This is a genomic window from Polaromonas sp., from assembly GCF_012927455.1.
Lineage (GTDB): Bacteria > Pseudomonadota > Gammaproteobacteria > Burkholderiales > Burkholderiaceae_C > Polaromonas.
On the sequence record NZ_JABBPE010000016.1, the window covers coordinates 508,872 to 623,488 of the forward strand.

99 protein-coding genes, 1 pseudogene and 1 riboswitch (1 of these 101 only partly in view) are annotated in these 114,617 nt (G+C 62.4%); of the genes and pseudogenes, 67 read left to right on the top strand and 33 right to left on the bottom strand.

Annotated elements, in window-relative coordinates; genetic code table 11:
* Positions 1–272: the 5' end (the start) of an ABC transporter substrate-binding protein gene (locus HHJ18_RS17430; RefSeq protein ID WP_366558855.1), read on the bottom strand. 1,324 nt of this gene lie to the left of the window's left edge; only the first 272 of its 1,596 coding nucleotides appear in the window; its start codon is at positions 270–272; its stop codon lies beyond the left edge, outside the window.
* Positions 273–424: 152 nt separating this feature from the next.
* On the opposite strand from HHJ18_RS17430, the gene HHJ18_RS17435 reads away from it, so the two are divergent.
* From HHJ18_RS17435 to HHJ18_RS17445, 3 genes are all read left to right on the top strand, one after another.
* Positions 425–1,615: a M20 aminoacylase family protein gene (locus HHJ18_RS17435; protein WP_296917395.1), complete on the top strand. Its 1,191-nt coding sequence runs from the start codon at positions 425–427 to the stop codon at positions 1,613–1,615.
* A gap of 17 nt (positions 1,616–1,632) precedes the next feature.
* On the top strand, positions 1,633–2,655 hold the full coding sequence (locus HHJ18_RS17440; RefSeq protein ID WP_296917175.1) for a DUF2891 domain-containing protein: 1,023 nt from the start codon (positions 1,633–1,635) through the stop codon (positions 2,653–2,655).
* A gap of 95 nt (positions 2,656–2,750) precedes the next feature.
* A complete protein-coding gene (locus HHJ18_RS17445; protein ID WP_296917177.1) occupies positions 2,751–3,101 on the top strand; it encodes a hypothetical protein in 351 nt (116 codons plus the stop codon).
* A 37-nt stretch (positions 3,102–3,138) separates the two neighbouring features.
* Here the strand turns inward: HHJ18_RS17445 and HHJ18_RS17450 are convergent, their stop codons facing one another.
* The gene (locus HHJ18_RS17450) at positions 3,139–4,428 is read right to left on the bottom strand and encodes a solute carrier family 23 protein (protein WP_296917179.1); all 1,290 of its coding nucleotides are present in this window, start codon (positions 4,426–4,428) and stop codon (positions 3,139–3,141) included.
* A 201-nt stretch (positions 4,429–4,629) separates the two neighbouring features.
* On the opposite strand from HHJ18_RS17450, the gene HHJ18_RS17455 reads away from it, so the two are divergent.
* The 10 genes from HHJ18_RS17455 (at position 4,630) to HHJ18_RS17500 (ending at position 12,554) form a co-directional block, all read left to right on the top strand.
* Positions 4,630–5,019: a hypothetical protein gene (locus HHJ18_RS17455; protein WP_296917181.1), complete on the top strand. Its 390-nt coding sequence runs from the start codon at positions 4,630–4,632 to the stop codon at positions 5,017–5,019.
* Positions 5,020–5,605: 586 nt separating this feature from the next.
* The gene (locus tag HHJ18_RS17460; protein ID WP_296917182.1) at positions 5,606–5,956 is read left to right on the top strand and encodes an iron-sulfur cluster assembly accessory protein; all 351 of its coding nucleotides are present in this window, start codon (positions 5,606–5,608) and stop codon (positions 5,954–5,956) included.
* Positions 5,957–6,010: 54 nt separating this feature from the next.
* Complete coding sequence (sufB, locus tag HHJ18_RS17465) at positions 6,011–7,447, top strand: Fe-S cluster assembly protein SufB (RefSeq protein ID WP_296917184.1); 1,437 nt, start codon at positions 6,011–6,013, stop codon at positions 7,445–7,447.
* Positions 7,444–8,256 (top strand): Fe-S cluster assembly ATPase SufC, encoded by an 813-nt coding sequence (sufC, locus tag HHJ18_RS17470; protein ID WP_296917186.1) that lies wholly within the window; start codon positions 7,444–7,446, stop codon positions 8,254–8,256. Before sufB ends, sufC begins: the two co-directional genes overlap by 4 nt.
* Positions 8,253–9,578: a Fe-S cluster assembly protein SufD gene (gene sufD, locus HHJ18_RS17475; RefSeq protein WP_296917188.1), complete on the top strand. Its 1,326-nt coding sequence runs from the start codon at positions 8,253–8,255 to the stop codon at positions 9,576–9,578. The genes sufC and sufD overlap by 4 nt, the downstream gene beginning before the upstream one ends.
* Entirely contained in the window at positions 9,575–10,828 is a 1,254-nt protein-coding gene (locus tag HHJ18_RS17480) for a cysteine desulfurase (RefSeq protein WP_296917190.1), read from the top strand. The genes sufD and HHJ18_RS17480 overlap by 4 nt, the downstream gene beginning before the upstream one ends.
* Positions 10,825–11,313: a Fe-S cluster assembly sulfur transfer protein SufU gene (sufU, locus tag HHJ18_RS17485; RefSeq protein ID WP_296917192.1), complete on the top strand. Its 489-nt coding sequence runs from the start codon at positions 10,825–10,827 to the stop codon at positions 11,311–11,313. Before HHJ18_RS17480 ends, sufU begins: the two co-directional genes overlap by 4 nt.
* Before the next feature lie 39 nt (positions 11,314–11,352).
* Positions 11,353–11,601, top strand: a complete 249-nt coding sequence (locus HHJ18_RS17490) for a BolA/IbaG family iron-sulfur metabolism protein (RefSeq protein ID WP_296917194.1) — start codon at positions 11,353–11,355, stop codon at positions 11,599–11,601.
* A 15-nt stretch (positions 11,602–11,616) separates the two neighbouring features.
* Entirely contained in the window at positions 11,617–11,937 is a 321-nt protein-coding gene (gene grxD / locus HHJ18_RS17495) for a Grx4 family monothiol glutaredoxin (protein WP_296917196.1), read from the top strand.
* Positions 11,938–11,993: 56 nt separating this feature from the next.
* Positions 11,994–12,554 (top strand): NifU family protein, encoded by a 561-nt coding sequence (locus tag HHJ18_RS17500; RefSeq protein WP_296917197.1) that lies wholly within the window; start codon positions 11,994–11,996, stop codon positions 12,552–12,554.
* A gap of 112 nt (positions 12,555–12,666) precedes the next feature.
* On the opposite strand, the gene HHJ18_RS17505 is transcribed toward HHJ18_RS17500, so the two are convergent.
* Entirely contained in the window at positions 12,667–13,092 is a 426-nt protein-coding gene (locus HHJ18_RS17505) for a hypothetical protein (protein WP_296917199.1), read from the bottom strand.
* A 378-nt stretch (positions 13,093–13,470) separates the two neighbouring features.
* Here HHJ18_RS17505 and HHJ18_RS17510 point away from each other — a divergent pair, with 378 nt between their 5' ends.
* Positions 13,471–14,487: a tripartite tricarboxylate transporter substrate-binding protein gene (locus tag HHJ18_RS17510; protein WP_296917201.1), complete on the top strand. Its 1,017-nt coding sequence runs from the start codon at positions 13,471–13,473 to the stop codon at positions 14,485–14,487.
* An 11-nt stretch (positions 14,488–14,498) separates the two neighbouring features.
* Here the strand turns inward: HHJ18_RS17510 and HHJ18_RS17515 are convergent, their stop codons facing one another.
* Positions 14,499–14,675, bottom strand: coding sequence for a hypothetical protein (locus tag HHJ18_RS17515; RefSeq protein WP_296917203.1), 177 nt, complete (start codon positions 14,673–14,675; stop codon positions 14,499–14,501).
* Between the two features lie 214 nt (positions 14,676–14,889).
* On the opposite strand from HHJ18_RS17515, the gene HHJ18_RS17520 reads away from it, so the two are divergent.
* The gene (locus tag HHJ18_RS17520) at positions 14,890–15,741 is read left to right on the top strand and encodes a metallophosphoesterase (RefSeq protein WP_296917397.1); all 852 of its coding nucleotides are present in this window, start codon (positions 14,890–14,892) and stop codon (positions 15,739–15,741) included.
* A gap of 82 nt (positions 15,742–15,823) precedes the next feature.
* Entirely contained in the window at positions 15,824–16,246 is a 423-nt protein-coding gene (locus HHJ18_RS17525; protein ID WP_296917205.1) for a universal stress protein, read from the top strand.
* Between the two features lie 51 nt (positions 16,247–16,297).
* Here HHJ18_RS17525 and HHJ18_RS17530 read toward each other — a convergent pair whose 3' ends face one another.
* The gene (locus tag HHJ18_RS17530; protein WP_296917399.1) at positions 16,298–16,873 is read right to left on the bottom strand and encodes a TetR/AcrR family transcriptional regulator; all 576 of its coding nucleotides are present in this window, start codon (positions 16,871–16,873) and stop codon (positions 16,298–16,300) included.
* A gap of 300 nt (positions 16,874–17,173) precedes the next feature.
* Between HHJ18_RS17530 and HHJ18_RS17535 the strand changes: the two genes are divergently transcribed.
* Positions 17,174–17,725 (top strand): hypothetical protein, encoded by a 552-nt coding sequence (locus HHJ18_RS17535; RefSeq protein WP_296917207.1) that lies wholly within the window; start codon positions 17,174–17,176, stop codon positions 17,723–17,725.
* Between the two features lie 2 nt (positions 17,726–17,727).
* On the opposite strand, the gene HHJ18_RS17540 is transcribed toward HHJ18_RS17535, so the two are convergent.
* The 5 genes from HHJ18_RS17540 to HHJ18_RS17560 form a co-directional block, all read right to left on the bottom strand.
* Complete coding sequence (locus HHJ18_RS17540) at positions 17,728–21,792, bottom strand: PAS domain S-box protein (protein WP_296917209.1); 4,065 nt, start codon at positions 21,790–21,792, stop codon at positions 17,728–17,730.
* Positions 21,793–21,882: 90 nt separating this feature from the next.
* On the bottom strand, positions 21,883–24,069 hold the full coding sequence (locus HHJ18_RS17545) for an ATP-binding protein (protein ID WP_296917211.1): 2,187 nt from the start codon (positions 24,067–24,069) through the stop codon (positions 21,883–21,885).
* 86 nt (positions 24,070–24,155) lie between these two features.
* Positions 24,156–25,874 (bottom strand): ATP-binding protein, encoded by a 1,719-nt coding sequence (locus HHJ18_RS17550; protein WP_296917213.1) that lies wholly within the window; start codon positions 25,872–25,874, stop codon positions 24,156–24,158.
* 10 nt (positions 25,875–25,884) lie between these two features.
* Positions 25,885–26,721, bottom strand: a complete 837-nt coding sequence (locus tag HHJ18_RS17555; protein ID WP_296917215.1) for a substrate-binding domain-containing protein — start codon at positions 26,719–26,721, stop codon at positions 25,885–25,887.
* A 173-nt stretch (positions 26,722–26,894) separates the two neighbouring features.
* Positions 26,895–27,854, bottom strand: a complete 960-nt coding sequence (locus HHJ18_RS17560; RefSeq protein ID WP_296917217.1) for a LysR family transcriptional regulator ArgP — start codon at positions 27,852–27,854, stop codon at positions 26,895–26,897.
* 125 nt (positions 27,855–27,979) lie between these two features.
* Here HHJ18_RS17560 and HHJ18_RS17565 point away from each other — a divergent pair, with 125 nt between their 5' ends.
* The 3 genes from HHJ18_RS17565 to HHJ18_RS17575 all read left to right on the top strand — a co-directional run bounded on the left by HHJ18_RS17565 (position 27,980) and on the right by HHJ18_RS17575 (position 31,345).
* A complete protein-coding gene (locus HHJ18_RS17565; RefSeq protein WP_296917219.1) occupies positions 27,980–29,338 on the top strand; it encodes a D-amino acid dehydrogenase in 1,359 nt (452 codons plus the stop codon).
* 208 nt (positions 29,339–29,546) lie between these two features.
* Positions 29,547–29,783 (top strand): hypothetical protein, encoded by a 237-nt coding sequence (locus tag HHJ18_RS17570; protein ID WP_296917221.1) that lies wholly within the window; start codon positions 29,547–29,549, stop codon positions 29,781–29,783.
* Positions 29,784–30,046: 263 nt separating this feature from the next.
* Entirely contained in the window at positions 30,047–31,345 is a 1,299-nt protein-coding gene (locus HHJ18_RS17575) for a PHB depolymerase family esterase (RefSeq protein ID WP_296917223.1), read from the top strand.
* Here the strand turns inward: HHJ18_RS17575 and HHJ18_RS17580 are convergent.
* Entirely contained in the window at positions 31,342–32,208 is an 867-nt protein-coding gene (locus HHJ18_RS17580; protein WP_296917225.1) for a M14 family zinc carboxypeptidase, read from the bottom strand. The genes HHJ18_RS17575 and HHJ18_RS17580 overlap by 4 nt on opposite strands.
* A gap of 209 nt (positions 32,209–32,417) precedes the next feature.
* On the opposite strand from HHJ18_RS17580, the gene HHJ18_RS17585 reads away from it, so the two are divergent.
* Entirely contained in the window at positions 32,418–32,861 is a 444-nt protein-coding gene (locus HHJ18_RS17585) for a flavin reductase family protein (protein WP_366558859.1), read from the top strand.
* 58 nt (positions 32,862–32,919) lie between these two features.
* Positions 32,920–33,822 carry a DMT family transporter gene (locus HHJ18_RS17590; RefSeq protein WP_296917228.1) on the top strand — a complete coding sequence of 301 codons (903 nt, stop codon included), beginning with the start codon at positions 32,920–32,922 and terminating at the stop codon, positions 33,820–33,822.
* 108 nt (positions 33,823–33,930) lie between these two features.
* On the opposite strand, the gene HHJ18_RS17595 is transcribed toward HHJ18_RS17590, so the two are convergent.
* The gene (locus HHJ18_RS17595) at positions 33,931–34,827 is read right to left on the bottom strand and encodes a LysR family transcriptional regulator (protein ID WP_296917401.1); all 897 of its coding nucleotides are present in this window, start codon (positions 34,825–34,827) and stop codon (positions 33,931–33,933) included.
* 226 nt (positions 34,828–35,053) lie between these two features.
* On the opposite strand from HHJ18_RS17595, the gene HHJ18_RS17600 reads away from it, so the two are divergent.
* Entirely contained in the window at positions 35,054–35,599 is a 546-nt protein-coding gene (locus HHJ18_RS17600) for a hypothetical protein (RefSeq protein WP_296917230.1), read from the top strand.
* A 117-nt stretch (positions 35,600–35,716) separates the two neighbouring features.
* On the opposite strand, the gene HHJ18_RS17605 is transcribed toward HHJ18_RS17600, so the two are convergent.
* From HHJ18_RS17605 to HHJ18_RS17615, 3 genes are all read right to left on the bottom strand, one after another.
* Positions 35,717–37,600 (bottom strand): phosphoenolpyruvate carboxykinase (GTP), encoded by a 1,884-nt coding sequence (locus tag HHJ18_RS17605; protein ID WP_296917232.1) that lies wholly within the window; start codon positions 37,598–37,600, stop codon positions 35,717–35,719.
* Positions 37,601–39,472: 1,872 nt separating this feature from the next.
* Complete coding sequence (locus tag HHJ18_RS17610; RefSeq protein ID WP_296917234.1) at positions 39,473–40,111, bottom strand: ATP-binding cassette domain-containing protein; 639 nt, start codon at positions 40,109–40,111, stop codon at positions 39,473–39,475.
* Positions 40,112–40,229: 118 nt separating this feature from the next.
* Entirely contained in the window at positions 40,230–40,397 is a 168-nt protein-coding gene (locus HHJ18_RS17615) for a hypothetical protein (protein ID WP_296917236.1), read from the bottom strand.
* 132 nt (positions 40,398–40,529) lie between these two features.
* On the opposite strand from HHJ18_RS17615, the gene HHJ18_RS17620 reads away from it, so the two are divergent.
* Both HHJ18_RS17620 and HHJ18_RS17625 read left to right on the top strand, forming a co-directional pair.
* On the top strand, positions 40,530–40,994 hold the full coding sequence (locus HHJ18_RS17620; protein WP_296917238.1) for a glycine zipper family protein: 465 nt from the start codon (positions 40,530–40,532) through the stop codon (positions 40,992–40,994).
* Positions 40,995–41,140: 146 nt separating this feature from the next.
* Positions 41,141–41,719 (top strand): MOSC domain-containing protein, encoded by a 579-nt coding sequence (locus tag HHJ18_RS17625; RefSeq protein ID WP_296917240.1) that lies wholly within the window; start codon positions 41,141–41,143, stop codon positions 41,717–41,719.
* 120 nt (positions 41,720–41,839) lie between these two features.
* Here HHJ18_RS17625 and HHJ18_RS17630 read toward each other — a convergent pair whose 3' ends face one another.
* Entirely contained in the window at positions 41,840–43,042 is a 1,203-nt protein-coding gene (locus HHJ18_RS17630; protein ID WP_296917242.1) for a threonine ammonia-lyase, read from the bottom strand.
* Positions 43,043–43,255: 213 nt separating this feature from the next.
* Between HHJ18_RS17630 and HHJ18_RS17635 the strand changes: the two genes are divergently transcribed.
* Entirely contained in the window at positions 43,256–45,667 is a 2,412-nt protein-coding gene (locus HHJ18_RS17635) for an ATP-binding protein (RefSeq protein WP_296917244.1), read from the top strand.
* A 119-nt stretch (positions 45,668–45,786) separates the two neighbouring features.
* On the opposite strand, the gene HHJ18_RS17640 is transcribed toward HHJ18_RS17635, so the two are convergent.
* Positions 45,787–46,479, bottom strand: coding sequence for a hypothetical protein (locus HHJ18_RS17640; protein ID WP_296917246.1), 693 nt, complete (start codon positions 46,477–46,479; stop codon positions 45,787–45,789).
* A gap of 384 nt (positions 46,480–46,863) precedes the next feature.
* Here HHJ18_RS17640 and HHJ18_RS17645 point away from each other — a divergent pair, with 384 nt between their 5' ends.
* The 5 genes from HHJ18_RS17645 (at position 46,864) to HHJ18_RS17665 (ending at position 51,631) form a co-directional block, all read left to right on the top strand.
* On the top strand, positions 46,864–48,900 hold the full coding sequence (locus HHJ18_RS17645; protein ID WP_296917248.1) for a ribonucleoside triphosphate reductase: 2,037 nt from the start codon (positions 46,864–46,866) through the stop codon (positions 48,898–48,900).
* 37 nt (positions 48,901–48,937) lie between these two features.
* A complete protein-coding gene (gene nrdD, locus HHJ18_RS17650; RefSeq protein ID WP_296917250.1) occupies positions 48,938–49,132 on the top strand; it encodes an anaerobic ribonucleoside-triphosphate reductase in 195 nt (64 codons plus the stop codon).
* The gene (locus tag HHJ18_RS17655; RefSeq protein ID WP_296917252.1) at positions 49,107–49,814 is read left to right on the top strand and encodes an anaerobic ribonucleoside-triphosphate reductase activating protein; all 708 of its coding nucleotides are present in this window, start codon (positions 49,107–49,109) and stop codon (positions 49,812–49,814) included. Before nrdD ends, HHJ18_RS17655 begins: the two co-directional genes overlap by 26 nt.
* A 271-nt stretch (positions 49,815–50,085) precedes the next feature.
* Positions 50,086–50,601 carry a serine O-acetyltransferase gene (locus tag HHJ18_RS17660; protein ID WP_296917254.1) on the top strand — a complete coding sequence of 172 codons (516 nt, stop codon included), beginning with the start codon at positions 50,086–50,088 and terminating at the stop codon, positions 50,599–50,601.
* Positions 50,588–51,631: a glycosyltransferase gene (locus HHJ18_RS17665; protein WP_296917256.1), complete on the top strand. Its 1,044-nt coding sequence runs from the start codon at positions 50,588–50,590 to the stop codon at positions 51,629–51,631. The genes HHJ18_RS17660 and HHJ18_RS17665 overlap by 14 nt, the downstream gene beginning before the upstream one ends.
* A 153-nt stretch (positions 51,632–51,784) precedes the next feature.
* On the opposite strand, the gene HHJ18_RS17670 is transcribed toward HHJ18_RS17665, so the two are convergent.
* Complete coding sequence (locus HHJ18_RS17670; RefSeq protein ID WP_296917258.1) at positions 51,785–53,824, bottom strand: RecQ family ATP-dependent DNA helicase; 2,040 nt, start codon at positions 53,822–53,824, stop codon at positions 51,785–51,787.
* Between the two features lie 109 nt (positions 53,825–53,933).
* A complete protein-coding gene (locus tag HHJ18_RS17675) occupies positions 53,934–54,308 on the bottom strand; it encodes a rhodanese-like domain-containing protein (RefSeq protein WP_296917260.1) in 375 nt (124 codons plus the stop codon).
* Between the two features lie 171 nt (positions 54,309–54,479).
* On the opposite strand from HHJ18_RS17675, the gene HHJ18_RS17680 reads away from it, so the two are divergent.
* From HHJ18_RS17680 to HHJ18_RS17690, 3 genes are all read left to right on the top strand, one after another.
* A complete protein-coding gene (locus HHJ18_RS17680) occupies positions 54,480–55,547 on the top strand; it encodes a homocysteine S-methyltransferase family protein (RefSeq protein WP_296917262.1) in 1,068 nt (355 codons plus the stop codon).
* A 63-nt stretch (positions 55,548–55,610) separates the two neighbouring features.
* A riboswitch (S-adenosyl-L-homocysteine riboswitch) is annotated at positions 55,611–55,706 on the top strand.
* A 15-nt stretch (positions 55,707–55,721) separates the two neighbouring features.
* Positions 55,722–58,529: a methionine synthase gene (metH, locus tag HHJ18_RS17685; RefSeq protein WP_296917264.1), complete on the top strand. Its 2,808-nt coding sequence runs from the start codon at positions 55,722–55,724 to the stop codon at positions 58,527–58,529.
* 130 nt (positions 58,530–58,659) lie between these two features.
* Entirely contained in the window at positions 58,660–59,526 is an 867-nt protein-coding gene (locus HHJ18_RS17690; protein ID WP_296917265.1) for a glycine zipper 2TM domain-containing protein, read from the top strand.
* A gap of 44 nt (positions 59,527–59,570) precedes the next feature.
* Here the strand turns inward: HHJ18_RS17690 and HHJ18_RS17695 are convergent, their stop codons facing one another.
* From HHJ18_RS17695 to HHJ18_RS17715, 5 genes are all read right to left on the bottom strand, one after another.
* Positions 59,571–60,155 (bottom strand): hypothetical protein, encoded by a 585-nt coding sequence (locus HHJ18_RS17695; RefSeq protein WP_296917267.1) that lies wholly within the window; start codon positions 60,153–60,155, stop codon positions 59,571–59,573.
* Between the two features lie 402 nt (positions 60,156–60,557).
* Entirely contained in the window at positions 60,558–66,878 is a 6,321-nt protein-coding gene (locus HHJ18_RS17700; protein WP_296917269.1) for a type I polyketide synthase, read from the bottom strand.
* A gap of 13 nt (positions 66,879–66,891) precedes the next feature.
* A complete protein-coding gene (locus tag HHJ18_RS17705) occupies positions 66,892–71,439 on the bottom strand; it encodes a MupA/Atu3671 family FMN-dependent luciferase-like monooxygenase (RefSeq protein WP_296917271.1) in 4,548 nt (1,515 codons plus the stop codon).
* Positions 71,440–71,510: 71 nt separating this feature from the next.
* Positions 71,511–72,275 (bottom strand): 4'-phosphopantetheinyl transferase superfamily protein, encoded by a 765-nt coding sequence (locus HHJ18_RS17710; protein ID WP_296917273.1) that lies wholly within the window; start codon positions 72,273–72,275, stop codon positions 71,511–71,513.
* Between the two features lie 167 nt (positions 72,276–72,442).
* Positions 72,443–73,981, bottom strand: coding sequence for a YifB family Mg chelatase-like AAA ATPase (locus HHJ18_RS17715; protein ID WP_296917275.1), 1,539 nt, complete (start codon positions 73,979–73,981; stop codon positions 72,443–72,445).
* A gap of 241 nt (positions 73,982–74,222) precedes the next feature.
* Between HHJ18_RS17715 and glnK the strand changes: the two genes are divergently transcribed.
* The 16 genes and pseudogenes from glnK (at position 74,223) to HHJ18_RS17795 (ending at position 89,531) form a co-directional block, all read left to right on the top strand.
* On the top strand, positions 74,223–74,561 hold the full coding sequence (gene glnK, locus HHJ18_RS17720; protein ID WP_296917276.1) for a P-II family nitrogen regulator: 339 nt from the start codon (positions 74,223–74,225) through the stop codon (positions 74,559–74,561).
* Positions 74,562–74,613: 52 nt separating this feature from the next.
* Positions 74,614–76,212 carry an ammonium transporter gene (gene amt / locus HHJ18_RS17725; protein ID WP_296917278.1) on the top strand — a complete coding sequence of 533 codons (1,599 nt, stop codon included), beginning with the start codon at positions 74,614–74,616 and terminating at the stop codon, positions 76,210–76,212.
* Between the two features lie 159 nt (positions 76,213–76,371).
* Positions 76,372–77,298, top strand: coding sequence for an SMP-30/gluconolactonase/LRE family protein (locus HHJ18_RS17730; protein WP_296917280.1), 927 nt, complete (start codon positions 76,372–76,374; stop codon positions 77,296–77,298).
* A 248-nt stretch (positions 77,299–77,546) separates the two neighbouring features.
* Positions 77,547–78,644 carry a glycolate oxidase subunit GlcE gene (gene glcE / locus HHJ18_RS17735; RefSeq protein WP_296917282.1) on the top strand — a complete coding sequence of 366 codons (1,098 nt, stop codon included), beginning with the start codon at positions 77,547–77,549 and terminating at the stop codon, positions 78,642–78,644.
* A gap of 38 nt (positions 78,645–78,682) precedes the next feature.
* Positions 78,683–79,909, top strand: a complete 1,227-nt coding sequence (gene glcF, locus HHJ18_RS17740) for a glycolate oxidase subunit GlcF (protein ID WP_296917284.1) — start codon at positions 78,683–78,685, stop codon at positions 79,907–79,909.
* A gap of 229 nt (positions 79,910–80,138) precedes the next feature.
* On the top strand, positions 80,139–80,891 hold the full coding sequence (locus tag HHJ18_RS17745; protein ID WP_296917403.1) for a YoaK family protein: 753 nt from the start codon (positions 80,139–80,141) through the stop codon (positions 80,889–80,891).
* 30 nt (positions 80,892–80,921) lie between these two features.
* Positions 80,922–81,116: pseudogene (locus tag HHJ18_RS17750) on the top strand (SulP family inorganic anion transporter); the annotation flags it as partial.
* A 26-nt stretch (positions 81,117–81,142) separates the two neighbouring features.
* Positions 81,143–83,167 carry a hydrogenase 4 subunit B gene (hyfB, locus tag HHJ18_RS17755; protein ID WP_296917286.1) on the top strand — a complete coding sequence of 675 codons (2,025 nt, stop codon included), beginning with the start codon at positions 81,143–81,145 and terminating at the stop codon, positions 83,165–83,167.
* Between the two features lie 79 nt (positions 83,168–83,246).
* A complete protein-coding gene (locus HHJ18_RS17760) occupies positions 83,247–84,197 on the top strand; it encodes an NADH-quinone oxidoreductase subunit H (RefSeq protein ID WP_296917287.1) in 951 nt (316 codons plus the stop codon).
* Positions 84,194–84,853 (top strand): formate hydrogenlyase, encoded by a 660-nt coding sequence (locus HHJ18_RS17765; RefSeq protein ID WP_296917289.1) that lies wholly within the window; start codon positions 84,194–84,196, stop codon positions 84,851–84,853. The genes HHJ18_RS17760 and HHJ18_RS17765 overlap by 4 nt, the downstream gene beginning before the upstream one ends.
* Before the next feature lie 2 nt (positions 84,854–84,855).
* On the top strand, positions 84,856–86,310 hold the full coding sequence (locus HHJ18_RS17770; protein ID WP_296917290.1) for a hydrogenase 4 subunit F: 1,455 nt from the start codon (positions 84,856–84,858) through the stop codon (positions 86,308–86,310).
* A 4-nt stretch (positions 86,311–86,314) separates the two neighbouring features.
* Complete coding sequence (locus tag HHJ18_RS17775) at positions 86,315–87,922, top strand: NADH-quinone oxidoreductase subunit C (RefSeq protein WP_296917405.1); 1,608 nt, start codon at positions 86,315–86,317, stop codon at positions 87,920–87,922.
* Between the two features lie 105 nt (positions 87,923–88,027).
* A complete protein-coding gene (locus tag HHJ18_RS17780) occupies positions 88,028–88,570 on the top strand; it encodes a formate hydrogenlyase (RefSeq protein WP_296917292.1) in 543 nt (180 codons plus the stop codon).
* Between the two features lie 76 nt (positions 88,571–88,646).
* On the top strand, positions 88,647–88,829 hold the full coding sequence (locus tag HHJ18_RS17785; RefSeq protein ID WP_296917293.1) for a hypothetical protein: 183 nt from the start codon (positions 88,647–88,649) through the stop codon (positions 88,827–88,829).
* 36 nt (positions 88,830–88,865) lie between these two features.
* Positions 88,866–89,069 carry a sodium-independent anion transporter gene (locus tag HHJ18_RS17790; RefSeq protein ID WP_366558860.1) on the top strand — a complete coding sequence of 68 codons (204 nt, stop codon included), beginning with the start codon at positions 88,866–88,868 and terminating at the stop codon, positions 89,067–89,069.
* 210 nt (positions 89,070–89,279) lie between these two features.
* A complete protein-coding gene (locus HHJ18_RS17795; RefSeq protein ID WP_296917295.1) occupies positions 89,280–89,531 on the top strand; it encodes a GlsB/YeaQ/YmgE family stress response membrane protein in 252 nt (83 codons plus the stop codon).
* A gap of 154 nt (positions 89,532–89,685) precedes the next feature.
* Here HHJ18_RS17795 and HHJ18_RS17800 read toward each other — a convergent pair whose 3' ends face one another.
* The 4 genes from HHJ18_RS17800 to lplT form a co-directional block, all read right to left on the bottom strand.
* Positions 89,686–89,907, bottom strand: a complete 222-nt coding sequence (locus tag HHJ18_RS17800; RefSeq protein WP_296917297.1) for a hypothetical protein — start codon at positions 89,905–89,907, stop codon at positions 89,686–89,688.
* Between the two features lie 316 nt (positions 89,908–90,223).
* Positions 90,224–91,612, bottom strand: coding sequence for a CHASE3 domain-containing protein (locus tag HHJ18_RS17805; protein WP_296917299.1), 1,389 nt, complete (start codon positions 91,610–91,612; stop codon positions 90,224–90,226).
* Between the two features lie 264 nt (positions 91,613–91,876).
* Complete coding sequence (locus HHJ18_RS17810; protein WP_296917301.1) at positions 91,877–92,779, bottom strand: DMT family transporter; 903 nt, start codon at positions 92,777–92,779, stop codon at positions 91,877–91,879.
* Between the two features lie 112 nt (positions 92,780–92,891).
* Complete coding sequence (gene lplT / locus HHJ18_RS17815) at positions 92,892–94,172, bottom strand: lysophospholipid transporter LplT (RefSeq protein WP_296917303.1); 1,281 nt, start codon at positions 94,170–94,172, stop codon at positions 92,892–92,894.
* A 238-nt stretch (positions 94,173–94,410) separates the two neighbouring features.
* Between lplT and alr the strand changes: the two genes are divergently transcribed.
* Together alr and HHJ18_RS17825 are read left to right on the top strand one after the other, a co-directional pair.
* Positions 94,411–95,505 (top strand): alanine racemase, encoded by a 1,095-nt coding sequence (alr, locus tag HHJ18_RS17820; RefSeq protein ID WP_296917305.1) that lies wholly within the window; start codon positions 94,411–94,413, stop codon positions 95,503–95,505.
* Positions 95,506–95,525: 20 nt separating this feature from the next.
* Entirely contained in the window at positions 95,526–95,990 is a 465-nt protein-coding gene (locus HHJ18_RS17825; protein WP_296917307.1) for an RDD family protein, read from the top strand.
* An 82-nt stretch (positions 95,991–96,072) separates the two neighbouring features.
* On the opposite strand, the gene HHJ18_RS17830 is transcribed toward HHJ18_RS17825, so the two are convergent.
* Together HHJ18_RS17830 and HHJ18_RS17835 are read right to left on the bottom strand one after the other, a co-directional pair.
* Positions 96,073–96,411, bottom strand: a complete 339-nt coding sequence (locus HHJ18_RS17830; RefSeq protein ID WP_366558856.1) for a hypothetical protein — start codon at positions 96,409–96,411, stop codon at positions 96,073–96,075.
* Between the two features lie 150 nt (positions 96,412–96,561).
* Positions 96,562–98,181 carry an LssY C-terminal domain-containing protein gene (locus HHJ18_RS17835; protein WP_296917309.1) on the bottom strand — a complete coding sequence of 540 codons (1,620 nt, stop codon included), beginning with the start codon at positions 98,179–98,181 and terminating at the stop codon, positions 96,562–96,564.
* A 121-nt stretch (positions 98,182–98,302) separates the two neighbouring features.
* Between HHJ18_RS17835 and HHJ18_RS17840 the strand changes: the two genes are divergently transcribed.
* From HHJ18_RS17840 to HHJ18_RS17895, 12 genes are all read left to right on the top strand, one after another.
* A complete protein-coding gene (locus tag HHJ18_RS17840) occupies positions 98,303–98,659 on the top strand; it encodes a diacylglycerol kinase (RefSeq protein ID WP_296917311.1) in 357 nt (118 codons plus the stop codon).
* A 117-nt stretch (positions 98,660–98,776) separates the two neighbouring features.
* Positions 98,777–99,382, top strand: coding sequence for a phosphatase PAP2 family protein (locus HHJ18_RS17845; protein ID WP_296917312.1), 606 nt, complete (start codon positions 98,777–98,779; stop codon positions 99,380–99,382).
* 46 nt (positions 99,383–99,428) lie between these two features.
* Positions 99,429–100,961, top strand: coding sequence for a bifunctional DedA family/phosphatase PAP2 family protein (locus HHJ18_RS17850; RefSeq protein WP_296917314.1), 1,533 nt, complete (start codon positions 99,429–99,431; stop codon positions 100,959–100,961).
* 44 nt (positions 100,962–101,005) lie between these two features.
* Positions 101,006–102,391: a DNA repair protein RadA gene (gene radA, locus HHJ18_RS17855; RefSeq protein WP_296917316.1), complete on the top strand. Its 1,386-nt coding sequence runs from the start codon at positions 101,006–101,008 to the stop codon at positions 102,389–102,391.
* A gap of 103 nt (positions 102,392–102,494) precedes the next feature.
* A complete protein-coding gene (locus tag HHJ18_RS17860) occupies positions 102,495–102,689 on the top strand; it encodes an AbrB/MazE/SpoVT family DNA-binding domain-containing protein (protein WP_296917318.1) in 195 nt (64 codons plus the stop codon).
* Between the two features lie 196 nt (positions 102,690–102,885).
* Positions 102,886–103,116, top strand: a complete 231-nt coding sequence (locus HHJ18_RS17865; protein WP_296917320.1) for a PIN domain-containing protein — start codon at positions 102,886–102,888, stop codon at positions 103,114–103,116.
* Between the two features lie 96 nt (positions 103,117–103,212).
* Positions 103,213–103,989: a metallophosphoesterase family protein gene (locus HHJ18_RS17870; RefSeq protein ID WP_296917321.1), complete on the top strand. Its 777-nt coding sequence runs from the start codon at positions 103,213–103,215 to the stop codon at positions 103,987–103,989.
* 149 nt (positions 103,990–104,138) lie between these two features.
* The gene (locus tag HHJ18_RS17875) at positions 104,139–104,534 is read left to right on the top strand and encodes a glycerate kinase (RefSeq protein WP_296917323.1); all 396 of its coding nucleotides are present in this window, start codon (positions 104,139–104,141) and stop codon (positions 104,532–104,534) included.
* Positions 104,535–104,630: 96 nt separating this feature from the next.
* Positions 104,631–105,569, top strand: a complete 939-nt coding sequence (locus HHJ18_RS17880; protein WP_296917326.1) for a branched-chain amino acid transaminase — start codon at positions 104,631–104,633, stop codon at positions 105,567–105,569.
* A 9-nt stretch (positions 105,570–105,578) separates the two neighbouring features.
* Entirely contained in the window at positions 105,579–105,788 is a 210-nt protein-coding gene (locus tag HHJ18_RS17885; RefSeq protein WP_296917328.1) for a zinc-finger domain-containing protein, read from the top strand.
* A 93-nt stretch (positions 105,789–105,881) separates the two neighbouring features.
* Positions 105,882–106,877: a lipopolysaccharide heptosyltransferase II gene (gene waaF, locus HHJ18_RS17890; protein ID WP_296917330.1), complete on the top strand. Its 996-nt coding sequence runs from the start codon at positions 105,882–105,884 to the stop codon at positions 106,875–106,877.
* Between the two features lie 157 nt (positions 106,878–107,034).
* Positions 107,035–108,084 (top strand): alpha/beta hydrolase, encoded by a 1,050-nt coding sequence (locus tag HHJ18_RS17895; RefSeq protein ID WP_296917332.1) that lies wholly within the window; start codon positions 107,035–107,037, stop codon positions 108,082–108,084.
* A gap of 326 nt (positions 108,085–108,410) precedes the next feature.
* Here HHJ18_RS17895 and HHJ18_RS17900 read toward each other — a convergent pair whose 3' ends face one another.
* From HHJ18_RS17900 to HHJ18_RS17910, 3 genes are all read right to left on the bottom strand, one after another.
* Positions 108,411–109,649, bottom strand: coding sequence for an ATP-binding protein (locus HHJ18_RS17900; RefSeq protein ID WP_296917334.1), 1,239 nt, complete (start codon positions 109,647–109,649; stop codon positions 108,411–108,413).
* Positions 109,650–109,657: 8 nt separating this feature from the next.
* On the bottom strand, positions 109,658–110,377 hold the full coding sequence (locus HHJ18_RS17905; protein ID WP_296917335.1) for a response regulator transcription factor: 720 nt from the start codon (positions 110,375–110,377) through the stop codon (positions 109,658–109,660).
* A gap of 179 nt (positions 110,378–110,556) precedes the next feature.
* Positions 110,557–111,996, bottom strand: coding sequence for an AmpG family muropeptide MFS transporter (locus tag HHJ18_RS17910; protein WP_296917336.1), 1,440 nt, complete (start codon positions 111,994–111,996; stop codon positions 110,557–110,559).
* A gap of 25 nt (positions 111,997–112,021) precedes the next feature.
* Here HHJ18_RS17910 and HHJ18_RS17915 point away from each other — a divergent pair, with 25 nt between their 5' ends.
* The 3 genes from HHJ18_RS17915 to HHJ18_RS17925 form a co-directional block, all read left to right on the top strand.
* Positions 112,022–112,864 carry a M48 family metallopeptidase gene (locus HHJ18_RS17915; RefSeq protein ID WP_296917337.1) on the top strand — a complete coding sequence of 281 codons (843 nt, stop codon included), beginning with the start codon at positions 112,022–112,024 and terminating at the stop codon, positions 112,862–112,864.
* 227 nt (positions 112,865–113,091) lie between these two features.
* Positions 113,092–113,433: an Hpt domain-containing protein gene (locus HHJ18_RS17920; protein WP_296917338.1), complete on the top strand. Its 342-nt coding sequence runs from the start codon at positions 113,092–113,094 to the stop codon at positions 113,431–113,433.
* Positions 113,434–113,482: 49 nt separating this feature from the next.
* The coding region (locus HHJ18_RS17925) for a PAS domain S-box protein (protein WP_296917339.1) at positions 113,483–114,617 on the top strand (1,135 nt) is incomplete at its 3' end.

Here is a 114,617-nt window from a genome sequence, read left to right on the forward strand (position 1 = left end):
GTCAGGTTGTTGACCAGCGTCCAGGACTCGGCCAGACCGGGAATGATGCGGCTGTCGGCATCCATCGTGACCAGCGGTTCGAACATGTGGTCGGACACGTTCAGATTGGAAAATAGATTGTAGAAATGCGGATCCATCGAGGTCGGCGGCGAGCTCATCGCGAGCTTGAGTTCCTGCGCGCCCGCAAGCGGCGCCGACAGCGCCAGCAGCGTGGCAATAGCGGCGGCGGTCAGACCGCGCAAGACGAAACGAGACGATGGCGTGACGGGCATACAGGGATCTCCGTTGAAAAGACATTTCTTGTGTCTGAGCTTACTATTAGTAGGGTTACGCACCGCTGACTTGCTGCCCAGCACCAAGATGGAGCAGCATAATCTCAATGCAAAATGCGTGCCTCAGGATAAACGCCATGAACACAGCCACCATGAATTTGATTGACCCACTCATCGAGTTTCAACCCGAGCTGCAGCAAATCAGGCGCGATATCCATGCCTATCCAGAACTCTGCTATGAAGAGCAGCGCACGGCAGGCGTAGTTGCTCAAAAACTCACCGATTGGGGTATTCCTGTGCTGCGCGGCATGGGCGGAACCGGCGTCGTCGGCATTATCAAGGCGGGCAGCAGCGCGCGTGCGGTCGGCCTGCGCGCTGACATGGATGCGCTGCCAATGCAGGAACTCAATACCTTTGCGCACGCCTCCAGGCACACGGGCAAGATGCACGCTTGCGGTCATGACGGCCACACCGCCATGCTGCTGGGCGCCGCGCATTACCTGGCGCAGCAGCGCAATTTTGACGGTACTGTTTACGTGATTTTTCAACCCGCGGAAGAAGGCGGCGCGGGCGCGCGCGCCATGATGGAGCATGGGCTGTTTGAACAGTGTCCGATGGACGCGGTGTTTGGCATGCACAACTGGCCGGGCGCGGCGGTGGGTACTTTCGGCGTGACGCCGGGGCCGATGATGGCGTCCTCCAATGAATTCGAAGTGATCGTCCAAGGCAAGGGCGCGCATGCGGCGCAACCGCACAAGGGTGTTGACCCGATCATGGTGGCGGTGCAAATCGCACAGGGCTGGCAGACCATTGTCAGCCGCAACAAGAGCCCGATCGATGCGGGCGTGTTGTCAATCACGCAAATCCACGCTGGCAGCGCCACCAATGTGATCCCGGATGAGGCGACGCTGATCGGCACGGTGCGCACCTTCAACACAGAGGTGCTCAATTTGATCGAGCAACGCATGCGCGCGGTCGCCCAGCACACCGCGGCGGCCTTTGATGCGCAGGTCGATTTCCGCTTCAAGCGCAACTATCCACCGCTGGTCAATCACGTGAAGGAAACGGCGTTAGCGGTCGAAGTCCTGCAGGCCATGGTGGGCACGCGCAATGTCAACGCGGCGGTGGAGCCGACCATGGGCGCCGAGGACTTCGCCTTCATGCTGCAGCAAAAACCCGGCTGCTACGTCTTCATAGGCAATGGTGAGGGCGCACACCGCACGATGGGCCACGGTCTCGGGCCGTGCAATCTGCACAACCCGAGCTATGACTTCAATGACGAGCTGCTGCCGATTGGTGCCAGCTACTGGGTGCGGCTGGCGCAAGCCTATTTGTCGCGGTAATGTCGCGCTAATCGACCATGTCCATACCTCTTTCGGTGTTGGCGCCCGCGTTTGCCCGCCTGGCTTTGCTCAACATTGCGCGGGAGTACCCCAACAAGCTCGACCACGTCATCAACGACGCCGGCGAGTTGCGCGCGCCACGAGCACTGCATCCGGTTTTCTATGGCAGCTACGACTGGCATTCGAGCGTGCACATGCACTGGTTGCTGGCGCGGCTGCTCCGGCTGCATGCCGAGCTGCCTGAAGCCGGCCAAATCAGCGCGGCCTTCGATGGCCATTTCACCGGCGCCGCTGTGGCTGCGGAGCTGGCCTACCTGCAGCAGGCTTCGCGCCAATCCTTTGAACGCACCTATGGCTGGGCCTGGCTGCTTAAGCTGCAGACGGAATTGGCGGCGCTGGCCGCGATCAATCCGCGCGCTGCGCGCTGGCGTGATGCCTTGCAACCGCTGGCCGACGCTTTCGCAGAACGCTACCTGCAGTTTTTGCCGATCACGCAGCATCCGATACGCGCCGGAACGCATGCCAACAGCGCCTTCGGCTTGCTGTTCGCCCTCGACTATGCCCAGGCCAGCGGGCACAGCGCGCTGCGCCAGCTGATCGTGGCCAAGGCCCAGGCATGGTTCGGCGCCGACCGCCTTTATCCGGCTGATTACGAGCCGGGAGGCGACGATTTTTTGTCCGGCGGTTTGCTGGAGGCGGTGCTGATGCGGCGCGTCAGCGATGCCCGCAGCCACGCTGACTGGTGGCAGGCATTTTGTCCGGCGCCGCAAGCCTTGCAGCATTGGCTGGCGCCGGTTGAAAACACCGATCGCAGCGACCCCAAGCTGTCGCATCTTGACGGCCTCAATCTGTCGCGCGCGTGGTGCTGGCGTTTGCTGGAAAGCGAACTGCCGAGCCACTTGCGCGAGCCGGTGCGCCAGGCGATTGAAGCGCATCTGGCCGTCGCGCTGCCGCACTCTCGCGCTGGCGACTATGTCGGCACGCATTGGCTGGCAAGCTTTGCCGTGCTGGCGCTCAGCGAAGAGCCACTGCGCCTATAAAGTAGCGGCGGCTCGAGCAAGACCTTACGGGGCTGCAGCTTTTCGGCGCGCTGCCAGCTTTACCTGCAGCGCGCGTGTCGGCTAAAATCTTCGGCATGTCCAAGCCGTCCAACGTCGTCCCCGCCCCTGTGTCTACGCCACTGGCACGCGCGTTGGACCAGAACGAAACCGTTCAAGAGACGGTTGAGCAGTCGGCCGACGAACTGCTGCTGATCAATACGGTGCTGAAGCAGGAAATTCCCGGCCACATCCAGACCGATGCGGTGGCGCAGGCCTTGCAGCAAGGCGAAGAACTGGAAAGCAAGATACAAGAGACTGCCGACAATCTGGCGCAGGTCAACCTGGCCCTTGAGCATGAAATTGCCGAGCGCGTCGAACTGGAGCGTGAACTGGCGGATACCAAGGCGGCGCTGGCCGAGGCTCAATGCCAGCCGCCCGCTCAGTAAGCGAATAAGACTTTTGCCTCCCGCTTTGGCTTGCGCTTTACGCGCGCCTGCGGCTCAGCAGCGCATTGAGCAATATCGCGCCGAACGTCGCTGTGCCAATGCCGCCCAGCGCGAACTGGCCAAACTTCAAGGTGAAATCACCGGTCCCCAGCACCAGGGTTATGGCTGCGACCAACAGGTTTTTGTTGTCTGAAAAATCCACCCGGTTGTCGATCCAGATCTTGGCGCCCGCCACCGCGATCAGGCCAAACACCACAATGCTGACGCCGCCCATCACCGGCAGCGGAATCGCTTGAATCAGCGCGCCAAACTTGGGGCTGAAACCGAGCACCACGGCCAGCAGGCCGGCCACCACAAACACCGCGGTCGAGTAAATCTTGGTGGCAGCCATCACGCCGATGTTTTCCGCGTAAGTGGTGACGCCGGTGCCGCCGGCGCTGCCCGAGATGATGGTCGCCACGCCGTCGCCGATGAAGGCGCGCCCCATGTAGGCGTCGAGGTTTTTGCCCGTCATGGCCGTCACCGCCTTGATATGGCCGAGGTTTTCAGCCACCAGGATGATGGCGACCGGCGCGATCAGCAGCATGGCATGGGCACTGAACACCGGCGCGGTAAAGCCAGGCGCACCGGCCCACGCGGCGTTGCCGATGGCCGATAAATCCAACGGCGTGCCCAGCCCCAGCCCGTTGGTCAGTAACGCATAGATCAGCGTGGCGACGATCAGGCCGACCAGAATCAAAAGGCGCTGAACCATGCCGCGCGTCATGACGGCGACCAGCGCCACGCTGACGAAAGTCAGCACTTGCATCCACGAATCAAAGTTGCTTGCCGCCATGTTCTTGATGGGAATGCTTGCCAGGTTTAGTCCGATCACGGCTACTACGGCGCCTGTCACCACAGGTGGCATCAGACGGTCTATCCAGCCGGTGCCCAGGCGTTGCACGATGGCGCCAATCAATGTGTAGACCACACCGCAGGCAATGATGCCGCCCAGCGCCACGCCGATATTCGGGTTTGGCCCTTTGCCGGCGAAGCCGCTGGCGGCAATCACCACGCCGATGAACGCGAAGCTCGAGCCCAGGTAGCTCGGAACCTTGCCGCCGGTGACGACGAAAAAGATCAACGTGCCGATGCCGCTCATCAGGATGGCGATGTTGGGATCGAAACCCATCAAAATGGGTGCCAGCACCGTGGCGCCAAACATCGCCACCACATGCTGCAGGCCCATCACGGTGGTGAGCGGCCAGCTCAGGCGTTCGTCAGGGGCTATTACGCCGCCGCGCTGCAGCACCGTGCTGCTTTTTTCTGTCCAGTCCAACATTCCCATCGCACTCTCTCCTCTTGTAAGTGGGGCCATGCTAGGGGCAATGGGCGGCGCACACAAGGGTTTCCACCGAAACAAGCCCCGGTGAAGCGGTGCAACCCCTCCCGTGTCTGACGGCCGCAACGGCTCGCGTCCTACAGGCCTCTTGGCAGGGCAAGTGAAGATGAAGTTTGAGCAATTTGCTCGATTTTTTGAAGGTGAATAATGATTAAGCAATCAACTTTCCTCGCGACCTTGGCGCTGGCCTGCAGTTCCGCATTCGCTCAAGCTCCTGCCAGTCCCGCTAGCCCCACCAACCCGGCCAGTCCCACCAGCCCGGCGGCTAACGACGCCATGCCACCCGCTGGCGCAGGAATGAAGCCCGGCGGTGCCATGGGCGCGGGCGGTCCCGGTATGGGTATGGGCGCGCACATGGGTATGGGTATGGGTATGGGTATGGACATGAAGGCTATGGACGCCAACGGCGACGGCATGATTTCCAAGAAGGAATTCGACAGCCACCACGCAGCGATGTGGAAAAAGATGAAAAGCAAGAACGGCATGGTGTCCATAGCCGACATGGAAGCGATGATGATGCAAGGCGGCAGAAACTGAGGCTGGGGCTCGCCGAAGCGGCGAGCCAGGAAACATTCCCGGAGCTGCCGCTGGCCGGCCCCCGCCTGATCGCGGCCCACGCGGGTCGCCAAGGCGGATCAGCTCACCTTCGCGCACTGTCAAGCGTGCAAGCCCTTCGCCCTCAACCGGGCCTTCGCCAAGCCGGGCCGCCGGTCACCGTGCAGGACGCTGTGCGCTATTAATTAAATAGTAGGTCACGCCCTGCCTGTAAAGGCTGCAGCCATAAATCGCGTGAACTACTGCGGCTTGAGCCGCGCGCGCCACTGCGCGCATGCTCAACCCTTCCCCCGCGCGCGGAAAACCAGATTTCAGGAGAAACATGCCGGCAGCCCTTGGCGCGCCGCGCTGCTGCGCTTCAGCGACGCCAATTCACCTTCTCTTCTCAGGGCCTATGGTTAGTGATATGGTCGGTCTTTATAGTTGACTAAATTAGTCAGGTATCCATTTTACGACTAAGGACATCTTTCCCGGGCAGAACTGCCGCGACGATGCTGACCTTGCCGCACCGACATGGTGCGATGGCCAAATCGGGCGGAGCGACTGCGCTACCTCAGGAGTTTGACAAATGACCATGGTATTGACTGAAAGAGCAGCGCTGCAGATCCAGCGTCAGCTTGAAAAGCGTGGCAAGGGCATTGCCTTGCGCATCGGCGTCAAGAAAGTAGGCTGCACCGGCCTGGCGCATACCTTCGACCTCATCGACGAGGTCGGCTCGGGCGACCACAGCTTCGAGTCGCATGGCGCCCGGATCGTGGTCGATGCCTACAGCCTTGAGTATCTCGATGGCTCGCGCATTGACTTCGTCACCGAAGGCCTCAAGCAAAGCTTCAAGTTCGACAACCCCAATGTCGACAGTGAATGCGGTTGCGGGGAAAGCTTCAACGTCAAGAAAAAGGCCAGTCCTGCCAAAACGTAAGCGCTTGCCCGCCCACGTTTTCTTCAAGCCAGACAACCCGCCAGAAGGAACACCATGAGTGCACTACTGCAAACGCTCGTCAACCAGCCCTATAAACACGGGTTTGTCACCAACATCGAAACCGATGTCGCGCCCAAGGGCTTGAGCGAGCAGACTATCCGAATGATTTCGGCCAAGAAAAACGAGCCCGCGTGGCTGCTCGATTTCAGGCTCAAGGCCTACCAGGCCTGGTTGCTGATGACCGAGCCGGCCTGGCCCAACGTGCATTACCCGAAGATCGACTTCCAGGCCATCAGCTATTACGCCGCGCCCAAACAAAAGCCCAAGCTCAGCAGCATGGATGAGGTCGATCCCGAGCTGCTGCGCACCTTTGAAAAGCTTGGCGTGCCATTGCACGAGCGCATGGCGCTGGCCGGCGTGGCGGTCGATGTAATTTTCGACAGCGTGTCGGTAGCCACGACCTACAAAGCCAAGTTGGCCGAGGCAGGCATCATTTTCTGCTCGATGTCCGAGGCCGTGCTGGAACACCCGGAGTTGGTGAAAAAGTACCTGGGCACGGTGGTGCCCACCGGCGACAACTATTACGCCGCGCTCAACTCGGCGGTGTTCACCGACGGTTCGTTCTGCTTCATTCCCAAAGGCGTCAAGTGCCCGATGGACTTGTCGACCTACTTTCGCATTAACACCGAGGAGTCGGGCCAGTTCGAGCGCACGCTGATCGTGGCCGAAGAGGGCGCTTCGGTGTCCTACCTTGAGGGCTGCACCGCGCCCGCCTTCAGCAGCAACCAGCTGCATGCGGCGGTGGTGGAACTTGTCGCGCTGGACAACGCCGACATCAAATACTCGACGGTGCAGAACTGGTATGCGGGCGATGAAAACGGCGTCGGCGGCATCTACAACTTTGTCACCAAACGCGGACTGGCCAAAGGCGTGAATTCGCGCATTTCCTGGACGCAGGTCGAGACCGGCTCGGCCATCACCTGGAAGTATCCGTCTGTGATTCTGCGCGGCGACAACTCGGTAGGCGAGTTTTATTCGGTGGCGGTGACCAACCACCACCAACAGGCCGACACCGGCACCAAGATGATCCACCTGGGCAAGAACACGCGCAGCACCATCGTCAGCAAGGGCATCTCGGCCGGGCAGTCGAGCAACAGCTACCGGGGCTTGGTCAAGGTGATGCCTACGGCCACCGGCGCGCGCAATTATTCGCAGTGCGATTCGATGCTGATCGGCGACAAGTCGGGTGCGCACACCTTTCCCTACATCCAGGTGCGCAACCCGACCGCCCAGGTCGAGCACGAGGCCTCGACCTCCAAGATCGGCGAGGACCAGCTGTTCTATTTCGCCCAGCGTGGCATCAGCGCCGAAGCCGCGGTGTCCATGATCATCAATGGATTTTGCAAGGACGTGTTTCAACAATTGCCGATGGAGTTCGCGGTCGAAGCGACCCAGCTGCTCGGCTTCAAACTTGAAGGAGCAGTCGGATGATCAACCCCAACAGCCCGGTTTTACTTGAGGTGCGCGGCCTGTGCGCCAGCGTCAATGGCATTGACATTCTCAAGGGCCTGGACTTCACGGTCAGGCGCGGCGAAGTGCACGCCATCATGGGGCCCAACGGCTCGGGGAAAAGTACCTTTGCCAAAGTGCTGGCGGGCCACACGGCCTATGAAGTCACCGCCGGCCGGGTACTGTTCGAGGACCAGGACCTGCTGGCGCTGACGCCCGAGGGGCGCGCCCTGGCCGGCGTGTTTCTGGGCTTTCAGTACCCGATTGAAATACCCGGCGTGGCCAACAGCCAGTTTTTGCGCCTGAGCTACAACACGCTGCAGGCGCAGCGCGGCCGGGAAGAACTGGACCCGCTGGAGTTCGACGACTTTGTGCGCGAGAAGATGAAGCTGCTGGAAATGAGTCCCGATTTTCTGGACCGCAGCGTCAACGAGGGCTTTTCGGGCGGCGAGAAAAAACGCAACGAAATTTTGCAGATGGCGCTGCTGGAGCCGCGCCTGGCGATCCTCGACGAGACCGATTCTGGCCTGGACATCGACGCGCTGCGCATTGTCTCGCAGGGCGTGAACCAGCTGATCAAGCCCGACAACGCCGTCATCCTGGTCACGCATTACCAGCGGCTGCTGAACTACATCGTGCCCGACTTCGTCCATGTGATGGACGCCGGCCGCATCATCAAGACCGGCGGCAAGGAACTCGCGCTGGAACTGGAAAAACGCGGCTACGACTGGGTCAGCGCCGAGCACCAGGCGACTGGCGGGGCGAGAGCCGAAGCGGTCAGCGCATCATGAGCAGCGCCACTGCACTTCGCGAGCCCACGGTGGACCACCTGGGCACGCTGCTGGCCGGCCAGCCGCTGCTGGCGCCCAGCCCCTGGGCGCGCGTCAATGCGCTGCGCGAACAAGCGCAGACAGCGCTGGGCGCGCTTGCCATGCCCACGGTGCGCGACGAGGCGTGGCGCTTCACCGATTTGGCGCCGCTGCACCGGCTGACGTTCCAGCCGGTGCTGGCTGCCTCCCGGCTGCAGGCCGAAGACATCGCGCCGTTTTGCCTTGACGACGCCGCGATACGGCTGGTGTTTGTCGATGGCGTTTACGCGCCGCAGCTGTCGATCCCGGCCCCCGAAGGCGGCGTGGTCGTGACCGATCTGCCGACGGCGATGGCCACGCACACCGCCGCGCTGGAGGCGCAACTGGGCCGCCAGCAGACGCTGGGCGACAACGTGTTTGCCGCGCTGAATACGGCCTATCTGCAGGATGCAGCGGTGCTGGTGGTACCGCGCCATGTGGAGCTGGCAGCTCCGGTGCATCTGCTGTTCGTGGCCACGCAGGCGCAAGCCGTTAGCCACCCGCGCTGCCTGTTGCTGGCCGAAGCGGGCAGCAGCGTGACGCTGGTCGAGGACTACGTGGCGCTGCAGGATGCGGCCTGCCTGGCTTACTTGATAAATCCAGTGACAGAAATCGTGCTGGCCGACCAGTCGCATGTCACGCATGTCCGTGTGCAGCGCGACGGCCAGCAGGCGTTTCACATCGCCAACTGCGCGGTGTCTGTGGGGCGCTCGGCCCACTACCAGTTGGTCAGCCTGGCGATGGGCGCGCAGCTGTCCCGCTTCCACTTGAATGTCGTGCTGGGCGAGGGCGCCGAGTGCGCGGTTGACGGGCTTGCGCTGCTGGCCGGCAGCCAGCTGGCTGATACCCACAGCTGCATCGATCACGCCCAGCCGCATGGCAGCAGCCGCCAGCTGCACAAGTGCATTGCCGACGGCAGCGCGCATGCGGTGTTCAACGGCAAGGTGATCGTGCGCCCCGGCGCCCAGCGCACCGACTCGGCCCAGTCCAGCCGCAACCTGCTGCTCAGCAGCCGGGCCCAGGTCGATACCCAGCCGCAACTGGAGATTTTTGCCGACGACGTGAAATGCACGCATGGCGCCACGATTGGCCAGCTGGATGCCGAAGAACTGTTCTACCTGCAGAGCCGCGGCCTGTCCGGCAGCGCCGCACGCCAGTTGCTGACCTACGCATTTGGCGCTGAGATCATCGAGCGCATTCCCGTGCCATCGCTCAAGCACCAGCTGCAGCAGCGCATGCTGGCGCAAACCGGCAGCCAGCCATGAACGCGCGCGCCGAGCCAACCCACGTCACGCCTGTCTTTGATGTCGAGCAGGTGCGCGCCGACTTTCCCATCCTGCACATTGAGGTCGAAGGCAAGCCGCTGGTTTACCTGGACAACGCGGCCTCTAGCCAGATGCCGCAGCCAGTCATAGACCGCCTGGTGCGCTACCAGACCACGGAGCACGCCAACATCCACCGGGCGGTGCACACGCTGTCTGAACGGGCGACCGCCGCTTACGAGGAGGCGCGCGCCAAGTTGCAGCGCTTCATCCATGCGCCCGACGAGCGCGAAGTGATCTTTACCAGCGGCACCACCGAGGCCATCAACCTGGTGATGCACGGCTACGGTCGCAAGTTCATCAAGGCCGGTGACGAGATCATCCTGACCACGCTCGAGCACCATTCGAACATCGTGCCGTGGCAAATGCTGGCCGAGGAAACCGGCGCAAAAATCCGCGTGGTGCCGATCAACGACGCCGGTGAACTGCTGATGGACGACTACGAGAAGCTGTTCAATGCGCGCACCCGGTTTGTCGGCGTGACGCAGGTCTCAAACGCGCTGGGCAGCATCAACCCGGTCAAGAAGATGATTGCTTTCGCGCATGCGCACGGTGTGCCGGTGCTGGTCGATGGCGCGCAGGCCGCGCCGCACTTGGCCGTAGATGTGCAGGACCTGGACTGCGACTTCTATGCCTTCTCGGGCCACAAGCTGTGCGGCCCCACTGGCATCGGCGTGCTCTATGGCAAGGCGGCGCTGCTGGAGAAAATGCAGCCCTTCAAGGGCGGCGGCGACATGATCTTGTCGGTGTCGTTCGAGAAAACCATTTACAACACCATTCCCTACAAATTCGAAGCCGGCACGCCGCCGATTGCCGCCGCCATCGGGCTGGGCGCGGCCGTCGATTACCTGTCTGGCATCGGCATGGCGGCCATTGCCGGGTATGAAAACCAGCTGCTCCAATACGCGACGAGCCAGATGAACGACCTGCCCGGTGTGCGCATCATAGGCACCGCCCGCAACAAGGCCGCCGTGCTGTCCTTCACGCTAGACGGCGTGCACCCGCACGATGTCGGCACGCTGCTCAACCAGGAGGGTATTGCGGTGCGCACCGGCCACCACTGCGCGCAACCGGTGATGGCGCGCTTCAAGCTGCCCGCCACGTCGCGTGCCTCGTTTGCGTTCTACAACAGCATGGCTGACGTCGATGCGCTGATCGCCGGCATCCGCAGCGTGCAGAAAGTGTTTGCATGATGGACGACTACAAGGCGCTCTACCAGGAAGTCATCCTGGACCACAACAAAAAGCCGCGCAACTACGGCACGCTGGAGCATGCCAGTCACCACGCGCAAGGCCACAACCCGCTGTGCGGCGACCACCTCAGCGTGGCGCTGCAGCTGCAGGGCGAGACCATTGACCAGATCGCGTTCCGGGGCGAGTCGTGCGCCATCTGCAAGGCATCGGCCTCGATGATGACGGCTGCCGTGAAGGGCGAGACGCGCGAGCAGGCGCAGGCGCTGACCCAGGAATTCCTGGCCATGGCCACCGGCAAGCTCGACCTGAGCCAGCCCAACCAGATCGGGCGGCTGGCGGTCTTCGCCGGGGTGCGCGACCTGCCAACGCGCGTCAAGTGCGCCATCCTGCCGTGGCACACGCTGCAGGCCGCACTCAATTCGGTCGCCAGCACATCCACAGAAGCCGAGGCTGATCCGATGCACGCGCCGATCGGTAATGCATGATGCGGCCCCTGCCGCAAAGTAATCCCTGGAAAGGACAAGATGCTGACAGCGAATGAACTAAGAAACTTCATCCTGAATGGCCTGGCGTGCGATCACGCGCAAGTGCTGGGCGATGACGGCCAGCACTTCGAGGCGGTGATCGTCAGCCCGCAATTCACCGGAAAAAATAAGGTGCAGCAGCATCAGCTGGTGTATGCGGCACTCGGCGATCGCATGCGCTCTGAAATTCATGCGCTGTCGCTGCAAACTTTCACGCCCGAAGCCTGGGCGCAATCGATCAATCAATAACTTGGAGCCATAGAAATGAACGTCCAGGAAAAAATTCACGCGCAAATCAACGCCAACGCCGTCGTGCTTTACATGAAGGGAACGCCGCAGTTTCCGCAATGCGGTTTCTCGGGCGCGACGGTGCAGATGCTCCAGGCCTGCGGCGTGCAGGACTTTGCCGCCGTCGACGTGCTGGCTGATCCGGAAATCCGGGCCGGCATCAAGGCCTATGCCAATTGGCCGACCATTCCGCAGCTCTACGTCAACGGCGAGCTGGTGGGCGGCGCCGACATTGTGCGCGAGCTGTACGAACTGGGCGAACTGCAGGCGCTGGTCAATCCAGCGGGTGTGCAGTGAGCTTGGAATCGCCCCGGCCCAGCGCCCGCAAGGCGTCCTCTTTTCAGGAGCTTTAAATGCCGAAAATTGCCGAAATAGACGACACACCAAACCCAAATGCAGTCAAGTTCACGCTTCATGAGCCGCTGACCTGGGGCATTTCGCATTCCTACGAGAACGCAGACCAGGCCAGTGGCGATGCGCTCGCTTCCGCGCTGTTCGCCATCGAGCATGTGAGCAATGTGTTTTACGTGGATCGCTGGCTCACCGTGACGCAGGACGGCGGCGCCGACTGGCCGGAACTGGTGCGCCTGATTGCCGTACCGCTGCGCGCCGCGCCGGCGGCTGCCGCGCAGTCTGCCGCCTCGGTGTTCGCGGCGCGCGCGTCCATCGCCGATCTCAGCGAGCAAGACCAGCAGCGGCTGGAAGTGATCAGCGAGCTGCTGGACCAGCGCATCCGGCCTTCGCTGCAAGCCGATGGTGGTGACCTGCATGTGGTGGGCTTGGCCGGCAACTATCTCAGCGTCCACTACCAGGGCGCTTGCGGCAGCTGCCCAAGCTCGATCTCCGGAACGCTCAGCGCTATCGGGAACCTGGTTCGCATGATCGAGCCCGACATCGAAGTCGTGGCGGTGTAGCTCGCAGCGCAGCGCCGTCACAGGCCAGCCGTACACGACCTGACATTGCTTCATCCCTTAACTCAAAAGGCAAGGGACGTTCGCGACGGCAAGCTTTTCATCACCATCACCATCAGCGGTCACTGTCAGGGCTGCGCCATTCCCCCCACCATGCCAGCGCCGCCTTCAGTTCAAGCGCGTGAAACGCCCGTGCGTCCGGCCCCGACGCCGCGCCGGCAAAGCGTCCGAGTTGCGCCGCGCATTCGAAAAAACCCGGCGCGGGCAGGCCGTCGCGCCACTTGCTGACGACCAGAGCTGCGATCAACGGTCGTCCGGCGGCCGCGTCCTCGGTCATCAGCTGCTCCAGCGCGTTCGTGATCCGGTGAATGGTGTGAGGCGGCACCAGCTGCAGCGCTGCTGCCGTTTGCTGGTAGCTGATGGGCAGACCGCCCTGTGTGGCGCGCCCCTGCAGAAAGGCTCTGAGCCGGCAGGCCAGGCTTTCAGGCGAGCTGCCGGGGACGGCTGCTGTCGTGGCGGGATGGCCTGCTGGGTCATTCATGGGCGGCTCCTTAGGTGGCTGATGAAAGGGATAGCCGGCTATGGGCAGGCTTCTGCCCCGCGCCGATGCGCACCAGTCTGACAGGGCGCGCGGCAGGCTGCCAGGGCGAGGGATATCGGGTGCCTATGAGCGCTGCGCGCGCCGGTCGCAGCCTCGTGCTGGCGGCGCAGCGTGACCAGGCGGAGCGCCTCGACGGACCGCAAAATGCTATCATTTTAATAGCTGGTTACGCCCGTTGCTATTGAGCCGCAGCCATAATTTATGCCGAAACGGCGGCATTTAAGCGGTTCTGGCAGCGCTGTCACTGGCGCGGCGGCGCATGGGCTTGTGAGGGCACGATTTTTGCATAACACTTGGTTCACCATTTTTGGAGCCATCATGTCTGAACGCACCTCGCCGCCCCTTTTGACCTTCTGCCATGGCGCAGCGCAGCTGCCGCGCCGCAGCGCGCTCAAGCTGTTCGCGGCCGCAGCGGCCGGCGTGGCGCTGCCGGCGCTGGCCGCCTGGCCGGACAAGCCGATCAAGATCGTCGTGACCTTCCCGGCGGGCGGTGCCAGCGACATCGTGGCGCGTGTGCTGGGCGAACAGCTGGGCCGAAAACTCGGGCAGGCGGTGGTGGTGGACAACCGGCCGGGCGCCGGTGGCAGCGTCGGTGGGCTGTTGGTGGCGCAGGCGCCCGCCGATGGCTATACGCTGATGCTCAGCAATTCAACGCCGATCTCCATCGGCCCGTTTGCGCTGGAAAAACAGCCGTACGACCCGATCGAAGGCTTTAGCCACATCGCACTGATCGGCAGCGCGCCCTGCGTGGTGATGGCGAATCCGGCCACAGCGATCAAAACCATGAAAGATATTGAAGCGCAGGCGCGCAAGGCGGGACGGCTTGACTTTGGCTCTGGTGGCCCGGCGTCGATTGGCCACATTTACGGCGAGTTGATGAAAAAAACCATGGGCGTGAACCTGGTGCACATTCCCTACCGGGGCGGTGCGCCCATGACGACCGACCTGATCTCCGGCGTGATTCCGCTGGGTATCGATGTGCTGACGGCGTTTGTGCCCTATTTCAAGAGCGGCCAGCTGGTGCCGCTTGCAGTAACTTCGGCAAGCCGCTCGCAGCTGGTGCCCGAGGTGTCCACGGTCATCGAAGCGGGCTATCCGAACCTGTTACTGGACAACTTTTTTGGCTTGAGCGGACCGGCCCACCTGCCCGCCGACGTGGTGGAGCGGCTGAACACGGCTTGCAACGAGGTTTTGGCCAGCAGCGACTTCAAAAAGAAAATGTTGGAACTAGGCATCGCCACCAGCCCGGGTAGCGCGGCGGCCTTCACAGGCTTCGTCAAGGCCCAAGTGTCGTCGCTGGCGCCAGCCGTGAAAGGCGCGGGCGTCAGGCTTTAAGCCCGAAGAACCTAACGAATCACGCGCAGGAAAGCGAGGGCGGCGCCGCGCAGTTCTTGCGCCTGGCGCGGGTTGCGGCCGGAGCGGGCTTCGGCGCGTTCCATCAGGTTGTGCGCGACCCCGTTGACGGGCGCAAAACCGGCAGCTGTGGGCAGAAAACGCGAGATTTGGGAGAGTAGGCGGTACATATCAAAAGCGCTCAAAGGCGTTGAAAGTTGCGATATCTCTAGATTAAGGGTTTTCCCTAGGTTTGCAAGTCCGGCGCGCCACAATTCCATGCAGAAAATGCATAGTTGACCGTGGCGGTGGGTATGAGCGCTGGGCGACGCCGGTTTTCCAGGCGCCCGGTGAATGCAACCGTCCGGCTCCGCGTTGCTGGCGCGTTCACGCACAATCGGGCCTGTGAACATCCAGCTCTTGTCTGACTTGCACCTCGAGTCGAATCCGCATTTCACGGCCCGGCCGCTGCCCGGCGCCGATCTGCTGGTGCTGGCCGGCGACGTTGGTTCTTACCAAAACGACTCGCTGCTGAGCAGCTTGAACATCGCGGATTTTGGCCTGGCGCGCTTTTCGCCCCTGCCGATCAGCCAGGGCGGCGCCGGCTGGCCGACGCCGGTGTTTTTTCTGCCGGGCAACCATGAGTACGACGGGCTGGATTTTGACCAGGCGCACGCGCGGCTGCGCGAAACCTGCCAGCGTCTGGGCATGGTCTGGCTTGAGCGCGAAAGCCTGGTGTGGGGCGGCGTACGTTTTGTCGGCAGCACGCTGTGGGCTGACTTCGATGCCTTAAGCACTGACCAGGCCCGTAGCGGCGAGGTCACGCTGGGCGAGCAGCTGAAGGCGCGTGAAAAGGCTTTCCGCGCCGCCAATTTCTACCTTAAAAAAAACCATTCCTTTCGCAACGGCGAGCCGCTGCTGGCGGACGCGGTGCGCGAAGAAGGCTTGAAAGCCCAGGCCTGGCTGCGCGAGGCGCTGGCCCAACCGTTTGCCGGGCCCACCGTGGTAGTAACGCATTTTGCGCCCAGCCTGCTCAGTGCCGATCCGCGCTACGGCCTCTCATCTGGCACCGCAGGATTTTGCAACTCGCTGGACGAACTTTTGCCGCTGGCCAAGCTGTGGCTGCACGGCCATCTGCATTGCCGAATCGACTATGTGAAGCTGGGCTGCCGCGTGGTCGCCAACCCGCTGGGCTATGCGCGCAAGGGCGAACAGGCGGCGTTTCGCCCCTCGCTATGTGTCACGGTGGCGGTCTGAGCCGGCGCCCGCTATCTTGTTCCAAGTCAAGTGACTGGCCGTACCACTGGCTAAACTGTGGTTTTAAAAATGAGGAGCCCCTATGAATATTCTTCTGGCCGTTGACGGCAGCACCTTCACCAAGAAAATGCTGGCCTACCTGACCACGCACGACGAACTGTTCGGCGCCAACAACGACTACACCGTGTTGACGGTGCAGCCAGCCTTGCCGCCGCGCGCCCGCGCAGCAGTCGGCAAGGAGGTCGTGGACAACTACTATTCGGAAGAATCCGAAAAGGTGATGGCCCCGGTGTCCAAATTCCTGACACGCCACGGCATCAACGCCAAGAGCAACTGGAAGATCGGCCCGGCCGGCGAGACCATCGCCAAGTTTGCCGACGCAGGCCAGTTCGACATGGTCATCATGGGCTCGCACGGCCACGGCACGCTGGGCAACCTGGTGATGGGCTCGGTGGCCACGCAGGTGCTGGCGAACTGCCAGGTGCCGGTGCTCTTGGTGCGCTAAGCTGCCCGGTTGCTATAAGTTTAATAGCTGTTTGCACCCGTCATATATAGGCTAGGGGCCTTTTAGACCGTCAAAACAGGTGCTCAAAACCAGTTCGATGATCTGCGAATCGCTGTGCTGGCCGGCCATCTTGAGGAAATCCAGCACCGGGTCGCAGGCGCGTGCGTACAGGGTGTAAAGCACGGCAATGGGCGGCAGCCTGGCATTGATGGCCCCCTGCGCCTGCGCCTGCTCGATCCAGCCGCCTATGCGCTCGCTGGCCTCCATCAGTCCATCCAGATAGGCTTTGTTGCGCATCAGCGCAGCGCGCAGGATGGAGTTCTGGCTTGGCAGCGAGGGCATTTGCCCGGCCAGTTGTAACGCCATCATCCAGCGCACCACCGCCTTGAGTTGCTCAAGCGCCGGCGCGTCGGCCGGCAGGCTGGCCAGAAAGCTTCGGGCCTGGCCCAACACCTGCACCATGGCTGCGGCAGCGAGGTCTTCCTTGCTGGAAAAGTGCTTGTACAGGCTGGCTTTGGCGATGCCCACCTCGGCCGCCACTTCGTCCACCGTCATCATGTCAAAGCCCTTTTCAGCCAGCAGCCGGGTGGCTGACTGAACGATCGCCGCTTCTCGAGCTTGCAGCATCTGCGCTTTGAAAGACGGCCTGGCCGGGCCGCCCTTAAGTGCGCTGATTTTCGCAGTGGCAGGCGTCGGGCTGAGCATGGCGGGGCTGTAAGACATGGCTGCATTTTAGACGTCGGCACGTTTTGCGTGTGATAACGCGAACAAGCCCATTCCTTTTTTGACTCTTCAGCCCATTGTGTTACTCCACAGTAATAACACTTTGTTCCAAAACTTCGTTTGCCAGCCGTTCGTCTTTACTTGTATGGTCAAAGTAGGAATTCGTGTAATATTTTTTCACTGTGGTGGCAGTGGGAGCGCATCATGAAAAGCAACGTGTCGTATGTTGGCGCCTGGCTTGCAGTGGCCAGCTTGGCTGTTGCACTCGCGTTTTCAGCGCCTAATGAGTCCAGTGTGATGGGACGCCTACCGGCCTTCATGGCGCAAACGCTGTTGCGCCAGCCGTTGGCCGTGCCGCAAGAGCTACCCGCCGACCGCACGCTGGCGCTCATCACCTTTCACCGCAGCCACCGGGAGCAGGCAGAAAGCTGGGTGCGCGGACTCAATTTACGTGAGGATTCCACGATAGCCTGGATGCGCCTGCCGGTCATTAACGATCCGGGTACGCCGACAGGTCGTGACGCGCTGGAAAATAAATTAAGGACGCTTTATCCCGCCGAGGCCGAACGCGCCAAACTGCTGCCGGTGTTCACCGATCGCGCCAGCTTTGTGCGCTCCGCGGGCCTCAATGGTGTGGATCAGCTTTCTGTCGTGGTCGTCAACCGCCAGGGCGAGGTACTGGCCCGGGTCGAGGGAGCGTTTGATCCCGAGAAGGCGCAAACGCTGCGCGCCACGCTGCGGGCGCCGGGGTTCTAGGTTTAATCCTCCGGCGCCGAGGCGCCTAGCGTGAAGTAAAAGGTGGCGCCGCGCCCCACGGCGGACTCCCCCCAGATCGTGCCGCCGTGGCGCACCACAATGCGCTGCACCGTCGCCAGACCAATGCCGGTTCCGGAAAATTCCGACACACCGTGCAACCGTTGGAACGGCCCGAACAGCTTTTCGGCGTACCGCATGTCAAAGCCCGCGCCGTTGTCCCGCACAACGTATACCGTTTCGCCCTTGCTGCCGCGCTGCTGGCCAAAGCTGATCTCGCTGCGAGCCTGGCCGGCGCTGAACTTCCAGGCATTGCCCAACAAGTTGTCAAGCACCTGCTTGAGCAGGCGCGCGTCACCGTGCGCCTGCAGGCCTGGCTCGACCTGCAACTGCGTTGCCCTGCCGGGTTCGCGCTCCTGGCAGTCGTGCAGCAAGGCTTCGGCCAGTTCGCTGAGGTTGACCGGCTCCCAGCGCAGGCGGGAGCGCGCGACCTGCGCCAGCGTCAACAGGGCGTCGATCAACTCGCCCATCTGACTTACTCCCTCGCGTAGGCGGCCGAGATAGTGCCGGCTGCTCTTGCTTAGCGAGTCTTCGGGCGTCTTGGCCAGAGCGCGCTCCAGCAGATCGCTGAATCCGTCAATGGCACTGAGTGGGCTGCGCAGGTCGTGCGAGACCGAATAGGAAAAGGCTTCTAACTCCTTGTTGGCATATTCCAGCTGGGCGGTGCGCTGCTGCACGCGTTCTTCCAGGCTGGCATTGAGCTGCAGGATTTCCTCGCGCGCGCGCTTGCGCTCGCGGATGTCGGTGTTGATGCCGAGCACGCCGTTGACCTGGCCGTGCTCATCGCGCACCACGGTCCAGCGTGCCTCCACGTAGACGATCGAGCCATCACGGGCGCGCTGCTCCAGCTCGCCGCTCCAGTCCCCGCCGCGCGCCAGCGTCTGCTGCATGGCCGTGTCGAGCACCTGCGGATCCCGGTACATGTGCTCGGCCATGGTCTTGCCCAACACTTCGTCGGCACTCCAGCCGTACAGGCGCTGCGCGCCCTGGTTCCAAAAGCGCAGTGTCAGGTCGAGGTTGCGCACCATGATGGCGTCCTGCGCCCTGTCCAGTAGCGAGGCCTGCTCGCGCAGCTGAGCCGCCGCTTGCCGCGCGGCCTCCTCGCTGCGGTGCCGCGCCAGCCGGGCGCGCAGGCTGCCTATGCCAAACGCCAGGTTGTCGGCAAGCTCCTGCAGCAGCTTGATTTCTTCGCTGGCGAAATGCTGAACCTGCCCGGCGTACAGGCCGAGCACGCCAAAACTGCGCTGGCCGTCGCGCAAGGGCAGGAAGATGGCGCTGCGGTAACCGCGTTCCAGCGCGGCCTCACGACCATAAAATTGATTGTTGGCTTGGCTGATGTCGCCACTTTGCTGCGGCAGCCCGACGCGAATCGCCTGGCCTGCCAGGCCCAGATCGGTCGCATGGTCGTCACGCGAGCTGCGCGAGATCTCGGCAAGATAGCCGCGCTCGTCTCCGGCGTGGGCCATAGGCGCTATGGGCAAAAGCGCATCGTGCTGGGCGTAGCCGACCCAGGCCATGCGGTAGCTGCCGACCTCGACCGCCACGCGGCAAACCTCGGCCAGCATGCTGGCTTCGTCATTGATCTGGTTGATAGCCATGCTGAAGCGACTCAGCATCTGGAGCGCCCGGTTGGTGCTGGCCAAAGCCAGATCGGCCAGCTTGCTGGCTGTGATGTCGCGTGCCGTACCCACCACCCGCTCCAGTGCCCCTGCGGCATTGAACACCGGATAGGCGTGATCGCGGATCCAGCGCATCTTTCCCTCCGGAGTAACGATGCGGTACTGGGTATCGGACATCTCGCCCGCGCGAATGCGCTGCCTGGCCAGCGTCAGCAATTGCTTATCCTCGGGCCGCACGGCGTCGGCATAGGACTTGGGGTTGTCGTACAGGCTTTCGCAACTGCGCCCCCAGATCTTTTCATAGCCGGGGCTGACATAAAGTAATTGCCCGGTGTGCGGGTCCACGTTGTAAAACACGTCTTCGAGGTTTTCCGCGAGCTCGCGAAAGCGCGCCTCGCTGCCGACCAGCGCGGCATCGGCGCGCGCGCGCTCAAGCGCCAGCCGCGCCAATCGAGCCGCAGTGGCACTCAAATCGAGGTCTTTGGCCTGCGGTTTGCCAGGCGTTTGGCGATAAGTAGCCAGCGTGGCAAGCACTTCGTCATCGCTCGCCACCACCGGAAGGGACCAGCAGGCGCGCAGCCCGAGCGCCAGCAATTGCTGGCGAAACGCTTGCGTTATCGGGTCGTGCGCAACGTCTTCCACCACCACGGCTTCCTTGCGAAACGCTGCGGTGCCGCAAGGCCCTGTGCCGTCTTTGATCTGCTGGCTTTCCAGCGCCTGGCGGTAGCTTTCCGGCAAGCTGGGCGCCACGGCGTGACGCAAGCGCTGGCCATCGAGCAGCAAAATGGAGCTCACCGTGCCCGGCGCGTTTTTTTCCATCAGCCGCACAATAGCTTCCAGTGATTGCCGCAGCGGGGCACCGCCTGCAATCAGCGCCAACACCTGTTCCTGCGCGCTGGCCAGGTTTTCTGCCGCCTTGAGCGCCGTGATGTCGCTGAACACCACTACGCCACCCACCATCTGGTCGGCTTCGCGCAGCGGTCGGGTGCTGACCCGCAAGACCCGGTCTTCGGTGCCCGGCCGGCGCATCACCAAGTCCCAGTTATCGATCACGGCCTCGCCCAGCGCCCTGGCCACCGGCCGTTCAGACGGCGGGTAGCTGGTCTTGCCGTCGAGCTGCAGCAAGTCGTGGTCGCGGCTCCAGTCCTCAAGTGAAGCGACGTCTTCGCGGGCCGGATGGAGCGCGCGCGCAGCGCGGTTGAGCAGCAGCAGGCGACCCGCCGTATCGGTGGCAACCACGCCCTCGCTCATGCTGTTGAAGATCAGCTCGCGCAGGGCGCGCTCCTTGTCGGCATGCTGCAGGGCGGCGTCACGCTCTTCGCGGCGTAGTTGCAGGGACCCGGCCATGCGGTTAAAGCTCAGTGCAATCTGGCCCAGCTCACCGTGCGAAGTAAATTCGCTGGCAATACGGGCCGCCAGATTGCCTTCAATCACCTCGCTGGCTTCCTTTAATATCGCCCGGGCCGGCCTGACAATCAGTCGTGCCCCGATCCACCAGGCGCAGCAGACGCCGAAAACCGCCATCCCCAACAAGGCGGCAATACTGCTGCGCAGATGTTCGCGTGGGCCGGCCGTGATGATGTCTCGTGGCACGCTGATGGCCACGAACAGTGCGTCACCCGCGGCGCCGCCAACCGGGGCATAGCCATAGACGCGCTCCACACCGAGGACATCCACGCCCTCGCGCACACCGGCCCGGCCGGACCTGGCGGCATCCAGCATGACCGCATCCTGTTCCTGACTGCCCGGCAGGCCGGCGTCGGCTGGGTGGGCCGCCAGGATGGTGCCGCGGCTGTCGGTCACGCGCAACTGCGCGCCATCCATCAGCTGGACCTCTGCCAAAGCACCGGCCACCGCCGTGATGTCCACGGCGGCAAACGCCACCCCATTCAGCACTCCATCGCTGCCATGGACCGGCACGCCGAAACCGATGCCTGGCCACCCGCTGCTGCGGCCCGTGCCGTACTGGCCCCCCGCAAACTTCTGGCCGGCCAGCACCTGCTTGAAGAAGGGCCTGTCGCCGGCGTAAACATCGGTGCCCGAATTCCGTGCGTTGCAGGTGACTTTTCCATCCAGGCCGGCGATGCCCAGGTTGCTGTAGCCGGGGGCCTGCGACTGCAAATCCTCCAGATACTGCACGCAGCGTTGGGTGCTGGTGTCCTTGACCGATGGCGCGCTGGCGATATTGCCGAGCAGCTGGGCCACCCGGTCGACCAGGCGCTGCTGGTGCGCGGCCGCCAGCAGCGCCGTCGATTGCAACGCGCCCTGCGCCAGCGCCACGTCGTCTTGCTGGTCTTTGGCGGCCGAGTAGGCAAACAAGCCAAAGACCGGAAGTAGCGCAATCAGAACGAGCAGCACCAGGCGGGAACGAAGCCCTCCCAAACTCAGCATTGATTCATCCCGTGCAGCATGCTGCGCATCATGCCGCACATCGCTGCGGATGACCAGAAGCCGGTGCGCCCGACAGCGTGCGATACCGCCCTAAAGCGTCTGCGCGCCCAGCGTGAAGTAAAACGTGGCGCCGCGCTCAGGCGCCGACTCAGCCCAGACCCGCCCGCCGTGGCGCGCCACAATGCGCTGCACCGTAGCCAGGCCAATGCCGGTGCCGGAAAATTCCGAGGCGGTATGCAGGCGCTGGAAAGGCCCGAAGAGCTTGTCCGCATAGGCCATGTCAAAGCCCGCGCCGTTGTCCTGCACTGCATAGACCGCTTCGCCGTCTGCACCGCTTTCGCGCCGAAAGCTGATGCGGGCTTGCGCCTGCTTGCCGCTGAACTTCCAGGCATTGCCCAACAAGTTATCAAGAAGCTGCTGCAGTAATTGCGTGTCGCCCTGGGCCAGCAGGGCCGGCTCGATATCGAGTGCTACCTGCCGGCCCGGCTCGCGCTCGCGGCAGCCGTCCAGCACTTTCTGCGCCAACGCGCTCAGGTCGACGCTGCACCAGCGCAAACTGGTGCGCGACAGCCGCGCCAGCGCCAACAAAGCGTCGATCAGCTCGCCCATCTGCATCACCCCGGCGCGAATGCGCGCCAGGTAGTGCGCGCTGCGTTCACTCGGTGCGCCCGCAGCCAGCGCCTTGCCAAGCAGGCCGCTGAAGCCGTCAATGCTGCTAAGCGGCGTGCGCAGGTCGTGCGACACCGAATACGAGAAAGCCTCCAGTTCCTTGTTGGCGGCTTGTAGCTGCGCGGTGCGCTGCAGCACCCGCTCTTCCAGGCTGCTGTTGAGGCGCAGAATTTCGCGTTGCTCCCGCTTGCGCTCGGTAATATCGCGGCAAGTGGTGAGGATCACTTGCCGCTCCCCCAGCAGGATGGGTGTGAGCAATACTTCCACCGGGAAGTCTTCCTGCTGGGCACTGCGGTTTATCCATTCAAACCTGTGGCTGCCATGGCGCAGGGCGGTGGCAATCATTTCATTGGCCTTTTCGCCAGAAGGCCGCCCGTCGGGCTGATTGGGCGGCGCGAGTTGGGCCGGTCGCTGCAACAAAATGTCTTGCTTCTCCGTGCAGCGCATCATGTTCACGGCCGCCTGGTTGCAATCAATAAACTGGCCTGTCTTCGGTTCCATCAGCAACAGCGCGTCGGCCGTCCTGTCAAATATCTCGCGAAAACGGTTTTCGCTTTCGCGCAACGCTGCATCAGACTTTTTGCTTTCACTTTTCTGTTTCGTGATGATGCCGTCAGCCCGGCGCACGATCATCAGCAAGGCGCCAAACAAAGCCAGCAGCAGTACCACCACGAGGGCCAGGTTTTGATCGCCCAACGCCGTCATGCGGGTCTGCATGACGACATCATCTTGATCTGCCTTGGCGAGGTTATCGGCTGTCCATTTCTTGATGTCGATGGAGGTTGCCTTGATTTGTTGCAAAAAAGGCGTCACGTCGGAGAAAACCTCAAAGACACCCACGATGCGGTCGCTGCCGGGTCGCCGAACCGGAAAATAACTGGAAATCAGGTCGCGCTTTTCCACCACGCCTTCAAGGGCGCTGAACTTGTCCTGATAAGTCAGTTCACTCGTGGGCTTACCTTCCAAAGCCGCTCTGATCCAGCCGGTGTTGCCGGCCTTGTCTTCGCCGATCTGGGCGAGTTCGGAAGAGTAAAGGGTGAGGCCGCGCAAGTCGTAGACCTTGATCTTGGACACCGTGCTCCTTTTCAAGGCATCGTGCACGTTGGTGTTCAGCGCGGCGAAGCCCGGGATGCGCATAAATTGCTTCCCCAGTTCGGCAAGGCAGGCCTTCTTCTCCCGGGATGGTTTCATCTGGCCATCCTTCTCGTCCTTGACGTCGGCCATGGCGCGACACGCTTGCACCGGAATCTCCTGGGCCTTGGCCACGTAGGGAGCAAAATCTTTTTCCCACAGCGCGTTCGCAAACAGGTGCGTCAAATTGACGTTGCCCGATTCGTGAATGCTCAGCAGACTGCGCCGCGCCGCGTCGTCTTGCTGTTGTGCCAGGCGTTCCTGCGTCTGCTTGAAGAATTTGCCGTCTTCCGTGACGTGATGGACGAAGAAATTTTCTTGCTGCGCCATAAAGTAAAGCAGCGCTGCCGCCACTGGTACCAGCATGCCCAGGCTGGTCAGCGTGAAATAGCGTACCAGTTTGAAGCGGCTGCTCCCGTTTTCCCCGGCTTGGGGCTGCCCGGCTTTGCTGCCCTTGCCTATGCGTTTGAGGATCATTTTCTTGTCTTCGTGCCCAATGTGTCGACCCCAATTTCCGTGCCCGTTTTCAGTCGCAACGGCCGGTACTTTTTGCCCCGCTTTGGCTAAAGCGCCTGCGTGCCCAATGTGAAGTAAAACGTGGCGCCGCCCCCCGGGAAGGACTCGGCCCAGACGCGGCCGCCGTGGCGCGCCACGATGCGCTGCACCGTCGCCAGGCCAATACCGGTCCCGGCAAAGTCTGCCGCGGTATGCAGGCGCTGAAAAGCGCCAAAGAGTTTTTCTGAATACGCCATGTCAAAGCCCGCGCCGTTGTCCTGCACGGCATACACCGCTTCGCCGTCCGCACCGCTGTCGCACCGAAAGCTGATGCGGGCTTGCGCCTGTTTGCCGCTGAACTTCCAGGCATTGCTCAGCAAGTTGTCCAGCAACTGCCGCAGCAGCAGCGCGTCACCCTGCACAACCATGTCAGGCTGGATGTCGAGCGCGACCTGCCGGTCGGGCTCGCGCTCGTGGGAAACGCTCAGTACCTTATGGGCTAGCGCACTGAGGTCAACGCTATCCCAGCGCAAGCTGGTACGCGAAAGCTGGGCCAGCGCCAGCAAGGCGTCGATCAGCTCGCCCATCTGCGAGGCCCCGGCGCGAATGCGCGCCAGGTAGTGTTGGCTGCGCTCGCTCGGTGCATTGGCGGCGATTTCCTTGCCGAGCAGACCGCTGAAGCCGGCAATGCTGCTCAGCGGCGTGCGCAGGTCGTGCGACACCGAATACGAGAAAGCCTCCAGTTCCTGGTTGGCCGCCTGCAGTTGGGCGGTGCGCTGTTGCACGCGCTCTTCCAGGCTGGCATTGAGGGCCAGGATTTCGTCGCGCGCCAGTTTTCGCTCGCTGATGTCGCGCATGCTGCCGATAAACTGGCGGCGCCCCTCAAGATAAAACTCCGAAATCCGCAGTTCCATAGGGAAAATCTCGCCATTGCTGCGCTGCGCTGTCACCTCCAGTTCAAGGCCTATAAGGTAGGCCTGGCCGGTATGCGGATAACGTTCAAGGTAACTGTCGAGCGCATGGCGATAGGCCTGCGGCATCAGCATTTTGATGTCGTGGCCGACCACCTGATCGGCCGTATGGCCGAAGAGCTTCGCGGCAGCGGGGTTGAAGGAATTTACGGTGCCGGCGGCCGTGACGGTGATGACCGCGTCGCCGATGGAGTTCATCGTGACTTCGGCGCGTTCTTTTTCATTGGCCAGCGTTGCCAGGGTCCGCTTCAGGGCGCGCACCGGATAAACACGCAAAATCAGCAACACCATGGCGCCCAAAAAAAGGCTCAGCAGGCCCACCAGGGCGGTTTCAAGCAGCAAGGACTGCACATTGCGGAGGACCTCGTAATGACCGACTACCTTGCCGGAATCCATCAGGGGGGCTTTGCGCGATATGACCAGAAGATGGTGCGGGTCAAGAGATTCGGCGGCTTCAGCCGCTTCCTCGGCCTCCGTGTGTTTCGCGTGCTCATCGGATTCCTTGGATTCGAAGCTTTGCACGATGACCCGGCCCGTGGCGTCCACGATCCGGCGCGATTCGGGCAAGCTCGTTTCGGTCATGTCCTTGATCAGTTCCTGCAACCGCGCCGCTTCAAACTGCCAATAGTCGGGGTTGGCGCTGATCACCCGTGAAAGGTTAGACGCGCCGTATTTTGCTTCCTCGCGCATGGCCGCCAGATTGGACTGGAGCGCCTGCATAAGAAAACCCAGCGGCAAGGAAAGCGCAATTAAGCCCGCAATGACGCTGGCCCACCGGGTGGTGGTGCGGATCAGGTTGGCGTTGCGGTCTCTCATGGAAATTTTCTTATTGGCCGCTCACTTGGGAATGTCCGTTTTTCTCAAGAATTTGCTTGCCCACGGGCGATTGCACAAAAGCCATAAATTGCTGCACCAGCGGGGTGGTCTTCGGGGCGCTGACGAAACTGAAGGTTTTGAAGTAGCGGTAGCTGCCATCGTCCAGCGTTTGCAGGCTGGGAACCACACCGTCCAACGTCAGCGGCTGGAGCGCCCGTTGTTCAGAAATGATCTGCGCCAGCGTGCTGGTGCCGAAGGCGCCGGGTATGGTTTGCAGGCTATGCGCATTGGCCTGGTCGGTAATCTCGATGAGCAAGCCCGCTTGAGCCTGTGCGGTTTCGACCGCCCGCTGCATCGCGGGGGACAGGCTTTTGGCGAGGTCGGTATCCGAGTCGCCCGCAGGACGCAGCACCAATCGCAGCACCCGGCCATCGGGCCAGGTCTTGGTGTCGCCTGAATAGATGCTGAGCAGTTCGCGCTGGGTAATGGCCGATACCTTCGTGGCGGCGGCTGTGGCAAAGACGAACGGGGTTCGCGCATAGTCGGTTGCCACTGCGCCCTCGCCACGCTCCGCCTCTTTCAGCGGGCGGCTGATGACGGCCAGATCGATCGCGCCGGCCAGTACGGCCTTGATGCCGCCACCGCTTCCCAGGCTGGGAATCACGACGACCGTGGCGTAAGGAGGAACTTTCCTGAAGGCATCTCCCAGGATTTGCAGGGTCGCCAGCGCCCCGCCGGAGCCGCCGATGCGAATTTTTGCGGCGGCAGGTGCTGCCTGTTCGGCATTGCCAACAGCGGGAAAAATCAACAACGCCAACAACAGCGTGCGGGTCGTCCAATGAAGCATGAAAAAGTCCTTTAGAAGGTAGTGCAGGTTCGCCTTGTTCGACTGGAATCGACCTAAAGGTATTTTTCTGTAATAGTTAGTTCTATTTAGTAATAAGCTGTAACTATTGGCTCTATCGAGTGTAATCGCTTACGTCGGTGAAAGCGACAGCGGCGCAACCGCTACGTGATGCGTTACAGGGTTTGCGTCACCAGCGAGGCCGCAGCGACCCGCTTTAGCGCCGCCGTCAGCGCGTCCAGCACTTCGGACTGCAGATTCCAGCAGTGCCAGTAAAGCTGGATAGGCAGCGTGATCGCGGGCGCAATATTGACCAGCAGGCCCTGCTCCAGCAGGCCCTGCGTCAGCAGGCGCGGCACTACGGCGACGCCCCAGCCCGCCAGCACCGCGCGCACTTGGCCTTCCGACGAAGGCATGAACAGCTGGTTGAGCATCACGCGCTTGAGCCCGAAGGCCTTGCTAACAAACTCGCTTTGCATGTCGTCCTTGCGGTTAAACGCTACAAAGGGCACATCGCGAAAGTTGTGGGCTGTCAGCAAACCCGCCGCAGCATCAGTGCTGCCGCCGGCCCCGCCCAAGCCACCCAGCCGTTCCTGTGCCAAGGCCGGGGCCGCCACGGCCACGTACTCCATTGCGCCCAGCGCCACCACCTTGCAGCCGCGCAGCGCCTGCTTGAGCGTGGTGACACAGCCCAGCACCTGGCCCTGGCGCAGCCACTCGTGGGTGAAGTCCTGGTCGTCGGTGATGATCTCCATCGGCAGGCCCTGCTGCGCCAGCTCCGTCAGTGCCTGAAGCGCCCAGGTGGCAATGCTGTCGGCATTGATGGCAATCGAGATGCGTTCTTCCTCGCGCGCACCGCCTAGCGAGCTGGGTGCCAGCTCCTGGAGGTCGCGCTCCAGGTCGGCGCGCAGCAGGCGCAGCATCTTGGTGTGCTTGAGGAGCAACTGGCCCGCCGCAGTCGGCCGCAGCGGGCGGCTGCGCACGATCAGCACGGTGCCAACCTGTGATTCAAGAGCGCGCAGGCGCTGCGACACCGCCGACTGCGTGATCGACAGGCGCTGCGCCGCCCGCTCAAAGCCGCCTTCCTCGACGATGGCGGCCAGGCATTCGAGGGCGTCGGGGTCAAAAGTACTCATGGCGCAGCCTCCTTGCATTAGTTATTCTGATGAATTCCCTAAGAGTTTAATTTTTCTGTTAATTGAAGGCAACTTCCTTCACACTGCATTTGCACTGCAAAGTTCAAAATCGCAAAGGGTGTTGCATGAAAGTTGTTGTTTTGGGGGCCGGCATCATCGGCGTCAGCACCGCCTGGCATCTGCTGGAGCGCGGTCACGATGTCACCGTGGTGGACCGGCAGCTTGACGCCGCGCTGGAAACCAGCTTTGCCAACGCGGCGCAGATCTCCGTCAGCTACTGCGAGCCCTGGGCCAATCGGGACGCCCCTTGGAAGGCGCTCAAATGGATGTTTCGCGACGATGCGCCGCTGCTGTTTCGCCCGCAACTGCCCTTCGGCGAAGGCTGGCAACAGTGGCGCTGGGGCCTGCAGTTCTTGGGCCAGTGCAACGACCGCGCTTTTGAGCGCAATGTGCAGCAGCTGGTGGCGCTGGGCGCCTACAGCCACAGCGCGCTCAAGGAGGTGGTGGGCGCCACCGGCATCGAGTACCACAGGCTCGAACGCGGCATTGCGCACTACTACACCGAACAAAAATCATTTGACACCGCCGCCGACGCGGCCGCCTTGATGCGCAAATATGGCGTGGAGCGCCGCGTCGTCAGCACCGCCGAACTGCTCGCCATCGAGCCGGCCTTGCGCGCCTTTGGGCCGCAGATTGTCGGCGGCACCTACACCGCCAGCGACGAGAGTGGCGATGCCCATGTCTTCACGCAGGCGCTGGCCGGCCGCTGCGCCGAGCGCGGCGCCCAGTTCCTCTACGGGCACGATGTGGAAGGCTTTGAAAAATCCGGCGATGCTATTGAATCAATAGCTGTTCGCGCACGCCCCTCAATGGCTGGCGGCCTAAATGATGCCAAATTGCGGCATTTGAAGGCCGCCGCCGTGGTGGTGGCCTGCGGCTCTTACAGCGCGCCGCTGCTGCGCACCGTCGGCGTCGACCTGCCGATCTACCCCGGCAAAGGCTACAGCGCCACCTTCAAGCTGCTCAAGCCGGACGCCGCGCCTTATGTCAGCATGATTGACGACCAGGTCAAGTGCGCGCTCAGCCGCCTGGGCGACCACCTGCGCGTGGCCGGCACGATAGAGGTCGGCGGCTATGACCTGTCACTGGACACGCCGCTGGCCAAAGCGCGCTGCCGCATGCTGGCCAGGCGCATCGAAGAAGTACTGCCCGGCGTTTGCGATACACGGCTGGAGGAAGACGGCGGCACGCCGAACTTCTGGACCGGCCTGCGCCCCGCCACGCCGACCAACATCCCGTATATCGGTCAAACCCCGGTGCGCGGGCTGTGGGTCAACGCCGGCCACGGCACGCTGGGCTGGACCCATGGCGCGGGCTCGGGCAAAGCGCTGGCCGAACTGATCAGCGGAGAAGTGCCCAACATGGCGTTTGGCTTTTACGGCTTTGCGCATAGGGCTCCTGGGCGCCGCCTGTCGCCGATCTGAGTCCGCCGGCCGACGACGCGGCTGAAGTGAACGTAAAAAGCCCCACTGTCTAATCTGGCGCTTTTCCCCTACAGCTGTTGCCCGGCAGCGCTGACAGCGCCCCTCGCTCGGGCGCGCCATACTTTCGAGCATGAGTACAAATCGATCAATTCCTGCCACGCCGAATTCACTCCCAGACGATGCTGCCCAGCTAACGGCAGGCAAGGGCATGCCCAACAAACAGCCGCGGCCGCAAAAACCGCTGGCGGGCCGCCACGAAACGCAGCAAGACCGCTCGGACGAGGCCAGCCTGGAGTTGCCCCATGAGCGTGATCAGGCCACTGACATGACGGCCGCAAAGCCCGATCCCAGGGTCAAGCAGGCGGCCAAAGATGTGGCCGGCGGCTTGAGCGACACCAGCAAGGGCATCGAGATGGATAAAGCCTACAAGAAACTGGGAAATTGATGCCCAAGTGCTGTTAGCGCCAAAGCCCGATCGAAAGCCTTGTTAGCTATTGATTTAATAGCTGCCATCGCCCGTACTGTATGGGCTAGAAACCTTTTCTATTAAAAATTTGCAGTAACGGCAGGCCCAGCGGCCCGCATACGCTAGCCTGGCAGGTCAGAAAGCAACGGCCCATTGCTCTGCTTGTCCTACAGGGCTGTCGCTAGAAAGCGCTATCCTTTGTTGCACTGCAGCAATTTATTGCGTTTAAGCAAGTTTTTCATATGTCCTTATCTATCAGCAAACTATTTAAAGCATCGCAACTGACCCGTGGCGGGCGTTGGGTGCAGGCTAACTACGTGCTTCGCAAGGTGCTGGGACTGGCCAAAACCCCCTTGGCCAGCGCGTCTCTACCGCTTACTCCGGCTGCGCGCTCAGGCACTGCGCAAATCGTGCCGGCCGGCCCAGTCGTGGTGACGCCGCCGCTGCGCGAGAGCCAGTCCGAGCCGGCCAACGACGACGCTTTTGCACCAAGCCCGCCGCCGCAGCTTTACCTTGAGCGCGAACCCGCCAGTGAACCGCTCAGCGAGCCAGCCAGTCCTGCGCCAACGCCTCGGCCCGCCAGCTTTACCCGGCACACCTTTCAGTTTGCCAACACACCGTACGCTTACCGGCTTTACCGGCCGGCCCAGGCCGATAGCGGCACCCCGTCTGCACCCTTGCCGCTGGTCATCATGCTGCACGGCTGCAAGCAGGATGCCGCCGACTTCGCGCAGGGCACGGCGATGAACGAGCTGGCCGAGCAGCACGCCTGCATCGTGCTGTACCCCGAGCAGCAGGCCAAGGCCAACGCCCTGCGCTGCTGGAACTGGTTTGACACCGCGCACCAGGGCCGCGACGTTGGCGAGCCCGGCATGCTGGCGGCGCTGACACGCAAGGTACTCAAAAACCACAATGCCGACCCGGCGCGGGTTTACATAGCCGGGCTGTCAGCCGGTGGCGCGATGGCTGCCGTCATGGCCGGGATTTACCCTGAGCTGTATGCCGCGGTGGGCGTGCACTCGGGCGTTCCGACAGGTGCCGCCAGCGGCGTGATTTCGGCGCTCAGCGTCATGCGGCGTGGCGCCAGACCGGCGGCGCCCACAGGCGCACCCGAAAGCGCGATGCCGACGATCGTTTTCCACGGCGGTGCGGACCGGACGGTGCACCCGGAAAACGGCGAACAGATCGTCAACGCCGCACTTTCGACACTGGACGCTTGCGGCCTGATTTTGAAAAAGGCCGAAGTTGCGCAAGACGGCGCGACCTGCCCGGCTGGCGATGCCAGTGAAAAGGTTGATGACGCGGCAGCAGCTGGCCGGGACGCGTTTCGCACCGTTTACAGCGCCGCGGACGGCAAGTCTTATGTCGAATACTGGGAAGTGGGCACCGGGCCGCACGCTTGGTCAGGCGGCAACCCGGCCGGTTCGTTCACCGACCCGCAGGGCCCGGATGCGTCGCGGGCGATGTTGGCGTTCTTTTTGCAGCACAGCAAGCACGCCGGCAATGGCCACAACGCTTGGCCGGCCAGCGCGCAAAACTAGCGCAACAGCGTTTCCCGGCTGCGCGGCATGGCGGGCAGATCCTGCGCCACGCCGACGCGCTTGCCGGCCCAGCGCAACAAGTCATGCCACATCTCGCTGATCTCGCGGTCCAGCGGCGTGCGGGTTGAATTGGGCAGCTCTATGGTGACGACCGGCACGCCCTTGTGCACACCGCCGTAGTTGCCCAGCGAACCCGGGAAGATGCCGACCTGATCGAGATACAAGCGGCCGAGTTTGGTCGGTGGCACTGACGGCCCGTCAAAGTCAAGCACGCCGTAGGGCGCATGAATGCTGACAATCAGATCGGGCTTGAAGCGCTGGATCTGGTCGTGCAAAAAGCGGGTTTCGGGCTCGGACAGCGGGGTGGGGCCGGGCCAGCGACGCGGATCTTTGCCGGTGCGCTTTTCCCAGTAATTCTTGGCTTCGCGCGTCCAGTTGGGGGTGGGAAAGTTGCGGTTTAAATCGACGCCATGGCCGTTGACGCGGCTCGGTGGCTGGCTCAGCAGGCCATCGGGGTTGAGCACCGGCACAAAGCGCCAGTGGATGGCCTGCGCGCCGCCGGATCCTTGCGCGGCCAGCTTGATCCAGTGAAATGGCAGCGCCGCCGAAGACAGCTCATCGCCATGAATGCCACCCACCACCAGCACGCGCAGATTGGCCTGGCTGGGCCGGATATCGCGGCTCCAGAGCATTTTCCCCGCGACCGAGCGGACACCCGTGGACTGCAATTTTGCGGCCTCGCACAAAGCCCGTGAAAGATTCGGCAGTTTGACCGCGAACTCAGCGCAAGGCGAGGCGGCGTGAGCGACTGATGCTATTGAAAAAAGAGCAAACAAAAAGGCGTGAAGGCGGCTAAAAAACATGCCCGCAAGTGTAACTGCGCACCTGCCGGGGGCCGCAACCGCGCAGCCCGTCAACCTCGGCTTGATCACAGGATTGAGGGAGGTACGCATCGAGCAGTAGGCGTTCATGCCGGGCTTCAGTTAAATTAGCGCTTATGTTGTCATCCGCCTCACGTCGCCACGCCAGCCGTCCCAGCTTTTCGCCCCAAGAGTTTCGCGCGTCGCTGGCGATGTTTGCCACCGGCGTCACCATCGTCACCGCGCGTACGGCGGCTGGCGAACTGGTCGGGCTGACCGCCAATTCCTTTAATTCGGTATCGCTGAACCCGCCGCTGGTGCTTTGGAGCCTGGCGCAGGCCGCCGGCTCGATGGTGGCGCTGAGCACCGGCTCCCACTACGCCATCAACATTCTGGCGGCCGACCAGATAGCGTTGGCCGAGCGCTTTGCCAGCAAGGGCGGGGACCGCTGGAAGGACGTGGTGTTCAGCGAAGGCGCGGGTGGCGCGCCGCTGCTGAACGGCGCCGCCGCCACCTTTGAATGCTTTAACCGCAGCCGTTATGAAGAAGGCGACCATGTGATTTTTGTCGGCGAGGTGGAGCGCTGCAGTCACCGCGCCGGCGCCGCGCCCCTGCTGTTTCATGGCGGCAGGTTTTACACCGAGCACCCCTTGTGAGCCGGCGCTGGTTGCCTGCCGCCAAACGGCGGCTGTGCGTTGTCGGCAGTCTGAAACCATGAGTGCTCGCAAACACCATCTGGACGGCCTGGCCGTTTCACTGCTGCTGGCCTGCTGCCTGTTCTGGGGCTTTCAGCAGGTGCTGATCAAGGCCACCCTCCCTGAGATACCGCCCATGTTCCAGGCCTCCTTGCGTCTGGCCGGCGCCACCGCCTTGCTCGGGCTGTGGTGCTGGTGGCGCGGCATTGCGCTGTTTCAGCGCGACGGCTCGGGGCGCGCCGGCCTGCTGGCAGGCGCGCTGTTCGGCGCCGAATTTGCCTGCATTTACCTTGGCCTGCAGTACACCAGCGCGTCGCGGCTGACGGTGTTTTTGTACACCTCGCCGTTTTGGGTGGCGGCATTGCTGCCGCTGTGGGTCGCCTCGGAGCGGCTGCAGCGCTGGCAATGGGCCGGCCTGCTGTGCGCCTTTGTGGCGGTACTGTTTGCCTTGCGCGAGGGCTTCACGGCGGGCTCGGCCGCCATGCTGCGCGGCGACCTGCTGGCGCTGCTGGCCGGCATGCTGTGGGGACTCACCACCGTGGTGATTCGCGCCTCCGGCCTGACCCGGATCTCGGCGGAAAAACTGCTGTTTTACCAGCTGGCCGTCAGCGCCCTGGCTTTCCCGGCGCTGTCGCTAAGTCTGGGTGAAGCCTGGGTCTGGCACTTCAGTGCGTTTGCGCTGACCTCGCTGCTGCTGCAGACGGTGCTAGGCGCGTTTGCCAGCTACCTGGCCTGGATGTGGATGCTGGGCCACTACCCGGCGACCAGGATTTCCGTCTTTGTTTTCCTCACGCCGCTGTTTGCCCTGCTGTTCGGCGCCTGGTGGTTGCGCGAAACCGTCACGCCCAGCCTGCTTGCCGCGCTGGCGTTGGTGGCGGCTGGCATTGTGCTGGTCAACCGCAAGCCGCGCGTGATGGGCTGAGTCGATGAACCGCAGTCGGTTGTGAATGCTATAAAAATAATAGCTGCTAGCGCCCTGTTTGATTGGGCTACAGGCCTTTTTGTCCCGGAATGGCGAATGCAGCCCGGTTCACGCTGCAAACGCCTGCCCGGTCGCGCGCACGACGGCCTGGCGCAGCCAGCTATGGGCGCCGCGTTGCTCGGACCGGCGGTGCCACAGCGCATCGACATGCACCGGCGACACGGCAAACGGCAGGGGGCGCAGCACCAGCTGCTCGGCAATCCCGGTGACGCGCACAAAATGGCGCGGCATCACGCCCAGCAGGTTGGAGTTGGCCACCACCCGGCCGGCGGTAAAAAACTGGTTGACTGTCAGCACCACCTGGCGCTTGCGGCCCAGCGCTGCCAGCGACTCGTCGATAAAACCGTAAGGCCGGCCGGAAAAGCTCACCAGCATGTGGCGGGCGCTGCAAAAGCGCTCTAGCGTGAAGGGGCCGCTCGCCAGGGCGTGGCCTTGGCGCATCACGCAGACATATTCGGCGTCATACAGGCGCTGGTGCATGAAGGGCACCGGCTCGCCGCTTTGTTCGCGCGCCGTCAGGTCGGCCAGCACCGAGGGGAAGTAGCCGACCGCCAGGTCGCAGGCCTCCTCGTCCAGCAGCATGCGCGGGTCGCGGGTGCTGAGCGGCACCACGCGCATGGTCACGCCCGGGGCTTCGCGTTCCAGGATGTCGGTCAGGCCCGGCACCAGTTCGGCCGCCGTCGCGTCGGCCATCGCCAGCACAAAGGTGGTGTGGGCTTCGCCAGGCACAAACTCGTTGGGAATCAGCGACTCCTGCAGTTGCCGCAAGGCTTCGCGCACGGCCGGCCAGATGGCGAGCGCGCGCGGCGTCGGCGCCATGCCCTGGCCGCTGCGTTGCACCAGCTCGTCGCCCAGCGTCTCGCGCAGGCGGCGTAGCGCATTGCTGACCGCCGGTTGCGTCAGCGACAGGTTGCGCGCCGCCCGCGTCAGGCTGCGCTCGGCCATGACCTCATCAAAGACGCGAAGCAGATTCAGGTCCAGTGTGCGGAAGTTGGGGGAGTTCACGGAAAGTTCTCGCCAAGGTGAAGAAAAGGAGGAGATTTAACTATCACCATTGTGAATGACCTGCATCACAAAGATAAAGTGGAAGAGCATTAGTAAAAACCCTAATATACGTTCATCCGCTGCAGAATTTTTTGCAAACAGCACCCGCTAAACAGAGAGGTTCAGCATGACCAGTTTCATTGACATCAAATATTCCACCCAGCACCCGGGCGTCGCCCGGGTCGAGACAGCCATCGACGCCTCGATGGACCTGAGCCGGCAAGTGCGCCGTAGCCTGTCCGGCACGAGCGGCTTGGCTACGCTGCTGCTGTCTGCCATGGCTGCGGCCACCATGGTAGTCGCTTACGAAGTGATGGACAGCGTCGCCGAAGGCCATCTGCTGGTCATGTGGATTGCGCTGTGGGCCGTGGCGTTTGCGGCGCTTGCGCTGTTCGCCGGTGCGGCGCGTAGCTTGGCCGCGCGGTCTGTGGTCGGTCTTGACGCCTGGTCGCGCAGTCTGGCTGAAGCCAGGTCCGACCAGCGCCTGTGGGCCGCCGCCAAGCAAGACCATCGCCTGATGGCCGACCTGCAAGGCGCCGTGTTGCGTGAGGAAGCCCGCATTGAAGTGGCGAAAGAAACACCTGAGACACCTTTGACGCCGGCCATGCGAGCCGCGCGGGCGCTGCGGGTAGGTAGCCCGATGGCGCGTGATTCCTACAGCCACTGCTTCTAGGCAAGGGAAGGTAAAGTGCCCCGGCTGCCCTAACCGCAGCCCATAAAAAAAGCCACCTGGACAGGTGGCTTTTTTGTGTCCGGCCCGCTTGCGGGCTGGGATCAGTTTGTCAGGCCGTCAGGCGGCCAAACGCTTTTCAAGCGCCTCTTTGGTCTGGCCCAACTCTTTGGGCAGGTGGTGCGCCAGTTGCGTGAACAACTCGGTGTGCAACTCCAACTCGTTAAGCCAGGCGGCCTTGTCCATGCTGGTGACGGTGTCGAACTGCTCGGCGCTGAAATCCAGACCGGTCCAGGTCAGGTCTTCATAGCGTGGGCTGATGCCGGTAATGTGTTCGCTGCCCTGGCCCTTGCCTTCAATGCGGTCGACCATCCACTTGAGAACGCGCATGTTTTCGCCGTAGCCGGGCCAGACAAACTTGCCGTCTGCGCCTTTGCGGAACCAGTTGGTGGTGTAAATCCTGGGCAGCGTGGCGCCCGAGGCGGCCAGCTTTTCCCCCAAGGTTAGCCAATGCTGGAAGTAGTCGCTCATGTTGTAGCCGGTAAACGGCAGCATGGCAAACGGGTCGCGCCGCACCACACCAGCCTTGCCGGTGGCTGCGGCAGTGGTTTCGGAGCCCATGGTCGCGGCCATGTAAACGCCTTCGACCCAGTTGCGCGCCTCGGTCACCAGCGGCACGGTAGTGGAACGGCGCCCGCCGAAGATGAAGGCGTCAATCGCCACGCCTTTCGGGTCGTCCCAGGCGCTGTCGAGCGCCGGGTTGTTGGTGGCGGCTACGGTAAAGCGTGAGTTGGGGTGCGCAGCGGCGCGAAGTTTCCCGTTCTCACCGTTTTCCTTGGCGATCTGCGGCGTCCAGTCGCGGCCCTGCCAGTCAATCAGGTGCGCCGGCAGTGCATGGTCAGGGTTATCTTGCTCCATGCCTTCCCACCAGACATCGCCGTCGTCGGTCAGCGCGACGTTGGTGAAAATCGTGTCGCGGTCCAGGCTGCGCATGCAGTTTGGGTTGGTCAGTAAATTGGTGCCCGGTGCCACGCCAAAGTAGCCGGCTTCCGGGTTGATGGCGTAGAGCTTGCCGTCGGCGCCGGGTTTTATCCAGGCGATGTCGTCGCCAATGGTGGTGACTTTCCAGCCGTCAAGACCGGCGGGCGGCACCAGCATGGAAAAGTTGGTCTTGCCGCAGGCGCTTGGGAAGGCAGCGGCCACATGGTATTTTTTGCCGCGCGGCGTGGTCACGCCCAAAATCAGCATGTGCTCGGCCAGCCAGCCTTCGTCACGGCCCATGTTGGAGGCAATGCGCAGCGCAAAGCATTTCTTGCCGAGCAGCGCGTTGCCGCCGTAACCCGAGCCATAAGACCAGATCTCGCGCGTTTCCGGGTAATGCACGATGTACTTGGTCTTGTTGCTGGGCCATTTCACGTCTTTCTGGCCGGCGGCCAGGGGCGCGCCCACGGTGTGCAGGCAGGGCACAAACTCGCCATTGACGCCAAGCACGTCAAACACCGCCTTGCCCATGCGCGTCATGATCTTCATGTTGACCGCTACATACGGGCTGTCCGACAGCTCGATGCCGATGTGGGCAATCGGCGAGCCGAGCGGGCCCATGCTGAAGGGCACCACGTACATGGTGCGGCCCCGCATGCAGCCGTCAAACAGTGGCTGCAGTGTGGCGCGCATGTCGGCCGGCGCCATCCAGTTGTTGGTCGGGCCGGCGTCTTCTTTTTTGGCCGAGCAGATAAAGGTACGGTCTTCCACGCGGGCCACGTCGCTCGGGTCGGACCAGGCCAGATAGCTGTTCGGGCGTTTGGCCTGGTTGAGCTTGATGAAGGTTCCGGCGTCGACCAGTTGCTGGCACAGGCGCTGGTATTCGGCGTCGCTGCCGTCGCACCAGTAGACGCTGTCGGGTTTGCACAAGGCGGCCATGTCGGCCACCCAGGCGATCAGTTTGGCATTTTTGACGTAGCTGGGTGTGGACTGGTCTAGCCCCTGCATCGCGGGTTGGTTCATCTAAATTCTCCGAAGTAAAAAAAGCGCTATTTTGATAAGCGTCGAACGATGCTGCAGCGGTGCAATCTGTGTCGCCGCTGTGGCATCGGGACTCTTCTCAAAATGACGCTTGGACCCGCCTCAATGCGACTCGCCAACCCGTCCGGCCAATCAATTAAACCCGGCTACCGGCAACGCATAACACCAATGCAAGTTCCAGTCGGCTGGCGGGTCCGCAGCCAAAAAGTGCTGCGGCGCGGAGCTCGGAAAAGCCAGGAGGATAGTTTTTCTAGGTTTCACCAGTCGGCCAGGAAAGTCATTCTAAGAACATAGGCAGCAGTTACCAGAGGGTTACCGCCAAAAGATATGCAAAACGTGCATGCCCTTATGCATATATTAAGTTTAAGTTGCCGCACTTGTGACTGCAGTGTTCTAAATGCGACCAAGCAGACGGCGCGAGTAGGGCGGTCCAGTCTGTGATTTCGACCGCCGGCTGGCGTTACCGCGCGTGATCCGGCGGCGCTGCGTGGCGGCGGCCAGTGACCTGAAGTTGGCGCTGTCGCCGGTGTTGGCGCGCTTTTAAAGCGAAACCGGGCTCTGCCATTTCGTTGGATAGCGGGTTGAAGGGCCGGCAGGCGCACTGGCGTCAGGTGCGCAAATTTGGCCATTGTTAATCCGGAGCATGTGTCCTATGGTCGCGCTGCAGGGAAAGCGCTGCAACAACTCGGGCTGGGGAATCTGGTCTTGCCCAAACTGGTGCTCGGCGCGGATTAGGGCTTGGACGGGGGCTTGACTTCGTCCGGCGCTGCCTTGCTTGAAGCGCGCGTATTGGCGAAACTTGCGGTCCAGTCGCAATAGTCACAGCGGTAGCGTTTAACCGGGGTGAACCAGCTGATGATGCGATCGCGCAATGTTCGACTAACACGGGGCGCTAGATCACCGCAATGCGGGCAGGCCATGGTGCTTCGAAAAGAGTTTGTAACCATTTCATTGCCTTTCAGTTACGCAGTGTAACATTTTCGCAATATTTGCTTGTATTTAAATGTATCCGGCTTGGCTCTCCAAATCGAAAACCAAGGCCAATAAGGCGCCCCCGCAGCGCCAAAGTAAAACGACCCAGCCCGCTTGGAGGAAATCCGGCCGCTGCCGCACGACGGCGCCGCGCCCAAGCCGCGCTTCGCATAATCCCCGCATGGATTGGTGAGTCCTTCGCGCTTCTCTGCCTGTTGCCGTTTGCACGGCGGCCTTGCTGTTGCCGCTGGGCGTCTGCCGCTGTACCACGGGCTGGCGGCGCTGCGCCAGAGCGTCGCCATTCCCGTGGTGCTGGTAACGCACGATCTGCCTGGCGCGCGTCAGTCTGGCCGACCGCGTGCTGATTCTGGATGGCGGCGCCTGGCTACAGGTCGGATCAGCGGCCAAAGTTTTTGTAAGTTCGCGCAACGCCCGCGTCGCTACGCTGGTGGGCATACAAACCATTTTCAGGGCCAGTTTTTTCAACACGAGCCCGATGACGCACCCTGTTTTGGCCGCCTGGTGTAGCACGGCGCCAGTCTGGACGAAGGGCTGAGCTTGCGCGAGGTCTTGCCACTCGGCGAAAGCAGCTTGTGCACGCTGCTGCCGCGCAGTTGCCGAGCCAGTGCCTCACCCTCAAACTGTCCGGCGCCGCCCTGCGGCGACCGCGCGCGCAGCATCCTGTATGGGCATATCCTGCCGGAGGCCGTTCACATCATGCCGATGCGCACGGGCTGCGGCTTGTGCCCGGGGTATTTCGATTAAATTGGCCTGTAGCCCATAGCAGACGAGCGCTAGCTGCTATTAAAAGCATAGTGAAATTGCGGCCGGCCGGCACTTCGGCGCGAGGGCTCTCAAGTGAACCTCGACGCTAATCCCAGCTCAGCCCCCCAGCTCGATTACTTTTGCCAGCGCCAGGCCCATGGGCGCCTCATAGTCCGCCACAACCCAGGCGCGGTCCGGCTGCCGCGCCGCTCCGGCCAGCTGCTCCAGCAGGTAGTCTATGGACGGGCGGTCCAGCGCCATAAAAGGCTGATCCAGCAGCGTCACCGGAGCCTGGGCGACCAGCGCTGCGGCCAGCAAGACCTTGCGCCGCGTGCCGGTGGACAGCATGTAGAGCGCTTTGTGCAAATGCGGCGCCAAGCTCAGGCCGGCGACATGCGCCTGAAGCAGGTCAGCGCTGAAGCCGTGCTGGTGCTGCGCCAGGGTGCTGAAAATATGGTCGGCCGTCTGTTCGTTCTGCGCGCTGCCGCGCGGGTCCCACCACGCCACTTGCTGCTGGTAGGCCAGCCGGGTTTCCGCCAGGCGCACGCCCTGGATGTGAAGCTGCCCCGCCGTCGGCAGCAGCGCCCCCGCCAGCAGCTGCAGCAAGGTGGTCTTGCCGCTGCCTTCGCCGCCGCACAACAGAGTTACGCCGGGTGGCAAATCGAAGGACAGCTGCGCAAACAGGGTCTTATTCGGCGCGTCGGGAAAGCCAAAAGAAAGAGCGTCGGCATGCAAAATGGATGCGGTTGGGTGCACGGTGAAGCGGTTCCGGTTGTTCGAAATTTTCGTTGCGCCGTTGCGCGTGCGGTAGAGCTGTCCCTGCAACGAAAAAAGTCCGCAAGATGCGGACTTTTGCCAGTAAGGCAGCGCAGGCTCAGGCCATGTAAACGGCGATGAAAGCCAGCAGAAACATCAGCACGCCACCGACCAGCGGCAACACCAGCGGGATCATTGGCACGATGGCCTCAACCGCATCTTCTTCGTACTCGGGCGGCGGGCTGCTGGGTGCTGCGTGGGAGGCGTGAGGGGCTGGGGTCGACATGGTGGTTCCTGAAATGCGTGATCGGCTCTTAAACACAAAAAACATTTTACCTTTTTGGCGTGGGCCGTGGCGAGCAGCGCCCGGCCAGCTTTTGCAGTACGCTTTAAAATCCTCGTTTTTTTAACCAGACGCATGACATCAGCAACCAGACTTTTCGCGACCGGCGCGGCAGCAGCAGCGCTGGCCTTGCTCTCGGCCTGCGCGGCCAGCGGACCGAACAGCGCTTCGGCGCGGCCCGTGCTCTACCCCAATGCCACGCTCAATCGCCTTGGCGAGGCGCAGGGCCAATCTGAAGCCAATGCCTGCATGGCGCGCGCCACCTCGGCTGGGCTGTCGCCGACCCAGGGCGGCAATGAAGTCGGCCGCCGCGCCGGCGAGGGCGCCGCCGTCGGGAGCGTGGCATCGGCCGTCGGTGCGCTGATCACCGGGCGCGGCGGCGAAGGCATGCTGCGCTCCGGTGTCGCCGGTGCGGCCATAGGCGGTTCGGCCGGCGCGGTGTCGGGCGCGTTTCACAACGACAAGCCCAACAGTATTTACCGCAGCTTTGTGCAGCGCTGTCTGAGCGAAAAGGGCTTTGAAATGATCGGCTGGAATTGATGCCTCCACGCTGGTCGCTTCGCGTATTACGCTGCCCCATCAGGGAGCGGTGCTTGCTGTGGGCGGCCCGGCGCGGCGCACTGGACTTGCGCATCGTGCGCTGTGCTACTTTTTAGCCCTGACGCTAGACGCTGTTCATCAGACCCATGCCGCAACTTCTTTCCGTTCAGATCGGCAGCGCCCGGCGCGTCAACATGGGCGGGCGCAGCATCCTGACGGCCATGGGCAAGCAGGCGGTGGCTGGCGCGCTGCCGGTGCTTCCCCTCGGGCTGATGGGTGACGAGCAGGCCGATCTGTCAGTTCACGGCGGACTTGAAAAAGCCGTCTACGCCTACCCATCCGAGCATTACGCCTACTGGCAGGCAGCCAGGCGCGAGGCGGGTCTCAGCCAGATCGACGACAGCCTGCCGCACGGCAGCCTGGGCGAAAACCTCACGCTGCTGGGGCTGCTTGAAACCGACCTCTGGGCCGGCGACGTGCTGAAGTTCCCCGGCTGCGAATTGCGCGTGACGCTGCCGCGCGAGCCCTGCTACAAATTCAATGCCGCCATGGGCTTTGGCCGCGCCTCCAGGCTGATGGCACAAACCGGTTTTTGCGGCTTCTACCTGGCGGTCGAGCGCCCGGGAACGCTGCAAGCGGGTGATTCGTTCGAAGTGGTGGCGGGCCGCCGCGGCGTCAGCATACAGACGCTGTTTGCCGCCAAGATGGCCAAGCATTTGCGCTGAGGCCGCATTCCATTTCCAAATCATCCGTGCACTTTGCCGGCTTCGCTAGCTGTACGTTTGTACTGTCCTCGCTTCGCCTTCGCGTTCACGAATGATTTGGAAATGGAATTAGCCGGGCGTTCAGTGCTGCTCGCCGGCCTCAAAGCCGGCCGCGTTCAGCGTCGCCAACACCTGCTCGATATGCGCGCGCCCGCGGGTCTGGATCACCAGTTCAATCTCCACGTTTTGCGCCGACAGCATCGTGAAGGCGCGCTGGTGGTGCACCTCGTCGATGTTGGCGCCGGCGCCGGCCACCGTGGCGGTGATTTTGGCGAGCGAGCCCGGCACATCGCGCGCGCTGACCTTGATGCGCGCCAGCCGCCCGGCGCGCACCATGCCGCGCTCAATGATGGCCGCTAGCAGCAGTGGCTCGATATTGCCGCCGCACAGCACCAGCCCGACTTTTTTGCCCGCAAAGCGCGCCGGGTATTTAAGCAGCGCCGCCAGCCCAGCCGCACCGGCGCCTTCGACCAGGGTTTTTTCAATTTCGAGCAGCATCACCAGCGCCTGCTCGATATCGCCCTCATCGACCAGTACGAGGTCGTCGACCCGCTCGGCAATGATGGCCCGCGGTATCAGGCCGGGCGTGCCGACCGCGATGCCGTCGGCAATCGTGCTCACGCCTTGTGGGTACTGTGTGCCCTTGATGGCGTTGACCATGCCGGGAAAGCGCGAGGTCTGCACGCCGATGATTTCAATGCGGGGCCGCAAAGCCTTGGCCGCCGTCGCCATCCCGGCAATCAGCCCGCCGCCACCGACAGCCACCACCAGCGTGTCCAGATCCGGCACGGCCTGCAGCATTTCCAGCCCGACGGTGCCCTGGCCCGCGACGATGGCTTCGTCGTCATAGGGATGCACAAACACCAGGCCCTCGCGTTCGGCCAGCAGCAGCGCGTGGCGATGCGACTCGTCGAGCGTGTCGCCGTGCAGCAGCACTTCGGCGCCAAAGCCGCGCGTGCGCTCTATCTTCACGCCGGCTGTGAAGCACGGCATGACGATGACGGCGCGAATGCCCAGGCGCTGCGCGTGGTGAGCCACACCTTGGGCATGGTTACCGGCGCTCATGGCGATCACACCGCGTTGCCCTTCATCCGCCGTGAGTTGCGCCAGTTTGTTGCAGGCGCCGCGCTCCTTGAAAGAGGCGGTGTATTGCAGGTTTTCAAACTTCAGGAAAATCTGCGCCCCGGTCAGTTGCGACAGCGTTTTTGACTCGACACAGGGCGTGTTCAGCAGCTGGCCTTGCAGGCGCTGGGCGGCTTGTTCAATATCGTTCAGACTGAGCATGGAATTCTTTCGTGGCACGGCAGTGCCGCAAGCGCTACATTTTCCACGCCTTCCGGCCCCGCTGGCCGCAACTGGGGCTCTGCCAGCTAGAAGTAGTGTCTTCCATGATGCTTCAAGCTGCGTTATGGTGGAGGTTGCCGGGTCCCGCTTGGGGATGGCTGGCAGGATTGGGCTATGGTGCCAGCCAGGTTGTTGAAAGCTGAGGGTTTGTCCATGAGCAAGCGTTCCAACGTCGAGCATCCGCACCACACGCATCATGCGCAGTTGGGCCTGCTCTCGCCCGGGCTGAAGGAAGCGCCGGTGCTGGACTTGATGTGTTCGCACTTCGTGCTGACACTGGCCGCGCGCCAAGGCGCCAAGTTCAATGTGCGACGCGACCTCAACAGTCTGCTGTCGCTGTCGGGCCGCCATCTGGTCTGGCCGCTGCCCGCGCTGCAGCGCCTGCGCGAATTCCTGGTACGCCGCTGCAAGGACAACGAGCTCTGGCGCGGCCACGAGAGCCTGAGCGACGCCGAATTCATGGCGCGCCACGGCGCCTGGCGCGGTCCCTATGAAGAAGGCACGCTGTTTTTCTACCTCGACGAATACGCCAAGGACCAGCCCAAGGACTTGCTGTCGGTGCTTAGCGCCACCGGCGAGTGGCTCAGCCACGCGCTGAAAAAGCAGTCCACCCTGGTGGAGAAAAACATCGACGCGCTGGCCAGCCTGCTGCAGCTGAACCGGGCCGAGCGCGCGCTGCTGCTTTACGGCACGCTGGCGCGCTACCAGCGTGATTTGCGCTCGCTGCTGGTCGAGTTCAAGGTCAATAACGCGCCCGAGGCCTATGCCGCGATTGCCGATGTGGCCGGTGTCAAGGCGCTGGAAGTCGCTGAGGCGCTGCGCGCCGGCTCGCGGCTGGAGCGCATCGGCATGGTGGAAAACCTGATCTCCGAGCACAACATCACCGACCTGGCTGATCTGATGAAAGTCAGCGAGAAACTGCCCCCGGTGCTGATGCGCGAATACCGCGACCAGAACGAGTTGATGGCGGTCTTCACCCGGCCGGCCGCGCGCAGCAGTTTGCAACTGGCCGATTTCGCTTTTGTCGATGAAGACGCGCAGGTGCTGGTGGCGCTGCTGCGCAATGCGGTCGCGGCGCGCGAGCAGGGCGTCAACGTGCTGCTCTACGGGCCGCCCGGCACCGGCAAGACCGAACTCGCCAAGGTGGCGGCGCAGGCCGCCGGGCTGGATCTGTTCGAAGTCGAATACGCCGATCGCGACGGCAATTCGCTAAGTGGGCGCGACCGCTACCGCTCGCTGCAGATCGCCCAGGTTTTCCTCAAGGGCAGCACGCATGCGGCGCTGCTGTTTGACGAAGTGGAAGACGTGTTTCCACCGATTTCCAGCGAAACCGCGCAGCTGATGGCGCGTTCCGAACAGCTGGCGCCCGCGGCCAGCGGCGCGCTCAATAGTTCGGTGAGCGGCAAAGCCTGGGTCAACCAAGTGCTTGAATCGAACACCGTGCCGACGCTCTGGGTCACCAACCGCATCGAGCAGATCGACCCGGCCTTTCGCCGCCGTTTTGCCTACCACCTGGAGTTGCGGTCACCGCCGCCCGGTGCGCGCGAAGGGGTGGTGCGCAAGACGCTGGAGGGCGTGCAGGTAAGCGACGCCTTCATTGCCAAACTCACCGCGCGCAAAGGTCTGACGCCGGCGCAAATCCATACGGCGGTGCGCTTTGCCCGCCTGGCCAGCGCGCCGCCTGACAAGCTGGACAGCCGGGTCGACAGCCAGTTCGATGGCGCCGCGCTGCCGGCGATGCTGGCCGGTGGCCGGGCGCAGCTGATGGAGTCGCTGATCGAGCGCCAGCTTAAAAATGCCGACATCGCGCTGGGCAACAAGGCCGAAGCCGCCGGGCGCCGCAGCCCCACCCGCTATGACCTGGCCATGCTCAATGTCGAATCGCGTTTTGAGTTGCCGCGCATCATCGCCGCGCTGAAAAACCGGGGCCACGGTACGCTGTGCTTTTACGGCCCGCCCGGCACCGGCAAGACCGCGCTGGCCGAACACATCGCCAAAATGCTGGAGCAGCCGCTGCTCACCAAGCAGGCCAGCGATTTGATGAGCAAGTACGTCGGCGAGACCGAGCAGAACATGGCCGCTATGTTCCGCGAAGCCGAATCGGAAAAAGCCGTGCTGCTGCTCGACGAAGCCGACAGTTTTCTGCAGGACCGGCGCGGCGCCCAGCGCACCTATGAAGTGACCGAAGTCAACGAAATGCTGCAAGGCATGGAGCGCTACGCCGGCATCTTCATCTGCACCACTAACCTGTTCGACAGCATTGATCAGGCCGCGCTGCGCCGCTTCACCTTCAAGATCCGCTTCATGCCGCTGAAAGGCGAGCAGCGTGAAACCATGTTTATTGCCGAGGCGCTGGCAGGCGATGCGGCACGGCTCACAGCGGTTGTGCAAAAAAGGCTGGGTGAGTTGTCGCAGCTGTGTCCGGGCGATTTTGCGGCGGTGAAGCGTCAGGCGGTGATTCTGGACACTGAACTGTCAGCGCAAGAGTTCTTGATGCAGTTGGAGGCCGAGCACCGCATCAAGCCCGAGGTGCGCGAAGGACGGGCGATCGGGTTCATGCCGTAGTTGCTATTGAATTTATAGCTGCTTGCGCCCGTGAATATTGGACTAGAGCCTGTTTTTGCCCTTGTATTCAAGCGCGACGTGCAACGGGCTTTGGTGTGAGGGCTGGTGAGGCTATCGCCTCATTTCTTCACCGCGATGAATGATTTGGGTAGCCAGAAAAACCGTTCAGTCAGAATCTCGGCATCCTTAAACAGGTACTGCATCATTTCATGGGTCAACAGGCGGGCATGCTCTGCCAGCATCACCGCTTCACCCACTGACTCTGCCTTTTTAAAATGACCCAATCGGAAGTGCGTCACCAGCCACATCCGCGTGGGTTTGGGGAGCCAGTGAATAAACGGCGTCATGAAATGAGGCTCTATGGGGAACCAAAAATTTGGAGTTTGAACGAAGTACGCTGGCGAGACTCGTTCAAGTTCTTTGGCAAATTGAACCTGGCGCCCCCAATCGCCGACATGTTCCACCACAGAATTGGAGTGGGCTATGTGAAATGACCGGTCCTTGAAGCCTGCAAGGTCACAGCCATCTGATTCTGCAAACGTAAAGGGTCCATGGTCCTTGGGCAACAAGCTCCCAGGAATATTGACTATGGTTATTTTCACCTTGCGGTCAAGCAGATATTGCATCGGGACTATTCCCCAATACTGCTCTGTTCCACCGATGTCTATCAGGTTGACGCAGCCGTGTGCATTGAAAACGCCTTCAATCATGGCCAGCAAGGGTGCGATGCGTTTGGCCCGCAACTTTGACCCCACGGATGCCGGACTGTCGTAGTTTGAAATCCGCTTGGCCAAAATACTCGTGATAGACATAACGTATACCTTTGCTTGCTTTTACATGATGTAAATGCGGGTTTCTGGGAATGAAGGCGCAGATTCCAGATCAATGGAACTTTAAAAATTGTAGGGTGTCGCGAGAAGTAACGCAAACGCTGGAAAGTCAAGCGAAATAGAATCTGTGGCGCTACTAAAAAAATAGCTGTTTACGCCCGTATTTATTGGGCTAGAGCCACTTTTTATCGCTAATCCGGGCTAGTCCTCTCAGCGGGCTGCTGGCCAGCTCAGGCTTGCGGCCTGATCACCCAAGCCAGCGCCCGGCCCCTTTCCTTGTTCCATATCAAACTACATGTAGTGTCCGACGGCTAGGATGCACACCATAGGTAGTGTTTTACTGCCATGAACTGCATGGAGAACCTAATGAAGGCCACCGCAACTCCCGACACCACCGTCGTCACACTGCCGCGCGAGGTCACCAAGCGCAGCGGCCAGCGCGCCTCTTTTGACGCGGGGAAAATCCGTTCGGCACTGGAGCGCGCGGGCGCGGCCAGCAGCGAATTCGGCGCCGACGAGGCCGCATTGCTCGCCGCTCAGGTCGGCAAGGTGCTGATTCACCGCTTTCACGGGGAGGCGCCCAGCATCGAGCAGATCCAGGACGTGGTCGAGCAGACCTTGATTGCCGCCAACCACCTGCGCACGGCGCGCGGCTACATCGTTTACCGCGAACGCCACGCCACGCTGCGCACCGACAAACAGACGCTGGTGGACGTCGAATCGTCGGTCAATGAATACCTGTCGCGTGCCGACTGGCGCGTTAACGCCAACGCCAACCAGGGCTATTCGCTGGGCGGCCTGATCCTCAACGTGGCCGGCAAGGTCACGGCGAACTATTGGCTGTCGCATGTCTACACGCCCGAGATCGGCGAAGCGCACCGCGCTGGCGACCTGCACATCCACGACCTGGACATGCTCAGCGGCTACTGCGCCGGCTGGTCGCTGCGCACGCTGCTGCACGAAGGCCTGAATGGTGTGCCCGGCAAGGTCGAGGCCGGGCCGCCCAAACACCTGTCGTCGGCGGTCGGGCAGATCGTCAATTTTCTTGGCACGCTGCAAAACGAATGGGCCGGCGCGCAGGCGTTTTCGTCGTTCGACACCTACATGGCACCGTTTGTTCGCAAGGACGCGATGGCCTACCCGGCCGTGCGCCAGTGCATCCAGGAACTGGTCTACAACCTCAACGTGCCTTCGCGCTGGGGCACGCAGACGCCTTTTACCAACCTCACCTTCGACTGGAACTGCCCCGAGGATTTGCGCGAACAGGTGCCGGTGATCGCCGGGCAGGAAATGCCCTTCAGCTACGGCGATCTGCAAGTCGAGATGGACCTGATCAACCGCGCCTACATCGACGTGATGACGGCGGGCGACGCCAAGGGCCGGGTCTTTACCTTTCCGATTCCGACCTACAACATCACCGCCGACTTTCCCTGGGACTCGGACAACGCGCGGCTGCTGTTCGAGATGACCGCCAAGTACGGCCTGCCGTACTTCCAGAACTTCATCAACTCGGATCTGGAGCCGCAGACGGTGCGCTCGATGTGCTGCCGCCTGCAGCTCGACTTGCGCGAGTTGCTCAAGCGCGGCAACGGTCTGTTCGGCAGTGCCGAGCAGACCGGCAGCATAGGCGTGGTCACGGTTAACTGCGCGCGCCTGGGCTATCTGCACCAGGGCGACGAACCGGCCTTGCTGGCCGCGCTGGACCGCTTGCTTGAGCTCGGCAAGCAGAGCCTGGAGACCAAGCGCAAGCTGATCCAGCGCCTGATGGACCAGGGCCTGTTTCCCTACACCAAGCGTTACCTGGGCACGCTGCGCAACCACTTTTCGACGCTGGGCGTCAACGGCATCAACGAGATGGTGCGCAATTTCAGCGCCGGCGCGCACGACATTACCGGCGAAGAGGGTGTCGCGATGGCGCTGCGCTTTCTGGACCATGTACGCGCGCGCATCGTCGTCTTCCAGGAAGAAACCGGCCATCTCTACAACCTCGAAGCCACGCCAGCAGAGGGCTGCACTTACCGCTTTGCGCGCGAAGACAGCAAGCGCTGGCCGGCCATCCTGCAGGCCGGAAGCGAAGCCCAGCCTTACTACACCAACTCGTCGCAACTGCCCGTGGGCTGGACTGACGACCCGTTCGAGGCGCTGGCGCATCAGGAAGAGCTGCAGGCCAAATACACCGGCGGCACCGTGCTGCATCTGTACATGGGCGAGCGCCTGTCGAGCGGCGCGGCCTGCCGCAAGCTGGTGCAGCGCGCGCTGACGCGCTTTCGCCTGCCCTACATCACCGTCACGCCGACGTTTTCGATCTGCCCGACGCACGGCTATCTGGCCGGCGAACACCCGTTTTGTCCGGTCTGCGACGAAGCGCTGATGGCGCGCAAACGCAGCGCACAGCTGGCATGATTTTTTGTCATTAATCCAACCCCAACGAAAGCCATTCATGAACGATTCTTTCAGCGCCCCAGCCCCTGTCGTCAGCGACGCGCCTATCCAGCTAAGTGATGCCGAGCGCCAGCCCTGCGAGGTCTGGACCCGCGTGATGGGCTACCACAGGCCGGTGGCCAGCTTCAACATCGGCAAGCAGGGCGAGCACAACGAGCGCCGCTTCTTTGCCGAACCACGCAGTGCTGCCTGAGCCCCTGCGCATAGGCGGCCTGACGCCGCTGACCAGCATTGATTTTCCGGGCCGGCTGGCGGCCGTGCTGTACTGCCAGGGTTGTCCGTGGCGCTGCAGCTATTGCCACAACCCCGAACTGCTAGCTGCCGGCGCGCCCACGGCCTCCTCGGCTTTTTCCTGGGCGCAGGTGCTGGCTTTTTTGCAGCGCCGCCGTGGCCTGCTCGATGGCGTGGTGTTTTCCGGTGGCGAGCCGACGCTGCAGGCCGCCCTGCCCGCCGCGCTCGCGCAAGTACGTGCCCTTGGGTTCGAGACCGCACTGCACAGCGGCGGCATGTATCCGCAGCGGCTGGCCGCGCTGCTGCCGCTGCTCGACTGGGTCGGGCTCGACATCAAGGGCCCGCAGCAGCAGCATGACGCCATCACGGGCGTGCCCGGCAGCGGGCTGCGCGCCCTTGAGTCACTGCGCCTGCTGCTGGCCAGCGGCGTCGCCTACGAGTGCCGCACCACCTGGCACGCCGGCCTGTTTCCTGCCGACGCGCTGCTCGGGCTGGCCGACGAGCTGGCCGCGCGGGGCGTGACGCACTGGGCCTTGCAGCAGTGCCGGCCAGTCGCAGCGACGAAAGCTGAGTGGTCACTCACACTCGCGCAAACGGAAGCGCTGTCGTCGCGCTTTGCCCACTTCACGCTGCGGCGGGCTTGATTCCATTTCCAGATCATTCGTACATTTTGTCGGCTTCGCTAGCCGTACGTCTGTACCCCCGTCGCTTCGCCTTCGTGTTCACGAATAATCTGGAAACGGAATAAGACGCGCCCGTCGCAAGCGGCAGTTCGTTCGTTGACTGTTAGTTCTTTTGGCCTGTTTTGCAGCGGGCGCGCGGTTTACACCGGCTTTGTGGCGCCTTTTTGCTTCCTTTTTACTCATAATGCACGACTGTAAATGGTAGTCACATGCCCATGAAAGCGCCTTAGCCATGGCTTTTTTTGAAGATTTGCGTGTTGCGCAGGAAGGCAGTTTATCGCTGGGCTTTTGGGCGCTGCAGGTGTACCGGATGGGGCATTTGCGCTACCGGTTTCGATCCCGACTGGTGCGTTGGCCGCTGGCCGCCTTGCACCTGGTACTGGCCAAGCTGGCTGAAATGCTGTGTGGAATCACTATCGGTGTTTCGGCCAAGATTGGGAGGCGTCTGGTGATCGAACATTCTGGCGCCATCGTGGTTCATGGCCATGCCGTGATCGGCGACGACTGCATTATTCGCCAAGGTGTCACCATCGGCAACCGGCGCAGGGACAGGCCGCAGGACGCTCCGCACATTGGTCACCGGGTGAACATCGGGGCCGGCGCGAAGATTCTGGGCTCCGTGCGCGTAGGTGACGATGCCGAGATTGGCGCCAATGCCGTGGTCCTCGTCGATGTGCCTGCAGGCGCCGTGGCCGTGGGTGTGCCCGCCCGTATTATTTTGCGAAGCAAAGACCATGACGCCTCTTGAAACCGTCCCTAATCCCCTTACCCCGTGCCACGTCAGCATCATCATCAAGGCACTGAACGAAGAAAATCGCATTGTGGCGGCCGTAGAAAGCGCGCTGGCCGCAGTCCAGGCGACAGGCGGCGAGGTGGTGCTGGCAGATTCCTGCTCCAGTGACCGCACTGTGGAACGGGTATCTGGCTACCCCATCCGCATCGTGCAACTGGCGCATGCCCATGAACGCTGTTGCGGCGTCGGCCCGCAGTTGGGCTACCAGCATTCGGCGGGTGAATTTGTTTACATCCTTGATGGCGATATGGAAATGCTGCCAGGTTTCTTGCCCGAGGCACTGGCCTTTATTCAGGCGCACCCCTCAGTGGCGGGGGTGGGCGGGCGTGTGGTAGAGATGAATACCAGCAGCCTGGAGTACCTGGCCCGCGTGGAGCGGGGCATGGGTCACATGCAGGCGGGCGAGCTGGACAGGCTGGACGGGGGCGGCCTGTACCGCAGGACAGCGGTGGAACAGGCGGGCTATTTTTCCGACCGCAATCTGCATAGCTTCGAAGAATTCGACCTGGCCGTGCGCCTGCGTGCCAAAGGCTGGAAGCTGTGGCGCATTCCCATTGATGCGGTGCATCACCATGGCCATGACGCACCGCCCTACCAGCTGCTGGTACGCCGCTGGCGAAGCCGATATATTTGCGGCCTGGGCGAAGTGCTGCGCGCGGCGCGCGGTCAGCCTCACATGGCGCTGGTGCTGACAGGCGTGCGTGAACTACGCCTGTATGGGGCCGTGCTGGTGTGGTGGTTTGTTCTGCTGGTGATTTTGATAGCGCCCCTGCCCTGGGCGGTGAGGCTGGGTGCTTTTTTACTGCTGGCGGCGGCGCCTTTTGGGCTGATGGCCTGGCGAAAGCGTAGCGTCAGCAAAGCCGTGTTCGCTGTGTTGTCGTGGTGCTTTAATGCGGCGGGCTTGGTGCGCGGCCTGCTGGCGTCTCAGCGGTCTGCGCGCGAGCCGGTGGCAAGCATCGAGATTCGCAACACCCCTTTGCGTTGATCCGTCAGACCCAATAAATGGTGTCAACGTCCAATTCAATTTAACTACCCGTCTGGATATCGGATTGTGGATCTGTTCGAAATGCGGATCAGGCAACCAACAGGCTGGTCCGGGTCCTCAATAGCGCAGCCGCGCCGCACAGTCCGCAGCGCCTCAACCCGCTGCCGCACATACCTGTAGCACTTCGGCGCCATAAGCCTCCAGCTTTTTCACGCCCATGCCGCTGATGCCGCCCAACGCTTCCAAGCTTTGCGGCGCGTGCTCCGCAATGGCGCGCAGTGTGGCGTCGTGAAAAATCACAAACGCCGGCAGGTTGTGCTCGCGCGCCACTTCGGCGCGCCAGGCCTTGAGCAGGGCCAGCCGTTCCAGCGCGCCGGCGTTGAGCGAGGCTTCGGCCAGGCCCTTGGCGGACGTCTTGACCGGGGTTTTGCTGCCGCGCCTGGGCCGCTCGCCCTTGCTGTCAAGCGCCTGCTGGCGCAGCAGCACGCTGACTTCACCTTTGAGTACTTGGCGAGCGTCAGGCAGCAGTTGCAGCGTGTTGAAGGCCTCGGCGTTGACGCGCACCATGTTTTTAGCAATCAGCTGGCGCAGCACGCCGCGCCACTGCGCCTCGGCCAGGTCGGCGCCAATGCCAAAGGTTGAGAGTGCGTCGTGGCCGTATTGCGCGACTTTTTCGGTGGCCTTGCCGCGCAGGATGTCCATCAGGTGACCGGCGCCAAAGCTGATGCCGCTGGCCTGCTGCACGCGGTAGATGCAGCTGAGCATCTTGCGCGCCGCCTCGGTCGCGTCCCACACTGCCGGCGGGCTTAGACAGTTATCGCAATTCACGCACCTGGCCCCCACGCTCCCCACTTCGTGTGGTTCGCTGCCCCCCGAGGGGGCGCTGCGCCTGCGGCCCGGCAAAGCCGGTTCCGCAGCCCCGGCTGGCGAAGAATGCTTTTCGGTGAAAAGTTGCTGGGCGTCCTCGCCACCAAGTTTCTCACCGAAATAGCGGAGCAAGGCCACACGCCGGCATTGCGTGCTCTCGGCCAGACTCAACAGCGCGTCGAGCTTGCCGCGCATCACCTGCTTGAACTCTTCGCTGGCGACCTCGCTGGTGTCGATCATGCGGCGCTGGTTCACCACGTCCTGCAGGCCGTAGACCATCCAGGCGTCGGCGGGCAGCCCGTCGCGGCCAGCCCGTCCAGTTTCCTGGTAGTAGCCTTCAATGTTTTTTGGCATGTCCAGATGCGCGACAAAACGCACGTCGGGCTTGTCGATACCCATGCCGAAGGCAATCGTCGCCACCATCACCATGCCGTCTTCGCGCAAAAAGCGGTCTTGCCGCTGCTGGCGCAGCTTGGCGTCGAGCCCGGCGTGGTAGGCCATGGCCTTGACACCAGCGCCCTGCAGCGTGATCGCGATTTCTTCCACGCGCTTGCGTGACTGGCAATAAACGATGCCGGCTTCGCCGTCGTGCTCGGTTTCGACAAAGCGCAGCAGCTGGCGCGTGGCGTCGGTTTTTTCGACGATGGTGTAGCGGATGTTGGGCCGGTCAAAGCTGCTGACAAACTCGCGCGCCTCCTCTAACTTGAGCCGCTCGACCATGTCCTGGCGCGTCAGGTGATCGGCCGTTGCCGTCAGCGCCATGCGCGGCACGTCGGGGAAGGTCTCGTGCAGCAGACTTAAAGAGCGGTATTCGGGCCGGAAGTCGTGGCCCCACTGGCTCACGCAATGCGCCTCGTCAATCGCAAAAAGGCTCAGCAGACCGCGCTCGTGCAGTGACGCCAGCAGGCCCTTCATGCGCGGCGTGTTGATGCGCTCGGGCGCGGCGTAAAGCAGTGTCAGCTCGTTGCGCAGCAGCTGCTTTTCCAGCGCGCTGCTTTCTTCAAAGCTTTGCGTCGAGTTCAGGAACGCCGCCGAGACGCCGGCTTCGAGCAACGCGCCGACCTGGTCGTGCATCAGCGCGATCAGCGGCGAGATCACGATGGTCACGCCGTGGCCGGCGTTTTGCCGGACTATGGCCGGGATCTGGTAGCACAGCGACTTGCCGCCGCCAGTCGGCATCAGCACCAACGCATCGCCCCCTTGCACTACATGCTCGACGATGGCTTGCTGCGGGCCGCGAAAGCTGCTGTAGCCAAAAACCTGGCCAAGCACGTCCAGCGGCGTGGCCTGGAGCGAAAGAGTGGGTGAAGAGGGCGGAGAGGACAAAAGGAAAACCCAAAAAGTCAGTGTCAGCGGGAAATATTAATGCTATGAATATAATAGCTGTTTACGCCCGTATTCATTGGGCTAGAGGCCTATTTGACACCTAAAACGGCTACATCTGCTCCCACGGCAGGCCATCAAAGCGCCAGCCCGCCAGCGCGCCAGCGCGGAGCGCCGAAACTGCTCGTCCAGTTCGCCTTCTAAGCCGTGCACCACATGCTGCACATCGGAAAACCCGGCCGCGCTTGCCGGAGCGGCAAATCAGCAGCGGCACCGGCTGGCTTTTGCCGCCGGCCTCGCGCGCCACGGTCGCGGCAAACTTCTGCGCGTCGGGCTGCAGGTCGGGGTACTCGTACCAAGGCAGGTTGACCACGCCTGGCGGGCGGCCCACGTACAGCGGTTCAATTTCCATGCGCACGTCAACAAACAGGCTGTCGGGGTAGGCCTGCAGCCAGATCCAGGCGTCTCGGGGTTGAAGGTTTTTCATGAGGGATGCAAGCGAAGGGCCCTATTGTCGGGGAAACGTCAAAGCGCCCGGGCTCCCTCACCGGGAGGCTGCGCTCTGGCTACCGCGCAGGCGAATTCATCCAGGGGTGCGGCCCCTTACAAAATGGGCCGGCGACCCTGGCGGATAAGGCAGCCGTCCTAAAATGGCTTTATGAAGCAGACTCCTTACACCCGCGGCCAACAGCTCCCAGCCATTTTGGCGCAACGCATTGCCATTCTCGACGGCGCCATGGGCACCATGATCCAGCGCTTTAAGCTCAACGAAGCGCAGTACCGCGGAGCTGGGTACGCTGGACCTGGCGGTCAAGCTCAGCGCTTCAAGGACTTTCACAAGGACGTCAAAGGCAACAACGAGCTGCTCAGCCTGACGCGCCCGGACGTGATTCAGGACATCCATGAAAGCTACCTGGCCGCCGGTGCCGACCTGATCGAAACCAACACCTTTGGCGCCACCAGTGTCGCGCAGGCCGACTACGACATGGCCGATCTGGCGGTCGAAATGAATTACGCGTCGGCGCGCATTGCCAGGCAGGCTTGCGACAAGTTTTCAAGCCCTGAGAAACCGCGCTTTGTCGTCGGCGCCCTGGGTCCTACGCCCAAAACTGCCAGCATCAGCCCCGACGTCAACGACCCGGGCGCACGCAACACCAGCTTTGAAGAGCTGCGAAAGGCCTACTACGCGCAGACCGAGGCGCTGGTCAAGGGAGGCAGCGATGTCCTGCTGGTCGAAACAATTTTTGACACGCTCAACGCCAAGGCGGCACTGTTTGCGATTGACGAGTACTTCGACAACTCCGGCGAGCGCCTGCCGCTCATCATCAGCGGCACCGTTACCGACGCCTCGGGCCGTATCCTGAGCGGCCAGACCGTCACCGCCTTCTGGCACAGCGTGCGCCACGCCCAGCCGCTGGCCGTCGGCCTGAATTGCGCGCTGGGCGCGACGCTGATGCGCCCCTATATCCAGGAGCTGGCGCGCGTGGCCGGTGACACCTTTATCAGCTGCTACCCCAACGCCGGCCTGCCCAATCCCATGAGCGACACCGGCTTTGACGAAACACCCGAGGTCACCTCGCGGCTGCTGCGCGAGTTTGCCGCCGAAGGGCTAGTCAATATCGTGGGTGGCTGCTGCGGCACCACGCCCGAGCATATTGGCGCGATCCACCTGGCGGTGCAGCCGATGGCACCGCGTCAGCGCGGTTTTTACCGGGAAGCAGCTTGAGCACAAGCGCCGCCGCAATGGCCCATCCGCAACGGGTTTTTCGGAGTGCTACTAAAATGTCATTTGCCCAAGGAGCGTTGCAGCGAAACACACCGTTTCGTCAGGCTTGGGTAAACAGCGGTTTCACCTGAAGCCCGTTGGCAACGACGCTCACCTTTGATCCAAGGTGAGTACATGTCTGAAATTCAAGTCCCCCCCATGAAGCTGTCCGGCCTGGAGCCGGTCACAATTGGCGCGGCCACCCTGTTCGTCAACATTGGCGAGCGCACCAACGTCACCGGCTCCAAAGCCTTCGCTCGCATGATCCTGAACGGCGACTTTGAAGCAGCGCTGGCCGTGGCACGCCAGCAGGTGGAAAACGGCGCGCAGATCATAGATATCAACATGGACGAGGCGATGCTCGACAGCCAGGCCGCCATGGTGCGGTTTCTGAACCTGATAGCCAGCGAGCCCGATATTTCCCGCGTCCCCATCATGATCGACAGCTCCAAGTGGAGCGTGATCGAGGCCGGACTGCGCTGCATCCAGGGCAAGGGCATCGTCAACTCGATTTCGATGAAGGAAGGCGTTGACGCCTTCAAGCACCAGGCCAAGCTGCTTAAGCGCTACGGCGCTGCCGCTGTCGTCATGGCCTTTGACGAACAGGGCCAGGCCGATACCTACGAGCGAAAAATCGGCATCTGCGAGCGCGCCTACCGCGTGCTGGTCGATGACATCGGTTTTCCGCCGGAAGACATCATTTTTGACCCCAACATCTTTGCCATCGCCACCGGCATCGACGAGCACAACAACTATGCGGTCGATTTCATCAACGCCACGCGCTGGATCAAGCAAAACCTGCCGGGCGCCAAGGTATCGGGCGGCGTGTCCAACGTGTCTTTCAGCTTTCGTGGCAACGACCCGGTGCGTGAAGCGATTCACACGGTATTTTTGTACCACGCGATCCAGGCCGGCATGGACATGGGCATCGTCAACGCCGGCATGGTCGGCGTTTATGACGACCTGGAACCGGCGCTGCGCGAGCGCGTCGAAGACGTGGTGCTCAACCGCACACCGGTCTACAAGGAGGGCGAAGAGCATCTCACACCGGGCGAACGCCTGATCGAGGTGGCCGAGACCGCCAAAAGCGGCGCCCGCGACGACAGCAAGCGCAACGAGTGGCGCGCGCTGGCGGTGCGCGCGCGCCTGTCGCATGCGCTGGTGCACGGCATGAACGAGTTCATCACCGAAGACACCGAGGAAGTCTGGCAGACCATCAAGGCGGGCGGCGGCCGGCCGCTGCATGTGATTGAAGGCCCGCTGATGGACGGCATGAACGTGGTCGGCGACCTGTTCGGCCAGGGCAAGATGTTCTTGCCGCAGGTGGTGAAAAGCGCCCGCGTCATGAAGCAGGCGGTGGCGCATCTGCTGCCCTACATTGAGGCGGAAAAACTGCTGATGGTAGCGGCCGGCGCCGACGTCAAGACCAAGGGCAAAATCATCATCGCCACCGTCAAGGGCGATGTGCACGACATCGGGAAAAACATCGTCACGGTGGTGCTTCAATGCAACAACTTTGAAGTCGTCAACATGGGTGTGATGGTGCCCTGCCACGAGATTCTGGCGCGCGCCAAGGTCGAGGGCGCGGATATCGTCGGCCTGTCAGGCCTGATCACGCCGAGTCTTGAAGAGATGCAGTATGTGGCGGCCGAAATGCAGAAAGACGAGCATTTCCGCCTCAAGAAAATCCCGCTGATGATTGGCGGCGCCACCACCAGCCGGGTCCACACGGCGGTGAAAATCTCGCCGCATTACGAGGGTCCGGTGGTCTATGTGCCCGACGCCTCGCGCAGCGTCAGCGTGGCGCAAAGCCTGCTCAGCGACAACGCCGCCAGCTACATCGACTCGCTGAACGCCGACTACGACAAGGTGCGCACCCAGCACGCCAACAAAAAGCAGACGCCGATGTGGCCGCTGGCCAAGGCCCGCGCCAACGCCACCCGTATCGATTGGACAAATTACATGCCCCCCGTGCCGAAATTCATTGGTCGGCGCGTCTTCAAGAACTTTGACCTGGCCGAACTGGCAAAGGTTATTGACTGGGGACCGTTCTTTCAGACCTGGGATCTGGCCGGCCCTTTTCCGGCCATCCTGAAAGACGAGGTGGTCGGCAGCGAGGCGGTGCGCGTGTATGCCGACGCGCAGCGCATGCTCAAGCGCCTGATCGAAGGGCGCTGGCTGACGGCCAGCGGCGTCATGGGCTTGTGGCCGGCCAACAGCGTGGGCGACGACATCGAAATTTACACCGACGAGTCGCGCAGCCAGGTGGCGATGACCTGGTATGGCCTGCGCCAGCAGGCTGAAAAAACCGCGATCGACGACGTCATGCGTCCCAGCCGCTGCCTCGCCGACTTCGTCGCGCCGAAACTGCTTGCTCCTGAATTAATAGCTGCTCGCACTCATGGATCATCGGCTACAGGCCAAAACGATCCCCAAATCGCAGATTACATCGGGCTTTTTGCCGTCACGGCCGGGCTGGGCGCTGAAAAGAAGGAAAAGTATTTCATGGATGACCACGACGACTACTCATCCATCATGCTCAAGTCGCTGGCCGACCGCCTGGCCGAGGCCTTCGCCGAAGCGCTGCACCAACGCGTGCGCAAGGACTTGTGGGGCTATGTGCCGGCCGAGGCGCTCGACAGTGAAGCCATGATTGCCGAAAAATACCAGGGCATACGCCCCGCGCCGGGCTACCCGGCCTGCCCCGACCACAGCGTGAAAAAAGACATGTTTGCGCTACTGCGCGCAGAAGAAATCGGCATGGCGCTAACCGAGAGCCTGGCCATGACGCCGGCGGCTAGCGTCAGCGGCTTTTACCTGAGCCACCCGCAAAGCAGCTATTTCAACGTCGGCAAGATTGGCGACGACCAGTTACAGGACCTGGCCGAACGACGCGGCGCCAAGGCCGAGGACTTGCAGCGCCTGCTGGCGCCCAATTTGTGAAGCGGCGGGCTGGCTATTTGTAACAATGACGCCCTTTATTTACCGTCTGTTAACCAGCCACTTGGTGGCGGCTGTGTACCGCTGAGGCTATTCGCGCGTTCGAAGAGTTCAAGGGTAAAGGACTCACAACATGACCGCTTCAATTGACAATCTCCCGCCGGGCCAGCAGTCCCTATCATCTGCCTCCGCCACCAAACCCTTGTGGGCCGCCGTGGGCATTCTCGGTTTCGCCGTGCTGGCGATGGGCGGCACCATGCTTTACAACCAGCGCGCGCCGGCGCCTGCGGCCAGCGTGGCGGCACTGACGTCGCCCACGCCTGCCGTGCCCGCAGCTTCCCTGGCGCCATCCCAAGGTGCGGGCGCGCAGTTTCCGGCCGCTGCCGGGATTTCAGCGGCGCCTGCCACGGCTGCAGACGATCTGATTGAAAAACCGTCGGTCGCACCGGCCAAGCCGGCGCCCGTTCCTGCCCGCAAGGTCGTCAAGCCCGTGCATAAAGAGACGCCGGCCCCAAGCTACTCAGCCGCAACGTCATCAGCCTACCCGGGCGCGTCGCGCGCGCCTTCCTATTCGCCAGCGCCGGTCTGCGGGGTCTGCGGTTCGGTCGAATCGGTTACGCCGGTTGAGCGTTCCAGCAAAGCGCCCGGCGTCGGCGTGGGGGCGGTCGCGGGCGGTGTGCTCGGCGCGGTGCTCGGCAACCAGGTCGGCCATGGCAACGGCCGCACGGCTGCCACCGTTCTAGGCGCGGTCGGCGGCGGCTTCGCCGGCAATGCGATTGAGGGAAAAATCCGCAAGGAAACGGTCTACCAGGTGAGCGTGCGCATGGAAGATGGCTCGCGCCGCAGCGTCGAACTGGCGCGTGCCCCCCCTGTCGGTAGCCAGGTCACCGTCGCTGGCGCGGCGCTGCGCACGCGCGATGGCGTGAGCTACGGTCCTAAGCCGCCGCCTGCGCCGGTCAGCGCGCAGCCGGCGTTTTCACCCGAATACCAGGGCCGTTAAGGATGGACTGACGTCGAAGAAACGTCGTCTGCAGGCCGCCTGTCTCAGAACTCGTAGGATGTCTGCAGGATCAGCAGGCCTGAGCCCTTGTCCGACCTGAAATTGGTCCGGTAGATGTAAACCAGGTTCAATCCCAGTTTGCTTGCCAGGTGGCGTAGCGTGACGGTCGGTCCGAGGTAAGGGGTCAGGTGACGGGGGCCGTTCCAGGACCAGTATTTGTAAGCCAGGCCGGCTACCACCCCAGCGCGTAACTCCATCCCGAAAGCCGTTCCCACCTCTCGGGTCAGCGCGACCGTGGCAAACACGGCCGCCGCGTTGTAGCTGTCCTTGAGAACGCTGGCACCCACGGCGCGCTCCCACTGGGGGGCGGCCAACAGGTCAGCGCGTTGCTCCAGTCCCAGGCCGATATTATTTTCGTTGTACGGGCGGTTGGCGCTGGTTCGGCGCTGATGGCGACTGACTGCGGGGCCGGTCAAGGCATAGGACACGGTTGACGGCTCGACCGCCAGCCAGAATCCGGAGGCCGGGGCCTCCTCTGCCTGGACTGCGTGGGTAAAAATGGTGGCGCTCAGCAGGACGGCGATGGCGAGCTTTGCGCGCAGTGGAGTAAAGGCGGTTTTCATATCCAAAAATGGAAACTTCGGTTGCAGTTGTCACAAATAATTATTTGATAGCAAATGTTAAGACGGACATGAGGAAACAGATACAAAAAACAGGAGTGCGAATTTGGCATAGATTAGCCAATGAAAAGCGTGTCGCGGGGAGTGCCGGTTTGGGGTGCAATAGCCGGCCGGCACGGTTGCCCGTCTTGAATCTAGAAATGGCAGTTGGATGGCGCCCGAGTGTGGGCCGCGCATCAACTGCCATTTCTAGGACGAGTGGGCACGAGTTGCCGCGTGCCTTGGTCGCGGCCAAGTTACCCCTCACAGCGCGCCTGGGGCGCGTGCATCTCATGCCCCGGCACTTGCCTGAATGGCGCGTTCGAATGGTAGGGCTGTGGCTAATCCACTGGCAATGGATCTATCGGCTGCTCAAGCGGCCTTGGAGCGCGGGCTTTCAGGATGTTCGTCGAGCCGGGCCACTTCTTTCGCCAGGGCCTTGACCAGCTGCGATACGCCGGGCTCCGCCATCATTGAGAAGTGAGAGCCGGCAATAGCGGTTACGCTGACGGGGCCGACTATATGCTGATCCCAGCCGAGGCTGTTACCTGCGGCAAGATACTGTGTGTCGGCCTCAACGGCCCTGAACAGCACCAGCGGCCCCGCATAAGGCTGTGGCTGGTAACGATGCTGCGCGGCCTCGAAGTTTCGAAACAAATGAAACCCGACAAGTTCTGGCGGAAGAGACTCGCCGCGCGCAAGTTTCTCAAGCGCCAGCGTGTAATTAACCTCCATGAGTTTTCCCTTTCGCCGCCGCTCCGGCCGCTCCATGGCAAATTTCACGGACCAGTGCCGGATCAGCCACAGCTTTTTGAGAAGGGGTGGCGAGAGGCCCACCGCGCTTGGTGACAGCGTGTCAATCATGGCGAGCAGGGCGATTTCGGCGCCGGCCCGTTTCAGCTGCTGCGCCATTTCAAAGGCGATCAGGCCGCCCCCCGAGTAACCGACGAGCCGGTAGGGACCGTGCGGGTCAACGCTGCGAATCGCCTCTATATATTGGGTGGCCATCGCTTCTATGGTCTGCAGCACGGGAAGGCGGCCGTCGACGCCTTGCGCCTGCAGTCCATAGAATGGCAGCGCCGGCCCCAAACGGTCCGAAATGACCTTGAAGTTAAGGACGTTGCCACCGGCGCCATGCACGCAAAACAGCGGCTGCCGGTCCGGTCGTCCCTGGCAGATCGCAACCAGGGGAGACCACGCCCGCTCTACCAGTGCAATGACATTGGAGGAAGCCTGGTGCGGTTCGGCGCCGCTCTGTGGTGTCGTTGAAATGCCGCCGCGGTGCGCGACGATGGCGGCAAGGCTGGAGAGGGTAGGCGCTTCAAACAAGGTGGCGAGCGGCAGGTCGACGGCGAATTGCTTGCGAATCCGGGCGAATAGCCGCACGGCCGCGAGCGAGTGGCCGCCCAACGCGAAAAAGTCGTCGTCCCCGCTGATGTCCTCGACGCCCAAGAGTTCGCGCCATACCTCGGCAATGCCGACCTCGACCGGATTGAGGGCGCTGTCGCCGGGCGCTGCGCCACTACCTTCTGCCCGGCGCGCTGGCGCCTTGGGCAAGGCCTCGTTCATGGCGCGTTTCAGGTCGGTAAGCGAAATCGATGACACCACCAGATCCCTATGCCCATTGGAGAAGATGCGGGAAAACAGCGCCTGCGAATCCTCTGCCCGAATGCCGCAGGACAACATGGTTTCTATCAGGCTGGGTTCGCGTGCTGCCTTTTCCCGCGTTGGCAGCAGTACCTGCTCGGGCGTAACGCCGCGCAAGCAAACGCCCTCCAGGCTGGCAATCGGCGAGCCGTCCGTCGCGTGCAGGCTCACATCAAAAGTGGCGAAGCGGTTCTTCTGGCGAGCTTTCAACGCCACGCGGCTTATCGAACAGCGCGGCAGCGGCGCGACCAGGCGGATGCGCTCGATTGACAGCGGTACGAACAGGTTCTGGCTCCGCTCGCTCTCATCAATGAGATGCAGGCCGAAGGTCGCCGCCATGTCCAGGATCGCGGGGTGGACCGTGTAGATGGCGAGATCGTCGGCGAACGACTCTGCAAGCTCCATCTCTGCGACCGCGTTGTGCTCGGCCAGCTGCATCCGTGCGATGTTGCTCCAGCGCGCACCGAAAGCGATGCGCGGGGCCTGCGGGATTTCGCCGGTGCGCCAGGCGCCGCTAGCTGGGGGCGCTGCAGCAGCCAGGCGACCTAAAAAGACGCTGACGCGCGCACGCGCGTGTTCCAGCCAAGGCTGGTCCGGCGTGGCGCGGCTGCGCACGAGAAATTCGTAGGCCTCGCCGCTACGCTGCAGCCCGATGCTGATCAGGCGCCCCGCTGGCCCGTCGAAGACCATGGCCGCTTCAAACGACAGTGCGTTGATCTCAATGGCTTCGCCGGGGTGCAGCTGCGCCATGGCTGCGCGGGCGATTTCGATGTACGCGCTGCCCGGCAGTATTAAGCGGCCCGCCACTGAATGTTCATGCAGTACCCAAAGCGCCTTCGGTGTGTAAGTCGCTTCGAAAGTCGCGCCTTGCTCGCCGCTCACCTGCACGCCAAGCAGCGGGTGCAGGGTGGTCTGCAGGTGCTGCGCGGGACCGCGCTGGCCGTGGGCGCGCGCCGCCATGCCCTGGTCGCCCCAGATGCCCCAATGCAGGCTGAGTCCGTCCGGACGCGAGGCCGCAAGCGCATCTAAAAAAGCGTTGGCTGCCACGTAATCAACCTGTCCGGGCGGACCGAGGTAGACGCTGGTGGAAGAAAACACGGCGAACACATCAAGCTCCCCGGGCGGCAGCAGCTCGTGCAAAAGCTGCGCGCCCAAAGCCTTGGAATTGAGCACGCGCTGCAGGCTGTCCGGACTCTTGGTCGCGATGGGGCCATCGTCAAGCGCACCCGCAGCATGGAATACGCCATGAATTTTTCCGAAATGCGCCTGGCAAGCTTTGACGGCCTGGGTCATCGCCGCCCGGTCCGCTGCATCGGCGCTGAGGGCGAGGATTTGCGCGCCTGCGTCCTCGCACGCCACCAGGCGGCGCACGATCTGCGTTTCAAACGAGCCATCGCCGCTGGCTGCCAGCGTACGCCAGGACGACGCTGGCGGCAAGCGGCGGCGACTGACGAGCGCCAGGCGTGCCTGCTTGGTTGAAGCCAGGAAAGTCGCCAGATCGAGTGCAATGTCGCCCAGCCCGCCGGTGATGAGATAGACGCCGCCGTGGCGCAGGCTCAGTTGCGGGCCGGAAGGCGGCGCTGCGCTGGCGTTGGCTAGTTGCTGAGTCCAGCGCTGGCCAGCGCGGTAAGCGACCAGGTCGGAGGGGTCAGCGCTTTGGCATTCGGCAAGCAGGGCGCGCACCAGCGCTTGTGGCGGCGCGGTCACGCTAGCGTTGGTTATCCCGTCGAGATCGATCAGGCGGGTGCTGACATTCGGCAATTCACGCGCAATCACGCGAACCGGACCGAGCGCCAGTGCGCTCTCCGGGTGCGTTGGCGCCTCGCCCAAGACGGACTGGCTGGCTGCGCTCAGCACGCTGAGCTGCATGGGCTGGTCCAGCGCGAGCGTCTGAAGCGCCTGCGCGACATAAACCAGGCTGTCAAAGGCCAGCGTCTGCCCGGCCAGGCGCCGGTCCTGGTCCTGGCTGCCTGCCCGCGTGTCCAGTGCCCAAAGGTAAACGATGGAGTCGGGCAGCATGGCCGCCCGTTCAAGCATTTCGAAAAGCCTGCGGAAATGCGTAGCGTCGGCTGGCTCCAGCGTGAAGCTGCCGTCGGCCAGTCGCGCAAAGGACTGGCCGCGGCGCACCCGCGTGACTTGGCCGCCCTGCGCCTCGGTCTGCACAACCAGGTCGGCGCCCAGTTGCGAGTCGTTGTCAAACATCAGCCAGCGCCGGCCAGACCGAGGCGCCACAGCGGCCAAGGGGGCGGGGTGCCATTGCGGAACCAGGAACCAGTCGTCGTAGGACGGCAGGCGGTGGATGGCTGGAGGCCCCGGCGGCGGCGCCGGCGCTGCCGCCTGCTGACTTGGCGCGGCCAATTCCTGCAGCCCGGTACCCGCTTCTATCCAATGCCGCTGATGGTCAAACGCATAGGTTGGCAGCGAAATGCGGCGTGTTTGCGACGTGCCGCGCAGGGCCTCCCATTTCGGCACTGCGCCACGCGTCCACAGCGCGCCCGCCGTCGTCAGCATCTGGGCCAGATCGGCGCCCGCCTCCTGCGCCTTGCAGGTAGACGGCAGGATGGTGCGCGGCGGCTGGCCGGCGCTGTTGTGGCGCGCCAGCGCACACAGCCCCTGACCTGGACCAGCCTCGACCAGCAAGGTGTCGGGCAGCTCGAAAAGCTTGCGCAGGCCGTCGAAAAAGCGCACCGGACTGCGCAGGTGGCGAACCCAATACTCGGGATCGGTGAGCATCTGCGCATCAGCCCAGCTGCCGGTGAGGTTTGAAATAAAGGGAATCGTGGGTTGGCTCAGGCGAATACGCGAGACGCGCTCGCGGAAGGTGGACAGCACCCCATCGAGCAGATGCGAATGCGCGGCCACGTTGATGCGCAATCGCCGGCCTTCGAGGCGCTGCGCGCTCAGCCGTTGCTCCAGCGTTGCAATTGCCTGAAGCGACCCCGAGGCACTGCACAGATCCGGCGCGTTGACGGCTGCTATGTCAAGATCCAGACCGCTTATCAATGCGCGCAATTCGGTCTCCGGCAAATCGACAGAAACCATGCCGCCTGGCGGCACCGCTTCGAACAGCTGGCCCCGCAGCAATACCACCGACAGCGCGTCGGCCACCGACATGACGCCCGCGAAACAGGCCGCCGCGTATTCACCGGCACTGTGACCAATGACCGCGCTGGGCGTGATGCCCCAGCTCTTCCACAATTTCGCCAGGGCGTATTCGAGAACGAAGAGCGACAAGAGAGCTTGCGACGGCCGCTCCAGGGCGCTCGCAGCGGCAGCATCGCCCGCATCGCTTTCAAACATGATCGAACGCAGATCGGCGGGCGCAGCCGCCGGCATCACGCTGAAGCACTCTTCGACGGCCTGCCGGAAGGCCGGCTGGCTCAGTAGCTCGCGGCCCACGCCCGGGTACTGCGCGCCGCCACCCGGAAACATCAGCGCCACGCCCGGCCGCTGCGCAATCGCTTTGCCGGTGACGCAGCGTGCATGGTTTTTTGAGGCCAGCGCGGCGCGCAGGCCCGCCACGTCGGTCGCGACGATGGCGCAACGATGCTCGAAGGATTTTCGGCCGACTTGCGTGGTGTAGGCGGCGTCGGCAAGCGTAAAGCCGGCGGGAGGCTGCGCCAGGAAATCGCGCCATTTGGCCTTGAGGTTTTCGAGTGAGGCGGCGCTGCGAGCCGACAGCGCGACGACCTGCCATCCGGCTTCCGCGCTGGCGCTGCCAAGCACCGGCGGCTCTTCCACGATCACATGCGCGTTGGTTCCCCCTACGCCGAGGGAGTTCACGGCGGCGCGGCGTGGGCCGCTTCCGGTTTCGCGCCTCCAGGGTGTCAACTGGTCCACGACCCGGAAGGGCGTCTTCGCCATGTCGAAGCGGCTGTTCGGCTGGCTGAAGTTCAGGCTGGCCGGAATCAGTCCATGGCGCAGCGCCAGCGCGACCTTGATGAGAGCGGCCGCACCGGCTGCGGTGTCGAGATGGCCGATGTTGGTCTTCAAGGAACCGATGCCGCAAAAGCCCTGCCCGCCGCTGCCATAAGCTTGCGTCAGGGCAGCGACCTCAATCGGATCGCCCACCGGGGTACCGGTGCCGTGCGCTTCAATATACGAGACGCTGGCCGCCTCGACGCCGGCCACGGCCAGCGCCTCGACGGCTGCGCGAGCCTGCCCATCGACGCTGGGCGCCAGATAACCTGCCTTGGCGGAGCCGTCGTTGTTGACGGCCGAGCCGCGTATGACGGCGTAGATATTGTCCCGGTCCTTCACGGCATCTTCCAGGCGCCGCAGCACCACGATGGCCGCGCCACTGCCAAAAACCGTGCCTTTGGCGTTGTCGTCAAAGGCGCGGCAATGGCCGTCGGGTGAAAGAATCTCCCCTTCGGCATAGTGATAGCCGCGGCGATGCGGCAGCTCTATGCTGACGCCGCCCGCCAGCGCCATGTCGCATTCGCCCGACAGCAGGCTTTGTGCGGCGACATGCACCGCGACCAAAGAGGTTGAGCAGGCAGTTTGTATGGTCATGCTCGGACCGGTCAGGCCGAGCAGATAGGATAGGCGGGAAGTCAGGAAGTCCTTGTCGTTGCCGGTATGCCTAAGCAGGAATAATCCCACCGACTTCACGAGCTTCGGGTTCGTCAACAGGTTGTAGGGCAGGTAGGCCTGCATGCCACAGCCGCCGAATACGCCGATGGCGCCGCCAAAGGTTTCCGGGAGGTGGCCAGCATCCTCCAGCGCCTCCCAGGCACATTCCAGAAAGTGGCGGTGCTGCGGATCTAGGATGGACGCGTCGCGCTTGCTGAAGCCGAAGAACTCGGCATCGAACTGCTCCATTTTGGGCAGCACCAGGCTGGCCCGCACGTAGTCAGGGTCGAGCAGATCGGCCTCGGAGACGCCTGCGGCGCGCAGTTCGTCCTCCGTCAGCCACTGGGTGGCTTCCTTGCCGTCGCGCAGCAGCGCCCAGAGCTCGGCGACGGAACTGGCCGCCGGGAAGCGTCCGGCCAAGCCAACGATGGCGACGCTGTTGGCTTCGAAATCGGCGGAGTGCGTATCCATGGCCTGTTTCCTCTCAAGCCGCGGCGCTTGGGAGCGCGCGCGCGCGCACCATGCGGCGCGCATTGGCACGGTTGCGCCCGTCGTCCACTGCGGTGCTGATCGCATGGCCGCTCAGGTGCGCGGCCAGCGCCTGAATCGTCGGCAAGCGGAACATGTCGGTCAGCGACACTTCGCGCCCGCACGCTTCGTGCAGGCGACGCTGCACCTGCACCACCAACAGGGAGTGACCACCCAGGTCAAAAAAATTGTCGGCGGTGCCCACGTTGGAACGTCCCAGCACCTGTTCCCAAATGCCGGCAATGGTTTTTTCCAGCGTGCTCTCGGGCGCCGTCGCCGACGGCAGCACGATGGCGGACTGCGGCTCCGGTAGCGCGCGCCGGTCCACCTTGCCGTTGGGTGTCATGGGCAGCGCCTGCAGCAGTTGCACCGTCTCGGGCAGCATCACACTGGGCAGCGCCTGCGCCAGTGCGCGAATCAGCTCTTTCACCTGCAGCTCCCCTTGCGCCGTGGGCGCGACGTAGGCGACGAGCCGCTGGTTTCCAGCGTCATCAGCGCGCGCCACCACGACGGCCTGTTTCACGCCCGACTGACGCAGCAACACGCTTTCGATCTCGCCGAGCTCGATGCGATGGCCCCGAATCTTCACCTGGTGATCGATCCGGCCCAGAAACTCCAGCGCGCCGTCCAGATGCCGGCGCACCAGGTCGCCGGTGCGGTAAAGCCGGGCGCCGGGCTGCTCGGGATCGGCCACAAAGCGTTCCGCGTTGAGCTCTGGACGCTGCCAGTAGCCCTCTGCCACGCCGGCGCCGCCTATCAGCAATTCGCCAGCAACCAGGGCCGGACATGCCATCCCCCCGGGACTGTGGATGCGCAAGTGCGTGTTGGCGATGGGCTGCCCCAGCGGAATGAAGTCGCCAATGGATTGAAGATCGCAGGTGGTGGACCAAACCGTCGTCTCGGTGGGTCCGTACATATTGAGAAGTGAGCCGGGCACCAGGGCGCGCAATTGCCTGGCGAGCTCCAGCGGGAGTGCTTCGCCGCCCACCAAAAGAACCGCCAGGCGAGACAGCGCGGCGCGCCCGGCCGTGTCCGCCACCAGCATCGAGGCCATGGAGGGGGTGCATTGCAGGTGCGTGATGCCATGCTGTGTGATTTCTTCTGCGATGGATATGCGCTGCGGCGCGGCGCGGGACTGTTGGCAGGCCTCCATGAGTTGTTTCAGATCCTGCAAATGGCCAAGCACGGTATCGCTGTCGACACCGAAATCGACCAGGCAGGCGATCTCGTCAACGCCGGCCTCCTTGAGCTTGTCGACCAGCGCAAGGCAACGCTCTGGCGTGCCGAACAGCGCGCTCGTGTCGTAGTAGCGCGCGAAGGCATGCTCGAGCAGGGCGTCCATGTCCTCGGCTGACAAGGTTTCGGCATCCATGATCTCGAGCGGGCTCTTGCCGTTGACGGCGGCGCGCTGGACAAAGGTCGGAAAGGTCCAGGCGGCCTGCTTGATGAGGTCCAGGGAGCTGCGCAAATAGTCCTTCATGGGGCCGCGCACCGTCTCGCGCACCGAGTCTTCGTCCTGCCCTACAAAGGTATGCAGCATCAGCGTCGCATGGCTTGGGCCGGTATGACCGGCCTTGTGCCAGGCGTCCCGGTACAGCTTGAGCTTGTGCGCCACCTCGTCAATGGTCTGACCCAGCAGATGCGTCAGCAGATGGCAGCCCAGCTCGCCAGCCTGCTGGAAAGTTTCCGGATTGCCGGCCGCTGTCAGCCAGATCGGCAGCTCTTTCTGGATCGGGCGTGGCAAGGTTTTGATCTCGACGCTGTTGCCGAGTGCGCCGGGAAAGGCGACGCTCTCGCCGCGCCACAGCCGCCGCACCACGTCGATATTAGCGAGCATGTCGGTCTTGCGGCTGGCAAAAGCCGCCGGTGCGATGACGAAGTCGTTTGGCTGCCAGCCCGCCGCGAAGGAAACGCCGACCCGGCCTTGCGAAATGTTGTCAACAAAAGCCCATTCCTCGACCACCCGGATCGGATGATGCAGCGGCAGCACGCAGCTGCCGGCGCGTATCTTCAGACGCGTGGTGACGGCGGCAATGGCCGCGCTGGTGACCGCAGGATTGGGATAAAGCCCGCCGAAAGCATGGAAATGGCGCTCCGGCGTCCAGATGGCAGAAAACCCTTCCCGATCAGCAAATTTTGCCCCTTCGAACAGCAGCTTGTAGCGTTCTTGCGGTGTGGAGGCATGGTCGCTGGCGAAATAAAAGAGACTGAACTCGGGCGCTTTGCGCTTCGCCGGCACCTCGTTTGAGTAAAGAACAACCGTGAAGCCGCGCGTCAGCGTCCAGCACAGTTCGAGCACCGAGATATCGAAGGATAAGCTGGTCACCGCAAGCCAGCGCCCAGGAGGGCTGTGCGGGATGCGCGCGGTCATGCCGGCGAAGAAGTTCATCACGTTGCGGTGCGTGACGATGACGCCTTTGGGTCGGCCGGTGGAGCCCGAGGTGTAAATGACGTAAGCCGGGCTTTGCGACGGCACCGCTGGAAGATCCGGCGCGCCGGCTGGAGCAGCAAGTTCTGCGGCGTCGAGCAGCAAGGTTTTCTCCGAAGGAATGGACAGCGACGCAGCGATTGCAGCTCGGGTCATGACCAGCGGCGTGCGCGAATCCTCGATCATGAAAAGAAGCCGCTCCTGTGGATAGTCAGGATCGAGCGGCAGATACGCCGCACCGGTTTTCAGAATCGCCAGCAGACCAATCACCAGCGCGGGACTGCGCTCCAGGCACAGACCAATGGTGTCGCCCGGCCCGACGCCACGCGCCATCAGGCGGCGCGCCAAAGCCGACGCCTGATGGTCCAGTTCGCGGTAACTTAGCGCCTGCTCCTGGCAGGAAATCGCCAGTTGGTCGGGCGTACGCCCGGCCTGCGCTGAAAACGCTTCGTGCACGCCCAGCACCGTGTCGCAAGGCAGCGCCGTGGCGTTGAGGGTGGCCAGCGCCGCCGCATCTGCAGGCGACACCAAGGCGATGGCGGCCACGCTGAGCGCTGGCTGGGCATCTTGAAAGGCCTGCAGGTAGGCGGCCAGCTGGTTCGCCATGATCCGGACGGTCTCGGGCGCGAACACAGCGGCATCGGCGACAAGCTCCAGGCGCTGGTCCGCTGGATTGACCGCCAGCAGTAATTCAACGTCTTCCGGCCCGGGCGCCCCTCGGAGCGACACACCGATCTTTCCCAGGCGCTCGCGGGCGAAATATTTTGTTCCGAGGCGCGAAGGCAGGTCGCGTGGACAGGGGCCCGCCTGGTGAATTTTCGCGAGCCCGATTTCGGCGCGCTCTGCGGCCTGCAGCACGCTGGCCTGGACGTTGGTCACCAGGGTCAGCGGGATCCAGGGCGAGAGCCAGCACTCCAGCTCCCGCGCCTGCTCATTTAGCACCGCATCGGAGTACAGCGCCGAAACTTGCTCCTGCCCTGTCAGCGCCGACAGCCAGGCAAAGAACCCGGCAACCGTCGTAGCGCCGCGCGCCGGCGTGCCGAGGCCCACGCGGACAAGCTGACGCAGGCCCGATTGCGGCAAGCCTAGCGTTTGTGGATAAGGAATTTCAACCGGAGCGGGTGCGGCGAAGGCCTGGCGCCAGAAATCTTCCCCCCTGGCAATCTGCGGGCTGCGTTGGGCGAGGCGATCGCGTAGCGTGTCATCCAGGGCGGGCAGAACCATGCCTTCGATGAGTCCGTGCGGCGTGGTTTGCCCCCAGCAATCGGTACAACCGCCCAGCACAATTTCGCCATTTCCGGTGGCAATATGCAGCGTATCGCCGGCCGCCCCCAGTACCGTTCCGGGCGCGCGGAAAGTCGCGGTTTCCACCACCTGCGCCGTGCGCGCCAGCAAGACTTTGTCACGAAGATAAATTTTCGGACGCGCCAGCGGGTTAGGGAAATGGCCGAAATCGAGACCTTGCACAAGTGCGGCGAGTTCTCTTGCGGGACGAGAGAAATCAAGCGTGGCCAGCGCATCGGGGCGTTGCAGGCGCCCGAAATAGCGGCCACTCCCGCTTTGTTCGCTAAGCGCAAGGCGGCCCAGTCCGATGTCCTCAACAAGCGAGGTGAAGCTGGCCAGGCCCGCCTCATAGCACCTGGCATTCAGGCTCAGCGCGGTCTCGCCCGCGCCGATGTCAAAGGACAGCTGCCGAACGATGCGGCCTGCATCAATTTTGTGCGTCATCTCATGCCAGGTGACGCCGTGCGCCGTCTCCTGCGCGATCAGCGCCCACGCGCTGGCATTCAAGCCGGCATAGCAGGGCAGCAGCGCATCATGAAAATTGATGGCCAGTTGGCGCGCGCGCGCAATCAGTTCGGTCGGTAGAACATGCAGGTTGGCGATGCTGAAAAGATAGTCGAATTCAACATCCGCTAAAGCGGGCGCAGCAGGCAGCGTAATCGCCGACTCGGCAGTCATGGCGATGCTACGGATGCCCTCGGCTTCAGCCCAGTGCAAAAGGGCCGGGTTGGCGCTGACTACCGCTCGTATTTCGTGTCCGGCGCTGCGGTAAACATCCGCACATTGGATCAAAAGGTTCCCGTCACCAACGAATACCGCACTGCTGCTAATCATGTTTACTCCCCATAAGCCGACGCCCATTTTTAGTTCATGCGACTGATTTTTGGTCCTGTCCGCAGCGGAATCTGTAGAGAGTTGTAAGTCACTTTTACGTCCAGTTCAATAGTCCGAGCGGATATGTAAGCGAGCACTAACGTCGCCGAACAGCCCGTCGGCGCCTTCAGCGCAATGACTTGTGCCATGGGAGAACCAGAGCCGGTCTTCGCCAGGAATATTTCGAAACGCCCGCGCTGGTCTTTCTGGCAGCGAATCGGCGGATTGGCCGATGACAGGCCGAATCCGGCGGCCTTCCAGAAGGCTTCGAGGGCGGTCCAGTAGAAAAAAAACTGTTGTGCTGGATCTGCACCGAGTTCGGCCTGCCGACGCTGCGCATCAGGCAGGTCCACCAGGCCTGTCAGCAAGCTCAGATCAGCCTCGCCGTCTTGCGTTGATGCCACGTCTATGCCGACGGGGCCGAGGTGCGTGACGGCGCAAGCCACCAGCGCGCGGCTGTGCGAATGGCTGAAGTAAATATCTCGGTTGCGCGGCGCGGTCAGTACGGGTTTGCCGTTGGCCTCGCTGAAAAAAACCAAAGCAGCAGGCGCCACCTGCAGCGCCTGCGCCAGCGCGATGCGCCGCATAGCGTGCGCCAGCACATAAGCGCGGCGGTCGACTGGCTGCCTGAACTGGTGCGATCGCGCGCGCTCCGCGCTGTCCAGCAGTGCGCTGAACGCGCCGTACTCCGAGTCATTGAAGTCATCGGGACTGGCGGTCCAGACCTGCACGTCGCACACTTGATCTAAAGCCACGCCTGCCTCCCGAGCGGTCACTGATTTGGCGACAGCTTAGCGCCGCAGTCAGCACCGGGCAAGCCGCCAGCGCGCCGCAGTGGCGTCAAAAATCCTGCCTTTTGACGTCTTATTGACCTGTAGCCCAATGGTGGTGGGCGTAAGCAGCTATTTAAAACATAGCAAGATCAGGGTTTGACCGAAAGCGCGCGGCGGTATTGCACCGCTTCGGCCACATGCGTCAGTTGTACCGTGGCGGCACCGGCCAGGTCGGCAATGGTTCTAGCCACTTTCAGGCAGCGGTGGATGCCGCGGCCCGACCAGCCCAGCCGGGTCGCTGCCGTGTTGAGAAACTTGGCCGCCGCCGCGTCGAGCTGGCACTGCGCATCGATGGCCTGACCTTCCAGCGCCTGGTTGCTGCTGCCTTGCCGGAGCATGGCGCGCTCACGGGCCTGCACCACCCGGCCCCGGATGGCGGCGCTGGCTTCGCCGGGTGGGGTGTTGACCAGTTCGTCGGCCATCAACGCACCGACTTCCACATGCAGGTCAATCCGGTCCAGCAGCGGGCCGCTGAGTTTGCCCTGGTAGCGTGCCACCTGCTCGGGCGAGCAGCGGCAGTTGCGCAGGCTCGAGCCCAGGTAACCGCAGGGGCAGGGGTTCATGGCGGCGATGAGTTGAAAACGCGCGGGGAACTCGGCCCGCTGTGCCGCCCGCGAAATCGTGATGGTGCCGGACTCCAGCGGTTCGCGCAGCGCTTCCAGCGCCGCACGGGGAAATTCGGGCAACTCGTCCAGAAAAAGCACGCCCCGGTGTGCGAGCGAGATTTCACCGGGCCGCGGTGGCGATCCGCCTCCCACCAGCGCCACCGCGCTGGCCGTGTGGTGCGGCGAACAGGTCGGGCGCACCGCCCAGTTCTCCAGCGTGAAACGGCCGCCCAGAGACGCGACGGCGGCGCTTTCGAGGGCTTCGCTGGTTGTCATGGCGGGCAGCAGCCCGGCAAAGCGGTGCGCCAGCATGGACTTGCCCGAGCCAGGCGCGCCCATCATCAACACACTGTGCCCGCCAGCGGCGGCTATCTCCAGCGCGCGCCGCGCGGCCGCCTGGCCTTTGACATCGGCCAGATCCGGGTAAGCCGGTTGCGGCTGAAGCGCCAGCGGCTCGACCCGACTCCAGCCGTCCAGCAGTTCGGGCGAGGCGCCTCCGGGCAAAAACTGCCTGACCACATCGAGCAAGTGATGGGCACGGTAAATTTCGGCATCGGGCACCAGCGCGGCTTCCTGCGCGCTGCCTTCCGGCAGCACCAGTTTGGGCGGCCGGCCGGCTTCTTGGTGACGGGCCAGCGCCAGGCTCATGGCGAGCGCGCCTTTGACCGGCCGCAGGTCGCCGCCGAGCGACAACTCGCCCGCAAATTCGTAGCCCTTGAGCTTGCGCGCATCAATCTGCCCGCTGGCTGCCAGAATGCCCAACGCAATCGGCAGGTCAAAGCGGCCCGAGTCCTTGGGTAAATCGGCGGGCGCCAGATTGACGGTGATTCTCTTGTTGCCCGGAAATTCCAGCCCGGTGTTCTGGATCGCCGAGCGCACGCGCTCACGCGCTTCCTTAACCTCGGTTTCCGCCAGGCCAACCAGGGTGAAACTGGGCAATCCATTGGCCAGATGAACTTCGACACAGACCGGTCGCGCTTCCAGCCCCAACAGGGCGCGGCTGTGCACTAAAGACAGGCTCATCGGGATACCTTTGTTGAAATGCATCAAAGTTGTGCGCGAAAGGGCGCCAACTTGGTGCGTTATGTTTCTAATTCTTTATACGTAACGTGGCAGTCTCTGAAAAAGCAGACCTGCCTGATGGATCGCCAGTGTGGCACGGTCCCTGCTAATGAGGCTGAGTCCCCGATATCAATCCCTAGCCCTGTCACCCGGCCGGAGCGGCCTGAATTGTCGCTCCTCCGACCCAACTGGAGAAACTGAAATGAAACTGGTCACGGCCATCATCAAACCGTTCAAGCTGGACGAAGTGCGCGAAGCACTCTCCGGCATCGGCGTGCAAGGCATCACGGTCACTGAAGTCAAGGGCTTCGGTCGCCAAAAAGGCCACACCGAGCTGTACCGCGGTGCAGAGTACGTGGTCGACTTTCTGCCCAAGGTCAAGATCGAAGCGGCAGTGTCGGATGAACTGGTGGACCGCGTGATCGAGGCGATTGAGGCGGCCGCGCGCACCGGCAAGATTGGCGACGGCAAGGTTTTTGTTTACGACCTGGAGCAGGTGGTGCGCATCCGTACTGGTGAAACCGGCAAGGACGCGCTGTAAAGGAAGCGCTGCAAGACCTCAGACTCAACCGCAAAAAAAAGAGAACATTGAAATGAAAAAACTGCTTGCCTCCCTGGCCTTGGGATTAAGTTTGCTGACAGCGGGCTCTGGCGCGCTGGCCCAGACGCCAGCTGCCGCGCCTGCCGCATCAGCGGCCACTGAAGCCCAACCTGCCGAATCGCCTGCTGCTGCATCGGCCACTGCGCCCGCTGCCGTGGCTGCGCCGGCAGCAGCGGCATCTGCCGCCGCACCGGCCACTGCGCCCGCTGCCGTGGCTGCGCCGGCAGCAGCGGCATCTGCCGCCGCACCGGCGCCCGTGCCCAACAAGGGCGATACCGCCTGGATGATGGTCTCCACCCTGTTGGTGATCTTGATGGTGATTCCCGGCTTGGCGCTGTTCTACGGCGGCCTGGTGCGCAGCAAGAACATGCTGTCGGTCCTGATGCAGGTCATGGTGACCTTCTCGATGATCATCGTGTTGTGGTTCATTTACGGCTACAGCCTGGCTTTCACCGAGGGCAATGCCTTTTTCGGCGGCTTTGACCGTCTCTTCATGAAAGGCATCTGGGACAACGCCGCCGGCACATTCGCCAACGCCGCCACCTTCAGCAAAGGCGTCGTGATTCCCGAGATCGTCTTCGCCGCCTTTCAGGCGACCTTTGCCGCCATCACCTGCACGCTGATCGTCGGCGCCTTTGCCGAACGCATGAAGTTCTCGGCCGTGCTGATGTTCATGGCGATCTGGTTCACTTTCAGCTACGCCCCGATGGCGCACATGGTGTGGTTCTGGATGGGCCCTGATGCCTACACCGGCAAGGAAGTGGTTGACGCGATGAATGCCAAGGCTGGCTATATCTGGCAGTCGGGTGCGCTCGATTTTGCCGGTGGTACGGTGGTGCACATCAACGCCGCCGTGGCCGGTCTGGTCGGTGCTTTCATGGTTGGCAAGCGTATCGGCTACGGCAAAGAATCGATGGCCCCGCACAGCCTGACGCTGACCATGGTCGGTGCCGCCTTGCTGTGGGTTGGCTGGTTCGGTTTTAACGCCGGCTCGGCGCTCGAAGCCAACGGCTTTGCCGCACTGGCCTTCATCAACACCCTCGGCGCGACGGCCGCGGCGGTGCTGGCCTGGTGTGTCGGTGAGGCGCTAATGCGCGGCAAGGCTTCGATGCTGGGCGCGGCTTCAGGCGCCGTGGCAGGTCTGGTGGCGATCACGCCAGCGGCCGGCAACGTCGGCATCGGCGGCGGCCTGGTGATCGGTCTGGTGGCCGGATTTGCCTGCCTGTGGGGCGTCAACGGGCTGAAGAAAATGCTGGGCGCGGACGATTCGCTGGACGTCTTCGGCGTGCATGGCGTGGGCGGTATCGTTGGTGCGCTGCTGACCGGCGTCTTCAGCTCCCCCAGCCTGGGTGGCCCCGGTTACGTGGCTGACTGGGTCACTGCTACCAGCATCACTGCAGCTGACTTTTCCATCCTCTCGCAAGTGTGGATTCAGGCCAAGGCCGTGCTGATCACCATCGTCTGGTCCGGCGTGGTGTCGTTCATCGCCTACAAGATTGTGGATCTGACGATTGGTCTGCGCGTCAGCGAAGAAGACGAACGCGAAGGTCTGGACATCACCTCGCACGGTGAAACCGCCTATAACCGATGAGGGGGCTGACAGGACTGTCCTGAAAAAGCAGTCCTGTTACTTGAATTTGAGTGGTGTTTCCTTGGGATTTCAGCCCGTCGGCGTCCAGCCGGCGGGCTTTTTTTTGCCTGTACAGTGGGCGAACCGCACTTGAAAAACAGCGTCTATAAGGAGATCCGCATGACCTGGCAAACCGTTGTCGCGCAACCGAGCGAACTGGGCGAATCGCCGTTCTGGCACCCCGACGAGCAGCGGCTCTACTGGGTTGACATTGCCGCCAGGCAACTGCACCGCGCCGATGTGCAAAGCGGCGCATTGCAAAGCTGGGACATGCCGTCCGAGCCTGGCTGCATCGCGCCGGCAAAAACGCAGGGTCAGCCCAGTGGTCTGGTGATTGCGTTGCGAGACGGCATTTACCGCGCGCGCCAGTGGGGCAGCGCGCTGGAGCGGCTGCTACCGGCCTCGCACGATGCTGCCACCACCCGCTTCAATGACGGCAAGGCCGATCCGCGCGGCCGCTTCTGGGCCGGCACCATGTACGAGCCGCGCGATGCCGCCCGCGCCGAGCTTTTTTGCCTTGACGCGCGCCAGGGCCGTGCCCCTGTGCTGGAGCGCAAGGCCGGCGACGCGACTATTGCCAACGGACTGGCCTGGTCGCCTGACGCCCGCACCCTGTACTGGAGCGACACGACGCGCCACCGCACTCGTGCCTGGGACTGGGATGCGGACAGCAACGTCATGGGCCACGAGCGACTGTTTCATCAGTGGCCGGCCAAGCCTGCCGGCTGGCAGCCTGGCATGGCCGGCTATGCCGGCCGGCCCGATGGCGCGGCAGTAGATATAGAGGGCAACTACTACGTTGCCATGTTCGAAGGCGCACGGCTGCTCAAGCTGTCGCCGGCCGGCGCGGTGCTGGCCGAATTGCCGGTGCCGGCCCAATGCCCGACCATGCCGTGCTTTGGCGGCGCCGACCTGCAAACGTTGTACCTCACGACGGCGCGCCATGGCCGCACGGCGCAGGAACTGCAACGCTGGCCGGACTCGGGCTGCGTGTTGTCACTGCGCGTAGAGGTGCCCGGTTTGCCGGTGAACTTCTTTACGGACTAGGACGCAACTGAGGCACTAATGGAGCCGGCAGTGTGTAAGTGTGCTATTTAATTAATAGCTGCTTGCGCCCGCCAGTATTGGGCTAGAGGAATATTTGACCCCTAAAATCGCCAGTTGACGTGCGCTGGCCCGCCAGGGGGCGCCGGCGGTTCAACCCGCGCTGCGTGGCCAGCCGGCTGCAAAAACCGAACAGGCCGCGTTCAAAAAGATCAAAGACCTCAAGCGCAGTCGCCGCTTACTATCACGCCATGGTTTCAGAACACGAGATGACGGCGTCCATCGCTGAGCGGGTACGCGGCGCTGCTGCTGCCGGCACGGCTTTGCGCATACGCGGCGGCGGCAGCAAAGACTTCTATGGGCAAGCCTTGAACGGGGACATCCTGGACATGCGCCCGTTTGCCGGCGTCATCAGCTACGAGCCAAGCGAGCTGGTCGTCACCGCGCGCACCGGCACGCCGCTGGCCGAACTGGAAGCGCTGCTGGCCGGCCAGGGGCAGTGCCTGGCCTTCGAGCCGCCGCACTTCGGCGCTCACGCTACCGTGGGTGGCATGGTCGCCTGCGGCCTCAATGGGCCGGCACGCGGCACTGCCGGCGCGGTGCGCGACTTCATGCTGGGCGTGAAACTGCTCAACGGCAAGGCTGAGCACCTGACGTTTGGCGGCCAGGTCATGAAGAATGTGGCCGGCTACGACGTTTCGCGCCTGATGGCCGGCTCGCTCGGCGCGCTGGGCGTGCTGCTGGAGGTCTCCATCAAGGTGCTGCCCATCCCGCTTGCCGAGGCCACGCTGGTTTTCGAGCTGGACCAGGCCCAAGCGCTGCACCAGCTCAACCGCTGGGGCGGCTTGCCTTTGCCGGTCAACGCCAGCTGCTGGCAGGACGGCCGGCTGTCGGTCCGGCTGCGCGGCGCCAGGGCGGCGGTCGCCGCAGCGCTCAAGACCATGGGCGGCGAAGCCGTGGGTGAGCAGGCACCCGCGCTGTGGGCAGGCCTGCGCGAGCAGACGCTGCCGTTTTTTGCCTTGCAGGGCGACGAATCGCTGTGGCGCGTCAGCCTGCCCGACAGCGCCGCGCCGCTGGGGTCAGGCGCTACGCCTCTGGCTTTGGGCGCCACGCTGCTGGAGTGGGGCGGCGCCCAGCGCTGGCTCAAGCGGCCCGCTGGGGAGGCGTTGGCGATTCGCCAGGCCGCCGCCAGCGCCGGCGGCCATGCCACGCTGTTTCGTTCGGCCGATAAAAGCGTGCCGGTGTTCTCGCAGCTCAAGGCCCCGCTGGACCGCATCCACCGGGAGCTCAAAAGGCAGTTCGACCCGGCCGGCGTTTTCAATCCCGGCCGCATGTTGGCGGGCTGGTGACCTGACCGAAGAACTTCCCAACTTCATTTTTAGGCACCATGCAAACCAAGCTCGCCCCCCAATTCCAGAACACCGCTGACGGCCAGCAGGCCGAAGCGATTTTGCGCAAGTGCGTGCACTGCGGCTTTTGCACGGCCACCTGCCCAACCTACCAGCTGCTGGGCGACGAGCTTGATGGACCGCGCGGCCGCATTTACCTGATCAAGCAGGTGCTTGAAGGCGAGATGCCGACGCGCAAGACACAGCTGCATCTGGACCGCTGCCTGACCTGCCGAAACTGTGAAACCACCTGCCCCAGCGGGGTGGACTACGGCCACTTGATCGACATCGGCCGCAAGCTGGTCGATGAACGCGTGCCGCGCCCGGCGCGTGAAACGGCGGTGCGCTGGGCGCTGAAAGAAGGCCTGCCGTCAACGCTGTTTGCGCCGGCCCTGAAGCTGGGCCAGGCGGTGCGCGGCCTGTTGCCCGCCGCACTGCAAGCCAAAGTGCCGGCGCGCCAGAGCGCTGGCAACTGGCCCGTGCGCAGCCACCCCCGAAAAATGCTGATGCTTGAAGGCTGCGTGCAGCCCGCCATGATGCCCAACATCAACAGCGCGACGGCGCGCGTGCTCGACGCCGCCGGCATTGAAGTGGTGCTGGCGGCCAAGGCTGGTTGCTGTGGCGCCGTCAAGTTTCACCTGAACGACCAGGACGGCGGCAAGGCCGAGATGCGGCGCAACATCGACGCCTGGTGGCCCTATGTGGGGTCAGGCGTGGAGGCCATCGTGATGAACGCCTCGGGCTGCGGCGTCACCGTCAAGGAATACGGCCATATCTTGAAAGACGATCCGGCCTATGCCGACAAAGCCGCCCGCATCAGCGCCTTGACGCGCGACCTCAGCGAGCTGTTGCCCGAACTGGTCGAGCCGTTGCGCGGCCAGGTGGCTGCCGGCGCCGGCAAGATCGCCTTTCACCCGCCTTGCACGCTGCAGCATGGCCAGCAGCTGCGCGGCGGCGTCGAAAAATATCTGGGCGAGCTCGGCTTTGACATCAAGGTAGCCAGCTGCGAGGCGCATCTGTGCTGCGGCTCGGCCGGCACTTACTCGGTGCTCAACCCTGAAATCGCCTACCAGCTGCGCGACCGCAAGCTGGCCCATCTGGCCGAGGGCGCGCCCGCAACGATTGCCTCGGCCAATGTCGGCTGCATCGTGCACCTGCAAAGCGGCACGGCTACGCCGGTGCGGCACTGGGTCGAGCTGCTCGACGAAGCGCTATCAAATTCATAGCTGGTTGCGCTGAAAGATAGTTGGCTGGCGTTTTGGTTTGTTAAAATCTTTAACGAAGTCATGACGCAACGCAACTCGCATGGGTAAGAATCAACCTCGTGGACCGGTTCCGGGGGTTGGCGTGCCGGAGGAGCTCAAGCCTTCTCTTCGACCTCTCCCGGCGTTTGCGGGCTTGCCCAAATATCAACAGGCCGCGCTGAAGCCGCTCTTGAGCCTGTGGGAATCGCTGATGGGCCTGACCCGCAAGCGACGCACCCGCCGCAAGAACCGGCAGCTTGGCGGTTTGCTCGCCTGGGTGGCCGGCGCCGTCAACGCCGGCGGCTTTCTGGCGGTCGGGCGCTACACTTCTCACATGACGGGCATCGTGTCTGCTGTCGCCGATGATTTTGTGCTTGGCCATCTCACCTTGGTGATTGCCGGTCTGGCCTTTGTCGGGGCTTTTCTGGCCGGTGTCATCACCACCACGGTGCAAATCAACTGGGCCAGGCGGCGCAAGTTGCATGGCGAATTTGCCTTGTCACTGATGCTGGAGGCGGTGCTGCTGCTGCTGTTCGGGCTGCTGGGCGGCAACCTCAACGTGCTGGTTGAGGTCTTTGTGCCCACCACCGTGCTGCTGCTGTGCTTCATCATGGGTCTGCAAAACGCCATCATCACCAAGATTTCCTCGGCTGAAATCCGCACCACCCACGTCACCGGGTTGGTCACCGACCTGGGCATAGAACTGGGCCGGCTGCTTTACTGGAACCGCACGCACGCGGCCAACCTGGAACACTTCGTCCGGGCCGACCGCGACAAGCTGCAGGTTCACGCCACCATTTTGCTGTTGTTTTTTGGCGGCGGCCTGATGGGCGCGCTGGCTTTCAAAACCCTGGGCTTCTTTTCTACCGTGCCGATTGCGCTGCTGCTGATGGCGGTTGCCGCACCACCGCTGCTGCTCGATTTGCGCGCCTACCGCGCTCGCCTCGGCAGGTATGCTGCTTGAGACGCCGCTCCCGCGAAAGATGCCCGACCCATGATCACCATTCTTGAGGCCAAGCGCGCCGGGCTGTTCGGCCACAGCAAGATCGTACCCAATGTGGTGGCCGGCGCTATCGTCGGCGTGGTGGCGCTGCCGCTGGCCATGGCCTTTGCGATTGCCTCGGGCGCCAGGCCGGAGCAGGGCATTCACACCGCCATCATTGGCGGCTTCATGGTGTCGGTGTTGGGCAGTCTGATTTTTCAGTCTGACACCGAATGAACAAATTTTCTGATCCCGCCGCGTGGATTCATCTGGACTGGGTCTTGGTGCTTGTCGTCTGCTGGCTGTTGATCGGCGTGGTGGGCGTATTTACTTTACGCCGGTTTAAATTCGTGGCCACCATCCTGTTCCCGGCCGGAGGGCTTGTCGCCCTTGTTTTGTTCGGGGTGGCCCTGAGCGCGGCGCTCGACGTTCCTGAAGTGGCCGTGCTACCGATTGGTCTTCCCCAACTGCCGTTCCACCTCCGCCTGGACAGTCTCTCGGCCTTTTTCCTGATGCTGATTGGCGGCGTATCGGCCGGTGTGTCCGCCTTTGCGGCAGGTTACTTTCGCAAGGGTGAGGGAACGCCCCCCGGCTTGATCTGTCTGGAGTACCACATTTTTCTGGCCAGCATGGCCATGGTAGTGATTGCCGACGATGCCTACGCCTTTATGGTGGTCTGGGAGACCATGGCTTTTTCCTCATTTTTCCTTGTCATGGCGAACCACCGTATTCCCGAAATTCGCCAGGCAGGTTACCTGTACATGCTGGTGGCCCATATTGGTGCCCTGGGCATTCTTCTGTGTTTCGGCGTGTTGCAGGCCAACACGGGCGACTACACCTTCGCCAATATGCGGGCCCAGCACCTGTCGCCGTTCTGGGGCTCCGTTGCCTTCGTGCTGGCGGTGTTTGGCTTTGGCGCGAAGGCCGGCATCCTGCCACTGCACGCCTGGTTGCCGGAGGCGCATCCTGCTGCCCCGTCCCCTTTTTCAGCATTGATGAGTGCCGTGATGCTGAAGATCGCGCTTTATGGCATCTTGCGGGTGTCGTTTGATTTGTTGCAAACGCGTATCTGGTGGTGGGGGGTGCTGCTGATGACGATTGGTTTGGCCACCGCCCTGTTTGGGGTCGTATTCTCCACCGTGCAAGTGGAGATGAAGCGTTTGCTGGCCTATTCTTCCATTGAGAACGTGGGCTTGATGTGCGTTGGCTTCGGTTTGTCGCTGCTGTTTTCCGTCTATGGGATGAAGACACTGGCGGCCCTGGCCCTGACGGCAGCCTTCTATCACATGATGAGCCACGCATTCTTTAAAAGCTTGCTGTTCTGCAGCACCGGTGCCGTGATGCACGCGACCGGCGAACGCAGCCTGGGCAAGTTGGGCGGCCTGATGCGCTACATGCCCTGGGTGGCTTGGCCGACCCTGATTGCCGTGCTGGCCTGCGCCGGGCTGCCGCCCTTTGGGGGGTTCATAGCGGAGTGGCTGTTGCTGCAAAGTTTTCTTTTTACCACCGGCCTGCCAAGTTCATTTCTCAACATGTTGATTCCAGTGGTGGCCGCGCTGATTGCACTGATTGCAGCGCTCTCCGGCTACACCATGGTTAAGTACTTTGGTGTTATTTTCCTGGGTCAGCCGCGTGAAGAAAAGCTCTCCGGCGCGCATGATGCAGGTCCTTGGGAACGCACCGGCATGTTGTGGCTGGCAGCGGGTTGTGTGGTGCTTGGGTTGCTTCCCAATCAGGTCATCGCGTTGATTGATCCGGTGACTCAGCTGCTGGTATCGGCCGGGTTGGCGCATACGGTGGCGAGCAGCGGCTGGTTGCTGGTACCGGTCAGCATCGAGCGTGCCAGCTACTCGCCGGCGATCTTTTTATTGGGGGTGATGGCGAGCTTTGCTTTGGCTTACCTGCTGGTGCGCAGGTTGTACAAAGGTGGCACGCGCCGCGCGCCGCCCTGGGACTGTGGCTATCCCTGGCAAACCGCCCGCATGCAGGACACGGCGGAGGGTTTTGGACAACCGATCCGGCAAATATTTGAGCCCATGTTTCGCATGAAGCGCGAACTGCCCACGCCCTTCGATGAGCAGCCACACTACCGTGTGACGGTGGAGGACCCGCTGTGGCATTGGCTCTACCTGCCGGTGGCGGCGCTGGTCGGACGCCTGTCACGCCTGATCGGCCTGTTGCAGCAGGGGCGCATTGCGGTCTATCTGATGTACAGCTTCGTGACCCTGATCGTCGTGCTGCTGGTGGTGAAGCAATGAGCGCAGCGCAGAACCGCTTTAGGCAAGCGAAAGCCCCCCGAGGGGGCGAGAACACGCAGTGCCGGGCGTGGGGGTGGTCATGAGCCTGCTTGGTCTGGTATCCCAGCTGATGGCGATTGTGATGGCGCTGGTACTGGCGCCGCTGATGACGGGCTGGGTCAACCAATGGCGCGCCCGGCTGCAGAACAAGTCAGCGCCCAGCTTGCTGCAGCCCTACCGCGTTCTGCACAAGCTGTTCAACAAGGAATCGGTGTTGGCCGAGCACGCCTCGCCCCTGTTCCGCATGACCCCCTACATTGTTTTTGGTTGCATGATTCTGGCCACTGCCATCATCCCGACCCTGTCGACCGACCTGCCTTTGTCGCCTGCCGCAGACGCCATCGCGCTGGTCGGCCTGTTTGCCCTGGCGCGGGTGTTCATCTCCCTGGCGGCGATGGATGTGGGCACGGCATTTGGCACGTTGGGCGCGCGGCGCGAGATGCTGGTGGGTTTCCTGGCCGAACCCGCTTTGCTGATGGTGCTTTTTTGTGCATCCATGATTTCGCGCTCGACCTCACTCACTACCATCGTCGAAACGCTGGCGCACCGGGATCTGGCGATTCACCCCAGCCTGCTGGTGGCTGGCGTGGCGTTCACCATGGTGTCGCTGGCCGAGAACGCACGGGTGCCGGTGGACAACCCGGAAACTCATCTGGAATTGACCATGATCCATGAGGCCTTGATCCTGGAATATTCGGGGCGGCACCTGGCGCTGCTCGAATGGACGGCCAGTCTGAAACTGTTTGCCTATTCCTGCATGGGCCTGGCGCTATTCTTTCCCTGGGGCGTGGCGCAGGCCGATGACCCGCTGGCGCTGCTGCTGGCGCTGCCAGCGCTCCTTGTCAAGCTGGCGGTGGGCGGCGTAATGCTGGCCGGCATCGAGACCGTCAGCGCGAAGATGCGCATCTTTCGCGTTCCCGAATTTTTGGCCACCGCTTTTTTGCTGGCGGTGATCGGCTTGCTGGTCAACATCTTGCTGGGGGCGTCATGATCAAATTTGTACCCCAGTTGATCAACCTGTTCGCCACCCTGATTCTGATGCTGTCGTTCGCCATGATTTCGCAGCGGCGCATCGTCTCCTTGATCAATCTCTTCACCCTGCAGGGTGCGGCCCTGGTGGCGGCGTCCATCCTGCTCGGCTATGCCACGAACCAGCCGGACCTTTATGTCTCCGCGGGCCTGACGCTGGTGCTTAAAGTTATTTTTATCCCCTGGCTGTTGCACCGGGTGATTCGGCGCCTGAACGTGCGCTGGGATGTGGAGACCCTTATCAACATTCCGACCACGATGCTGGTGGGGATTGTGCTGGTGATTTTTTCCTTCAGTCTGGCCTTGCCGATTTCACGTCTGTCGTCCTCCATGGCCGGCGGCTCGCTCGGCATTGCGCTGGCCTGCGTGCTGCTTTCCTTCATGATGATGATTACCCGCTCCAAGGCGGTGCCGCAGGTGATCGGCTTTCTGTCGATGGAAAACGGCCTGATTTTTGCGGCCACCACGGTCACCAGTGGCATGCCCATGATCGTGGAGTTCGGCATTGCCCTGGATGTGCTGGTGGGCGTTTTGATTCTGGGTGTGTTCATGTTCCAGATCCGCGAAAAGTTCGACAGCCTGGACATCCACAACCTCGAAGCGCTCAAGGAAGATTGACCGTGCCCGCATTGTTTTTTGTTCTGGGGTTCCCGCTGTTGGGCGCTGCGGTTCTGGGTCTTACCGGCCATCGTGATGTTGCACGCAACCTCAATGTCGGATTCAGTCTGGCGACCTTCGTCGCCGCCTGCGTCCTCACGGCGCAGATCATCGCCGACGGTCCGGTCTTTGTCTGGGACAAACAGTTTTACATTGATCCGCTGAATGTGTTTCTGGTCACCCTGACCGCCTTTGTCGGGCTGACCACCGCCATCTTTTCACGCCCCTATATGCGGGTCGAGCAAGACCGCGGCAAGATGACGCCGCCGCGCATGCGCCTGTACCACGGCATGTACCAGCTGTTCAGTTTCACCATGCTGCTGGCACTGACCACCAATAACCTGGGCATCCTGTGGGTGGCGATGGAGGCGGCCACGCTGACCACCGTGCTGCTGGTCAGCGTCTACCGCACGGCGGCGAGCCTGGAGGCCGCCTGGAAATATTTCATTCTGTGTGGCGTCGGCATTGCCCAGGCGCTGTTCGGCACCGTGCTGCTTTACATGGCCGCTGAAAAAGTGCTGGGCCCGCACGGCGCCACGCTGCTGTGGACCAGCCTGGATGCGATCAAGGGTCAGCTGGATCCGGCCATTGTCACGCTGGCCTTTGCTTTTCTGTTTATCGGTTACGGCGCCAAGGTGGGCATGGTGCCCCTGCACAGCTGGTTGCCCGACGCGCATGCGGAAGGCCCGACCCCGGTCTCGGCCGTGCTTTCGGGCCTGTTGCTCAATGTGGCCATGTACGCGGTGCTGCGCTGCAAGGTGCTCACCGACGGTGCCCTGCAGCGGCCCCTGGCCGGACAACTGATGATGGGTTTTGGCCTGCTGTCGGTGGTGGTGGCGGCGTTCTTCCTGTCGCGCCAGAAAGACGTCAAGCGCATGTTTTCCTACTCGTCGATCGAGCACATGGGCTTGATCACCTTTGCCTTCGGCATGGGCGGACCGATCGCCAACTTTGCCGGCCTGTTGCACATGACGGCGCATTCCCTGATCAAATCGGCCGTCTTCTTTACCGTGGGTCACGCGACCCAAAAGGCCGGCACCCAGGTCATGAGTGAGATTCGTGGCCTCATCAAGGTGAACCCCACCGTGGGCTGGGGCCTGATGCTGGCGGTGATGGCGATTCTGGGCATGCCGCCGTTTGGCATCTTTGCCAGCGAGTTCCTGATTCTCACCACGGCGATGCGTGAACAACCCTGGGCCACACCGTTTCTGTTTCTCGCGCTTGGGGTCGCTTTTGCATCGGTGCTGATCCGGGTGCTACCCATGGTGTTTGGCGAGACCTCGCTCAAGCCGCTGGCACATGCGCCCGCTTTGCTGCCGGTGTTTATTCACCTCGGTATTGGTTTGATGCTGGGTTTGTATATTCCGCCCTACCTCAATACCTGGTACGTTCAGGCGGCGCGGATGTTGGGGGGCTGAATTGATAAAAATTCCCAGCTTGAATGTAGATCTGCAACGCCTGGTGACACCCGTGCCAATCTGGCGTGGCAGCGTTGCCGCCGATGACTGGCAGGCAGCGGCCCTCGCCGTGCGTGAGTCCGGCGGGCGGCTGATTTCACTTTGGGCATCGGACAGGGCTTGCGCGACGCCGGCGCTACCGGCCCCAGAGGGCGACGCATTGCCGCCGGCTGAAACGGGGGCCCTCACCGTCTGTGCGGCCTATGCGGTGCTCGAAGGCCTGGTCTGGCTTGAGCTGCCGCTGGCTGCCGGTCAGACGACTTACCCCGATCTGTCGACGATCTTTCCTTCTGGTGTCAGGATGCAGCGGGCAGCCTCCGATCTGTCGGGAATCCTCGCCGAGGGCGGCCACGACCACCGTCCGTGGCTGAACCATGGCGCGTGGCCAGCGGATCACTTTCCGTTGCGACACGACGTCGCCGCCCAGCAGGCATTTCCCGACGCCCAGGTGACCGACTACCCGTTTGTCCGCGTCGAGGGCGATGGTGTGCACGAGATCGCGGTGGGCCCGGTGCACGCCGGCATCATTGAACCCGGTCATTTCCGCTTATCGGTGGTCGGCGAAAAAGTGCTGCGTCTGGAAGAGCGCCTGGGTTACAGCCACAAGGGGATTGAAAAGCGCTTCACGCAACTCCCACCCTTGCAAGCCCATCGTTTGGCGGGACGGGTTTCGGGCGACTCAACGGTCGCCTTTGCATGGGCCTATTGCATGGCGCTGGAATCGGCTGCGGCGTGCGATATTCCCGAGCGCGCCAGCTGGCTGCGCGCGCTCATGCTGGAGCGCGAACGCGTCGCCAACCATCTGGGCGACCTGGGTGCGCTGGGCAACGACACGGCCTTTGCCTTTGGTCTGGCCCAGTTCTCGCGCTTGCGCGAAGATTGGCTGCGCCTGTCCAAAGAGGCGTTTGGGCATCGCCTGATGATGGACGGCGTGACGCCCGGTGGCGTTGCGTGCGACGTGGACCGCGCGAGGATGGATCGACTGTTGCAACAAAGCGATGTCGTCGAGCGCGAGGTGCAGGCTCTGCGAACCGTGTATGAGGAGCATGCCGGCCTGCAGGATCGCTTCATCAACACCGGACAGGTGAGTCCGGAACTGGCCGCTCGACTGGGGCTGACCGGCCTGGCCGGCCGCGCCAGCGGCCAGGCGGCAGACCTGCGCTGCGACCACCCGTGGCCTCCCTATGACAGCTTGCAGGTGAAGATGGCAACCCACCGCAATGGCGACGTTGCGGCCCGCGTGACGCTTCGTTTTGAGGAAGTGTTTGAGTCGCTGCGGCTGATTCGCACCATTGTGGCCGGTTTGCCGGCGGGTCTGACGCGCAGCGAACTGAGCCTGCCCGCCGATGCAGCGGTAGGCGCAGGCTGGGTCGAGGGCTGGCGGGGCGAAATTTTTGTCGCGCTGGAACTCGATGGCGAGGCCAGCCAGCACCGCATCCTCCGCTGCCACTGTCACGATCCTTCGTGGCAGAACTGGCCGGTGATTGAGCACGCGGTGATCGGCAACATCGTCCCCGACTTTCCGCTCATCAACAAGTCGTTCAACCTCAGCTATTCAGGGCATGATCTATGAGTCTGGATTCGCCAGTGGCTACGCATCCGATGACGCCACGTTGCGCCTTGCCAGCCCGCCGCATCGCAGCCCACCCGGGCACGTCCAGGCGCAGGATATAGGTGTATGTGGAAAATCATTAAACAGATCGCCCGAAACGGGATGCGCACCGAACCGGCACCCGAGAGCAGTGATGCGCTGCGCGTCGAGACCGAACGCATTCAGCGCGACCTGCTCGACATTCTGGGACAGGCCTTGACCATCCGCATGGTCGATGCGGGGTCTTGCAATGGCTGCGAACTTGAAATTCATGCCCTGGGCAACCCGTACTACAACATCGAGGGTCTGGGAATCAAGTTCGTCGCGAGTCCACGCCATGCCGACATGCTGCTGGTGACCGGGCCGGTTTCCCGAAACATGGCGCTCGCCCTGCAGCGCACCTTTGCTGCCACGCCCGATCCCAAACTGGTGATTGCCGTGGGCGATTGCGGCGGTGATGGGGGTATTTTCGGCGAGAGCTACGCAAGCTGTGGTCGTGTCTCCAACGTCATACCGGTCGATCTTGTGGTGTCAGGCTGTCCGCCGGCGCCCATCGAGATATTGCGCGGAATCTTGACAGCGGTCCATCGGTGCCGGTCTGTATCGGTGCTGGGAGGCAAGCAGAAATAAGCGCAGTTGATATCAAAACCCAGGGAGAGATTGCGAGCGAACAGCGCTTGGCGCCATCCCGCAATTCCTGCGCCGGATGGCTGAAACCGGGGAGGCGCAGGTCGTCGCTATCGAAGATCTCAAAACGGAACTAGCAGCGATAGGTTTGCAGCATATTCCCCGAGGCGTGTCGATTTACGAAATTGACGGCCGGTTCTTCTTGGGCGCCGTGGAAAAACTCGAGCAGGTGCTGATGGAAATCCATGCCGACCCAAGGTAGTGATCCTCCGGTTCCGCCGCGTACCCTTCATGGGACATCACCGGCCTGCAGACACTCGAGGAAGTGATCGTCAAGCTGCGTAAGCGCGGCGTGCGTTGCCTGCTGTGCGAGGCCAATGAGCGGGTACGCGCCAAAATGTGGAAGGCCGGCATCCTGGAGCTGCTCGGCGAGCAGAATTTTCACCACGAGTTTTCGCAGGTGCTGGCCAGAGCCGTGGCCGAGCTGGAGGCGAACGCCTAGCGGACTGCGGAAGCCAGGCGTCCGAACTAATCGCGCAGCGAAAAATTGCCCTTCGGGGCTTTGATCATGGTCAATTCCTACGCTTGTTTCCGCCTTTTCCCACAAACGCAAGCTGAGTAACCGGTAATCTTCGTTTTGCTTGATGTTCCTTTGACGTCAGGTAGCGGACCCGAGGTGCAATATCCTTATTCAACAATCGGAAAGTAAAAAATGAGCATCATTTGGACCATTCTGATCGGTTTCATCGTTGGCATCATCGCCAAATTTTTGATGCCGGGCCGGGACCCCGCGGGGTTCTTCATCACCGCGCTGATCGGCATCGCCGGTTCAATCATCGCGACTTACCTGGGCCGCTTCATGGGCTTTTACCGGGTCGGCGAATCGGCGGGGTTTATTGCAGCGGTAATTGGGGCCATTATTTTGTTATTTTTCTACCGTATGGTCACCGGGAAAAAAGCCTAAGCAGCGGATTGCTTGTAAGCGGGTCTGCCGCTTCCGGGCGAAATTACAGGCCGCAGCGGCTTCCTCGACTGCCTTTGCAGCCGCGGCGGAAAGCCGATGGCGGGGACTGGCAATTAGCGCGCGCTGGCCGGGGGTGAGCTAGTGTGACGGAGGATTACGTCGGCATCTCGCACCACATTTTTTCGCCCCGTTTCCAGTCTTGTTTCCAGACCACCATGTCCAGCTCGACTGCGAGGTTTTCGGTTTTGGCATCCAGCGTTCCGCGCAATGCCTTTTGTCGAATACTTTCATAGATGTCGTAACACTCGCTCAAGCTGCTACCCGGACCATAGATCCTGCGGATCTCTCGCAATTGCTCAGAAGTCAGTATGTTCATGCCGGCTTTCCTTTTTGCCCTTTCAGATGTTGTCTTTCAACCCATGAACCTGGCGAAGTCACTGTTTACAGTGCGCCCGTATGGCCACATGGCCATAACGCGTAAAAACCATCCTGGGTTTACTGGTGGGGCAGCAATGCTCTTGCAACGAGGTTCGAGGATCGACCTCGCAAGGGTTTGGGTCTGTCGGAGAAGACGGCATGCGAACGTAGGAAGCACTTGAATTCGCAGCAGGTCAGCGTCCTGCCTGATGCAGTGCAGTGCAGTGGCATGCTGCGCTCCAAACGCGGCGGGCGCGTCGGCTAGAGCGTTGTTCTCAGGCCGGCTTCATCGGCGATGGCGGCAGATTTTGGTCCAGCGCGACAGCGGCCGGCTGATTGAATTGCTGGGGCACGGTCGCGAATATGCGGGTGCCTTGGCCCACGCCGGATACCACCGTGAGGGAGCCGCCTAGCGATTCGATGCGAAAACGCATGCCGTCCAGGCCGTGGCTGCCCACCCGCAAGTTGGCGGTGTCGAAGCCTTTGCCGTTGTCGGCAATTTCTATTTGAAGCGCGCCAGCCTCGCGCTTCAGGCGTACCCAGACTTCACTGGCTTGCGCATACTTGCCGATATTCGTCAGGGCTTCCTGCACCAGGCGGTAAATGCTTAACTCGACATCCGGCGAGAAGTGGCACTCGGCTATTTCCGCGCGCACCGGCACGCCCAGCTGCTCACTCACATCGCGCGACAAGATGGCGAGTGCCGTCGTCAGCCCCAGCGCGCTGAGCGTGGTGGGGCGCAAGTCCTCGATGATTTTGCGTTTCATCGCAATGCCTTCGCTCAGGTGGTGGCCTACCTTCGCAAGCAGTTCGGCCATCGTGGGGTCGGCGGAAAGTCGGTGCTGCGCGCGTGCCAGCGTGAGCTTGCCGGCCGTCAGCACGCCACCAAGCTCATCGTGCAACTCGCGCGCCAGGCGGGATTTCTCGTCTTCGCGCACGGTCTGCAGATAACCGGCCAGGGTTTGCAGCCTCAAGGTGCGCTCGCGCACCTGCGCTTCGAGCAGTTGCTGGCGTTCGCTGCGCTCGCGGTCCGAGCGGCGTAACTGCAATAGATGAAGATACAGTCCGATGACAAGAATTAATGACAGCGCGGCAATGATGGCACGGTTGAGCCACAAAGTGCGATAAATGAATTCGCGCGCATCTTGCTGAAGACTGGCGGCCTGGCTGAGCTTGCCTTCAAAAATTGAACGCAAATTGTCCATATGGCGCTTGTCCTCGCCCGAATCGAACAGCGTCAAGGCGGCCGCACGGCTTCCCGCCTGCTGCAGCGCAATCGTGTTGTCAAGCTCGCTCAGCTTCGCTGAGATAGCGTCGGCTATTTTCAGTGCGTCGGCTTGCCCGCTTGCACCGGTCGACGTCAAGAAATCCATCAATTGCGGGGTCGCCTTGGGCAATTCGATTTTTGCCTGGTTGAGCGTGTCGAGGTACTCGGCCTGGCCGGTCAGCAAGTAGCCGCGCTGCCCGGTTTCGGCGTCTGTCAGCAGCTGCAGCACGCGCGCGGTGGCGATGCGTGCATCGGTCAGGGCGATGCCCCCCCTTAGCGCATTGACCGTTCGCAGGTAGCTCATCTCGTTAGCCAGCATCAGCAGCAATACGCCTGCGATAAGCAGTGGAAGCGTGAAGCGCCTGCGCAGCAAGCGTTCAAGAGACTCTCTTGGCATGGCGGTCCTCCATCCTTCTGGGTTGGCTCAATTTTCCAAAGGGCGCCCGGTCAAGGCATTCGGGAATAGAGACGAGAAACTCAATATACCGGAGCAGGCCCGGGTAATCAAATTCCCCTTGTCAAGGGCCCTTGATCTGCTGGCAGCGTGCTTTCGCGCTGGAGTAGGAGCTAGAACGCTATTAAATAAATAGCTGCTTGCGCCCGTATTGATTGGGCTAGAACACTATTTGACCGCTATTTTTGAGCGGTGCGGCGCGTCAACTCATTTAGCGGCAGGGGACGCCGGCTCGGGCGCCAGCGCGGCCAGCAGGGCCGCCAGCACGATCAGGCCACCGCCCAGCAGGGTGCGCGTGCTGAACGCGGCGGCACCGAGCAGCGCGGCCGAGGCGCTGGCAAACAGGATTTCCGTCAGCATGACGATGGCGGTGGTGCTGGCCGCCAGCCGCGCTGCACCGTATTGCAGCGCCCAGTTGCTGGCCAGAAAGGCCAGGCACAGGGCCGCGGCGATACCGAGTCCCGCCAACCCGGCCATCTGAAAAGCCGGTGCCGGAACGATTTTCCAGGCCATGCCGGCCAGCGCTGCGGCCGAAGCCATCAGCGCGCCGCCGCCAAACATCGCCAGCATGCGGGCTTCGCCCGGCGTTGAGTTGAGCTTGCGCAGCAGCACGTTGGTAAAGGCAAAGCTCAGACCGCCGGCCAAGGCGAGCCAGTCGGCCGCGCTTTGCGGCACCGGCCACGGCGAGCCCGGCGACTTCAGCACAATCACCACGCCGGCCAGTGCCAGCAGCAGCCGAAACAAAGAGCCGGCGCTGGGCTTTTCGTCCAGCATGGCCCAGGCGATCAGCACCGACCAGGCCGGCATCAGATAAAACAGCAGCACCACGCGCACCACGTCGCCCACGGTGACAGCCCAGTTAAAGCCGACGTTGGTCAGGCCCGCCGCAGCCGCTAGCAGCAATAGCGGGGGATACGCCAGCAAGCCGCGCCAGGCCTGCGGGCGCCAGGCCATCACGCTCAGCGTGGCCGCGCCGTAAATCAGCGCGGTGGCCCACAGCGGGTGCAGGCCGTAGCCCTGCAAGGCGCGAAACGGCCACCAGGAAACGCCCCAGACGAAGGCATTGATGACGAGTGCGCCCGCAGCCAGCAGGGCTTGCCGGTCCTTCATGAAAGAAGGCTCCCAAGCCCGATGCGGTTCAGGCCATGACAGCCGATCGGGCATCGAATGACCCACGGAACAAGTTTTGCGCCGAGTCCGGCGCGTGCATTCTCATCCCGCATCAGTGGTGGGTATCGCTGCGGGCGATGCTCAGCAGGTGATCCAGCTGCTCTTTGTACTTGACGCAGTTGTTTTTGTGCCAGCGCTGGATCAGCCACATGAAGCTGGCCACCACGATGCCAAAGGCAGTGATCGCGCCAAAGGCGGACAGGCCCTTGGCCGTGGACAGGGTGTAGAAAGCGCCCAGCCCCAAAATGCAGGCCTGCTCATTGAAGTTCTGCACGGCGATCGAGCGGCCCGCGCCCATCAGGTTGTGGCCGCGGTGCTGCAGCAGCGCGTTCATCGGCACCACCAAAAAGCCGCCCAACCCGCCCAGCAAAATCAGAAAAGGCGCGGCTACCCAGACGTTGTTGATGTAGTTCATCAAAATGATCAGCAAACCCATGGCAATGCCCAGCGGTATGACGCGGGGTGCGTGGTGCAGACGCATTCGCATCGAGGCCAGCACTGCCCCGGCCGCCGTGCCAATCGCCACCACGCCGACCAGTGAAGAGGCTTGCGTGGTGCTGTAACCCAGGGCGGCCGCGCTCCATGCCAGCACGATGTAGCGCAGGTTGCCCGAAACGCCCCAGAACAGCGTGGTGGTGCTCAGCGAGATCTGGCCGAGTTTGTCGCGCCACAGCGCAGCGTTGCAGTACCAGAAGTCGGGGAGCAGCTCGAGCTTGTTGCGCGGCATAGGCCGCATTTCAACGCCGGTGTCGGGGATGCGCGTGTTGAACCACGCGGCAATGACGTACAGAAAAATCAGCGCTGAAATCGCCGCTTCGGGTGGGGTGTCAATGCCGGTGTTGATTATCGGAAAGTCAAACGACAGCAGCAGATGGGACACAGAACGGCCGACCAGCTGGCCGCCCAGCAGCACCCCCAAAATGATCGACGAAATCGTCAGCCCTTCAATCCAGCCATTGGCCTTGACCAGCTGCGAGGCCGGCAGCAGCTCGGTCAGGATGCCGTACTTGGCGGGCGAATAAGCGGCAGCGCCCAGGCCGACAATCGCATACGCCAGCAGAGGGTGTGAGCCAAACAACATCATCAGGCAACCGATCACCTTGATGGCGTTGCTGGCAAACATGACATTGCCCTTGGGCCGGGCGTCGGCATAGGCGCCTACAAAGGGTGCCAGGACCACGTAAAACAGCGCAAACATGGGCACCAGCGCCGCCGGCTGCCATTTGGGCGCCCCGCTGGTTTTCAGCAGTTCCACCGCGGCGACAAACAGCGCGTTATCAGCCAGCGAGCTGAAAAACTGGGCCGCCATGATGGTGTAAAAACCGCGCTTCATTAAACTTTATTGATCACCGCAGAACATGCATCAGTCGATCTGATGCGCCAGGATAAGGGTGAATATATCCAGTCGATTGTCGTTTATAGCATGGGGGCCTCTTTCAAAATCTCAAAGAGGCTAGGGGTATTCGCGCCTTGCGGCCCGGCTCTTGCACGCGGGCCGTCGCTTTGTGCCACGCAGCGTGAACAATGTCACGCTGGGTTAAGCACGGGCTCGTGACGTTTAACATGTCAGCATGCCCCGTCCCATCCTAGCAACCATCCACAGCGCCGCGCTGAGCCACAACCTGGCGCGCGTGCGCGTCGCCGCACCCGACGCCCGCGTCTGGGCCGTCGTCAAGGCCAATGCCTACGGTCACGGCATTGAACGCGTTTTTGACGCGCTGCGCAGCGCCGACGGCTTTGCCCTGCTCGATCTGGCCGAAGCGCAACGCCTGCGCGCGCTCGACTGGCGCGGCCCGATCCTGCTGCTCGAAGGCTGCTTTGAGGCGCGCGACCTCGAGCTGTGTTCGCGCCTGGGCCTGTGGCACGCCATTCACTGCAACGAGCAGATCGACAGGCTGGCCGCCCACAAGACCCAGTTGCCGCACCACGTCTTCCTCAAAATGAACTCGGGCATGAACCGCCTGGGCTTCACGCCCGAACGCTTTCGCGCCGCCTGGACGCGCCTGAACGCGCTGCCGCAGGTGGACCAGATCTCGCTGATGACGCATTTCAGCGATGCCGACGGTCCGCGCGGCATTGAAGCGCAGCTGCAGGCCTTTGAGTCGGTGACGCACGATTTGCCGGGTGAGCGCACGCTCAGCAACAGCGCCGCCACGTTGCGCCACGGCGCCGTGCTGGACGGGCGCTCCGACTGGGTGCGGCCCGGCATCGTGCTGTACGGCAGCGCCCCCGACTTCCCCGAGCACAACGTCGCACACTGGGGCTTGCAGCCGACCATGACGCTGTCTTCCCGCATCATCGGCTTGCAGCAGCTACGGGCCGGCGACAGCGTGGGCTACGGCTCCAGCTTTGTCGCCGAAGCGCCGCTGCGCATCGGCGTGGTTGCCTGCGGTTATGCCGACGGCTACCCGCGCCACTGCAGCACTGGCACGCCGGTGCTGGTGGGTGGCGTGCGCAGCCGCATGGTGGGCCGCGTCAGCATGGACATGATCACGGTCGATCTGAGCGCGCTGCCGCAGGCCGGGATGGGCAGCGAGGTAACGCTGTGGGGCCAGTCAACAACGGGCGCCGTGTTGTCCATCGATGAAGTGGCGCAGGCCGCCGGCACCGTAGGTTATGAATTGATGTGCGCGGTTGCAGCGCGCGTGCCGTTTGTCCTGGCTTAAAAAAATAGGAAATGCCCGCCATGGAGTCATCCGATCTGGAATATGCCGGTTTCTGGGTACGCGTCTGGGCCTCGCTGATCGACACGCTGCTGCTCGGCGTCTTCGTCTATCCGCTGCTGACCGCCCTTTACGGGCAAGCCTACTGGAACACCGCAACGTTTGTCCGCGGCCCGCTGGACTTTCTGCTGTCCTGGGTGCTGCCAGCCATCGTGGTGTTGCTGTTCTGGGTGACGCGGCAAGCGACCCCCGGAAAAATGGCCATATCGGCCCGCATCGTCGATGCCAGGACCGGTGACAAGCCCAGCACCGGACAGTTGCTGGGCCGCTATCTGGGCTATTTCGTGTCGGCGATACCCTTCTGCCTGGGCCTGCTCTGGGTCGCCTTTGACCCGCGCAAGCAAGGCTGGCACGACAAGCTGGCTGGTACCGTGGTGGTACGCAAGAAGGGCGGTGCGACCGAACCTGTGCGCTTTAAGGGTGACTAGTTTCTTCGTGTCTTGAAAAACCTATTTGCTATTAATTTCATAGCTTTTGACGCCGGTATTTATCAGGATAAAGCCTTATTTATTAGTCAAGACAGGCTGGCCAGGCGTATCTGCGCCGCACGTCCATTTTTTTATCAAACGTGGCCAGCGGCGGTGCTTCGAAGCCGGCTTTCTCACACAGCGCAGCCAGTTGCCGCAGTCGCGCGCCTGTCTCGCCTGAAGGTTCACCCAGAATGATGTTGTTGCCAAAGTGGTGCCGCACCAGCCCGGGTTCGTCCACCGAACAGCTGGCATGCCCCACGCAGTCGATGAGGTGCGGCGCCGGGATGGCCAGCGCGCCGTCCGGGTCGACCGAGCGCAGGCGCGTGCCGGCCAGCGCGCCGCCAAAGCCATGCACAAACCACCACGGCACGCCGTTCATGGCGTAAATGCAAACTTTTATGGTGCGCTTCTCCCAGTCAAAAAATTAAAAAAAGTCTGTAGTCCAATAAATACCGACGCAACATGCTATCAATTAAATAGCATAATTTCAGTAAATCTGGCTGGCTGGAAGCGAAGAATGCGATCAGCATCAGGGCATCACAAGAATCACCGCCTGGCCGTCAGTCCAAAACGGGTCTCCCGCAGCGTTGGTCCCGTGCAGCGGTGGCAGCACTGTCACGCTGCCCTCGCGCTTTGCACCAACCCTTGCAAGTTCTGTGGCAATAAGCGTTCGTTCACTGTCAAGGTCAGGGGCGATTCGGTGGGTCGGGAGATAAAGACGCTGCGAGAGTTCAATGCCAACATCAAAACTTGCTGTGGCAACCCATACACCGCGACAGTCGGGCACGAGGCAATGCGGCGTTTGCCACAGACGCGTGTGATGGCGTCGCCGGATGCTTGGCAAGCCTGTGTCTGGTTTCTCAAACGTGAAGCTTTGCGGCCGGTCCATAAAAAAAGCGGGCGTTGCCGGACCTGTCGGATCGGGAAGGTTGCGCATGGCAGCAATCCCTTCCCTGAGCACCCGTATGGGGGTTGGCGCATCGGCCAGTGACCATCCCGCACGGGTAAAGGCGCGCAGGATATCGTCTTCAGAACCGACAAAGACCAGTGAAATGGGTTCCATCCGCCCGCCGATCAAGTCCTCTGACCAGCGTGCCAGGTCTGGGGGCAGTGCGATCCGCAACTGTGTAATATCGAGAGAAGGATGAGCCAAAGGCGGCTCGATCGTAAGGATTTTCGCTTGACTGGAAAACACAACGGTCGCGCCCAATGACATCACCAGCGCACCGATGCCGGCAATCTGCGCGACACCAGGGCTGATCGGCAGCTTGAACGTGTCAATCCACCGAATCGGCGGAATGTAGTGGAGGAAAAAAAACAGCGCCGCCAGCAAAATAAGCGCCAGCGCAAGACTGCCCAACAGGTCGGAAGGCCAGTGCACGCCGAGATACAGACGCGACAGGCCAATGCCAACAATGACAAGCAGCAGCAGCGTGACGCCGATCGCGCGCACTCCACGCCCGGCCTTGCTGCCCAGCAGCAACGCGGCGAGCAATCCGTACACGACCGTTCCTGCCAGCATATGTCCTGATGGAAAGCTCGCGTCATGCATGCTGACGAGCGCATCAATCGGCCGCGCATTGCCGATCAACGTCTTAAAACTTATCGAGATGAGCGCTGTGCCGACAAGGGCAAGCACAAACGTGGCTGCGAGCCGCCTGCGCCCTTGGGCTAGCGCGACAAGTGCGCTGCCCAAGCACAGAAGCGATACAACTGCGGTACCACCGAGCTCCGTGATCGTCAGCATGATCCGCGTCATTGCTGCAGTGCGAAACAGCGGAACCGCGTTGTGAAGCCTGAGGTCCAGTATCGCCAGTGGATCTTTTGCCGCGATGTCCTGCAGCACGCCCAGGAACAACCACAGCCCTGCGAACATGACGAGAGCAGCGAGTGTTGCCGGCAGGCCCCAGGGATCGCGCGGATGAAGACGGTGAATCAAAAATCCTGCTGCGCGCGGGAAGCGCGATTCCATGGCCACCACCAAGGCGTTTTGCGCAAGCATCCGGCCCATTGGCCCGATTAACGGGGTCACGCGTTTCCATAGCAGGCGTTCGTGCTCGAAAAAAAGCAGAGTGACAAGAATTAACCCTGCCGGGAAGGCGATCAAAGCAAAGAACAGGATGGTGTAAAAGATAAAAGCTGAAGTCATGAGTGGCTTTAAATGTTTACTGGTGCATGGTTCGAGTCCTGGCCTGACAAAGCGGAAAAAAGGGCCGAAGGAGGCGCAGCACGCATCAAGCTGCCGTTCATGTCCGACATTGAGGAAACCCATGAAAAATCAATCTTTTCACAGACGTGCCGGTTTCGCCATCCAGGGCATATGTTCCGCATGGCGCGGTGAAGCAAGCTTTCGTCAGCAGGCTGTTATTGCACTGGGGGTCCTATTAATCCTTTTATGGCGTCGACCTGAAATGGTGTGGTGGGCATTGTTGTTGATGAACTGCGGTCTTGTATTGGCAGCGGAGTTGTTCAACACAGCGTTAGAGCACGCCCTGGATCACCTTCATCCAGAACGGCATCCTGCGATTGAAGTTGCCAAAGATTGTGCGGCAGGCGCGGTATTGCTTTTAAGTCTGACAGGTTTGTGCGTGTTTATTACCTTCCTGGCATCGACCTGGCCCGCGTAAACTGCCCAGCGAAAATCCTTATTCCAGGTGCCGTGGCGCCGGACGGGGACAAAAGACAGCGGATCATTTCTACCTTCCCGCAGTTAGATTTGTAACGGTAAAACCAACAAAACCCAGATGAACACTTTCGAAGCACTCAACGCAGCCATTTTCCTGCGCATTAATGCCGACCTGAACACGCCCCAGTGGAAGATTGGCGCGGCGACCTTTCTGGCGGATTACTTGATCTATCTGATTGCGTTGGTTTTGATTGGAATGTGGTGTTGGGGAAAAGAGATGCAACGAAATTTGGCACTCAAGGCTTGCCTGGTGGCACTGGTTGCATTGGGCATGAATCAAATCATTATTTTGCTATGGCCCCATCCGCGGCCGTTCATGGTGGGATTGGGTCATTCGTTCATCGCACACCTTCCTGACCCTTCCTTTCCTAGCGATCACGCCACCGTTTTCTCTGCCATAGGGCTGACGCTGGTCTTCAGTTCCGTGCGTTCATTGATCGGCTGGAGCGTTCTCGCGGCGGGTGCGGCCGTGGCGTGGGCCCGCGTTTTCCTTGGCGTGCACTTCCCCCTGGATATGGCGGGCGCGGTAGCCGTGGTTTGCCTTGTTTGGGTCGGAATGCAGCCGATTTGGGCCAGGGCAGGCAACGCCATCACTTGGCAGATGGCGCATATTTACAGGCTTGTCCTGGCACAACCGATTTCGCACGGATGGATTCGCCGCTAAACCATGTTGACCGGGACCCAGTACAAAAAATAGGGTTGGACAGCAGATGTTGCAATATCTAATCAATCTGATCGAACGACTCGGGCAATGGGGTTACCTCATCATCTTCCTTGGCGCTCTACTGGAATCAGCCGCATTTTTAGGACTGGTCATTCCTGGCGAGAGCCTGGTGCTGGTGGCGGGTTTCCTGGCCGCGCAGGGTTCTCTTGATCTTGATTTGCTCATCATTACCGTTGCAGTTGGGGCGGCCATCGGGGACAGCATCGGCTATGAAATGGGGCGCCAGATGGGGCGCCCTGCATTGATGCAATATGGCAGTCGCTTTGGGTTGAATGAGGCGCGCGTGCACAGCGCGGATCAGTTTTTTGTACGGCACGGCAGCAAGGCAGTCTTCCTCGGCCGGTTCGTCGGCTTTGCCCGAGCCCTGGTGCCCTTTCTTGCCGGCTCTTCGCGAATGCCCTACCGGGCATTCCTGCCTTACAACATTCTCGGCGCGGTGCTTTGGGCGGCTGCCGTAGCGTTATTGGGCTATTTTTTAGGCGCAAGCTGGCAAACGGCAGAGCGATGGATAGGGCGGGCAAGCGCCATATTCGGGGGCCTTTTGGTCTTCGCGCTATTGCTGGTGTGGTTGTGGCGTTGGGCTACCGGACACGAAGACACCATCCGGCAAGCCTGGATTCGCTTTCTTCAGCGCCCGGGCATCAGCGCTTTACGCCACCGCTTCGCGCCACAAATTTCCTTTGTCCAGGACCGGTTCTCACCTAGAAGCTATTTAGGCTTGCAGCTGACGGCAGGGGCGATAGTTTTGATAGGCGCGAGCTGGCTGTTCGGCGGGATTGCAGAAAACGTGGTGAGTGGCGACCCGCTTACCGTCATCGACCTGCGGGCGGCGCAATGGTTCCACACGCACTCTACTGCGCTGATGACCCAGGTGATGCGGGTCGTGACGCACATTCACGGCCCCGTTGCGGTCATGCTGGCGGTTGTATTGATAGCGGCGTATCTGGCCTGGAAGCGAAACTGGTATTGGCTGCTTTGCGTCGGCTTGACAGTGCCTTCCGGAATGCTGCTGAACGTTGTCATGAAGTACGCATTTCACCGGGCCCGTCCGAGCTTTGATGATCCGTTGCTGATGCTGACAACCTACAGCTTCCCCAGCGGCCATGTGGCCGGAGCTACCTTGTTTTATGGCGTTATGGCGGCGATGGTGATTGCCAAAAACCCCACTTGGCGCTGGCGTGTGACGACCGTTCTTGTCGCCATCATGATGGTGGCGCTGGTTGCCCTGACCCGTGTTTACCTTGGCGTTCATTATCTGAGCGACGTACTGGCCGCCTTTGCAGAAGGAGTCGCCTGGCTGACGCTGTGCCTTACCGGGTGCACACTTATTGGGCGCATCGCTTTTCCAGGAAAAAAATCCTGGCGGTATACGACTAGAAAATCCGGAAGTTTTTGGAATTCAACCGCAAAAGCGCATGGATGCCAGAGCCCTGTTGACGACTTTAAGGGCTCTCAAAATTCGAGCTGCATCAGCAAGCTGAACGATCTGGTTTTTGACGCCGCGAGCGCACGGGCTTGAAAGCGGGCTGACCAGCGAGGACGCGCGCTCAATACACTAGCTGCATGGCCAAAGAAAAAACGATTTACACCTGCACCGAATGCGGCGGCACCAGCCCCAAGTGGCTGGGCAAATGCCCGCACTGCGAGGCCTGGAACACGCTAATCGAGTCGGTGGCAGAGGCCGCCCCCGGCAAGAACCGCTACAGCACGCAGTTCCAGTCGCTTGCCAGGGCGTCCGAAGTGACTGCGCTGGCTGACATTGACGCCAGCGACATGACGCGCACGCCGACCGGCCACGAGGAGCTGGACCGGGTGCTGGGCGGCGGCATTGTCGAGGGCGGCGTGGTGCTGATAGGCGGCGACCCGGGTATCGGCAAATCGACGCTGCTGCTGCAGGCGCTGGACTCGCTGCAGCGCGCCGGTCTCAACACGCTGTATGTCACCGGCGAGGAAAGCGGCGCGCAAGTAGCGCTGCGGGCGCGTCGGCTCGGGCTCGATGGCTCGCAGGTCAAGGTGATGGCCGAAATCCAGCTCGACAAAATCCTCGCCACGCTCGACGCGAGCCAGCCGGCAGTTGCCGTGATCGACTCGATCCAGACCGTGTATTCGGACCAGCTCACCTCGGCGCCGGGCTCCGTGTCCCAGGTGCGGGAATGCGCCGCGCACCTGACGCGGGCGGCCAAGTCCAGCGGAGTGTGCATCGTGCTGGTCGGCCACGTCACCAAGGACGGCGCGCTGGCCGGGCCGCGCGTGCTCGAGCACATGGTCGATACCGTGCTGTATTTTGAAGGCGACACGCATTCGAGTTTCCGGCTGGTGCGCGCCATCAAGAACCGCTTTGGCGCGGTCAATGAGATTGGCGTGTTCGCCATGACCGAAAAAGGCCTGAAGGGCGTGAGCAACCCAAGCGCGATGTTTTTGAGCCAGCACAGCGAGCCGGTGCCCGGCAGCTGCGTCATGGTCACGCTAGAAGGCACGCGCCCCCTGCTGGTAGAAATCCAGGCGCTGGTCGACAGCGGCGGGCCGAGTCCGCGGCGCCTGTCAGTCGGACTGGACAAAGACCGCCTCGCCATGCTGCTGGCCGTGCTGCACCGCCACGCCGGCGTCGCCTGCATGGACCAGGACGTGTTTGTTAATGCTGTCGGCGGCGTGCGTATCAGTGAGCCAGCGGCTGACCTGGCGGTGATGTTGGCGATCACTTCAAGCCTGCGCGGCAAGCCCTTGCCCAAAGGCTTCATCGCCTTTGGCGAGGTAGGTTTGGCGGGCGAAGTGCGGCCTGCGCCGCGCGGGCAAGAACGTTTGAAAGAAGCCGCCAAGCTGGGCTTTAGCGTGGCGGTGGTACCGAAAGCCAACGCACCCAAAAAGAACGACAAAGCTTTTGAGGGGCTGACCATTCACGCGGTTGAACGCATTGAGCAGGCGCTGGAGGTGGTGCGGGGTTTAAGTTGATGGCACCGGGGCTTAGTCTTGCAAAAGGGCTATCGGTCAAAGGAGGTAAGAATGTCAGATGCCACCTTGTCCAGTAACTACCAAATCTCGATCCCTAAAAGACGTGCGCGAAGCCCTGCATCTCAAGCCCGGGCAGCGTATTGCCTTTTTGCGTACGGGTTCGACGTGGAAGCTGGTTCCTGTACCCAATATTGAAGATCTGTTCGGTATTGCCAAAGGTGCCGACACCGACACCGACAACTACCGCGACCGCAGTACCCGGCTTAAAGATAGACTTCCCGTGCTCGCCGACGCATAAAAAAGCGCGCTAAATAAAAAATTTGTTAAAGCGCGATTGAAGTCCGGCGCATGAAGCTGGTCGATACCTGCATCTGGGTAGAAGCGCTGGCAGATACGCCCACAGGTCGTGCCCACCAGCCGCTACTTGCCGTTCCGCAAAACCTGCTGGTATCCACCTGGTGATTTATGAGTTGCGCAAATGGCTTGCGCGAACCTTGGCGCCCGATGCCGCCGATCAAGTCATGGTGGTGTTGCTTTGTGCCAAGGTGGTCGCACCTGATGAGTCATTAGCGCTGTATGGGGCCGAACTCAGTTTGACGCATCAACTTCACGCTCTGGATGCGCTGATTTACGCCACAGCCCTCAGTGAAAGTGCAGAATTCGTCACCTGCGATGCCCACTTCAAAGGCCTGCTGCAGGTGGAGTATTTGGCCAAATTGAAGTAAAAGTTAGCCATCTCCGGCGGCATACATCTGCTACAAAAATCATAGCGTTTATTGCGCGCTGCTGTTCGGCGGCAGTGCTGAAAGGCCTGAATTTATATGAAACTCGCGGTCATTTCCGACATCCACGGCAACTTGCTGGCACTGCAGGCGGTGCTGGCCGATATTGCGCGCCAGGGCGTGGACCAGACGGTAAACCTCGGCGACATCCTAAGTGGCCCGCTGCAACCGGCCGAGACGGCGGATTTGCTGATGGCGCAGGGCTTTGCAACGATTCGCGGCAACCACGAACGCCAGCTGCTGGATGTGCTGGCCTCGGCCGGGCCTGTCGATGCAGCCACTGCCGACGGTTACGCCGCCAGCGAAATGTCGCCCGCCCACGCGACATGGCTGCAGGCCTTGCCTGTCGCCATAGCGCTCAACAGCGACGTGCGTCTGTGCCACGGCACGCCGGGCAGCGACCTGCAGTACTGGCTGGAAACCGTTGTGCCCGGCTTCGCGCAGGGCCAAGGCCCCGGCGTGCGTGCTGCCACGCTAGAGGAAGTAGCCGAGCGACTGGGCAGCGCCACGCATCCCGTGATGCTGTGCGGTCACTCGCATGTACCGCGCCTGTTGCAGTGCGGCGCCGTGCTGATCGTCAACCCCGGCAGCGTCGGCCTGCCGGCCTATGCCGACGAGCACCCGCACCCGCACGTCATTGAAAACGGCGCGCCGCACGCGCGCTATGCCTTGCTGGAAAAAACTGTTCAAGGCTGGCAGGTTGATCTGCGCGCCGTGCCCTACGACCATCTGGCGCAGGCACGCGTGGCGGCCGCGCACCGACGCCCGGACTGGGCCCATGCGCTGGCCGGCGGCTTTGCGCAGCGCATGGTGTAATGTCTTTGCTATCAAAATAATAGCTACTTGCGCACGACCTGTATAGGCCAGAGGCCTAAATTGCTAGAAAATTCGGCCAAAAGAGCGGTTTAACGCGCTACGCACTCCCCACAGCACCGGCGCCGCGCCGCGGCTGCGAAAATAGCGCCATGAACTTCCAGAAAATCATTGTTCCCATCGTTGGCGTGGCCGTCGTGGTGCTGGCCTATCGCTTTTACGGCTGGGCCGGCGTGGCCGCCGCCGCTACCGGGCTGGTGATGTGGCTGCTGCTGCATTTCAGCCGCATGATGCAGGTGTTGAAGCGCGCCACCAAACGGCCCATCGGCTACGTCGACAGCGCCGTCATGCTCAACGCCAAACTCAAGCCCGGCATGACGCTGATGCATGTGGTGGCCATGACCAAAAGCCTGGGCGCTCTACAGGGCGAAAAAGACGCGCAGCCCGAGGTGTTTCGCTGGACCGACGGCACGCTCTCGCAGGTCAGCTGCACCTTTGTCGGCGGCAAGCTGGCGCACCACGAGCTGTTCAGGCCAGAGACGGTCTGAGGCGGCCTGCGCCCCTCTGCCGGGGGCAAGGACAAGATGCAGGGCGCCGGCGCTTAAAATGGAAAGCTTCATTTCATTCACCTCAGGATCAGCACCATGTCCCCAGTAGCTTCCCCCTTGGACGACCGCGACGGCAAAATCTGGATGGACGGCCAGATGGTTGAGTGGCGCGACGCCAAAATCCATGTGCTGAGCCACACCTTGCATTACGGTTGCGGCGCGTTTGAAGGCGTGCGCGCCTACAAGACGGCTGCCGGCACCGCCATCTTCCGCCTGGAAGAGCACACCGAACGGCTGTTCAACAGCGCCAAGATCCTGCGCATGAAGATTCCGTTCAGCGCTAGGCAAGTGATGGACGCGCAGTGCGCCGTGGTGCGCGAAAACAAGCTCGAGTCGGGCTACATTCGCCCGCTGACCTGGATCGGATCGGAAAAACTTGGCGTCAGTCCGAAGGGCAACAAAATTCATCTGATGGTGGCCGCCTGGACCTGGGGCGCGTATCTGGGTGACGAGGGTATGAAGCGCGGCATTCGCGTCAAGACCAGCAGCTTCACGCGGCACCACGTCAACATCACCATGATCCACGCCAAGGCGGTCAGCAACTACACCAATTCGATTCTGGCCAACATGGAAGCCACCGACGACGGATACGACGAGGCGCTGCTGCTTGACCCGCAAGGCTTTGCCTCGGAAGGCGCGGGCGAAAACCTGTTCATCGTGCGCAAGGGTGTGGTCTACACGCCCGACTCCAGCGCCGGCGCGCTCAACGGCATCACACGCAACACGATCTTCGCCATTTGCCAGGATCTGGGTCTGGAACTGAAAGAAAAACCCATCACGCGCGATGAAATCTACATCGCCGACGAAGCCTTTTTCTCCGGCACGGCGGCCGAAGTCACGCCGATCCGCGAGCTTGACCGCATTGAAATCGGCAGCGGCTCGCGCGGCCCCATCACTGAGAAAATCCAGGCGGCGTTTTTTGACATCGTCAACGGCCGCAATCCCAAATACGAATCCTGGCTGACCAAGGTTTAAACAAAACCCATGACCAAATCATTTAATGTGGAACTGCTGGCGGCTGACCTCAATTCCCAAGGCGGCGTCTACTGCCCCAGCCCCAAGGCCGACATGAAGCTGTGGAACAGCCACCCCAAGGTCTACCTGGATGTAGCGCGTACTGGCCATGCCAAGTGCCCTTATTGCGGAACGGTTTACCAGCTGAAAGAGGGCGAGCACGCCGGTGCGCATCACTGACGGCGCGCCCCTGCCCTGGCATGCTGGGCCGGGTCCGGCATCCCTGCCGGCGCTGCAGCCATGGATTGCGGGTCACGCCCGCAACGATAGCGCTTGAATGAATCGCTGATCATCGCCCCCCAATGGATAGGCGACGCGGTGATGACCGAGCCGTTGCTGCGCCGCCTGCAGGCGCGCGGCGAGCGTCTGACGGTCGGCGCTCTGCCCTGGGTGGCGCCGGTGTACCGCGCCATACCGCAGGTGGCCGAGGTCATCGAGTTTCCGTTTGCCCATGGCGGCCTGCAGTTCAAGGCGCGGCGCGCGCTTGCCAAACGCATCGAAGGCCGGTTTGACACCGCCTACGTCTGCCCGAACTCGCTGAAAAGCGCGCTGCTGCCGTTTCTGGCAAGCATTCCCAGGCGCATCGGCTACCTTGGCGAGGCGCGCGTCGGGCTGCTCACGCACAGGCTGAAAAACCCCAAAAACAAGCCGCCCATGGTGGCGTTTTATTCAGCCCTCAGCGGTGAAGCCGATCTGGAAAACGACCGGCCGCAGCTGCGCATGGACGACGCCGTCGTTGAGCAGACCCTGCGCGAGCTGGGCCTGCAGCGCGGCGGCTACGTGGTGTTTGCCCCAGGCGCCGAATATGGCCCGGCCAAGCGCTGGCCGGCGCGGCAGTTCGCGGAATTGGCGGCCAGCCTGACGCTGCCGGTGCTGCTGCTTGGCTCGGCCAAGGAAGCCGCCTTGTGCGAGGAAATCGTGGCGCCTGTCAATGCGGCACGACCGGGCCAATGCCTGAACCTGGCCGGCAGCACCTCGCTGGTGCAGGCGCTGAGCCTGATCGCCGCCAGCCAAAGCAGCGTCAGCAATGACTCCGGCCTGATGCATGTGGCGGCCGCCTTCGGCGTTCGGCAGGTGGCGATTTTTGGTTCGTCCAGTCCCTTGCACACGCCGCCGCTGAACGCGCAGGCAACGGTGCTCTGGCTGAAAAACGAGCCGGACTACCAGCCGCCGCTGGACTGCGCGCCTTGCTTCGCGCGCGAATGCCCGCTTGGCCATACGCGTTGCCTGAACGACATCGGGGCTGATCGGGTTTTGGATTTGCTATAAATAGCGTAGCTGTTGGTGCCCGCAGAACCTGGCCTAGAGGCCAATTCTGCCTTCGGGGCTGGTGCGTTTAGGCTGAAAACAGTAAACTGAAAATCCGCGACCGCAAACCTTGAACGGTTTGCGCATCGCCCATCAAAAAAAAACTTAGGAGACTGTCATGCAATTGCGGTGGCTATTTATTTTTCTCATGCTGTTTGCATCGTTGGCGCAGGCCAAAACCGTCAAGCAGGACGTCATGATTGACGCGTTTGACCCCGGCATCAAACTGTTCGTGCGCAGCAAAATGGCAGAAGGGCAAAGCCGCTTTACCGACGACAACATCGTGCTGTTCGTGCATGGCGCGACCTTTTCCTCGACCCCCGACTTTGATCTGCCTTACAAGGACTACTCATGGGCCGACTGGATGGTCGACAAGGGCTACGTGGTCTATATGTTCGACAAGCGCAACTACGGCTTTTCGAGCCGCGAGAAAGCCATGGACGAACCGGCCGCCAACAACCGGCCGGTCACGCGCTCTTATCTGGCCATTCGCGACCTCGGCGCCGTAATTGAGCACATCCGGCAAAAACACAAGGTCAACAAGGTCACGCTGATCGGCTGGTCCTGGGGCGCCATGACGGCTGGTTATTACAGCTCGCTCAACAGTGAAAAGGTGCACAAGCTGGTGATGTATGCACCGGCCTATTCGTTTGCGCAACACACCAACCTTGGCGCCGGCTCGAATTCCCAGAACAAGCGAAAACCCAACGAATTCAACTACGCCCTGGGCGCCTACCGCCTGGGCTCCAAGGCCGGCAACGACGCGCGCTGGGACGGCGAAATTCCGGTTGCCGACAAAAATTCCTATCGCGAAGAAGGCGTGCGTGACGCCTTCGCGCTGGAAGCGCTCAAGACCGACCCGACCAGCGAGACGCGCAGCCCACCCAGCCTGCGTGCGCCCAACGGCGTGCTGGAAGACTCCTTCATGCAGGCCACCGGCCGGGGCCTGTGGAACGCCTCATCGATTTATGTACCGACGCTGGTGATTGCCGGTGAATTCGATACCTGGTCGTTTCCTGAAGACCGCGAAGGACTGATGCGCGACCTGACCAATGCGCTCGTCAAGAAGCAGGTCGTCATCAAGAACGCTACGCATTTCGTGCTGTTTGAAAAGCCGCGCTTCGAGTTCTTTGGCGAGATTGCCAATTTTCTGAAAGCGCAGCCGTGAGTGGGTCTTGACCCGGACGACTACTTGATTGTTCCAACTGGGCGCAGGGCCACGTCTTTGATGACTCGGTGTGTCCGCTGAACCCATATATTCGGCGAGGATGGCACGAATCTGCAAAAAAAAGACCACCTTGTGGTGGCCTATTAAAAGTTTTTGCTGGCGCGCAGCTGCTCGTTTGGTTTTCCCCGCCTCCTTGAGCCCTCTCCCTCTTCATGGTTGTGACAGCAACAGAAGCAACTATGGATCAAGGCGGCGCTTCTGACCATCCTGCAAATAGAGGATAAAACCGGATTTTTTGCAGAGATTGCAGGGCTGCTTGAGGTTGCTCAGGGTTTGGGTTCGGCCATCGGCAATTCGACGACAAACGAGGCGCCGCCGCCGCTGCGCGCTTCGCAGCGCACGCTGCCGCCGTGGCGCAGGCTGATGGATTTGACCAGCGCCAGCCCCAGGCCGACGCCGCCTTCGCGTTCACTGGCGCCCGGCAGGCGGTAAAAAGGTTCAAAAATGCGCTCACGCTGGGCCGCCGGCACGCCCGGGCCACGGTCGTTTACCTTGATCACGGCCAGCGGCTGGCCGCCCACCCGGGTTTGCGCAAGTTCGAGGCTGATGTCGCCGCTGCTGTAGCGTCTGGCGTTTTCCAGCAGGTTGCGAATCAGGCGCCGCAGCAGGCGTGCCGATCCCTGCACCGTCAGGCTGTGCTCGGTGCTGGCCAGGCCCTTGATGCCCTTTTGCGCGCCCGGCGCCGGCTGTAGTTCGGCCTTCAGTTCGGCATTGACGCGCGAACATTCTTCGGCGGCCAGACCGGTCAGGTCCAGCGTTTCAAAAGGCTCGGCGTCCGCTTGCCGAGTGTCGAGCCGGCTGGCCAGCAAGATCTCGTCGATCAACTGGTCGAGCTCGGTGATGCTGCGCGAAATCTCCAGGCGTTGCGGTGAGGCGCTGCCGGGGCTCATCAGTTCGAGCCCCATGCGGATGCGCGCCAAGGGCGAGCGCAACTCGTGCGAGGCATTGGCGAGCAGCGATTTGTGCGACTCCATCAGCGTTTCGATGCGTTCGGCCGCATGGTTGAAGCGCCCGGCCAGGAAAGCCACTTCGTCACTGCCTTCGACATTCATGCGCGCCGACAGGTCACCGGCACCCCAGCGCTCGACGCCGCGCTGCAGCGCTTCGAGCCGCAGCGTCAGGCGCCGCATGACGGGGTAAGCGCCAAGGGCCACGGCAAGTCCGACCAGCACCAGCATCCAGCCAAAACCGAAGCCAAAAGGCGACCGCATCCAGGGGTTGCCGGGCGGGCGTTTGGGCCGCGGCAGCAGCAGGTTCAGGGTCTGGCCGTCTTTGGTGACGATGGCAAATTCCAGGTCTTCGCCAAACTTGCGGTCCGGCCGGGTTTGCGCCCTGCCTATGACTTCTCCTGCGGCGTTGTGCACCAGCACCTCGCGTATCGGCAACTGCGGCGGATCGGCATTGAGGCGCCAGGCGGCGCCCACCAGAAAGGTCAGCACCACCACGGTGGCCACCACGGCCAGCCAGATGCGCACGTACAAATGCGAAGTAAAACGCGTCCACATCGAAAACTTCAATCCTGCTGCTTGGCAAACACATAGCCAACACCGCGCACCGTGAGAATGCGTTTCGGGTCCTTCGCGTCGAGCTCGATGGCGCTGCGGATGCGGCCCATGTGCACGTCGATAGAGCGGTCAAAGGCTTCCAGTTCGCGGCCGCGCACCGCTTCCATGATCTGGTCGCGGCTGAGCACGCGGCCGGCGCGTTCGGCCAGCGCCACCAGCAGGTCGAACTGGTAGGAGGTCAGCTCGCACAGCGCGCCGGCGACCGAGACGGTGCGCGCATCGCGGTCGATTTCGAGCGAGCCGAAGCGCATCACCTTGTGGCCGCCCGCCGCGCCGCCGCTGCCCGCAGCTTCAGCGCCGCGGCGCAACACGGCGCGTATGCGCGCCAGCAGTTCGCGCGGCTCGAAGGGTTTGGGTAAGTAGTCGTCGGCGCCAATTTCCAGGCCGACGATGCGGTCCATCGGGTCGCCCTTTGCGGTCAGCATCAGCACGGCAGTGCGCGCCGTCGCACCGCCCTGGCCTTTGATGCGGCGGCACACTTCCAGCCCATCCATGTCGGGCAGCATCAGGTCCAGAATGACCAGGTCGGGCGGGTTGGCCTCCAGTGCGGCCAGCCCGCTGGCGCCATCGGCGGCATGGCTGAAAGCGTAACCCGACTGGCTCAGGTATTCACCCACCATGGTGGCCAGGCGGGTGTCGTCTTCAATCATCAAAAGCTGTTGTGTCATGGGGAGGTCCTAGGTCCTGGGTGCAGGGTGCTGCCTTGCGGCAGGCCATTAGGCTAATGATCGTGCGCCCAGTGCAACAATACTGCAACAAGCCACCGTAAAGTTAGGTAAACCGCAGCGCCATCGGCTTTAACAGGTTTGTTGTATGCTATCAAAATAATAGCTGCTTGCGCCCGTATCTATTGGGTTACAGCTGATTTTGATCTAGAAGCCAACCACACCAGAAGCAGCACCGGAACCCCCAGCAAAGCGGTCGCCGTGAAGAAGTGACTGTACCCAAAGGCGTCCACATACTTGCCCGAATAACCCGCCAAAAACTTCGGCAACAGCAGCATCATGGAGCTGAACAGCGCGTACTGGGTGGCCGAATAGTTGACGTTGGTCAGGCTGGACAGGTAGGCGATGAAGGCGGCCGAGGCAATGCCGCTGGACAGGTTGTCGGCCGAAATCACAAAAATCAGCGCGTTGACGTCGTGCCCGCGCGAGCCCAGCCAGGCAAACATCAGATTGCTGGCCGCGCTCAGCACGGCGCCTAGCATCAGCACCCGCATCACGCCAAAGCGCATCGCCAGCGCGCCGCCCAGAAAGGCGCCGACCAACGTCATGATGACGCCGTAGATTTTGGTGACGGCCGCCACCTCGTCCTTGGTGTAGCCCATGTCGACGTAAAACGGATTGGCCATGATGCCCATGACGACATCGCTGATGCGGTAGATGGCGATCAGCGCCAGGATCAGCGCGGCCTGCTTGCCGTAGCGCCGCAAAAAATCGGCGAAGGGCTCGACCAGCGCGCTTTGCAGCCACTCGGCGACATTGCGCGCCGGACTCAGCGCGCGCGCCGGCGGTTCAGGTGAACACAACACGGTCACCACGCCCAGCAGCATCGACGCCGCCATGGCCAGATAGGCGGTTTGCCAGGCGCCATGCTGATAGCTGACGGCCCCGGCTACTGCGCCCGTGACCGCCACCTCGGCGCGCGCAGCAATCCACAGCGCGCCGGCGCCAGCCCAGATCATGGCCATGCGGTAACCGGTCTGGTAAGCCGCCGCCAGCGCGGCCTGGCGCGGTACGTCGGCCGATTCGATGCGGTAGGCGTCCAGCGCAATGTCTTGCGTGGCTGAGCCGAAGGCCACGGCCAGCGCGCACCACACCACCGGCAGCAGGGCCAGCCGGGGGTCGGTCAGCGCCATGCCGATCAGCGCCGCCATGATCACCGCTTGCGACAGCAGCAGCCAGCTGCGGCGGCGCCCCAGCAGCCGCGTCAGCAGCGGAATCGGCATGCGGTCTACCAGCGGCGCCCAGACCCATTTGAAGCCATAGGCCAGACCGACCCAGCTCAGGTAGCCAATGGTGGTGCGGTCAATGCCGGCCTCACGCAGCCAGAAGCTCAGCGTGCCAAACACCAGCAGTAGTGGCAAGCCGGCTGAAAACCCCAGCAGCAGCATGCGCAGCGTGGCGGCCTCGGTGTAGACGCGCCAGACATCGCGCCAGGGGATTTTTTTCGGCTGATCGGTCACGCTATTGGCGGCGGCTGCGGCGGCGGGCTCGTTCGGCAGGCTGGCAGGGTGGGCAGTACTGGCGAGGAGCGCAGCGGTGGGGGTTTTGTCTGACATGGGCATTTTGATTTCTGACTATTATTGACCCATGTGCTTTTTATGCGATGCCAAACACGCCGCCTGGCCCGGCCGCCGCGCCTTTTTGCTGGCCGCTGCCGGCGTGGCGGCGACCGGCGTCGTCATGCCTGTGCGGGCTCAGGTCAACGTTGGCGGTCCCTCGTCGCTGCGCAGCCTGGTGCCGGCTGACGAGCTGGAAGGCGCGGCCACCCAGGAATATTCCCAGCTGCTGGCCGAGGCCCGTTCCAAGGGCGTGCTGGCGCCCCCCGGCAGCCCGCAATTGCAGCGGCTGCGCAGCATTGCCGCGCGCCTGGTGCCGCAAACCACGCAATGGAACGAGCGAGCCAAACAATGGCAATGGGAAGTCAATCTGGTAAGCAGCAAGCAGATCAACGCGTTTTGCATGCCGGGCGGCAAGATCGCCTTTTACACCGGCATTCTGGAGCAGCTCAAGCTCAGCGACGACGAAACCGCCATGATCATGGGCCACGAAATGGCGCATGCGCTGCGCGAGCATGCGCGCGCGCGCATCGCCAAAAGCCAGGGCACCGGGGCCATCCTGTCGCTGGGCGCGCAATTGTTTGGTTTGGGGCAGCTTGGCGATGTGGCGGCCGGTATCGGCACGCAATTGCTCACGCTGCGTTTCAGCCGTGAAGACGAAACCGACGCCGATCTGGTCGGGCTGGAACTGGCGGCGCGCGGCGGCTACAACCCGCAAGCCGCCGTCAGCCTCTGGGAAAAAATGGCCCAGGCCGGCGGCGGCGCGGGTGGCCCGAGCTTTTTGTCGACCCACCCCTCCGGTCCGGCGCGCATTCAGCAGCTGCAGGCCAACGTTCCCAAGGTTCAGGGCCTCTACCAGCGCGCACGCGGCTGAAGCCGCATCGGCGCGCATACAACACCTCCGCAAGTTTCGCGCAGATCTTGGGCCGAGCAATGAGCACGCGCTTTAAGATGCGGGATGCTTGATCCCGTTACCTGTGTTACACAGTGCAATTCGCCCGCCCCGCTTTCCGGCGCGCTTGGCGAGCCATCCCTCCTCCAGCGCATGCGCGGCCTTGCCGCCTCGCTAGCTTTGAAGCCCGCCACGGCAGGGCTGGCGGCATGAGCATCACCGATCCGGCTTTTCTGGCATTTCTAGAGCAGCAGCGCGTTGACTACCGCGCGTCACTGCCGGCGCGCTGGCTGCAGATCGATTCGCACTGGCGCCAGCTGCTGAGCGGCGAAGCGCCGGAACAGGCGCTGGACGGCCTGGAGCGCTGTGCCCACGGCCTGGCGGGTTCGGGTGCAACTTTCGGCTGTGCCGCCATGGGCGATGCCGCCCGGCTGCTGGAACTCACAGCCGATCCGCTGCGGGGCAGCGCACACGCCTTGAGCCCCGAGTCGCTGGCCGCGCTGACCCAGGCGGTCGAGGCGCTGCAGCGCAGCCTTCCCGACGCGAACTGAGTTTTTCGCAGCACACCTCGCCCTTTTCGATCCTCCAACCGAGAGTCCCATGTCCCCTCACGCCTTTCTGGTCAAAATCAAGCTGGTATCCGGCCTCGGTCTGGGCGTGATCCTGATGGCGAGCGCGGGTGTCGCTTCGTATGTCACGGTTAGCCAACTGATCGAGGCCACAGTGTCCGAGGACCAGATCGAGGACCGGCTGGTCCTGCTGGAGCGCACGACCTCGGGCATCAAGACGGCCGAAGCGGCGCTGCGGCAATACCTTCTGAGTGGCGATGCAGGAGACCTGCAGAAGATCGGGCAGACACGCGCTGCCATGGACGATGCGATAGCCCGGATGCGCAGCGCGGGCGCACTGACCGAGCAGCCGGCGCTGGACGATTTGATCGCAAGGCGTTGGACACTGGTGACGCAGTTGCTCGCGGCCCGGCAAAGTGCCGGCCTGCCAGGCGCGGTCGCCATTCTCACCAGCGACTTTAGCCGGCAACTCAGGCAGCGTACCGATGACCTGCTGGGCGCGGCGCGCCAGCGCGAAACCATAACGCTGGATAGAACGCATACGGCGGGCCTGTACCGTGCAGAGTGGGCCCAGCGAATCATCATGCTCAATGGACTGCTGTTTCTGGCCATGCTGGCCTGGGCGTTTTATGTGGTGCGGCGGCACGAGGCCGGGCGCAAGCGGGTCGAGGCGCAGTTGCGCGACAGCGAAGTCATGAGCCGTAGCATTACCGAGGGCATGGCCGAAGGCGTTATCACGACCAGCATGGATGACATCATTCTGGACGCCAACGGCGCGGCGCTGGAGCTTCTGGGCTATGAAAAAAGCGATCTTAAAGGCCGTGACATCTCGGAGCTGATACCGCAACGCCTGCGCCGCGAGTACAAGGAGTTCACGGCGGCGCTGCGAGCACGGCCCGAAGCCTTCAGGCGCGCTGGCCGGGAAGTGCTTGGCAGACGCAGGGACGGCAGCGAATTTTTAGTCAATGTCTCGTATGGTGACGTGCAGGTGGCGGGCCAGCGTCTGTTCACGGCCACGTTTCATGACATCACAGAAACCAAGCGCGTCACCGAAGCGCTGCGCGCCAGCGAAACGCAGTTGCGCCAGATCACCGACACGGTCCCGGCGCTGATCGCCTACATCGACAAAGCGCAGCGCTTCAGTTTTCACAACAAAGCCTACGAAG

Excerpts from the sequence above, each read along its gene's own strand:
- HHJ18_RS17625 (WP_296917240.1), top strand. The coding sequence starts at position 41,141 with ATGCCGCAACTTCTTTCCGTTCAGATCGGCAGCGCCCGGCGCGTCAAC.
- HHJ18_RS17795 (WP_296917295.1), top strand. The coding sequence starts at position 89,280 with ATGAGCATCATTTGGACCATTCTGATCGGTTTCATCGTTGGCATCATC.
- HHJ18_RS17590 (WP_296917228.1), top strand. The coding sequence starts at position 32,920 with ATGAGTGCTCGCAAACACCATCTGGACGGCCTGGCCGTTTCACTGCTG.
- HHJ18_RS17900 (WP_296917334.1), bottom strand. The coding sequence starts at position 109,649 with ATGTGGACGCGTTTTACTTCGCATTTGTACGTGCGCATCTGGCTGGCC.
- sufU (WP_296917192.1), top strand. The coding sequence starts at position 10,825 with ATGATGGACGACTACAAGGCGCTCTACCAGGAAGTCATCCTGGACCAC.
- HHJ18_RS17660 (WP_296917254.1), top strand. The coding sequence starts at position 50,086 with ATGGCTTTTTTTGAAGATTTGCGTGTTGCGCAGGAAGGCAGTTTATCG.
- sufB (WP_296917184.1), top strand. The coding sequence starts at position 6,011 with ATGAGTGCACTACTGCAAACGCTCGTCAACCAGCCCTATAAACACGGG.
- glcE (WP_296917282.1), top strand. The coding sequence starts at position 77,547 with ATGGTTTCAGAACACGAGATGACGGCGTCCATCGCTGAGCGGGTACGC.
- HHJ18_RS17585 (WP_366558859.1), top strand. The coding sequence starts at position 32,418 with ATGTTTGCCACCGGCGTCACCATCGTCACCGCGCGTACGGCGGCTGGC.
- lplT (WP_296917303.1), bottom strand. The coding sequence starts at position 94,172 with ATGAAGCGCGGTTTTTACACCATCATGGCGGCCCAGTTTTTCAGCTCG.
- HHJ18_RS17565 (WP_296917219.1), top strand. The coding sequence starts at position 27,980 with ATGAAAGTTGTTGTTTTGGGGGCCGGCATCATCGGCGTCAGCACCGCC.
- HHJ18_RS17715 (WP_296917275.1), bottom strand. The coding sequence starts at position 73,981 with ATGAGCCTGTCTTTAGTGCACAGCCGCGCCCTGTTGGGGCTGGAAGCG.
- HHJ18_RS17870 (WP_296917321.1), top strand. The coding sequence starts at position 103,213 with ATGAAACTCGCGGTCATTTCCGACATCCACGGCAACTTGCTGGCACTG.
- HHJ18_RS17830 (WP_366558856.1), bottom strand. The coding sequence starts at position 96,411 with ATGAACGGCGTGCCGTGGTGGTTTGTGCATGGCTTTGGCGGCGCGCTG.
- HHJ18_RS17600 (WP_296917230.1), top strand. The coding sequence starts at position 35,054 with ATGACCAGTTTCATTGACATCAAATATTCCACCCAGCACCCGGGCGTC.
- HHJ18_RS17675 (WP_296917260.1), bottom strand. The coding sequence starts at position 54,308 with ATGAAAAACCTTCAACCCCGAGACGCCTGGATCTGGCTGCAGGCCTAC.
- HHJ18_RS17835 (WP_296917309.1), bottom strand. The coding sequence starts at position 98,181 with ATGACTTCAGCTTTTATCTTTTACACCATCCTGTTCTTTGCTTTGATC.
- HHJ18_RS17805 (WP_296917299.1), bottom strand. The coding sequence starts at position 91,612 with ATGCCAAGAGAGTCTCTTGAACGCTTGCTGCGCAGGCGCTTCACGCTT.
- HHJ18_RS17510 (WP_296917201.1), top strand. The coding sequence starts at position 13,471 with ATGTCTGAACGCACCTCGCCGCCCCTTTTGACCTTCTGCCATGGCGCA.
- HHJ18_RS17690 (WP_296917265.1), top strand. The coding sequence starts at position 58,660 with ATGACCGCTTCAATTGACAATCTCCCGCCGGGCCAGCAGTCCCTATCA.
- HHJ18_RS17525 (WP_296917205.1), top strand. The coding sequence starts at position 15,824 with ATGAATATTCTTCTGGCCGTTGACGGCAGCACCTTCACCAAGAAAATG.
- HHJ18_RS17885 (WP_296917328.1), top strand. The coding sequence starts at position 105,579 with ATGACCAAATCATTTAATGTGGAACTGCTGGCGGCTGACCTCAATTCC.
- HHJ18_RS17530 (WP_296917399.1), bottom strand. The coding sequence starts at position 16,873 with ATGCTGCAAGCTCGAGAAGCGGCGATCGTTCAGTCAGCCACCCGGCTG.
- HHJ18_RS17500 (WP_296917197.1), top strand. The coding sequence starts at position 11,994 with ATGCCGAAAATTGCCGAAATAGACGACACACCAAACCCAAATGCAGTC.
- HHJ18_RS17605 (WP_296917232.1), bottom strand. The coding sequence starts at position 37,600 with ATGAACCAACCCGCGATGCAGGGGCTAGACCAGTCCACACCCAGCTAC.
- HHJ18_RS17505 (WP_296917199.1), bottom strand. The coding sequence starts at position 13,092 with ATGAATGACCCAGCAGGCCATCCCGCCACGACAGCAGCCGTCCCCGGC.
- glnK (WP_296917276.1), top strand. The coding sequence starts at position 74,223 with ATGAAACTGGTCACGGCCATCATCAAACCGTTCAAGCTGGACGAAGTG.
- HHJ18_RS17730 (WP_296917280.1), top strand. The coding sequence starts at position 76,372 with ATGACCTGGCAAACCGTTGTCGCGCAACCGAGCGAACTGGGCGAATCG.
- HHJ18_RS17905 (WP_296917335.1), bottom strand. The coding sequence starts at position 110,377 with ATGACACAACAGCTTTTGATGATTGAAGACGACACCCGCCTGGCCACC.
- glcF (WP_296917284.1), top strand. The coding sequence starts at position 78,683 with ATGCAAACCAAGCTCGCCCCCCAATTCCAGAACACCGCTGACGGCCAG.
- alr (WP_296917305.1), top strand. The coding sequence starts at position 94,411 with ATGCCCCGTCCCATCCTAGCAACCATCCACAGCGCCGCGCTGAGCCAC.
- radA (WP_296917316.1), top strand. The coding sequence starts at position 101,006 with ATGGCCAAAGAAAAAACGATTTACACCTGCACCGAATGCGGCGGCACC.
- HHJ18_RS17785 (WP_296917293.1), top strand. The coding sequence starts at position 88,647 with ATGGCTGAAACCGGGGAGGCGCAGGTCGTCGCTATCGAAGATCTCAAA.
- HHJ18_RS17700 (WP_296917269.1), bottom strand. The coding sequence starts at position 66,878 with ATGGATACGCACTCCGCCGATTTCGAAGCCAACAGCGTCGCCATCGTT.
- HHJ18_RS17850 (WP_296917314.1), top strand. The coding sequence starts at position 99,429 with ATGTTGCAATATCTAATCAATCTGATCGAACGACTCGGGCAATGGGGT.
- HHJ18_RS17580 (WP_296917225.1), bottom strand. The coding sequence starts at position 32,208 with ATGTTTTTTAGCCGCCTTCACGCCTTTTTGTTTGCTCTTTTTTCAATA.
- HHJ18_RS17765 (WP_296917289.1), top strand. The coding sequence starts at position 84,194 with ATGATCAAATTTGTACCCCAGTTGATCAACCTGTTCGCCACCCTGATT.
- HHJ18_RS17480 (WP_296917190.1), top strand. The coding sequence starts at position 9,575 with ATGAACGCGCGCGCCGAGCCAACCCACGTCACGCCTGTCTTTGATGTC.
- hyfB (WP_296917286.1), top strand. The coding sequence starts at position 81,143 with ATGAACAAATTTTCTGATCCCGCCGCGTGGATTCATCTGGACTGGGTC.
- HHJ18_RS17895 (WP_296917332.1), top strand. The coding sequence starts at position 107,035 with ATGCAATTGCGGTGGCTATTTATTTTTCTCATGCTGTTTGCATCGTTG.
- HHJ18_RS17515 (WP_296917203.1), bottom strand. The coding sequence starts at position 14,675 with ATGTACCGCCTACTCTCCCAAATCTCGCGTTTTCTGCCCACAGCTGCC.
- amt (WP_296917278.1), top strand. The coding sequence starts at position 74,614 with ATGAAAAAACTGCTTGCCTCCCTGGCCTTGGGATTAAGTTTGCTGACA.
- HHJ18_RS17545 (WP_296917211.1), bottom strand. The coding sequence starts at position 24,069 with ATGATCCTCAAACGCATAGGCAAGGGCAGCAAAGCCGGGCAGCCCCAA.
- HHJ18_RS17555 (WP_296917215.1), bottom strand. The coding sequence starts at position 26,721 with ATGCTTCATTGGACGACCCGCACGCTGTTGTTGGCGTTGTTGATTTTT.
- HHJ18_RS17910 (WP_296917336.1), bottom strand. The coding sequence starts at position 111,996 with ATGCCCATGTCAGACAAAACCCCCACCGCTGCGCTCCTCGCCAGTACT.
- HHJ18_RS17595 (WP_296917401.1), bottom strand. The coding sequence starts at position 34,827 with ATGGCCGAGCGCAGCCTGACGCGGGCGGCGCGCAACCTGTCGCTGACG.
- HHJ18_RS17455 (WP_296917181.1), top strand. The coding sequence starts at position 4,630 with ATGATTAAGCAATCAACTTTCCTCGCGACCTTGGCGCTGGCCTGCAGT.
- HHJ18_RS17745 (WP_296917403.1), top strand. The coding sequence starts at position 80,139 with ATGGGCCTGACCCGCAAGCGACGCACCCGCCGCAAGAACCGGCAGCTT.
- HHJ18_RS17825 (WP_296917307.1), top strand. The coding sequence starts at position 95,526 with ATGGAGTCATCCGATCTGGAATATGCCGGTTTCTGGGTACGCGTCTGG.
- HHJ18_RS17780 (WP_296917292.1), top strand. The coding sequence starts at position 88,028 with ATGTGGAAAATCATTAAACAGATCGCCCGAAACGGGATGCGCACCGAA.
- HHJ18_RS17550 (WP_296917213.1), bottom strand. The coding sequence starts at position 25,874 with ATGAGAGACCGCAACGCCAACCTGATCCGCACCACCACCCGGTGGGCC.
- HHJ18_RS17880 (WP_296917326.1), top strand. The coding sequence starts at position 104,631 with ATGTCCCCAGTAGCTTCCCCCTTGGACGACCGCGACGGCAAAATCTGG.
- nrdD (WP_296917250.1), top strand. The coding sequence starts at position 48,938 with ATGAACGATTCTTTCAGCGCCCCAGCCCCTGTCGTCAGCGACGCGCCT.
- HHJ18_RS17540 (WP_296917209.1), bottom strand. The coding sequence starts at position 21,792 with ATGCTGAGTTTGGGAGGGCTTCGTTCCCGCCTGGTGCTGCTCGTTCTG.
- HHJ18_RS17490 (WP_296917194.1), top strand. The coding sequence starts at position 11,353 with ATGCTGACAGCGAATGAACTAAGAAACTTCATCCTGAATGGCCTGGCG.
- HHJ18_RS17535 (WP_296917207.1), top strand. The coding sequence starts at position 17,174 with ATGAAAAGCAACGTGTCGTATGTTGGCGCCTGGCTTGCAGTGGCCAGC.
- HHJ18_RS17570 (WP_296917221.1), top strand. The coding sequence starts at position 29,547 with ATGCCCAACAAACAGCCGCGGCCGCAAAAACCGCTGGCGGGCCGCCAC.
- HHJ18_RS17680 (WP_296917262.1), top strand. The coding sequence starts at position 54,480 with ATGAAGCAGACTCCTTACACCCGCGGCCAACAGCTCCCAGCCATTTTG.
- HHJ18_RS17645 (WP_296917248.1), top strand. The coding sequence starts at position 46,864 with ATGAAGGCCACCGCAACTCCCGACACCACCGTCGTCACACTGCCGCGC.
- HHJ18_RS17665 (WP_296917256.1), top strand. The coding sequence starts at position 50,588 with ATGACGCCTCTTGAAACCGTCCCTAATCCCCTTACCCCGTGCCACGTC.
- grxD (WP_296917196.1), top strand. The coding sequence starts at position 11,617 with ATGAACGTCCAGGAAAAAATTCACGCGCAAATCAACGCCAACGCCGTC.
- HHJ18_RS17435 (WP_296917395.1), top strand. The coding sequence starts at position 425 with ATGAATTTGATTGACCCACTCATCGAGTTTCAACCCGAGCTGCAGCAA.
- HHJ18_RS17640 (WP_296917246.1), bottom strand. The coding sequence starts at position 46,479 with ATGTCTATCACGAGTATTTTGGCCAAGCGGATTTCAAACTACGACAGT.
- HHJ18_RS17810 (WP_296917301.1), bottom strand. The coding sequence starts at position 92,779 with ATGAAGGACCGGCAAGCCCTGCTGGCTGCGGGCGCACTCGTCATCAAT.
- HHJ18_RS17560 (WP_296917217.1), bottom strand. The coding sequence starts at position 27,854 with ATGAGTACTTTTGACCCCGACGCCCTCGAATGCCTGGCCGCCATCGTC.
- HHJ18_RS17920 (WP_296917338.1), top strand. The coding sequence starts at position 113,092 with ATGAGCATCACCGATCCGGCTTTTCTGGCATTTCTAGAGCAGCAGCGC.
- HHJ18_RS17875 (WP_296917323.1), top strand. The coding sequence starts at position 104,139 with ATGAACTTCCAGAAAATCATTGTTCCCATCGTTGGCGTGGCCGTCGTG.
- HHJ18_RS17460 (WP_296917182.1), top strand. The coding sequence starts at position 5,606 with ATGACCATGGTATTGACTGAAAGAGCAGCGCTGCAGATCCAGCGTCAG.
- HHJ18_RS17440 (WP_296917175.1), top strand. The coding sequence starts at position 1,633 with ATGTCCATACCTCTTTCGGTGTTGGCGCCCGCGTTTGCCCGCCTGGCT.
- HHJ18_RS17615 (WP_296917236.1), bottom strand. The coding sequence starts at position 40,397 with ATGTCGACCCCAGCCCCTCACGCCTCCCACGCAGCACCCAGCAGCCCG.
- HHJ18_RS17450 (WP_296917179.1), bottom strand. The coding sequence starts at position 4,428 with ATGGGAATGTTGGACTGGACAGAAAAAAGCAGCACGGTGCTGCAGCGC.
- HHJ18_RS17800 (WP_296917297.1), bottom strand. The coding sequence starts at position 89,907 with ATGAACATACTGACTTCTGAGCAATTGCGAGAGATCCGCAGGATCTAT.
- metH (WP_296917264.1), top strand. The coding sequence starts at position 55,722 with ATGTCTGAAATTCAAGTCCCCCCCATGAAGCTGTCCGGCCTGGAGCCG.
- sufD (WP_296917188.1), top strand. The coding sequence starts at position 8,253 with ATGAGCAGCGCCACTGCACTTCGCGAGCCCACGGTGGACCACCTGGGC.
- HHJ18_RS17575 (WP_296917223.1), top strand. The coding sequence starts at position 30,047 with ATGTCCTTATCTATCAGCAAACTATTTAAAGCATCGCAACTGACCCGT.
- sufC (WP_296917186.1), top strand. The coding sequence starts at position 7,444 with ATGATCAACCCCAACAGCCCGGTTTTACTTGAGGTGCGCGGCCTGTGC.
- HHJ18_RS17845 (WP_296917312.1), top strand. The coding sequence starts at position 98,777 with ATGAACACTTTCGAAGCACTCAACGCAGCCATTTTCCTGCGCATTAAT.
- HHJ18_RS17630 (WP_296917242.1), bottom strand. The coding sequence starts at position 43,042 with ATGCTCAGTCTGAACGATATTGAACAAGCCGCCCAGCGCCTGCAAGGC.
- HHJ18_RS17760 (WP_296917287.1), top strand. The coding sequence starts at position 83,247 with ATGAGCCTGCTTGGTCTGGTATCCCAGCTGATGGCGATTGTGATGGCG.
- HHJ18_RS17915 (WP_296917337.1), top strand. The coding sequence starts at position 112,022 with ATGTGCTTTTTATGCGATGCCAAACACGCCGCCTGGCCCGGCCGCCGC.
- HHJ18_RS17620 (WP_296917238.1), top strand. The coding sequence starts at position 40,530 with ATGACATCAGCAACCAGACTTTTCGCGACCGGCGCGGCAGCAGCAGCG.
- HHJ18_RS17445 (WP_296917177.1), top strand. The coding sequence starts at position 2,751 with ATGTCCAAGCCGTCCAACGTCGTCCCCGCCCCTGTGTCTACGCCACTG.
- HHJ18_RS17635 (WP_296917244.1), top strand. The coding sequence starts at position 43,256 with ATGAGCAAGCGTTCCAACGTCGAGCATCCGCACCACACGCATCATGCG.
- HHJ18_RS17840 (WP_296917311.1), top strand. The coding sequence starts at position 98,303 with ATGAAAAATCAATCTTTTCACAGACGTGCCGGTTTCGCCATCCAGGGC.